109 protein-coding genes (2 of these 109 running past the window's edge) are annotated in these 115343 nt (G+C 54.6%); 29 read left to right on the top strand and 80 right to left on the bottom strand.

Features of this window, described 5'->3' with window-relative positions:
- Together NI000_RS10090 and NI000_RS10085 are read right to left on the bottom strand one after the other, a co-directional pair.
- A protein-coding gene (locus NI000_RS10090) for a helicase DnaB (RefSeq protein ID WP_253410199.1) crosses the window boundary here: on the bottom strand, nucleotides 1-716 show its 5' portion. The gene continues 784 nt to the left of window position 1, outside the view; 716 of the gene's 1500 nt are visible here — the first part of the coding sequence; it begins with the start codon at nucleotides 714-716; its stop codon lies off the left edge, out of view.
- 380 nt (nucleotides 717-1096) lie between these two features.
- Nucleotides 1097-1381 carry a YuiB family protein gene (locus tag NI000_RS10085; RefSeq protein ID WP_253410077.1) on the bottom strand — a complete coding sequence of 95 codons (285 nt, stop codon included), beginning with the start codon at nucleotides 1379-1381 and terminating at the stop codon, nucleotides 1097-1099.
- Nucleotides 1382-1779: 398 nt separating this feature from the next.
- On the opposite strand from NI000_RS10085, the gene hemQ reads away from it, so the two are divergent.
- Nucleotides 1780-2526, top strand: coding sequence for a hydrogen peroxide-dependent heme synthase (gene hemQ, locus NI000_RS10080; protein ID WP_253410075.1), 747 nt, complete (start codon nucleotides 1780-1782; stop codon nucleotides 2524-2526).
- A 67-nt stretch (nucleotides 2527-2593) separates the two neighbouring features.
- Here hemQ and NI000_RS10075 read toward each other — a convergent pair whose 3' ends face one another.
- Nucleotides 2594-2851: a hypothetical protein gene (locus NI000_RS10075; RefSeq protein ID WP_054972855.1), complete on the bottom strand. Its 258-nt coding sequence runs from the start codon at nucleotides 2849-2851 to the stop codon at nucleotides 2594-2596.
- A 4-nt stretch (nucleotides 2852-2855) separates the two neighbouring features.
- Complete coding sequence (locus NI000_RS10070; RefSeq protein WP_054972854.1) at nucleotides 2856-4046, bottom strand: NAD(P)/FAD-dependent oxidoreductase; 1191 nt, start codon at nucleotides 4044-4046, stop codon at nucleotides 2856-2858.
- 419 nt (nucleotides 4047-4465) lie between these two features.
- Between NI000_RS10070 and NI000_RS10065 the strand changes: the two genes are divergently transcribed.
- Nucleotides 4466-5452, top strand: a complete 987-nt coding sequence (locus tag NI000_RS10065) for an NAD(P)/FAD-dependent oxidoreductase (RefSeq protein WP_253410073.1) — start codon at nucleotides 4466-4468, stop codon at nucleotides 5450-5452.
- A 99-nt stretch (nucleotides 5453-5551) separates the two neighbouring features.
- On the opposite strand, the gene NI000_RS10060 is transcribed toward NI000_RS10065, so the two are convergent.
- From NI000_RS10060 to sda, 13 genes are all read right to left on the bottom strand, one after another.
- Nucleotides 5552-6388 (bottom strand): carbohydrate ABC transporter permease, encoded by an 837-nt coding sequence (locus NI000_RS10060; protein WP_253410071.1) that lies wholly within the window; start codon nucleotides 6386-6388, stop codon nucleotides 5552-5554.
- A 14-nt stretch (nucleotides 6389-6402) separates the two neighbouring features.
- Complete coding sequence (locus tag NI000_RS10055; RefSeq protein WP_253410069.1) at nucleotides 6403-7296, bottom strand: carbohydrate ABC transporter permease; 894 nt, start codon at nucleotides 7294-7296, stop codon at nucleotides 6403-6405.
- 69 nt (nucleotides 7297-7365) lie between these two features.
- Nucleotides 7366-8532: an ABC transporter substrate-binding protein gene (locus NI000_RS10050; RefSeq protein ID WP_253410067.1), complete on the bottom strand. Its 1167-nt coding sequence runs from the start codon at nucleotides 8530-8532 to the stop codon at nucleotides 7366-7368.
- Between the two features lie 431 nt (nucleotides 8533-8963).
- Complete coding sequence (locus tag NI000_RS10045; protein ID WP_253410065.1) at nucleotides 8964-10130, bottom strand: GntR family transcriptional regulator; 1167 nt, start codon at nucleotides 10128-10130, stop codon at nucleotides 8964-8966.
- Nucleotides 10131-10294: 164 nt separating this feature from the next.
- Nucleotides 10295-11308, bottom strand: coding sequence for an ABC transporter substrate-binding protein (locus NI000_RS10040; protein ID WP_253410064.1), 1014 nt, complete (start codon nucleotides 11306-11308; stop codon nucleotides 10295-10297).
- Between the two features lie 27 nt (nucleotides 11309-11335).
- The gene (locus NI000_RS10035; protein ID WP_253410062.1) at nucleotides 11336-12412 is read right to left on the bottom strand and encodes an ABC transporter ATP-binding protein; all 1077 of its coding nucleotides are present in this window, start codon (nucleotides 12410-12412) and stop codon (nucleotides 11336-11338) included.
- Between the two features lie 12 nt (nucleotides 12413-12424).
- Entirely contained in the window at nucleotides 12425-14101 is a 1677-nt protein-coding gene (locus NI000_RS10030) for an ABC transporter permease (RefSeq protein ID WP_253410060.1), read from the bottom strand.
- Nucleotides 14102-14438: 337 nt separating this feature from the next.
- The gene (locus NI000_RS10025; protein ID WP_253410058.1) at nucleotides 14439-15515 is read right to left on the bottom strand and encodes an ABC transporter substrate-binding protein; all 1077 of its coding nucleotides are present in this window, start codon (nucleotides 15513-15515) and stop codon (nucleotides 14439-14441) included.
- A 163-nt stretch (nucleotides 15516-15678) separates the two neighbouring features.
- Nucleotides 15679-16956 carry a PTS ascorbate transporter subunit IIC gene (locus NI000_RS10020; protein ID WP_253410056.1) on the bottom strand — a complete coding sequence of 426 codons (1278 nt, stop codon included), beginning with the start codon at nucleotides 16954-16956 and terminating at the stop codon, nucleotides 15679-15681.
- Entirely contained in the window at nucleotides 16953-17276 is a 324-nt protein-coding gene (locus NI000_RS10015) for a PTS sugar transporter subunit IIB (protein WP_025850104.1), read from the bottom strand. Before NI000_RS10015 ends, NI000_RS10020 begins: the two co-directional genes overlap by 4 nt.
- Complete coding sequence (locus tag NI000_RS10010; RefSeq protein WP_253410054.1) at nucleotides 17260-19368, bottom strand: BglG family transcription antiterminator; 2109 nt, start codon at nucleotides 19366-19368, stop codon at nucleotides 17260-17262. Before NI000_RS10010 ends, NI000_RS10015 begins: the two co-directional genes overlap by 17 nt.
- 24 nt (nucleotides 19369-19392) lie before the next feature.
- A complete protein-coding gene (locus tag NI000_RS10005) occupies nucleotides 19393-19656 on the bottom strand; it encodes an HPr family phosphocarrier protein (protein ID WP_054977515.1) in 264 nt (87 codons plus the stop codon).
- Between the two features lie 73 nt (nucleotides 19657-19729).
- Entirely contained in the window at nucleotides 19730-19885 is a 156-nt protein-coding gene (gene sda, locus NI000_RS10000) for a sporulation histidine kinase inhibitor Sda (RefSeq protein WP_253410052.1), read from the bottom strand.
- Between the two features lie 400 nt (nucleotides 19886-20285).
- Here sda and NI000_RS09995 point away from each other — a divergent pair, with 400 nt between their 5' ends.
- From NI000_RS09995 to NI000_RS09985, 3 genes are all read left to right on the top strand, one after another.
- Nucleotides 20286-20585, top strand: a complete 300-nt coding sequence (locus tag NI000_RS09995; protein WP_054977517.1) for a DUF4870 domain-containing protein — start codon at nucleotides 20286-20288, stop codon at nucleotides 20583-20585.
- A gap of 59 nt (nucleotides 20586-20644) precedes the next feature.
- The gene (locus tag NI000_RS09990) at nucleotides 20645-21043 is read left to right on the top strand and encodes a cyclic-phosphate processing receiver domain-containing protein (RefSeq protein ID WP_253410050.1); all 399 of its coding nucleotides are present in this window, start codon (nucleotides 20645-20647) and stop codon (nucleotides 21041-21043) included.
- Nucleotides 21044-21148: 105 nt separating this feature from the next.
- A complete protein-coding gene (locus tag NI000_RS09985) occupies nucleotides 21149-21694 on the top strand; it encodes a hypothetical protein (protein ID WP_253410048.1) in 546 nt (181 codons plus the stop codon).
- 92 nt (nucleotides 21695-21786) lie between these two features.
- Here NI000_RS09985 and NI000_RS09980 read toward each other — a convergent pair whose 3' ends face one another.
- The 9 genes from NI000_RS09980 to NI000_RS09940 all read right to left on the bottom strand — a co-directional run bounded on the left by NI000_RS09980 (nucleotide 21787) and on the right by NI000_RS09940 (nucleotide 29659).
- Nucleotides 21787-22236 (bottom strand): SRPBCC family protein, encoded by a 450-nt coding sequence (locus tag NI000_RS09980; RefSeq protein WP_253410046.1) that lies wholly within the window; start codon nucleotides 22234-22236, stop codon nucleotides 21787-21789.
- Nucleotides 22237-22490: 254 nt separating this feature from the next.
- Nucleotides 22491-22964: a hypothetical protein gene (locus NI000_RS09975; RefSeq protein WP_253410044.1), complete on the bottom strand. Its 474-nt coding sequence runs from the start codon at nucleotides 22962-22964 to the stop codon at nucleotides 22491-22493.
- A gap of 76 nt (nucleotides 22965-23040) precedes the next feature.
- Nucleotides 23041-24048 carry an ABC transporter ATP-binding protein gene (locus NI000_RS09970; RefSeq protein ID WP_253410042.1) on the bottom strand — a complete coding sequence of 336 codons (1008 nt, stop codon included), beginning with the start codon at nucleotides 24046-24048 and terminating at the stop codon, nucleotides 23041-23043.
- A complete protein-coding gene (locus NI000_RS09965) occupies nucleotides 24045-25079 on the bottom strand; it encodes an ABC transporter ATP-binding protein (RefSeq protein WP_253410040.1) in 1035 nt (344 codons plus the stop codon). The genes NI000_RS09970 and NI000_RS09965 overlap by 4 nt, the downstream gene beginning before the upstream one ends.
- A gap of 27 nt (nucleotides 25080-25106) precedes the next feature.
- The gene (locus NI000_RS09960; protein WP_253410038.1) at nucleotides 25107-25952 is read right to left on the bottom strand and encodes an ABC transporter permease; all 846 of its coding nucleotides are present in this window, start codon (nucleotides 25950-25952) and stop codon (nucleotides 25107-25109) included.
- A gap of 7 nt (nucleotides 25953-25959) precedes the next feature.
- Nucleotides 25960-26910: an ABC transporter permease gene (locus NI000_RS09955; RefSeq protein ID WP_301292423.1), complete on the bottom strand. Its 951-nt coding sequence runs from the start codon at nucleotides 26908-26910 to the stop codon at nucleotides 25960-25962.
- A 53-nt stretch (nucleotides 26911-26963) separates the two neighbouring features.
- A complete protein-coding gene (locus tag NI000_RS09950; RefSeq protein WP_253410036.1) occupies nucleotides 26964-28544 on the bottom strand; it encodes an ABC transporter substrate-binding protein in 1581 nt (526 codons plus the stop codon).
- Nucleotides 28545-28742: 198 nt separating this feature from the next.
- Nucleotides 28743-29207 (bottom strand): MarR family winged helix-turn-helix transcriptional regulator, encoded by a 465-nt coding sequence (locus tag NI000_RS09945; RefSeq protein WP_253410034.1) that lies wholly within the window; start codon nucleotides 29205-29207, stop codon nucleotides 28743-28745.
- Between the two features lie 143 nt (nucleotides 29208-29350).
- Complete coding sequence (locus tag NI000_RS09940) at nucleotides 29351-29659, bottom strand: hypothetical protein (protein ID WP_253410033.1); 309 nt, start codon at nucleotides 29657-29659, stop codon at nucleotides 29351-29353.
- 202 nt (nucleotides 29660-29861) lie between these two features.
- Here NI000_RS09940 and NI000_RS09935 point away from each other — a divergent pair, with 202 nt between their 5' ends.
- A complete protein-coding gene (locus NI000_RS09935) occupies nucleotides 29862-30110 on the top strand; it encodes a helix-turn-helix domain-containing protein (RefSeq protein ID WP_253410031.1) in 249 nt (82 codons plus the stop codon).
- A 359-nt stretch (nucleotides 30111-30469) separates the two neighbouring features.
- Here NI000_RS09935 and NI000_RS09930 read toward each other — a convergent pair whose 3' ends face one another.
- The 3 genes from NI000_RS09930 to NI000_RS09920 all read right to left on the bottom strand — a co-directional run bounded on the left by NI000_RS09930 (nucleotide 30470) and on the right by NI000_RS09920 (nucleotide 32053).
- Nucleotides 30470-31027, bottom strand: coding sequence for a hypothetical protein (locus tag NI000_RS09930; protein ID WP_253410029.1), 558 nt, complete (start codon nucleotides 31025-31027; stop codon nucleotides 30470-30472).
- 394 nt (nucleotides 31028-31421) lie between these two features.
- Complete coding sequence (locus tag NI000_RS09925; protein ID WP_253410027.1) at nucleotides 31422-31784, bottom strand: HesB/IscA family protein; 363 nt, start codon at nucleotides 31782-31784, stop codon at nucleotides 31422-31424.
- An 83-nt stretch (nucleotides 31785-31867) separates the two neighbouring features.
- On the bottom strand, nucleotides 31868-32053 hold the full coding sequence (locus tag NI000_RS09920; RefSeq protein ID WP_036679471.1) for an aspartyl-phosphate phosphatase Spo0E family protein: 186 nt from the start codon (nucleotides 32051-32053) through the stop codon (nucleotides 31868-31870).
- A 438-nt stretch (nucleotides 32054-32491) separates the two neighbouring features.
- Here NI000_RS09920 and mqnE point away from each other — a divergent pair, with 438 nt between their 5' ends.
- Together mqnE and NI000_RS09910 are read left to right on the top strand one after the other, a co-directional pair.
- On the top strand, nucleotides 32492-33595 hold the full coding sequence (gene mqnE, locus NI000_RS09915; RefSeq protein ID WP_253410025.1) for an aminofutalosine synthase MqnE: 1104 nt from the start codon (nucleotides 32492-32494) through the stop codon (nucleotides 33593-33595).
- A 31-nt stretch (nucleotides 33596-33626) separates the two neighbouring features.
- Nucleotides 33627-34691, top strand: a complete 1065-nt coding sequence (locus tag NI000_RS09910) for an NAD(P)/FAD-dependent oxidoreductase (protein ID WP_253410023.1) — start codon at nucleotides 33627-33629, stop codon at nucleotides 34689-34691.
- A 4-nt stretch (nucleotides 34692-34695) separates the two neighbouring features.
- Here NI000_RS09910 and NI000_RS09905 read toward each other — a convergent pair whose 3' ends face one another.
- A complete protein-coding gene (locus NI000_RS09905; RefSeq protein ID WP_010493714.1) occupies nucleotides 34696-34953 on the bottom strand; it encodes a YuzB family protein in 258 nt (85 codons plus the stop codon).
- A gap of 77 nt (nucleotides 34954-35030) precedes the next feature.
- On the opposite strand from NI000_RS09905, the gene NI000_RS09900 reads away from it, so the two are divergent.
- Nucleotides 35031-35279: a NifU family protein gene (locus NI000_RS09900; RefSeq protein WP_010493716.1), complete on the top strand. Its 249-nt coding sequence runs from the start codon at nucleotides 35031-35033 to the stop codon at nucleotides 35277-35279.
- Nucleotides 35280-35344: 65 nt separating this feature from the next.
- On the opposite strand, the gene NI000_RS09895 is transcribed toward NI000_RS09900, so the two are convergent.
- The 5 genes from NI000_RS09895 to NI000_RS09875 all read right to left on the bottom strand — a co-directional run bounded on the left by NI000_RS09895 (nucleotide 35345) and on the right by NI000_RS09875 (nucleotide 40462).
- Nucleotides 35345-36163, bottom strand: coding sequence for an SDR family oxidoreductase (locus NI000_RS09895; RefSeq protein WP_253410021.1), 819 nt, complete (start codon nucleotides 36161-36163; stop codon nucleotides 35345-35347).
- 87 nt (nucleotides 36164-36250) lie between these two features.
- Nucleotides 36251-36949 carry a Cthe_2314 family HEPN domain-containing protein gene (locus NI000_RS09890; RefSeq protein WP_253410019.1) on the bottom strand — a complete coding sequence of 233 codons (699 nt, stop codon included), beginning with the start codon at nucleotides 36947-36949 and terminating at the stop codon, nucleotides 36251-36253.
- Between the two features lie 142 nt (nucleotides 36950-37091).
- Nucleotides 37092-38852, bottom strand: coding sequence for a UbiD family decarboxylase (locus NI000_RS09885; RefSeq protein ID WP_253410017.1), 1761 nt, complete (start codon nucleotides 38850-38852; stop codon nucleotides 37092-37094).
- Between the two features lie 88 nt (nucleotides 38853-38940).
- Entirely contained in the window at nucleotides 38941-39894 is a 954-nt protein-coding gene (locus NI000_RS09880; RefSeq protein WP_253410015.1) for a COX15/CtaA family protein, read from the bottom strand.
- A 223-nt stretch (nucleotides 39895-40117) separates the two neighbouring features.
- The gene (locus NI000_RS09875) at nucleotides 40118-40462 is read right to left on the bottom strand and encodes a thioredoxin family protein (protein WP_253410013.1); all 345 of its coding nucleotides are present in this window, start codon (nucleotides 40460-40462) and stop codon (nucleotides 40118-40120) included.
- 215 nt (nucleotides 40463-40677) lie between these two features.
- On the opposite strand from NI000_RS09875, the gene NI000_RS09870 reads away from it, so the two are divergent.
- Together NI000_RS09870 and NI000_RS09865 are read left to right on the top strand one after the other, a co-directional pair.
- On the top strand, nucleotides 40678-41520 hold the full coding sequence (locus tag NI000_RS09870) for an SPFH domain-containing protein (RefSeq protein WP_253410011.1): 843 nt from the start codon (nucleotides 40678-40680) through the stop codon (nucleotides 41518-41520).
- Nucleotides 41521-41529: 9 nt separating this feature from the next.
- The gene (locus tag NI000_RS09865) at nucleotides 41530-41745 is read left to right on the top strand and encodes a hypothetical protein (protein ID WP_253410009.1); all 216 of its coding nucleotides are present in this window, start codon (nucleotides 41530-41532) and stop codon (nucleotides 41743-41745) included.
- A gap of 133 nt (nucleotides 41746-41878) precedes the next feature.
- Here NI000_RS09865 and NI000_RS09860 read toward each other — a convergent pair whose 3' ends face one another.
- Complete coding sequence (locus tag NI000_RS09860; RefSeq protein ID WP_253410007.1) at nucleotides 41879-43456, bottom strand: copper amine oxidase N-terminal domain-containing protein; 1578 nt, start codon at nucleotides 43454-43456, stop codon at nucleotides 41879-41881.
- 144 nt (nucleotides 43457-43600) lie between these two features.
- On the opposite strand from NI000_RS09860, the gene NI000_RS09855 reads away from it, so the two are divergent.
- A complete protein-coding gene (locus tag NI000_RS09855; protein ID WP_253410005.1) occupies nucleotides 43601-44890 on the top strand; it encodes a DUF2515 domain-containing protein in 1290 nt (429 codons plus the stop codon).
- Nucleotides 44891-44913: 23 nt separating this feature from the next.
- Here the strand turns inward: NI000_RS09855 and NI000_RS09850 are convergent, their stop codons facing one another.
- Both NI000_RS09850 and NI000_RS09845 read right to left on the bottom strand, forming a co-directional pair.
- Nucleotides 44914-46101, bottom strand: coding sequence for a glucuronate isomerase (locus tag NI000_RS09850; RefSeq protein WP_253410004.1), 1188 nt, complete (start codon nucleotides 46099-46101; stop codon nucleotides 44914-44916).
- Nucleotides 46102-46215: 114 nt separating this feature from the next.
- The gene (locus NI000_RS09845; RefSeq protein ID WP_253410002.1) at nucleotides 46216-47169 is read right to left on the bottom strand and encodes a DMT family transporter; all 954 of its coding nucleotides are present in this window, start codon (nucleotides 47167-47169) and stop codon (nucleotides 46216-46218) included.
- A gap of 115 nt (nucleotides 47170-47284) precedes the next feature.
- Between NI000_RS09845 and pdxR the strand changes: the two genes are divergently transcribed.
- Together pdxR and NI000_RS09835 are read left to right on the top strand one after the other, a co-directional pair.
- On the top strand, nucleotides 47285-48700 hold the full coding sequence (gene pdxR / locus NI000_RS09840) for a MocR-like pyridoxine biosynthesis transcription factor PdxR (RefSeq protein WP_253409999.1): 1416 nt from the start codon (nucleotides 47285-47287) through the stop codon (nucleotides 48698-48700).
- 134 nt (nucleotides 48701-48834) lie between these two features.
- Nucleotides 48835-49197 carry a cupin domain-containing protein gene (locus tag NI000_RS09835; RefSeq protein ID WP_253409997.1) on the top strand — a complete coding sequence of 121 codons (363 nt, stop codon included), beginning with the start codon at nucleotides 48835-48837 and terminating at the stop codon, nucleotides 49195-49197.
- Nucleotides 49198-49601: 404 nt separating this feature from the next.
- Here NI000_RS09835 and NI000_RS09830 read toward each other — a convergent pair whose 3' ends face one another.
- From NI000_RS09830 to asnB, 4 genes are all read right to left on the bottom strand, one after another.
- Nucleotides 49602-51287, bottom strand: a complete 1686-nt coding sequence (locus tag NI000_RS09830; RefSeq protein ID WP_253409996.1) for a putative polysaccharide biosynthesis protein — start codon at nucleotides 51285-51287, stop codon at nucleotides 49602-49604.
- Between the two features lie 25 nt (nucleotides 51288-51312).
- Nucleotides 51313-51792: a DUF456 domain-containing protein gene (locus NI000_RS09825; RefSeq protein ID WP_253409994.1), complete on the bottom strand. Its 480-nt coding sequence runs from the start codon at nucleotides 51790-51792 to the stop codon at nucleotides 51313-51315.
- A 58-nt stretch (nucleotides 51793-51850) separates the two neighbouring features.
- Nucleotides 51851-52594 carry a Cof-type HAD-IIB family hydrolase gene (locus NI000_RS09820; RefSeq protein WP_253409992.1) on the bottom strand — a complete coding sequence of 248 codons (744 nt, stop codon included), beginning with the start codon at nucleotides 52592-52594 and terminating at the stop codon, nucleotides 51851-51853.
- An 86-nt stretch (nucleotides 52595-52680) separates the two neighbouring features.
- Nucleotides 52681-54555, bottom strand: coding sequence for an asparagine synthase (glutamine-hydrolyzing) (gene asnB, locus NI000_RS09815; protein ID WP_253409990.1), 1875 nt, complete (start codon nucleotides 54553-54555; stop codon nucleotides 52681-52683).
- Between the two features lie 178 nt (nucleotides 54556-54733).
- Between asnB and NI000_RS09810 the strand changes: the two genes are divergently transcribed.
- Complete coding sequence (locus NI000_RS09810) at nucleotides 54734-55582, top strand: sugar phosphate isomerase/epimerase family protein (RefSeq protein ID WP_253409988.1); 849 nt, start codon at nucleotides 54734-54736, stop codon at nucleotides 55580-55582.
- Nucleotides 55583-55834: 252 nt separating this feature from the next.
- Here the strand turns inward: NI000_RS09810 and NI000_RS09805 are convergent, their stop codons facing one another.
- From NI000_RS09805 to NI000_RS09765, 9 genes are all read right to left on the bottom strand, one after another.
- On the bottom strand, nucleotides 55835-56710 hold the full coding sequence (locus tag NI000_RS09805) for a metal ABC transporter permease (protein ID WP_253409986.1): 876 nt from the start codon (nucleotides 56708-56710) through the stop codon (nucleotides 55835-55837).
- Complete coding sequence (locus NI000_RS09800) at nucleotides 56707-57669, bottom strand: metal ABC transporter permease (RefSeq protein ID WP_054973015.1); 963 nt, start codon at nucleotides 57667-57669, stop codon at nucleotides 56707-56709. The genes NI000_RS09805 and NI000_RS09800 overlap by 4 nt, the downstream gene beginning before the upstream one ends.
- A gap of 5 nt (nucleotides 57670-57674) precedes the next feature.
- A complete protein-coding gene (locus NI000_RS09795) occupies nucleotides 57675-58442 on the bottom strand; it encodes a metal ABC transporter ATP-binding protein (protein WP_253409984.1) in 768 nt (255 codons plus the stop codon).
- Between the two features lie 53 nt (nucleotides 58443-58495).
- Nucleotides 58496-59404, bottom strand: coding sequence for a metal ABC transporter solute-binding protein, Zn/Mn family (locus NI000_RS09790; RefSeq protein WP_253409982.1), 909 nt, complete (start codon nucleotides 59402-59404; stop codon nucleotides 58496-58498).
- 208 nt (nucleotides 59405-59612) lie between these two features.
- Nucleotides 59613-61682: a peptidoglycan D,D-transpeptidase FtsI family protein gene (locus NI000_RS09785; RefSeq protein WP_253409980.1), complete on the bottom strand. Its 2070-nt coding sequence runs from the start codon at nucleotides 61680-61682 to the stop codon at nucleotides 59613-59615.
- 41 nt (nucleotides 61683-61723) lie between these two features.
- The gene (locus NI000_RS09780; RefSeq protein ID WP_253409979.1) at nucleotides 61724-62446 is read right to left on the bottom strand and encodes an HAD-IA family hydrolase; all 723 of its coding nucleotides are present in this window, start codon (nucleotides 62444-62446) and stop codon (nucleotides 61724-61726) included.
- Nucleotides 62447-62569: 123 nt separating this feature from the next.
- Nucleotides 62570-63730 (bottom strand): transglutaminase domain-containing protein, encoded by a 1161-nt coding sequence (locus tag NI000_RS09775; protein WP_253409977.1) that lies wholly within the window; start codon nucleotides 63728-63730, stop codon nucleotides 62570-62572.
- Nucleotides 63731-63771: 41 nt separating this feature from the next.
- Entirely contained in the window at nucleotides 63772-64212 is a 441-nt protein-coding gene (locus NI000_RS09770; RefSeq protein ID WP_253409975.1) for a hypothetical protein, read from the bottom strand.
- Nucleotides 64213-64296: 84 nt separating this feature from the next.
- A complete protein-coding gene (locus NI000_RS09765; protein WP_253409973.1) occupies nucleotides 64297-64452 on the bottom strand; it encodes a hypothetical protein in 156 nt (51 codons plus the stop codon).
- Between the two features lie 155 nt (nucleotides 64453-64607).
- On the opposite strand from NI000_RS09765, the gene NI000_RS09760 reads away from it, so the two are divergent.
- From NI000_RS09760 to NI000_RS09750, 3 genes are all read left to right on the top strand, one after another.
- Nucleotides 64608-65771, top strand: coding sequence for an MFS transporter (locus tag NI000_RS09760; RefSeq protein WP_253409971.1), 1164 nt, complete (start codon nucleotides 64608-64610; stop codon nucleotides 65769-65771).
- A gap of 407 nt (nucleotides 65772-66178) precedes the next feature.
- Nucleotides 66179-67798 (top strand): S-layer homology domain-containing protein, encoded by a 1620-nt coding sequence (locus NI000_RS09755; RefSeq protein ID WP_253409969.1) that lies wholly within the window; start codon nucleotides 66179-66181, stop codon nucleotides 67796-67798.
- 236 nt (nucleotides 67799-68034) lie between these two features.
- The gene (locus NI000_RS09750) at nucleotides 68035-68394 is read left to right on the top strand and encodes a toprim domain-containing protein (protein WP_253409968.1); all 360 of its coding nucleotides are present in this window, start codon (nucleotides 68035-68037) and stop codon (nucleotides 68392-68394) included.
- Here the strand turns inward: NI000_RS09750 and NI000_RS09745 are convergent.
- The 4 genes from NI000_RS09745 to NI000_RS09730 all read right to left on the bottom strand — a co-directional run bounded on the left by NI000_RS09745 (nucleotide 68391) and on the right by NI000_RS09730 (nucleotide 72839).
- On the bottom strand, nucleotides 68391-69317 hold the full coding sequence (locus NI000_RS09745) for an AEC family transporter (protein ID WP_253409966.1): 927 nt from the start codon (nucleotides 69315-69317) through the stop codon (nucleotides 68391-68393). The two genes, NI000_RS09750 and NI000_RS09745, sit on opposite strands and share 4 nt — an antisense overlap.
- Nucleotides 69318-69343: 26 nt before the next feature.
- Complete coding sequence (locus tag NI000_RS09740; protein ID WP_253409964.1) at nucleotides 69344-69952, bottom strand: SCO family protein; 609 nt, start codon at nucleotides 69950-69952, stop codon at nucleotides 69344-69346.
- Nucleotides 69953-70044: 92 nt separating this feature from the next.
- Entirely contained in the window at nucleotides 70045-70983 is a 939-nt protein-coding gene (gene cyoE, locus NI000_RS09735) for a heme o synthase (RefSeq protein WP_253409962.1), read from the bottom strand.
- A 641-nt stretch (nucleotides 70984-71624) separates the two neighbouring features.
- A complete protein-coding gene (locus tag NI000_RS09730; protein ID WP_253409960.1) occupies nucleotides 71625-72839 on the bottom strand; it encodes a cytochrome P450 in 1215 nt (404 codons plus the stop codon).
- A 377-nt stretch (nucleotides 72840-73216) separates the two neighbouring features.
- Here NI000_RS09730 and NI000_RS09725 point away from each other — a divergent pair, with 377 nt between their 5' ends.
- Together NI000_RS09725 and NI000_RS09720 are read left to right on the top strand one after the other, a co-directional pair.
- A complete protein-coding gene (locus NI000_RS09725) occupies nucleotides 73217-73588 on the top strand; it encodes a hypothetical protein (RefSeq protein WP_253409959.1) in 372 nt (123 codons plus the stop codon).
- Between the two features lie 43 nt (nucleotides 73589-73631).
- Nucleotides 73632-74576 carry a hypothetical protein gene (locus tag NI000_RS09720; protein ID WP_253409957.1) on the top strand — a complete coding sequence of 315 codons (945 nt, stop codon included), beginning with the start codon at nucleotides 73632-73634 and terminating at the stop codon, nucleotides 74574-74576.
- A gap of 38 nt (nucleotides 74577-74614) precedes the next feature.
- On the opposite strand, the gene NI000_RS09715 is transcribed toward NI000_RS09720, so the two are convergent.
- Nucleotides 74615-75484, bottom strand: a complete 870-nt coding sequence (locus tag NI000_RS09715) for a LytR/AlgR family response regulator transcription factor (protein WP_253409955.1) — start codon at nucleotides 75482-75484, stop codon at nucleotides 74615-74617.
- Nucleotides 75485-75492: 8 nt separating this feature from the next.
- A complete protein-coding gene (locus NI000_RS09710) occupies nucleotides 75493-77196 on the bottom strand; it encodes a sensor histidine kinase (protein ID WP_253409953.1) in 1704 nt (567 codons plus the stop codon).
- Nucleotides 77197-77431: 235 nt separating this feature from the next.
- On the opposite strand from NI000_RS09710, the gene NI000_RS09705 reads away from it, so the two are divergent.
- Both NI000_RS09705 and gerQ read left to right on the top strand, forming a co-directional pair.
- On the top strand, nucleotides 77432-78265 hold the full coding sequence (locus tag NI000_RS09705; protein WP_253409951.1) for an aldo/keto reductase: 834 nt from the start codon (nucleotides 77432-77434) through the stop codon (nucleotides 78263-78265).
- Nucleotides 78266-78631: 366 nt separating this feature from the next.
- A complete protein-coding gene (gene gerQ / locus NI000_RS09700; RefSeq protein WP_253409950.1) occupies nucleotides 78632-79072 on the top strand; it encodes a spore coat protein GerQ in 441 nt (146 codons plus the stop codon).
- A 63-nt stretch (nucleotides 79073-79135) separates the two neighbouring features.
- Here gerQ and lplT read toward each other — a convergent pair whose 3' ends face one another.
- The 11 genes from lplT to NI000_RS09645 all read right to left on the bottom strand — a co-directional run bounded on the left by lplT (nucleotide 79136) and on the right by NI000_RS09645 (nucleotide 91667).
- Nucleotides 79136-80371 carry a lysophospholipid transporter LplT gene (gene lplT / locus NI000_RS09695; RefSeq protein WP_253409948.1) on the bottom strand — a complete coding sequence of 412 codons (1236 nt, stop codon included), beginning with the start codon at nucleotides 80369-80371 and terminating at the stop codon, nucleotides 79136-79138.
- Nucleotides 80368-82497 (bottom strand): AMP-binding protein, encoded by a 2130-nt coding sequence (locus NI000_RS09690; RefSeq protein WP_253410195.1) that lies wholly within the window; start codon nucleotides 82495-82497, stop codon nucleotides 80368-80370. Before NI000_RS09690 ends, lplT begins: the two co-directional genes overlap by 4 nt.
- Nucleotides 82498-82711: 214 nt before the next feature.
- Nucleotides 82712-83566, bottom strand: a complete 855-nt coding sequence (locus NI000_RS09685) for a metallophosphoesterase (RefSeq protein WP_253409946.1) — start codon at nucleotides 83564-83566, stop codon at nucleotides 82712-82714.
- Between the two features lie 91 nt (nucleotides 83567-83657).
- Nucleotides 83658-84638 (bottom strand): ABC transporter ATP-binding protein, encoded by a 981-nt coding sequence (locus tag NI000_RS09680; protein WP_253409943.1) that lies wholly within the window; start codon nucleotides 84636-84638, stop codon nucleotides 83658-83660.
- Nucleotides 84619-85632 (bottom strand): ABC transporter ATP-binding protein, encoded by a 1014-nt coding sequence (locus tag NI000_RS09675; RefSeq protein WP_253409941.1) that lies wholly within the window; start codon nucleotides 85630-85632, stop codon nucleotides 84619-84621. Before NI000_RS09675 ends, NI000_RS09680 begins: the two co-directional genes overlap by 20 nt.
- 14 nt (nucleotides 85633-85646) lie before the next feature.
- On the bottom strand, nucleotides 85647-86456 hold the full coding sequence (locus NI000_RS09670) for an ABC transporter permease (protein ID WP_253409939.1): 810 nt from the start codon (nucleotides 86454-86456) through the stop codon (nucleotides 85647-85649).
- A gap of 12 nt (nucleotides 86457-86468) precedes the next feature.
- A complete protein-coding gene (locus NI000_RS09665) occupies nucleotides 86469-87410 on the bottom strand; it encodes an ABC transporter permease (protein WP_253409937.1) in 942 nt (313 codons plus the stop codon).
- Nucleotides 87411-87524: 114 nt separating this feature from the next.
- Entirely contained in the window at nucleotides 87525-89078 is a 1554-nt protein-coding gene (locus NI000_RS09660) for an ABC transporter substrate-binding protein (RefSeq protein WP_253409935.1), read from the bottom strand.
- Nucleotides 89079-89356: 278 nt separating this feature from the next.
- A complete protein-coding gene (locus NI000_RS09655; RefSeq protein WP_253409933.1) occupies nucleotides 89357-90091 on the bottom strand; it encodes an MBL fold metallo-hydrolase in 735 nt (244 codons plus the stop codon).
- Nucleotides 90088-90957 (bottom strand): MurR/RpiR family transcriptional regulator, encoded by an 870-nt coding sequence (locus NI000_RS09650; RefSeq protein WP_253409931.1) that lies wholly within the window; start codon nucleotides 90955-90957, stop codon nucleotides 90088-90090. The genes NI000_RS09655 and NI000_RS09650 overlap by 4 nt, the downstream gene beginning before the upstream one ends.
- Nucleotides 90954-91667, bottom strand: a complete 714-nt coding sequence (locus tag NI000_RS09645) for an HAD family hydrolase (RefSeq protein WP_253409929.1) — start codon at nucleotides 91665-91667, stop codon at nucleotides 90954-90956. The genes NI000_RS09650 and NI000_RS09645 overlap by 4 nt, the downstream gene beginning before the upstream one ends.
- A 273-nt stretch (nucleotides 91668-91940) precedes the next feature.
- On the opposite strand from NI000_RS09645, the gene NI000_RS09640 reads away from it, so the two are divergent.
- From NI000_RS09640 to NI000_RS09615, 6 genes are all read left to right on the top strand, one after another.
- Nucleotides 91941-93776 carry a cache domain-containing sensor histidine kinase gene (locus NI000_RS09640; RefSeq protein ID WP_253409927.1) on the top strand — a complete coding sequence of 612 codons (1836 nt, stop codon included), beginning with the start codon at nucleotides 91941-91943 and terminating at the stop codon, nucleotides 93774-93776.
- Nucleotides 93751-95358 (top strand): response regulator transcription factor, encoded by a 1608-nt coding sequence (locus NI000_RS09635; protein ID WP_253409925.1) that lies wholly within the window; start codon nucleotides 93751-93753, stop codon nucleotides 95356-95358. The genes NI000_RS09640 and NI000_RS09635 overlap by 26 nt, the downstream gene beginning before the upstream one ends.
- Nucleotides 95359-95437: 79 nt before the next feature.
- Complete coding sequence (locus NI000_RS09630; protein WP_253409923.1) at nucleotides 95438-96727, top strand: ABC transporter substrate-binding protein; 1290 nt, start codon at nucleotides 95438-95440, stop codon at nucleotides 96725-96727.
- 52 nt (nucleotides 96728-96779) lie between these two features.
- A complete protein-coding gene (locus NI000_RS09625; RefSeq protein ID WP_253409921.1) occupies nucleotides 96780-97667 on the top strand; it encodes a carbohydrate ABC transporter permease in 888 nt (295 codons plus the stop codon).
- Nucleotides 97664-98509 carry a carbohydrate ABC transporter permease gene (locus tag NI000_RS09620; protein WP_253409920.1) on the top strand — a complete coding sequence of 282 codons (846 nt, stop codon included), beginning with the start codon at nucleotides 97664-97666 and terminating at the stop codon, nucleotides 98507-98509. Before NI000_RS09625 ends, NI000_RS09620 begins: the two co-directional genes overlap by 4 nt.
- Before the next feature lie 46 nt (nucleotides 98510-98555).
- Complete coding sequence (locus NI000_RS09615; RefSeq protein WP_253409919.1) at nucleotides 98556-100751, top strand: glycoside hydrolase family 9 protein; 2196 nt, start codon at nucleotides 98556-98558, stop codon at nucleotides 100749-100751.
- Between the two features lie 87 nt (nucleotides 100752-100838).
- Here the strand turns inward: NI000_RS09615 and NI000_RS09610 are convergent, their stop codons facing one another.
- The 5 genes from NI000_RS09610 to NI000_RS09590 form a co-directional block, all read right to left on the bottom strand.
- The gene (locus tag NI000_RS09610; protein ID WP_253409917.1) at nucleotides 100839-101954 is read right to left on the bottom strand and encodes a Ger(x)C family spore germination protein; all 1116 of its coding nucleotides are present in this window, start codon (nucleotides 101952-101954) and stop codon (nucleotides 100839-100841) included.
- The gene (locus NI000_RS09605) at nucleotides 101951-103021 is read right to left on the bottom strand and encodes a GerAB/ArcD/ProY family transporter (protein WP_253409915.1); all 1071 of its coding nucleotides are present in this window, start codon (nucleotides 103019-103021) and stop codon (nucleotides 101951-101953) included. Before NI000_RS09605 ends, NI000_RS09610 begins: the two co-directional genes overlap by 4 nt.
- A 77-nt stretch (nucleotides 103022-103098) precedes the next feature.
- Nucleotides 103099-104208, bottom strand: coding sequence for a Ger(x)C family spore germination protein (locus NI000_RS09600; RefSeq protein ID WP_253409913.1), 1110 nt, complete (start codon nucleotides 104206-104208; stop codon nucleotides 103099-103101).
- Complete coding sequence (locus NI000_RS09595) at nucleotides 104205-105308, bottom strand: GerAB/ArcD/ProY family transporter (protein WP_253409911.1); 1104 nt, start codon at nucleotides 105306-105308, stop codon at nucleotides 104205-104207. Before NI000_RS09595 ends, NI000_RS09600 begins: the two co-directional genes overlap by 4 nt.
- Nucleotides 105309-106847: a spore germination protein gene (locus NI000_RS09590; protein WP_253409909.1), complete on the bottom strand. Its 1539-nt coding sequence runs from the start codon at nucleotides 106845-106847 to the stop codon at nucleotides 105309-105311. It lies immediately after the preceding gene.
- 294 nt (nucleotides 106848-107141) lie between these two features.
- Here NI000_RS09590 and NI000_RS09585 point away from each other — a divergent pair, with 294 nt between their 5' ends.
- On the top strand, nucleotides 107142-107240 hold the full coding sequence (locus NI000_RS09585; protein WP_253409907.1) for a YjcZ family sporulation protein: 99 nt from the start codon (nucleotides 107142-107144) through the stop codon (nucleotides 107238-107240).
- Between the two features lie 519 nt (nucleotides 107241-107759).
- On the opposite strand, the gene NI000_RS09580 is transcribed toward NI000_RS09585, so the two are convergent.
- The 7 genes from NI000_RS09580 to NI000_RS09550 all read right to left on the bottom strand — a co-directional run.
- Nucleotides 107760-108302: a TetR/AcrR family transcriptional regulator gene (locus NI000_RS09580; protein ID WP_253409905.1), complete on the bottom strand. Its 543-nt coding sequence runs from the start codon at nucleotides 108300-108302 to the stop codon at nucleotides 107760-107762.
- A 94-nt stretch (nucleotides 108303-108396) separates the two neighbouring features.
- Nucleotides 108397-109146: an alpha/beta hydrolase gene (locus NI000_RS09575; RefSeq protein WP_253409903.1), complete on the bottom strand. Its 750-nt coding sequence runs from the start codon at nucleotides 109144-109146 to the stop codon at nucleotides 108397-108399.
- Between the two features lie 32 nt (nucleotides 109147-109178).
- A complete protein-coding gene (locus tag NI000_RS09570) occupies nucleotides 109179-110174 on the bottom strand; it encodes a FecCD family ABC transporter permease (RefSeq protein WP_253410193.1) in 996 nt (331 codons plus the stop codon).
- Between the two features lie 19 nt (nucleotides 110175-110193).
- Nucleotides 110194-111204 (bottom strand): FecCD family ABC transporter permease, encoded by a 1011-nt coding sequence (locus tag NI000_RS09565; RefSeq protein WP_253409901.1) that lies wholly within the window; start codon nucleotides 111202-111204, stop codon nucleotides 110194-110196.
- Between the two features lie 25 nt (nucleotides 111205-111229).
- Entirely contained in the window at nucleotides 111230-112198 is a 969-nt protein-coding gene (locus NI000_RS09560; protein ID WP_253410191.1) for an iron-hydroxamate ABC transporter substrate-binding protein, read from the bottom strand.
- A 90-nt stretch (nucleotides 112199-112288) separates the two neighbouring features.
- On the bottom strand, nucleotides 112289-113953 hold the full coding sequence (locus tag NI000_RS09555) for an ABC transporter substrate-binding protein (RefSeq protein WP_253409899.1): 1665 nt from the start codon (nucleotides 113951-113953) through the stop codon (nucleotides 112289-112291).
- 168 nt (nucleotides 113954-114121) lie between these two features.
- Nucleotides 114122-115343: the 3' portion of a hypothetical protein gene (locus tag NI000_RS09550; protein ID WP_253409897.1), read on the bottom strand. The gene runs 35 nt beyond the window's last position; the window shows 1222 of its 1257 coding nt (coding positions 36-1257); the start codon falls outside the window, past its right edge; it ends in the stop codon at nucleotides 114122-114124.

The following is a 115343-nucleotide window of genomic DNA, read 5'->3' as shown; positions in this document are numbered from 1 at the left end:
TCCGGCTCGTATTTGAGCCGCTCCACGAAGTCCCGGTTTACCGACTCCCGCGGGAAATGCATAATGATCTCCGCATATTGGTAACCCTTGTACATGACCTCCGGCTTCGAATCGGCAGGCTTGGCCGCCGCCGATTCGAAGAACGCCTTCTCCAGCTCGTGATCGATCACCTGCGTATTCAGACGGAACAGCTCGTAGAACGGCACGGACAAATTTTCGGTATTGGCGGCCGCCATTTCCTGCGCTTCCGGCAGCACCAGCTCGTCCCGCAGCGCAAACACCGCATATTTGCCGACCTTATCCCGCAGCAGCAGCGTCAAATGCTGATTCCGGAAAAATTCCGTCGGTGGCAACGGCGCAAACAAAGTGTACTCGTACACGTAATCATCCGAAGCGGCCGCAAACCGGCGCGACGTCTTGAGCAGCCCTACCGCTTCCAGCCTCGAAGTCTGCTCGATGAACAGCTTCCGGCCGCTCTCGCTCGCTTCCAGCTCCAGCGCCAGAAACAGCTTGCGCTGCTGCTCCATCGCCGAATGCCCGACTTTGTCCGCAGGCAGCTGCTGGAACAACGTCATGTATACGCTGACGGCGTAAGCGCCGATCATCGGCTGATACACCGCGGCCATCATCTTATAATCCAAGCTGCTTAAAGCGAAATCCCGCATGACATAGAAACGGTGATATTCGGAAAAATGCAGCAAATTCGTTATCCGCATTCGGTCAAAACTCCATCCGTGATTCAAGTGTTTACCCTCCATTTTATCACACAAATCGACAAAGAGGATAGGAGGAAAAAGCAGGCTTTTGGGGGTTGGAGGTAGTTTTTTCTGAGGGATACGGTGTTGGGGAGCTGCGCTGCGAGTCGTGCTGACTGCCTCCGGCCGCTCTTAAAATCGGATTCTATTAAACTTACCTTGCGGTAAGAATCCGATTTTAAAGGCGGCACGTAGACTCTCCGGCAGTCACACGACTCTTCGCTCCCCCCCCCCCCTGCTCCCACAAAAAAACATAAGCTCTGCCAAACGGCAGAGCCTGCTTTGAAAAAAATAAGAAAAACAAAACCCAAAACAAAAATAAAACCCAAAAACCAAAAAAACTAAAACATTTTAAATCCTTTTTGACGCAAGGATTTGATCGTAGAGCCGCTAAGAATGGCGCCGATCAGGCCGCCGATGGCAGGGACATAATCGGCGATAGAATATTCGGCCAGGTTCGAGGCGAGCGAGCCGGTGCCCCAGCCCCAATAAATGACCAAGCCGATCATAAGCGCTATATATCCGTAAATGGGGAACCAAGTCGTTTTCATAAGCATGTTTAGAATAAAACCGAGCCCGAAAAACAGCACGAACAGCAGCACGGTTACGATGATCAATTGCAGCAAAGCGGACAGCTCCTTTCCATATGCCTATATTGTATAAAAAAACAAAGGCGCGGTAAAGTGAGCCGTTGTGAACGAAATATGAAAAAAATCACAGGCGCGAGCTACAAAAGAGAACAAATAAAACGGTACCAGCCGATCGCCGCGATCCAAAACGGGATGCTGATGAGCGTCCCCATCAAAATGCCTAGCGTTAACCGGTTTGTCATGACGGACGCCTCCTTTAACAGGTACATCGGCATACGGACTCCGAATTGTAATAGCATTATTATGGCAAGCGTTCACAAAAAGTTCGCCCTTTCGTCACGGAGCGGCATTTGCCCTTTGCAGCCGATTTCGCTACAATAAAACAAGCAGCTGGCAGCAGTGCCCATTTTGAAGGAATAAGGGAGTGTCCGTTAATGAGTGAAGTCGTACATCCATTGGATGGCTGGTATAGCTTGCATGATTTCCGCGCAATCGATTGGAACGCCTGGAAAAGCTTGACCGCTCAAGAAAGAGCACGCGCCGAGGACGAGCTGTACACCCTGCTCGGCAAGTATCAGAGCACCGAGGACCAAAAGCAGGGCAGCACCGCCTTTTATTCCATTGTCGGACAAAAAGCCGATTTCGTCTTCATGCATCTGCGTGAGACGTTGGAAGAATTGAACGAGCTGGAAACCGAATTTAACAAAACCATGTTCGCGCAAGTGACGATTCCGACGTACTCTTACGTCTCCGTAGTCGAGCTCGGCGCTTATATGGCCAAGCCTGGAACCGATCCGATGCAGGACCCGGATGTGGTTGGGCGCCTGAAGCCGATTCTGCCGAAAGCGGGACATATCTGCTTCTATCCGATGAACAAGAAGCGCGAGGGCAACGACAACTGGTACATGCTTCCTGCCGAAGACCGCCGCAACTTTATGCGCGGACACGGAATGATCGGCCGTAACTATGCCGGCAAAGTGAAACAAATTATCGGCGGCTCCATCGGTCTGGACGATTGGGAATGGGGCGTTACGCTGTTCGCGGACGATGCGCTGCAATTCAAGAGAATCGTTCATGAAATGCGCTTTGACGAAACGAGCGCCCGGTTCGGGGAGTTCGGCGATTTCTATGTCGGCAACTTGCTGAATCAAGAGAAAATGGCTTCGATGCTGAAGCTGTAACGGGCCAACCCGCCCAAAAAACCCTTGCTGGCATTCGCCGAAACGAAAGCTGCAAGGGTTTGCTTGTTTATTCGTCGTCTTCATCCAAGAGCTCCAGCTCTTTGCGCCGCAAGTACTCTTCCGTGTCCCGATCGCGCTGCCGCGATTTTTCCTTCAGCCGCTCAATGGCCGGAAGAATAAGGATGTCGATTTCTTTCTGCACGATATACGACAGGTCGTAACGGTTCTGCGATTCGAGGTAATGACCTACATCGAGAAGGGCGTTGTATCGGTCAAGCTCCTCCCGAGTAAGCAGCCCCCGAACCTGAATGCTGCAGTTGCGCATCGGTCTAGAAGCGGCCTTTCTTCAGCATGAGCGGAATACCGCCGATGATGTACAAGTAGCGCAGATCGATAAGCTTCTTCATCACGGCTGCGGTACCGCCCTTGATTTTCTTGGAGCCGACGATTCCGATCGCTTCGCCGCGTCCGAGAGAGGCTACGGTACCTTTCGGTTTATACTCGAACTTCTTCAGTTCGGAGCCGCGGATTTGCGCTACCAGATTGTGCGCGCACACATCGGCTTGCTGCATTGAGATTTGCGCCGTTGGCGGATAAGGACGACCTTCCGGGCTCATCACGATCGAGCAATCGCCGAGCACGTATACGTTGTCGTGCCCTGGAGCGTGCAGCGTATCGTCGACCTTGATGCGGCCGCGCATCGTCTCGAAGCCGGCTTCCTCCAGCATATGGTTGCCGCGAATGCCGCCTGTCCAGATGACGGTAGCGGATTTGATTTCTTCGCCGGTTGCAAGCACGACGCCGTCCGGGGTGCATTCTTTGATCGCGGTGGCGATTTTGAACGTAACGCCTTTGTTTTTCAATACGTTCATCGCGTACTCGACAAGCTCGGGGTCAAAGCCCGGAAGTGCCGTCGGAGCCGCTTCGATGTTATATATTTTTACGAGGGATGGGTCCACATCGAATTCTTTGCACAGGTCCGGAATCCGGTCGGCCAATTCACCGACAAACTCGATCCCGGTGAAGCCGGCGCCGCCGACAACGAAGGTCAGATAGTCCGTACGGGAAGGCTCGCGCTTGAATTTCGCGAATTGGTACTCCACGTGCTCGCGAATGAACCGAACGCTGTTGATGGAGCGAATATTCATCGCATATTCTTTCAGCCCCGGAATGCCGAACGTTTCCGGTTCGCCGCCCAGGCCGATGACCAAGTAATCGTAAGAGAGCGTGCCCTCTTCCAGAATGACTTTTTTCTCTTGCGGCCGAATTTGAACGACGGTCGATTTCACGAAATCGATCTTGAACTCGTCGATCAGCTTCAGTATGTTCACGCGTGCATTTTCGGGATTATCCGTCCCTGCAGCAGGCATATGCAGATGGGTCGTAATATAATGATAGTCGTGTTTGTTTACGAGCGTGACGTCTGCTTCATTATAATTCAGCTCTTTTTGCAACCGAATAGCCGTTACGATCCCGCCGTAGCCTGCGCCTAAAATGACTATTCTTGGAATTCGACTCATGGTTCTATCCCTTCCATCACATATTTTTCTATATAGTATATGAGTTTGAAAACTGTTTGTGAAAAATTACACAAGCGACGCCGAAAAATGGTTTTTCTTCCTACATGGTTCCCTTCGGCGTTTGAAAATATAAGCAAATGATGTGTATTTATACCAACAGTTTTAACCAATTCAAATGCAATAATATAATGATACGAGGCAAATAGCAAGTTTTATTTTGGTTAAAAACCTAGGAAAATCGCCAGACTAACGATGGTATCTCTCGATTCCTTGGGCTGCTGCCTTTTGCCATATAAAAACTTTATCAGGCTAATTAATTATATTACTCATTGAAAAGTCTAATTTATATTTTCAATGCCGTAGCCGTACGATTATAATTAGAATGGACCTTACTATGTTTCGGAGGTGTTTGACCCACCATGAGCAGCGAAATCGTCGACATTATTATCGTGGGCGGCGGCCCGGCAGGGATGTTTGCGGCGTTTTACGGAGGAATGCGCCAAGCTTCCGTTAAATTGATTGAAAGCATGCCACAACTGGGCGGTCAGCTCGCAGCGCTTTATCCGGAGAAATACATCTATGACGTAGCCGGCTTTCCGAAGGTAACAGCGCAAGAGCTTGTTAATAATTTGGAAGCGCAAATGAAGCATTTCCCGATCTCCATCTGCCTGGAAGAAAAGGTATTGAAAGTGGAGAAAAAAGACGAGCGCCTGTTCGAAGTGACGACGGACAAAGGCGTGCATCAATCTAAAGCGGTTATCATTACCGGCGGCGTCGGCGCGTTCGAACCGAGAAAGCTCGAACTCCCGGAAGCCGCGCAGTACGAGAAGAAAAACTTGCATTACTTCGTCAGCGACCTTAACCGCTTCGCAGGTCAAAAGGTACTGATCAGCGGCGGAGGCGATTCCGCGGTAGACTGGGCTCTAATGCTGGAACCGGTCGCGGAGAAAGTAACGCTGATTCACCGCCGCGACAAATTCCGTGCGCATGAGCACAGCGTCGAGAATCTGATGAAGTCCAAGGTGGAAGTCATCACTCCGACGGAAATCAAGAAGCTCGAAGGCCGCGACCAAATCGAGAAAGTCGTACTTGCCGACTGCAAAACGGGCGAAGAGCGCGTCATTGATGTCGATGCCGTGATCATCAACTTCGGCTTCGTCTCCTCCCTCGGTCCGATTGCCGAATGGGGATTAAACATCGACAACGGCTCCATCGTCGTCGACTCGCGGATGGAAACCAGCATTCCGGGCATTTTTGCTGCGGGCGACATTACGACATACCCCGGCAAGCTGAAGCTCATTGCCGTCGGTTTCGGCGAAGCGCCAACCGCCATCAACAACGCGAAGGTGTACATCGATCCGACAGCCAAGCTGTCCCCAGGCCACAGCAGCAACATGAAACTGTAAAAATGCTTTCATCTATATAGGCTTTAGCCAAAAAGATCGCTCCGTTCCCAACGAGAGCGATCTTTTTATTATTAACCAGCAGCATTCTCATTGAATCAGCTACCCCTTAATACCGGAAAACGTAATTCCCTGAATAAATTTTTTCTGGGTGAAGAAGAACAGAATAACGACGGGAATCGTCATCATCGTAGCTACCGCCATCATGAGCCCCCACTCCGAGCCCTTCTGATTCTGAAACTGCTGAAGCCCGAGCGACATCGTATACGAAGCTTCGTTCGTCAAGTAAAGCAAGGGACCGATAAAATCCGTCCAGCTGTTCATAAATTGAAACAACGCAACCGACAAAACGGCAGGCTTGGCTAACGGAAGGATCACCTTCCAATAAATCGTGAATTCGTGCGCCCCGTCGATTCTGGCTGCATCGAGCAATTCATCCGGAAGCCCCAGGAAAAACTGTCTGAGCAAAAAAATAAAAAACGGAGCGCCGAAAAACAGCGGTACGATTAAAGGCAGCGGCGTGCCGACCCAGCCCAGTTTGTTGAACAACACGAATAACGGAATCATCGTGACCTGACCGGGAATCATCATTACCGCTACCGTCAGGGCGAACAGCGCTTTTTTGCCGTTCCATCTCAGTTTGGCAAAGCTGTAGGCGATGAGCGGGCACGACAGAACGGCCCCGGCCGTGCTAAGAACGGTAATGACGACCGTGTTCTTGAGATAGGTGAAGAACGGGATGTACTCTACGGCGTCCGAGTAATTTTTCCACGTGAACGGCTTCGGAATCCATTCCGGAGGCCAGGTGAAAATTTGCGTAGACGGCTTGAGTGAGGTGGAGACAAGCCATATAAACGGCGTAATAAAAAAGACGGAAGCCAGAAGCAAAAATACATGGGCCGATACGTTCGCCAGCTTGCTCTTCGATTTTTGGTTCACCGTGGATCGCCCCCTCATTTCCCCTGATAATGAACCCACCGCTTGGAGGTCGCAAATAAGATTCCGGTCAGCAGCATAATCGCCAAAAACAGGAGCCACGCCATCGCCGAAGCATAGCCCATTTTGAAATATTTGAACCCGTTATCATATAAGTGCATGACGTAAAACATGAGGGAATGGGCCGGCGTTCCCTGCCCTTTGGTGAGCGTATACGGCAAAGTAAATTGTTGAAACGCCCCGATGACGCCCATGACCAGATTGAAGAAAATAACCGGCGTCAGGAGCGGAAGCGTTACGCTTCGAACCTTCTGCAGCCAGCTCGCCCCGTCCACTTCTGCCGCGTCGTAATAGTCCTGCGAAATATCCTGCAAGCCGGCCAAATAGATGACCACGGTCTGACCGATTCCCCATAAAGACATCAGAATGAGGGACGGCTTGGACCAAAATTCGCTTCCCAGCCAGGCGGGACCGGCGATCCCCAGCTTATCCAGCATGCCGTTCACCAAGCCGAAATGGGGATTCAGCAGCCACATCCACAAGACGGCCAGAGCGACTTGGGGAACCAGCGTCGGCAAAAAATAGAGCGTCCGGTAAATCGCCATCCCTTTCACCTTCATGTTCAAAAACAAGGCGAGCAGAACGCCGGACACAATGCTGAGCGGAACAAAAAACACGGCGAAGTACACGGTATTAAAGACTGCCGCCCAAAATACCTTGTCCTGCATCAGCTCGCGGTAATTGTTAAGACCGATGAACTCCCCCGGCTCCAAAATGCTGTAGGTGGTAAAGCTGAAGTAGATGGAAGCAGCCAGCGGGAGAAGGAAAAAGATCAACAGGCCGATCAGCCAGGGCGAAGCAAACAACCAACCGTACAGCCTTTCGCCGGCTTCCACACTTTGTCTTTTCATCGCCGAACCTCCTGTGGCAGGAGCGGTAGAGAAGCCGGAAGGCGGCTCTCCTACCGTATCCTCTCCAACCTATTTATGTAATTCGGAGTTCACTTTTTGGGAAACTTCCTGCAAAATGTCTTTCGGCGTCCCTTTATCATGAATCGCGCTGTCTCTGGCTCTGGATAATTCGTTCCACAATAAGGAGCCTGCGGAAATGACCGGCCGGTTATGGGATTGCGGAAGAATCTCCGCGAATTTCTTCGTCGCCGGATCTTTAATCCCTTCGTTGACCGATTGGATAGTCGCCAGATTGCCGGTCGTCTCGCTGAATATTTTTTGCCCGTCCTTCCCTGCCGCGAATTTAATGAATTTCCAGGCGACGTCCGCATTTTTTGCGCCTTTGGGGATGATATAGCTGAATCCGCCGGACCAACTCGTAAACTTGTCGCCTGTTGGCGTAGGAATCGGGGTGACGCCGTAATTTAAATCCGGCTTGTATTTTTTGATTCCGGCGATGCGCCACGGACCGCTGACGGTCATGCTAAGCTGGCCGGTGAGGAAGGGGTTATCCGCTCCCGAGCCCGCCGAATCGGTAAAGGCGGCGACATCTTCAATGTTGTATTTCTTGGCGTAGTCGCGCATCCATTCGAGCGCTTTGACCACATTCGGGTGATCTGCCGTTACTTTGTCGGCCGATTTGTCATAGAAATCGCCGCCGAAAGCCCAGCCCCACGTATAAATCCAGCCCTGATCGTACCAGGGGATAAATCCGATCCGCTCGAACCGCTTGCCTGTCTTCTTGGTCAGCTTCTCCGCCGCGGCTTCAAGCTCGGCGATCGTCTTCGGAGGATGTTCCGGGTCCAGCCCGACCTCCTTGAATTGATCCTTGTTATAATATAAAAGCCGGGAGTCCGTATCGTTCGGAAGCCCGTACAGCTTTCCTTTGTACGTCGCTTCGGCCATCGCAAATTCATAGTAGTCGGAGGCGTTGATTTGGTCGGCCTTCGCTTTATCGGTCAGATCGGTCAACGATCCGCGCGCTGCCCAGGAGCCGATTTCGAACCGGTCGAAATAAGCTGCATCGGGAGGATTTCCGCCCGCGATGGCGGCCAGAAGCTTCTCGTTCTGGCCTTCGCCCTGCTGAGCGATATAGGTCATATCAACCTGAATATCGGGATTTTGCTCGTGGAACGCTTTTACGATTTTCTCAAGCGCCTCTTTCTCCGTATCCGTGTTGCCATGCCAAAAGGTCACCTTTGTTTTTTTGGCACCGGTTCCGTTTGCGGAATTCCCGCTGCCCGACGAACATCCGATTAAAACAGTCGAAAGTGCTATCAACGATGCGAACGATACTATTAAGCATTTGTTCATAGGTTTCACCGGATTGCCTCCCCATTTTGTTAATCGGCTGCATAACCTGTAAAGGCTTTCATAACGAACGATACCTTCTTTCTGTTTCGAGCTCCCCCTTTGCTAAAAAAATAAAAACACATTGATATACCAACTTTAATATATCAACATGCTAATTATATTAACATCATCTTATATTTGTGTCAATTCAGTGATTTTCATGAAAAAATAATAGAAATTAGCTTGTTTTGCCGATTTTTGTTATAAAAAACGATCTTTACCGATATTTTTTCATAAAAAAAATATGGTATACCAATATACCATATCATAGATCGCTATTCATTTTCATATCGGGTCTCGTGTGATTTGACCTTCAGCTTAAAGCCGACAGGGTTCAACAGCGGGACTTCCCGGCGTTCCAATTGCGCTATCAGCAGCTCCGCCGCCTTTTGTCCGATTTCCCATTCGTCTTGAAGAATGTGGGTTAAAGGAAAGTAACCATGGCGGGAATATATCATATCGAAGCATACGACTTCGCAGTCGTGATGTCTGCCGAGCTGGCGAAGCACATGGGAAAGGAGAATCGCATTGTCGTATTCGCAAGCGAATATGGCCGTAATCGAAGGATTCTGATCCAAGAAAGCTTTCAGCGGTCCGGTATCCCATTCCATGGGATCGGCCGCGTCGTATGCCATTGTGTTTAGGGCAGGCATGTCCGTGAATATGGAGTTTACCCCGATCGCCATCCCCCGCTTCAAAAATGCGCTCGTGAAGCCTTGAATCCGCTCCTCGATCGACGACGTATTTTCGGCGGGAGCCGAAACGAAAACGATCTGCTCATGCCCTTGATCGAGCAAATAGTCCGTCAGCACGCTTGCCGCTTGCTTATGATCGGTATATACGGAGCAAGCCGGAATCCCGGGGAGATATTTATCGATTAGCACGAGGGGAAACTTTCTATAAACCAGTTTCAACAGTTCCTCGTTGTAATGCTCTCCGTTGACGGGAGATACGATGAGACCGTCTACGCCGTAGTCGAGCAGCGAACGGATGAATTGCTCCTCCAGCTCCTTTTTGCCGTACGTGCACTTGACGATTAGATGATAATTCCGCGCGGAAAGCGTCTTTTCCACCGTCCGAAAAATGTTGAGGCCGAAGGAAGCGGAAAAATACGAAGCAATGATGCCGATCGTTACTTGTTCCGTTGTGTCGCCGGAAGGGCCGCTATGATGGAAGGACTCTTCCTTACCCTCGGGGTGGCCGATGTCATGGAAGCGCGTGATGTCAAAATGCTCCGAAACATAGGACCCCTTGCCGCGAATTCTGGTGACGACGCCGTACTGTGCGAGTTTCTCCAGCGCTTTTTTTGACGTGATTCGGCTGACTCCGAATTGATCCGCCAATTCTTTTTCCGACGGGACTCTTTCTTTCGGTTTAAGTTGCCCGAGTTCGATTCTTTTTAACAGATGCTGGATTATTTTCTCGTAGATCGGAGTCCCCATCGTTTCATCCCTCTTGCTTGTTATGTTAACATACCAATAAAAGTGTAACATAGCGCATTCTTACAGGCAAATAGGAAATTGCGTACGAGGAAAAAGAAAAACCTGGCCTTATGCAAGCCAGATTCTGGTTGTATAATAGAACGGTCCACTATCGGCTGAATATATCATCGCCCGCCCTGCACTTCCTTTACCCACCGCTCGATCAGCCGGCTGCGGTTGGCTCCCGCCCAAGTCTGATCGTACGGCACGACGCGCAGCGCGTCCAAAGAGACCGCATCCTCGGGAGACACCGCTTCCCGATTCGTCAGCCACTGGTAATTGCCTACCTGCTTGCCGAGCTCCTGCGCCTGCTTCGTCAGCGCCCAGTCGATAAAGGTCTGCGCTTCCTTCTCATTCGGACCGCCCCGGACCATGCCCATCGCGCCGATTTCGTATCCGGTGCCTTCGCCCGGGTAATGGATCAGCAAATCGCGAAAGCCTTCCTTGTAAAATTTGACGGCATCGTGCGCAAACATGATGGCCGTTCCCGCCTCGCCCATCCCGACGCTGCGCCCGGGCGTGCTCCCGCTCGTCGTATAGCTGCGGACCTGTCCTTGCAGCTTCTTCAAGTAGTCGAACGCTTTCTCTTCGCCCCACAATTGTACGAGCGTGGCCAATATCGTATAAGCCGTACCCGAGGATCTCGGATCGGCCATGACGATCATCCCTTTGTACTTCGGATTGAGCAGATCTTCCCAAGTTTGCGGCACCGACAACCCGACATCCTGCAGCCATTTGCGGTTGGAAACCAAGGCCAGAGCACCGACATAAACGCCGATCCAATAGTTGTCGGGGTCTTTGTATTTCTCGTCGATCCACTTGGCATTCGGCGACAAATAAGGAGCCAGCAGCCCCTCCGCTTTGGCCTGAACGAACGTATCCGCGGGACCGCCGTACCAGACGCTCGCTTTCGGGGCGCTTCGCTCCGCGCGTATGCGCGCCAGGATTTCCCCGCCCGACATCCGGACGTAGGAGGTTTTAATGCCCGTTTCCTTCTGGAACGCTTCCACGACTTTAATCGCGTGGTCTTCGTACAACCCTGCATAAATGGTTAACGTTCCTTTACGCTCGGAAGCGCAGGAGGTCAGCACGGCAGCGCAAAGGATAAGGATTAACGCTCCCTGCCATCTCTTGTTCATGCCTGCTGCCCCCTTGCTGTCTGTAGATTAGGCCGGAACGACTTGAATCGAATGCTCGGGAAATTCGAGCGTCACATGCTCCCCGGTAGGGAAAACCGAGCCTGCGACCGGATTATGCTGGGTGACCTGAAATGTTTTGCCGCCGAAATCGATCTCGTATTCCTGCGTTTGTCCCATGAAGACACTTTTCGTAATGACCGCGTTGTTGCTCGCCGTCTTCAAGACGACGACGGATTCCGGCCGGATGACCATAGCTACCTGCTGTCCCGCCGTCACTTCCGCATGGTTCGCTGCTACCATTATACCCATTGGCGTATCGATCTCCAAGCGGTCATCAACGACCCGCGCCACCTTGCCTTCGACGAAGTTGGCCGAGCCGATAAAGTCGGCGACGAATTTCGTCTTCGGTCTTTGGTAAATTTCCTGCGGCGTGCCGATCTGCTCGATCCGCCCTTTGTTCATGACGATGACGACGTCGCTCATGTACATCGCTTCGCTCTGATCGTGCGTGACATAGACCGCGGTGATGCCGAGCGTCCGCTGAATGCGGCGGATTTCGTCGCGCATGACGATGCGCAGCTTGGCGTCGAGATTGGACAGCGGCTCGTCGAACAGCAGCACGCTCGGCTCCATCACGAGCGCCCGGGCCAGCGCAACGCGCTGCTGCTGGCCGCCGGACATCTGGGAAGGCATGCGGTCCTTATATTCGTTCAGGTTCATGATTTCGAGCACGCGCGACACTTTTTCGCGAATGACGGCTTGATCGAATTTTTTGATTTTAAGCCCGTAGGCGACATTGTCCCAAACGTTCAAGTGCGGGAACAAAGCGTAAGATTGAAACACCATCGTGCAATCCCGCTTATTCGGCGGAATCTCGTTTACCGGCTGGTCCCCGAACAAAATTTCACCGGAGGTAATATCTTCGAAGCCCGCAATCATGCGCAGCGTCGTCGTTTTGCCGCAGCCGGACGGACCGAGCAGCGTGGCGAACTGCCCCTCTTCGATGACCAGATTGACATCGGATACCGCATTCGACGACTGCTTGGTGCCCAAGCCCGCATAAGCTTTCGTAACCTGTTTGAGCGTGACCGATTTGGCTGCCAAGTCTTTCTCCCCCTACATTAACGTTTTTTCTTTGCTGCCGCCGACGAAGCGAAGCAGCAGGTTAAGCAGCAGCAAGGCTGCGATCATGATCGCGATCAGAATCGTGCAGTACGCGCTGGCGACGCCGATCCGCCCGGATTCCACCTGCGTGAGGATGGAAGCCGTGATCAGGTTGTATTTGGCCGAGATGAGGAATATGACGGCGCTCATCGCGGTCATGCTTTTGACGAACCCGTATACAAGGCCGCTGTAAAACGCCGGCTTGATGAGCGGCAGGACGACGGTGAAAAAGTTGCGCGCCTGCCCGGCCCCCAAATTCGTCGCCGCCTCTTCGATCGACGGATCGATCTGCTGCAAGGATGCGATCCCGGACCGGATGCCGACCGGAATGGCCCGCACGACGAACGCGACGATAATGATCATCGCCGTACCCGTGAGCGCAAGCGGAGCCTGGTTGAATGCCAGAATGTACGAAATCCCGATGACCGTCCCCGGAATGGCGATGGACAGCATGCTGACCGATTCGAGCGCTTTTTTCCCGATGAACTGCTTGCGGACGACCAGGAAGGCGATAATCATGCCGAGCAAGCCGGCAATCGGCGTCGCGATGATCGACAGCAGCAGCGTATCCTTCATCGATTTTTGTCCGAGCGAGAACACGTACTTGTAATGATCCCAGGTGAAGCTGTTGTTAATACCCCACAGCTTGATGAACGAGCCGATCGGCACGAGCAAATAGAACGCAATGACGATAACCGACAGCAGCATGCACAGCACGAACAGCGCCTGTCTTGTTACCCCTTTCTCGATCAGACGGCGGCCGTGGGCAGGTTTGCCCGTAACGGTGACGTAGCTTTTTTTGCCGATCCAAAATTTTTGCAGCGCGTAGATCAGGAACGTGATGCTCATCAGCACCATCGCCAGCGCCGCGCCGGCTTGAATGTCATAGCTGCCGACCGCCTGCAGGTAAATTTCGCGGGCGACGGTCGTATAGTTGCCGCCGAGCGTCATCGGATTGCCGAAATCGGCCAGCGACTGAACGAACACGAGCAGAAACGCATTCGCAATCCCCGGCATCGTCAGCGGCAGCGTCACGTTCAGGAACGTGCGCAGCCGCCCCGCGCCCATGTTCATGCTCGCTTCTTCCAGCGACGGGCTGATCGAGCGCAGCAAGCCGGCCAGCACGAGGAAAGCGACCGGGAAGTACGTCAGCGTTTGGACGAGCACCAGGCCTTTGAAGCCGTAAATGTTGGCGTTTTCCAAACCGAGCAAATGCTTGGAAACGAAGCCCTGCTTGCCGAACAGCAAAATCGCGGAAAGCGAGATGACGAACGGCGGGGAGATAACGGGCAATATTGCGACAGCGTTAAACAGCTTTTTGAATGGAACCTTCACGTACGCAAACGTATAAGCGAACATGTAGGCGATGGCCGTCGACAGAATGGATACGATGACAGCCAAGAGCAAGGAGTTTTTCAATGCCTCGAACAGCTGTCCGCCCGACAAAACGCCCACATACGCGCTGAGCGAAACCGATCCGTCCGGACTGATAAAGCTGCTTTTTAAGATTTGATACAGCGGATAGACGATAAATATCGCCAGACACGCCATGACGAGCAGGATGCAGAGCAGAAGCAGCGGTTCCCGCGTCAGTCTGCGGAGCTCGCTTGCGGTACGGTTCCATGACATGGGCCACAGGCTCCTTTCTTGGGTGGGCCGGGACGGTCCTTGGATTTGGGGTGGGGAAACCTGCTTCGCGTAGAGATTCTCTGAGTTGAAGCGGTGGAGTATATCCCTCCGGCCGCTCCTCCTCCCCAGAAAGTGAAGTAAACCTTCGAAGCGGATTCCGATTACTTTCCGGGGACCCCATATTCCGTGAAATTCTGATTAGATTTTCATGGTATTTTCACGGATTTCAAAGGCGGACGTAAACTCCTCCGGGATATACTCCACCTAACTTTCCAGAGAATTCTTCAAAGCTCACAGGCTTCCCGTGCCCGAGAAATACAAGGACCGTCCCGGAGTATTATTTCTTCACTTCGCTGTTCCACTTGTCGAGCAGGCGCTTGCGCTCTTTGCCTGCTTCCGAAGGATCGTATTGGATCGGGTTGATGTCGGACAGCTTGATCGCCTTCTTCGGCTCTTTCGCATCCGGGTTTGTCAAGTTCTGGTAGCTGCCTGTGCGCTGCCCGACCTCCTGCGCGCTTGCGCCGAGCGACCAGTCGATGAATTTTTGCGCCAGCTCCTGGTTTTTCGTATTTTTGATGACTGCGACGGCGCCGGTTTCATAGCCTGTCCCATCTTTAGGGATCGTCAGCTCCAGCGTGTCGAAGCCTTCCTCTTGATACTTGATGATGTCGTGCGCGAACAGCAAGCCTACGGCCGCTTCGCCCATCCCGACCATGCGCCCCGGGGCGGAACCGCTGGTCGTGTACTGCTGAATTTGCGGGTGCAGCTTTTTCAGGTAATCGAACCCTTTATCTTCCGCGCCTTTCACTTTCAGTACGGTGTAGAGAGCGGTGTAGGCCGTGCCGGACGAAGCCGGGTTCGCCATGACGATTTGACCCTTATACGCAGGGTTGAGCAAATCTTCCCACGTTTGCGGCGCTTGCAGGTTATGATCCTTCAGAAACTTCTTGTTCGACGCAAAGCCGAGGAAACCGACATAAATCCCGGTCCAGTGACCATTCGGGTCTTTATATTTGGCGTCCACTTTCTCGGCAGCCGGCGATTTGTAAGGCGCGAGCAGTCCTTCGTTCATTGCGGCGACGAACGTATCCGCCGGGCCGCCGTACCAGATATCCGCCTGCGGGTTGTCTTTCTCTGCGCGGATTTTGGCGAGAATCTCGCCCCCGGACATGCGGACCATGTCGGCTTGAATCCCGGTGTCCTTCGTGAACTGCTTCATCGCCTCGACGGCATGGTCTTCCTGGAATCCGACGTATACGGTCAGCTTGCCTTTCGACTTGTCCGTTTTAGCTGCATCTCCGGCTGCCGGAGCAGCTGCGGATCCGCCGGAGGCAGGCTTGTCGGCGCTGCCGCAGCCGGCAGCTACAGATGCGGTCAAGATTACGGCGAGCGTAGCAGATAGTGCTTTTTTCATCTTTGTAACGACTCCCTTCGGTTGTTTGGATAGCTTTATCATAAGTGAAGCGTTTCCAACCGGGAAGTTTAAGTCTTTGCCACATCAAACGGCAAAAAATAAAACCTCCGGCCCATGACCACAAGATCATGAACCGGAGGCTCAAGCAGGCAGCGTAACCGTATTAACCGGCCTCTATGCCGAACAAGCGAAGCAGGCCGTTCAAAATCAGCCCGACGACGGCAAAGTCCGTGTCCGCGAACGTCGCCCGGACGAAGCCAAGGTTGGAGAGCAGCGGCAGCAAAAAGACCGGCAGCAGCGTAATGACGAAGCCGTGGCACAGCGCAGCAACGATCAGCCCCCTACGGCCGCCGACCTGATACGCGATGACGCCGGAAGCGCCTCCCGAGAAAAAGTGCGGGATCACGCCGGGGATGATGACCGTGTACTGCAATACCATGAGCGTACCCATCGCGGCAAGCCCTCCGATAAAGCTGAGCAGGAAGCCGAGCGCTGCCGCAATGGGCGCGTACGTGAACAAAACCGGGCAATCCAGCGCCGGAATCGCTCCCGGCACTATTTTTTCGGCAATGCCGTTAAAGGCAGGAATAATCTCGGCCAGCATCATTCGCACGCCCGACAATATAACGAACACGCCGGCCGTGAACCAAATCGCCTGAATAGCCGCGACGACCACGGGATGACGCCCGGAAAACATCTCGGACAGCGCTTCGGCCGGCACGAACAAGCTGGACAAGCCGAACAGCAGCAGGGTAAAGACGGCGATGACAACCATATGATCCTGGAAAAACGGATAAATCCGTTTCAACCCTTCCGGCATCGGCTTCTTTTCCTTCGTCCCGACCATCTGCGCGATCAAGCCCGAAAGGGCATAGCCTACGCTGTTAAAATGCCCGATGGCGAACTCGCTGCCGCCGGTCGCTTGCCGGACGTACCGCTGGCTCACCGCCGGTCCGAACGACATGGCGAGCGCCAAGAACAGCCCGCCCCATCCGTAAATCTGCCACGCCGGAAGATGGGCCGAATCAAGCAAAGCCGCCAGCATCGACGCCATGAAGAGCATGTGATGGCCGGTAAGGAATACGTACTTGAACGGCGTCCAGCGGGCGATAGCCAGATGAAGCGCCATGCCGATCAGCATGATGACCGCGATCTCGCGGCCGTAGTTGATCTGAGCGAGCCCCGCAATCGTCTCGTTGTGCGGCATAATGCCGATCATTTGCAGCCCGCGCTGAACGATGATCGATAGATTGGATAAGGACGAACCGGCGGCCGAAGCCCCGATCTGCAGCAAAATATACCCGAGCATCGTTTTGATCGTGCCGCTGAGCAGTTTTTGCGGAGAGGCTTTCTGCAGCAGCAGCCCGATCAAGGCAATGACCCCGAGCAAAAAGGCCGGTTCGCCGAGCAGCCCTTTATTGATAATTTGCGACCAGTTCATTCCCGCAATCCCTTCTCCCGTTCCCGCCAGGCCAGAAAACGCGGGCTTTCCATCAGCTTGGTCCGCAAATAATTCCGGTCGGTCATATTTTCCAGCGGTATCCATTCGGCTTGCTCCAGCAGCCGGGGAGGCAAAGAATCGGCGATATGGTGAGCGCCGACGATCAAGTCCGCGGCCGGACTTAAGCCGAGCGACGCGACATCCATGTGCTCGATATCGGCGCGGAGCCCCTGCTCCCGAAGCAGCGCTTCGAGATGGATGCGGATCATCAGACTGGTGCCGAGACCGCTTGTGCAAACCACGTTAATTTTCAGCGTCAAGCGTCTCGCCCTCCTTTGCCTTCAAACGATCCCATACGGCAGCCGCATCGTCGGCCCGTCTCAGAAATTCCATGAACGCCGCATCGCCAAACACGTCGAGCAGCGTGGATAACGCGGTCAAATGCGACGTCTTGTCCGCAGCGGCCAGCGTAACGAGCAGCCACACCGGCTGCCCCGACGGTCCGAGCGGTACAGGGTCCGCCAGCGTGACCAAGCCGAATCCTGTGCCCCATACGCCGTCCTGCGGCGACGCGTGCGGAAAGGCAATGCCTTCCCCGATGACAAAATGATGCTTCTGCTCCCCAATCATTTGAAACAGTTTTTCTTCGTACTGAAGTCCGATGATTCCCCGCTCGCGCAGCAGCCTGCTGCCTAGCCGCACCGCCTCTTCCCAGCCTTCGACCGTTTGCCCGGTCAGGATCGAGCCGGCGGGCAGCAGATCGGTCAGCCGCTGCAGCCCTTTGTGGCCGGATACGCCTCCGCCCTGCAGCAGATGGATGAGGTCCTCCAGCAGCCGGTTCCGGTTGCGCACGTCGGCATGCCGCTCGACGATACGGACGATCTCGCCCACCCGCTGCAGCGTATCGGCTTCCATCGGCCGCCCCAGCGGCGATACGCCGAGCAGACGTCCGATGCTGCTCTCGTCCTCGGGGCTCAGCAGCGGCGATACTTTAATCACCTGCACCGGAAGCGGCAGTTGAATCTCGATCGTCGATAACACCGCGTCGATTTGCTCGAACGGCAGCTGCCTGAGCTCCTTGTAAGCGAATCTCCCGGCAATCTCCAGCACGGGGAACATCGACTCCAGCCTCCGTTGAAGAATCGCCGACGAACCGAGGCCGGAGCTGCATACGATCGCTACCCGTTTCCGGACCGCGCTTACGGCATGCGATAGCCCACTGCTTAAATGCAAGGAGATGTAACCGATTTCATCGCGGTCGAAGCAAACCCCCTGCTCCTGCAGCACCCGGTTGACCACCTCTTGCGTCACGTCGAGCAGCGAAGCATATTCCTGCTCCAGCTGCGGCAGCAGCGGATTCGCGCTCTGCAGCCCGAATTTGGCACGGTACATCGCAGGCTTCAAATGGACGGACAGCCCGTGCACCACCTGTTCGGTACGCTGAAGCGGCCGATGCAGCTCCTGCTCCACCTCCATGACGATCCGTTTGGCCAGTTGGACGTAAACGGACTGCTCGGCCTTGGCATCCTGCGCTTTTTGCGCCCCTAGGATGTGCTGGGTAATATAGCCCGCCTCTTCCAAGGGCACCTCAAGCTGAAAATAACGCTCCATTTCCGGCAGCGCAAGCTGTCGGACGACCCGGAACTCCTCCGCTCCGCTCACCTCACCGAACAGCTCCGGGTCCATTTGAATACGGTGGTTGTTTTTCAGCCGCTCGACGGCCATCAGCAGATGAAGCACCAGCGCCGAATACCCCGCGTCCGTAAATTCGACGTTCAGCTTGCGCTCCAGCATCCGCACGATATCGAATAAAAATTGCGCATCCTTGGGCGAGAACCACGGGTTCCACAGGTTCGTTCCCCCCATCCGGTCTTCCCGGTCTCCAAGAACGACCCGAAGAACATTCTCATCCGTAATTTCCAGCCGCAGCAGTTCGAGATAGGCCGATCTTTTTTTCCGTTCGTCCCCCAGCACCCGAATCCATCCGCCCTCTCTGGCGAGCTTCAGGTCTTTACCGCCCAGCAGCCTGGTGACTTCCGTCAAATCGCTCAACAGCGTGCTTTTGCTGATTTTCAGCTCTTCCTGCACCTCGTCCGTACGCAGCTTGGACGATTCCAGCAGCCGCTTGGCAAGCCAACGGGACCGCCGCTCCGCATCGAGATGATCCGGCCGTTCTCTAAGCAGACATTCTAGCTTCTCCCGCCCGTCCTCGTCTACGATAAGCGCAATGCCGTGCTTGCGGTTGCGCTCCATCCCGATGCCATACCCGGCCAGCCAATCTTCGATCTGCAGCAGATCGTGGCGTACCGTCCGCGCCGAAATGCCATACTCCGATTGAAACCGGTCCACAGGCACAAATCCGCGTTGTTCCAATAGTTCCGTCAATATGCTCTGCTGTCTTGCGGATAACATATTTCTGCCTCCGTAGCCGTAAACTTAAGCGGAAAACGATCGCGAGGCCAAGCTAGCGAGAGCGGCAAGCGCCTCTTTCTCGTCAGGCCCGCTAGCGCACACCTCAAGCTCCGCCCCGCCCGGAACGGCAAGAGCCATGAGCCCGAGCGCGCTTTTGCCGTCGACCGTCTTGTCCCGGAACGTCACGGTAATGTGACTTTGAAAGGTCTGCGCGAGACTGACCCACCGCGAAACCGGTCTGGCGTGAAAGCCAAGCGGCACATTGACAGCAATCGTTAATCGCTCCATCGTTTCTCTCCCACACCCGTCATAGTCGGAACTATTATATCATAGATTTTCCCGATAAAAGAAAAAAGCCCGGTCAGCTGACCTGGGCATTACCTTCTTTGTAGAAGTCTAAGTTGATTTGTCTCTTCTTGATCTCGTCTAACAACAATTCGACAAAATCTTCTTCGAGTTTCAAATCGACGGCTTTGAAATAGGAGTCCACTAAAATCTCATTACTGATCAGTTTCATGGGACAACTCACCTTATTCCGTAATGTAAAATTATATTAACATGCGCCCAAAATTAGAACAAGCGTTCCGTTATCCACATGAGATTGTGTATATCTTGTGAGTATTCTGTTAATAAGTGTCGAATACACGCCATTGGCGGGGTGTATAATGTGGACAAAGTTATACACAAGCTGCGTACCGTTTTCGTGATAAAAAAATATGATCGCATTTGGACCAATTCGAACCATTTTAACTAATATTGGGTAATTAAGGTATGCGCATGTTATTTATTGTTTAAACGTCCCCCAGTCGGTTGAAACTATGCAGCGTGGCGATTTGAACCTGAAACCGGCTGCCGTATCCAACGTAAGTAGTCATATCATCGATGGATTTTGATATACGAAGAAGGGAGTATCCCTCATGGATGATCCACGCAAACTGATCGCATCGCTTTGTTATTTCAGCATCTTTTTCGCCGGATTTCTCGTACCGGTTATCGTGTATTTCGTTACCAACGACGGCTGGGTCCGCGAACACGCCAAAAAAGCGCTTCTCTCGCACATCTTGCCGTTCCTCTCGCTGATCTTCTTCCTGATCATCTGGATCGCGACGATTTCGGTCACCTCCACGATTTTCCTGGGCGTGCTCAGCCTGATTCTGTATTTCGTCGTTATGGTCTGGAACGTGATCAAAGGCATTCAAGTTCTGCTGGAACGGTAACAGCCACGCTGTGTGCGGACGCCACTTCGACCAAGTGGCGTTTTTGGCGTTCGCCGGAAATGGCGCGGTACGCTGTGCCGCAGTCCAAGCAATCGGGCCGTGCTGTGCGTATGCTGGAAGTTAAAGAGAGGCGATGGCATATGATGAACGTATACTTGGACGACTTGCGTCCTTGCCCGAAAGGTTTTACGCTGGCGAGGTCGGTCGAGCAGTGTATCGATTTGATGAAGACCGGACCGGTTAACATCTTGTCGCTCGATCACGATCTGGGGCTCGGCAAAGCCAGCGGCTACGATCTGGTCAAATATATGGTCGAGAAAGGCTTGTATGCAAAAGAAATTATTATTCACAGCGCCAACCCGATCGGGCGGCATCTCATGTGGACCTTGCTGCACCAGCATAAGCCAAGCAATGTCAAACTGTCGGTTCGACCGCAGCCGTTGGCGTTTAAGATTTAACCGGCGGATGCGGATATGATACAATGAAGTATCCGTTCGCATGTCCGCCGCCAACTACGGCAGGGACCCGCGGAATAAACCTATGGCTTAGATAGGAGCAGTCACGTGAATGCCAATGTGCTGAATTTTGAAGGAAACTCGCCGAAAGAGGAGGCCAAAGCCAAGCTCGCCGCTAACCCGGATATCATGTTCGAAGAGCTTCAAACGATTGCGATTCGACGGGAGGATGCCGACTTTTGGCTGAAATTTGCTTCCGAATGGGGCGGGGCTTTGTATTTGCTGGACGAAAAAAACTTCAAGCAGTTCGAGCGTGAGGAGATCGACCCGCAGGCGTTTGAATTTGCGCGAAGAACGTATCGGCTCGGCCTGATTACGCTAAGCGCCTTGTATGACAAACTGAAGGCTTGGTCGGATTCGAATCCGCAAGAGGACTACCGGTTGGCGATGAATGTATTGGAATGTTACTTTTTGCCGAGCTATCTGGACGACTACGGCTGCGTGTACGCACCGGGCAAGAAGCAGGGCCAAGCCTACATCGAAGCGATTCGGCAAGCCTTCGGCGAAGACGGCGGCCTCGAGCAGAAAGCGGAAGCCCTGCAAGCGCTGGTGCATGAATATATCGAGCACCTGCATGTTTACGCCAAGCAGTGAGCCGGCCTGTGGCACACCATCATCAACGGCAAAAAAGCGGACGCCTTGTACAGAAACGTCCGCTTTTTTCATGGGTCCGGCATTCATCCGGCTTACTTCTCAGCCAGCTGTTTAATGTAAAGATTTCGTTTCAACAAAAAATTCTTCATGTACGATTCCAGAAACATCTGGTCCACCAGCTTGCCAAGAGGCCCTAACGGCGACGTGTAATCAAATTCGTCAATCATCAACGTTCCCGAATCGACGGCGCAGAACTCATGTGTATGCCGAAACCGTTTGAACGCCCCCCGAACCATCTCGTCCACAAAATAAAAAGGCGACTCAAACTCCGTTATTTTTGCGGTCAGCCGCTGCTTGATGCCAAAATGGACGGCCTCCCACGTCACCGTCTGCCCCAGCTCGATCAACCCGCTCATGACTCCGCCGACCGCTCTTTCCTTCGTTTGCGAAGTCGATTGGGCATGAACGTCGATGCTTCGCGCCAGATCGAAGCAGGTTTCAATCGACGCTTCTATGTACAACTCGGATCTGATTACCGGCATATTCGTCCTCCTCTCCAAATCGAACGAAGCGCTGCGTCTTTCACGCCCCCCGGTAACAAACACCTGTTCTGATATTACTACAAAATGGTTATTTGAGCAACGAAGCCGTTTTTTTCTAATAACCAAGAGCATGACGTGTTGCAACCGCATTCAAGGTGTCGGTGAAAGCCAAAAAGCGCTTGAACTCACGAACCCGCGAGTTCAAGCGCTTTTTGACGGCAGAGCATGAGAGCGGACTTGCAAGTCACCCGCTCCTACTCGCCCTTCTCATGCAGCGAGCGGATAACCAGCCGAAGTGTCTGCACGGACTCGGCTTCCCCCGAGCCGGCAGCTTCCCCCAAGATGACCCAATTCGGCGCGAGCGTCGAGCGCAGAAGCTCTACCTTCGCGTCGGGAAGCTTGAGTCCGTTTACCCGGCCGTGTTCGGGCACTTCGTAATCGACGCCCGCTTCGAGCCCGAAGCGGTGCTGGAGCCAAAACTGCACCCCGCCGGGGGTATTGAACTTCATCCGGTAGCCGCTGCGAATGGCTTCCTCCAACGCCTCCCCATGCTGATCGGCGTAGGCATAAAACTCGTCATAGCTGTACCATTCGCCGACCGCAGGCTGCAAAACAGCCGTATCCCCTGCCGCAAGCCCGGCGAGCAGTGTCTCGTCCGTGATCCCGAACCGGCGCGCCCGCTCCAGCAGAATGGCCGTATTTTGCGAAAGCTTTGCCGTTGTGCTCATGCTTTGTCCCCCTTTCCGATGATCTGATGCTTTTGTCAAATTGCTCTTCCGTCCAGCTTCTTCAAGCACTAAAACCTCATCCTTCGTGCGAATGACATGCCGCATAATGCCCCGGCGCAATCTCCTTCAGAACCGGCTCCTCCGCGGCGCAGCGCTCGTTGGCAAACGGACAGCGCGAACGAAACTTGCAGCCAGCGATCTCCTCCAGCGGGCTCGGAAGCTCTCCTTGCAGCAGCGTGCTATTCGCGTTCGCAACCTTAGGATCTGGCACCGGAATCGCCGCGAGCAGGGCCTGCGTATACGGGTGCGCCGGGTGCAGGTACAACTCGTCGCTGGAAGCAACCTCGACCAGCTTTCCCAAATACATAACGCCAATCCGGTTCGAGATATGCCGCACCATGGACAGATCGTGCGCGATGAACAAGTACGTCAAGCCGAACTCGCCCTGCAAATCCTCCAGCATGTTGACAACCTGCGCCTGCACCGACACGTCAAGCGCCGAGATCGGCTCGTCACACAGGACGAACTCGGGACGGGGCGCAAGCGCCCGCGCGATGCTGATCCGCTGCCGCTGGCCGCCGCTGAATTCATGCGGATACCGGTCCGCATGCTCGCTCTTCAGCCCGACCTTGCCGAGCAGTTCAAGCACAACCTCCCGCCGTTCTGCACGGCTGTAGGCGGTGTGAATCTCCAGCGGCTCGCTAATTAGCTGAAGCACGGTCATCCCCGGATTGAGCGAGGAATACGGGTCTTGGAAAATCGCCTGCATCCGCCTGCGGTAAGGTCTCAGCTGCTTCTCGTTCATCGACGCCATATTTTGGCCTTCGTACCGGATCTCGCCCGCGGTCACATCGTACAGTCGGATAACGCTGCGCCCCGTCGTCGATTTGCCGCAGCCGGACTCGCCGACGAGTCCGAACGTTTCGCCGCGGTAAATCTGAAAGCTGATGTCGTCCACCGCCTTCATGTGCCGCGTCGTCCGGCCGAACAGCGAGCGCTCCGCCGGGAAATATTTTTTCAGGCCGCGCACGTCGATCAATACGTCTTGATCTGCCGGATGAATAGGGTTGCCGGTGCCGTTCATGGCGCTTCCCCTCCCTGCTGCAACGCCGCCGAGCCCGCGAAAGCCAGCGGCCGGGACGGATAGCCTTGACCGTCCTGCAGCCAGCATAACGAGCGGTGGCCCGGCTTCGATTCGAAATAAGGCGGCAGCTCGCCGCATTTGTCCATGGCATGCGGGCAGCGCTCCTGAAACGGGCAGCCCTTGGGCGGGTGCAGCAGATTGGGCGGCGAGCCTTCGATGGATACAAGCCGCTCCCGCTTCCCTTCGGTCACACGGGGAATCGACCGGAGCAGCCCCTGCGTGTACGGATGCTGCGGCGCTTCGAAAATATCGCCCACCGCGCCTTCCTCCATCACAAGACCGCCGTACATTACAACGACGCGCGTGCATACTTGGGCGACGACGCCAAGATCGTGCGTAATCAGCACGACGGAGGTGTTGGTCGTCCCGCATAGTCGTTTCATCAGCTTCAAGATTTGCGCTTGAATCGTCACATCCAGCGCCGTCGTCGGCTCGTCGGCAATGAGGAGCTCCGGCTCGCAGGACAGCGCCATCGCAATCATGACCCGCTGCCGCATCCCCCCGCTGAATTCATGCGGGTACTGATCAATCCGTCTCTCCGGCGACGGGATGCCGACCTCGCGCAGCCAATCGATGGCGAGGCGCCGCGCTTCGGCCCGCCCAACGTTCCGGTGGCGTCGAATGACCTCGGTCAGCTGCGTCCCGATCTTGAGCACCGGATTCAAAGCCGTCATCGGGTCCTGAAAAATCATCGCGATCCGCTTTCCCCGCGCCGCTCTCAGCTTGGGCTCCGGGAGCCGGAGCATGTCCTCGCCGCGGAGCAGCACCTGACCGCCGACAATTTTGCCCGGTGGCGGAATGAGGCCCAGCAGCGACTTCGCCGCGACGCTCTTGCCGCTGCCCGATTCGCCGACGATGCCCACCATCTCGCCCTCACCGACGGCAAAGCTGACGCCGCGGACCGACCGCACCTCACCGTCGCGGGTAAAGAACGACGTTTGCAAATCGCGAACTTCCAATAGTTGTGCCATATCGCTTCACTCCGTTGCTTTCACGAATTATCGCCGGCCGACTTTCGGCTCGAATGCGGCACGCAGCACGTCGCCCAGGAAATTAAAGCTGAGTACTGTCGTTAAAATGAACAGCCCCGGAAACAATGCCAATGTCGGCTGCTCTCCGATGTACCCTTTTGCATTGTTCAGCATACTGCCCCAGGACGAATCCGGCGGCCGGACACCAAGCCCCAGGAAGCTGAGTGACGATTCCATCATAATAATGCCCGCAATATTGACCGTCGCCGCCACAATCACCGTAGGAATGACGCCCGGGATAATATGCTTCGTCAGGATGCGGAAATTGGTTTGTCCCGATACCCGGGCGTACAGCACGTACTCCCGTTCTTTAACCGATATCGTCTCCGCCCGCACAATCCGCGCAATGTACAGCCAGCTCAGCAGCCCGATGATCAGAATCATCGTCAGAATGCTCGGCTTCAGGTAGGCATTCAACACGAGCATCAGGAAAAAGGAAGGCACCGATAGCAGCACATCGATTAACCGCATCAAAAGCTGGTCGAGCCTGCCGCCGAAATAACCGCTGATCGTGCCAACAAATGTGCCGACTACGACTGAAATAATCATACTGATAAAGCCGATGCTCAGAGAAATGCGTCCCCCATACAACACGCGGGCAAAATAATCACGCCCGTTATCGTCCGTGCCGAACCAATGCGCGCCGCTCGGCGGAAGCAGACGCTCGGTGATGTTGATGGCGTTCGGATCGTAGGGAACGAGAAACGCAAACGCCGAAGCCAGCGCGTATGCCGCCAGCAGAACAAGCGCGGCCAGCCCCGCCTTTTGCTCGACCAATTGCAGACGCAGCATACGCCATCTCATGCGGTTCATTTTAGCTTCACCTCATTGCCTTAATTCGGGGGTCGACCAAGCCGTATAGCAGATCGGCAGCCAGATTGCCGACGATCAGCAGGAACGAAGACAGCATCGTAATGCTCATGATCAGCGGATAGTCGAGCCCGAATACGGCATTGACGCCGAGCGACCCCATTCCCGGCCAGGAAAAGATGCTCTCCACGAGGAAGGAGCCCGCCAGCAGCTCGGGAAGCGACAACCCCATGATCGTAATGACCGGCAAAAGCACATTACGCAGGACGTGGCGAAAAAGTACGGTACGCCGGTTGGAGCCGTAAGCATATTGAATCTGCACGTAATCCTCTTCAAGCTGGCTGATCGTGCTGGAGCGGATATAACGCATGTACACGGAAATGTGCGTGGCACAGAGCACCATACACGGCATAATGCCATGCTTGACGATGTCCCAGACCGAATTCACGCCGATCGTCCGCATCCCCATGCTCGGAAGCCAGTGCAGCTTCACGGAAAACAAGTAGATCAAGAGCATCGCGAACCATAAGCCGGGGAGCGAAATCCCGATATACGCGATCAAGCTCAGTACTCGGTCGACGAAACGGTTTTTGTACAACGCCGAGATCAGACCGAGCAGCGTCGCAAAAATCAGCGACAGCACCGTGGCCGAGCCCATCAGCCCGATCGTGGCCGGCAAGCGTTCGGCAATCAAGGTCAGCACCGGGCGGTGATTGTTCAACGAATAGCCGAAGTCGCCTTTCAGCAGATGCAGCAGCCAGTAGACGTATTGCAAATACAGAGGTTCGTCCAGCCCCATACTGTGCCGGATTCTCGCGACGTCGTCCGGGCTCATATTGGGCGTGACGAACGACATCACCGGGTCCCCGGGGGAAAGCCTGAGCAGAACGAAACAAACGATGGAAATAATAAACAACAGCGGAATCATTTGCAGAATGCGTCGGATTGCATACGTTTTCAAGTCGGAATTCCCCCTGAGCGACGCCTGCTGACTTTACCGCGCAGACAAGCGTGTTACTTCAAGTAAATTTTCGTAAAATCATCGAACAGCACCACTTGCTTCGGCACCGCTTCCTTCAGTCCACCGAACCTTTTATCGACCGCAATGATCGATTTGCCGTAGGCGATCGGATACGTCGTCACTTCGTCCGCCGCCATTTCCTGAATCCGCTTGTACAAATCTGCTCGTTTATTCGCATCCGTTTCGACCGCCGCTTTGATCCACAGCTTATCAAACTCGTCGTTCTTGTAATGCGAATAGTTGTAAGGCGCGCTGCCGAGATAAATCGCTTTATAGGCATCCGGCTCGTAGCCCATGCTGTAACCGCCAAAGGACAGATCGTAATCCGTGTTGTCCTTGTTCAGCGCCTTCTTGCCGAGCGTGGCCCCGTCGAGCGGGATCAATTCGACTTGAACGCCGATTTCCTTTAGCTTTTGTTGAAGGTACAGGGACATATTGCCTTCCGCCTTGCTCGCATTGTAGTAAGCGAAACGGATTGTCAGATTGTCCGCACCGGCGGCTTTGAGCAGCTCCTTCGCTTTGGCTTGGTCGTATTCGTACGTTTTGAGCTCCTTCTTCTGGTACAGCGTGTCCGGGGAAAAAATCGACGCAGCCGGCTCGGCAAAATCAACCGAGGAAAATCCCATCGTAATCAGCTCTTTCTTGTCGATCGCATGGGCGATGGCCTGGCGCACTTCCTTTTTCTTCATCACATCGATATTCGTATTGAATACCATCGTCGTGACCCCGCCGGACGGGAACATGAGCAGCTCGGACTTGCCGGTATCCTTCACCTTGTTGTAATCCTGCGGCTCCACCAGCATCATGTTGATCTCGCCGTTTTGCAGGGCCAGTGTCGCTGCGTTGCCGTCTTTCGCTACACGGTACGTGATCGAGTCGAGCTTCGCCTTGTCGCCGAAGTAGCTGTCGTTACGCTCCACAATCACGTACTCGCCTGAGCGGTATTCCTTGAATTTGAACGGGCCGGAGCCGACCGGGTTGTTGTTCTTCGCGCTTTTCTCCATATCCGCTTCGCCTTCGAAGATGTGCTTCGGAATCGGCGAAATCTGCACAAGTGCCCCTTCGAACGAAGCCGACGCTTGAGGAAGCACAAGCTCCACGGTGAGCTCGTCCAGCTTGTTGATTTGCACCGGCTTGCCGTCCAGCACGAACAAGCTCCGGAAATAGCTGTGCTGCTTCTCGTCCAGGATGCTGTTGAGCGTGAATACCACGTCGTCCGCCGTCAGCTTCTGGCCGTCATGCCAGGTTAAGCCGCTGCGCAGCTTGAGCGTGTATTTCGTCAGATCGGCCGAAGGCGTCAAGCTTTCCGTCAGCACGAACGTTTTTTTGCCGTCATTGATCGTGAACAGCGGCGAGAACAAAGCTTTGCCGATGGTCAGCGACATCCGGTCGCCGGCGTAGATCGGGTTGAACGTTTTCGGATCGTCTTTGATGGCGACGATCAGGTTGCCGCCTGCTTTTGAAGCGGACGTATTCGCTGAGCCCTCGTTCGCTTCCGGCTCCGGGCTGCATGCGCTTACGACCAATCCCAAAGCGATGACGAGCGCGGTCAGGAAGCTCCGTTTCTTTTTCATCCATAACCCCCCTATTTCCATAATAAAAACGCAATGGATGCCGCTAGCCGTCCAGTAGGCACTTCGGACAAAATTTTCAATTCACATAAGATTACTTGGTTAAAGAATAGAAAAAGACCGCTTCGTAACGGGCACACAACCATGCGCCCGTACATCGCGCCGAATCTTATTGCTTTTTACGCTTTGTTGCGGACAGTCTTATGTTTGCTGGGAGTTTGTCTTTTCCTTCAACACGTTCTCCAGCAACTCGTTGAGCTTCGTCAGACCGTGCACAATATCTTTCAAGTCGTCTTCCGACGCATTCTTCACGAACAGCTCCTGAAAGTCTTTCACGTTCCCGAGAATTTCCTCCATCTTGTCCCGGGCCGTGTCGGTCAATTGAATCTTGACCACCCGCTGGTCTTCCTTCGTCCTTACGCGCTCGATCATATCCATCGTCTCGAGCCGCGAGCACACCGCCGATACGTTGCTGTCCACCATATTGAGCTGCGCCCCGATATCGCCCACCCGGGTCGGACCTTCATGATGCAGCAGCAGCAAAATGTTGATCGACGGGCCAGTCAGATTGTGCGGAGAGTAATGCTGGTTCACGATCTTCGAATGCTTGGTGTCAATGACCCTCAGCAGCTCCCCGATCATGATACAGTAGTCGATTAGACTCATTGTGTACCCCTCACTGAACAATTTATTTATCGCAATAAATATTATTAAAATAAATATTATAACGATAAGGACGAACCGTCAATCTTTTTCCTGTTTTACATGTCAAAACCATTTATTTTATTGTGCCAAAAGAGAGTCCATCTTCAACGAATTAGGCTCAATTTATCTGCATCATGGAGCACGTGGAAATTCAGGAGTTCGTAAGCCGTCATGGCCTGGAGTTTCTCATGCAGGTCGAATATAGTGATTTCTCCTTTATGCGTCTTGCCTAAAATTAATCTGGCACCGCATTCCACGTAAATTCGATGATTTTGCGTCCGGGAAGCCATGGTATAATGAACAGTATGATTTGAAATAAAAAATGCGTGCGATTCGTCTGGCGTCAAATATGCATCTGTAAGTTCAAAATCATTATCGCCTGCTTCGAGAACAAGGGTTATCCTCTTCAACATGTTCTGCCACTCCTTTTTGTTTTTAAATGCGTTCGTCTCGCAGAAGTACCAAAGATGAAGCTGCAAAAAATAAACTTTTGTCAATTGACCGTTAAACGTTCACATCACCACTATAACAGTTGATCGTTAAACGGTCAATAGATTGCTTATTATCTTTTTGCTATATTTATTTTAAGTGGATTGCGAATAGGAGATTATTGATATGGATATGAACGATGTAAGATTACACTGTCATCTTGGTGAAATTATAAAGAAGAAAAACATCTCGGCGCTTAAACTCTCAACCGAAATTAATTATCGCCGATCGACAATTAATGACTTGATTAATAATGTCGATATGGATAATAAACGAATCCCCGCGGAACTTATAGCCAAACTGTGCGCATATTTTAACATCACTCCAAATGAACTTTTTAGCGTAATACCCAAAGACGGCAGCCGATCGGAATAAGGGAGTTAGCCTCTAACCCGACAAGCTGCCGTCTTAATTTGTTTCTTGAATTGCGTTAAGGGCATAAGTGATTGCAACGTTGTTACTCCATCCCCTTCCCCTAATATTCGATCCCAAATGAATTAAAATAGTTCTTTCCATGGTAAAAAAAGACGTAATAAGTAACGCCACCCGAACGGATCATTCCGCTTGAGTGGCGTTGTTGTGCAGAATTATGTTGACCTTTTGATCTTCTTTGACTTCGTTGCGTGTCCCCCGCCTTTAATCCTCACAAGGCTGCGCCAGCGCTTCTTCCTCCGCCTTCGTGCGAAAGCTGGAGCCGCATCCGCATGTGGCTACTGCGGCACCTTAAATCCTATTTATTTCTTGTTCAGCGCCTGTACATCATCTCTAAAAGCTTCACTATACTGCTCGAATAATCCCGTATTAAACTTATAACTCTTGTCATTGGCTTGGGGCTTATTTTCCTTAAGCTGTTTGTACAAGTTATCGGTTTCACTCGATAGTTTAGTCCATACTTGCTTCACATTATCATACTTCGCATCCAATCCCTGTATATAAGCATCATATTCCACTTTCTTCTCCATCGCTTTACCAAGTCGGTCGATTGTGAAATCTATGTCTAACTCCTTGCCTGTGCTGCTAGTACCCCTACTTTTGTACGAACCGATGTTTACGAATCCTTCGTTCCAAATAGACACGGTTATAAAGTTGCTAATCTCAACTAGTTTTGACTCCACTGTAGGTTCTTCCTTTTTAGTAGAAGCATCCGCCTTATTAGCAGCGTTCGCAATCGATTTCTGAATGGCCTCAGCCAGCTTTTCCTCATCGGTTTTTTCTTTTGCACATCCGGAACTGACGAACAGCAATACAACGGCCATTCCAATCAAAAAACCAATTTTGTTGCGATTAAGCATCTCAATACTCTCCTCTTTTACACATGTTGATTTCCTTTAATATCGGTTACCTCCTTATATATCGGATTTTTTAACAAAATTTTGAAGTGTTTTTTGATGGAAATGATCTTTTTAATCATTAAAAACATTACCCAGCCGCCGACAGCTCCGAGCAGCACACTTTTTTGTATGTACTACATACATGTTTTTGAGCTTCAAAATAAAAACCTCCCAACGTTGTATTCCGAAGAATAACGTCAGGAGGTGCGGAGTTCACAACCCATAAACGAAAAAATTCGGGTTGTTATCGTTCATTTCACACGGTTGATATTACGCTACTTTTTCGATTCAATCCGCAACCCACCGCCTCGGCCAACACCTAAAGCAGACGTTCAGGTCACCGTAACGCACTCACTCAATCCTCGCAAGGCTGCGCCAGCGCTTCCTCCTCCGGCTTCGTACGGAAGCTGGAGCCGCAGCCGCATGTGGCTACCGCATTCGGGTTGTGAATGCTGAACCCGCCGCCGATGCCGGTGTCTTGGAAATCGATCTCCACACCGTACAAATATTTGGCACTTTCTTCGTCCACGACGACCTTCAGCCCGTGGATGTCCATGACTTTGTCGCCTTCCTGCTCGTTGTCGTCAAAGCCCATTCCGTAGGAAAAGCCGCTGCAGCCGCCTTCCTTGACGCCCACGCGCAGGAACAGATTCGGAGTTTCCTCCGCCGCGAGCATTTCTTTAATTTTATCGCAAGCCGTTTCGCTGATTTTAATCATATCGCCATGCCTCCCTTACCTGCTCGAAAATGTACTTCTATATAGAAGTATACTCCTTCCGGCCTCGGTCCTCAAGGGCTGCCTCATTTGCGGTTATCCGTTTTATCGGCTTCATAATAACGAAGCAGCAATTGATCCAATTGTCTGCTGCAGTGCTGCACTTCCGGATGCATGAACCCGAGCTGATTGCCTAAGCTTACCATCTGCTCACGCATGTCTTCGATTTCTTCGGAAATGGAGGCCTGCTCATCGAGAGCTGGAGTAAGCAACCTGGCACCGTCCTACCCAATGTTATTTCAATCTAACAGTATACTAGACTCCCCTGCCCATGAAAATAGGAATTAAACCCTATCTTGTCCGTTTTTACAACAGGAATATAGTTTTAACGATTCATGTATTGCCCCTCTCCGGCAGTAGGTTTATAATAAGGAGTATTGTTTTTCACACATTTGTCACTCGGAAGAAACACATGCCGGTCTGACCAAGCGCTTAAGCGAAGCTTCGTATTTTATGGAATACGTCCAAGCTTCGCCTGCCTGTGTGTTCTTGGCCGGCTGACCATGTGCAAGCTTTCACAGCTTTCGCCGGTTTATCCGCAGCAGACTGTGAAAGACACGATTCCCTGTATCGTTGTACAACTTCATCGACAGAGCGTCCCGTCAGCGGAAATCAGGGGCGCCTGACCCATTTACGGAGGTGGCTAAACCATGAGTATGATCATCAACAGCCAGGAAAGGCGCATGGCCGAAATCGCCGAAAAAGTGGAGCACGGAGAGCGTTTGACCCTGGAAGACGGCGTTTTTCTGTACGAAACGGACGATTTATTAACCATCGGACAATTAGCAAACCAAGTGAACCTGAAGAAGAACGGCAAAAAAGTATATTTCGTCGACAACATGAGCCTGTACTTCACCAATGTTTGCGAGGAGCACTGCGCGTTCTGCCATTTCCGCCGCGACGAAGGCGAGGACGGTGCGTATACGCTGACGGCTGAGCAAATGTTCGATTACATCGACAAGCACTACCACCCGAACATGCAGGAATTCCACATTACGGGCGGCCACAATCCGAACGTGCCGTTTCAATATTATGTCGACTGTATCAAGGGGCTGAAGCAGCGTTATCCGAATGTGACCATCAAGGCCCACACAGCGGCAGAAATTGAGTTTTTTTCCCGGCTCAGCGGGTTAAGCTATAAAGAAGTGCTGCAAACGCTGATGGATGCCGGACTCGGCACGATGCCGGGCGGGGGCGCGGAGATTTTGTCCGAGCGTTACCGCAAAAAAATGCACCTGGTGGACAAAGCATCCACTGAAGCGTGGCTGGAAGTGCATCGCACCGCGCATCAGCTCGGCATGAAAACGCACGCCACCATGCTGTTTGGCTCCATCGAGACGTTCGAAGAACGGATCCGGCACATGATGTACCTGCGCGAGCTGCAGGACGAAACCGGCGGCTTCATGGTCTTTATACCGAACTCGGTTCAGCCGGCCAGCGTCAATGCCAGCATCAAACGCCGGGTATCGGCCTTCGACAATCTGAAGACGATCGCGATCAGCCGTCTGATGCTGGACAACATTCAGCATGTCAAAGCTTATTTCATCAATCTCGGTACGCAGCTTACGCAAATCGCCCTGACATTTGGCGCTTCGGACGCCCACGGCACGATTATCCAGGAACGCATCAGCCATGCCGCTGGAGCGACCTCGCCGGAAGGCATGACACGGGACGAACTGGTTTGGCTCATTCAAGGAGCCGGCCGCATTGCCGTCGAGCGCGATACTTTCTATAACGAGATCAAGGTCTACTAATTAAGTCATAAGAGAAAGGGTTAACCGTTGTATGAAAAAACTTGTCATTTTGGGCGGAGGCTACGGTGGACTGACGGTAGCGAAAGAATTGCTGGAAGGAGACATCCCGGCCGATACGGTGATGATCATGGTCGACCGGATGCCTTATCAGGGACTGAAGACGGAATATTACGCGCTTGCTGCCGGAACGGTGTCCGAACAGGACATCCGGGTGCATTTTCCGGTAGACCCGAGATTGATTCTGAAATACGGCGAAGTCACGGCTGTCGATCCCGAGCAGAAGGTGATCCGTTTCGCGAACGACGAACCGCTGTCTTACGACTGGCTGGTCATAGCGCTCGGATGCGTGGACAAATACCACAACATTCCCGGGGCGGAGGAATTCTCGAACAGCATTCAGTCGTTGTCCGCCACCCGCAAAACGTACCAGGCTTCGAACGATGCGGCTCCTTACGGTCAGATCACTATTGTCGGAGGCGGTCTCAGCGGCGTAGAAATGGCGGCGGAGCTGCGCGAAAGCCGGCCGGACTTGAACATCCGTATCCTGGACCGCGGCGCCAGCGTCCTGTCTCCGTTCCCGGAAAGGCTGCAGCGGTATGTGCGCGAGTGGATGCTGGAGCACGACATCGAGCTGCGTTCTCACGTATCGTTGAACCGCTTGGAAGGCGGTCTGCTGTACAACCAGCAGGAAATCATTCAGACCGACATTACGATCTGGACCGCCGGCATTCAGCCCAGCCCGATCGTGCAAAACTTGAATCTGCCCAAGGACAATCAAGGACGGTTAACGATTAACGAATACCACCAGTTGCCCGATTACAATGAAATTTACGTCGTCGGCGACTGTGCTGCCCTGCCCTTTTCCCCGAGCGGACAAGCGGCAGAAGCGCAAGGCAAGCAAGTGGCGGAAGTCCTGCAAGCCGTATGGAAAAACGAAACTCCCCGGCTCGGTAAAATCAAGCTCAAGGGAGTTCTCGGATCGCTCGGCAAAAAAGCCGGTTTCGGCATGATGGGCAAGCGGACGGTCATGGTCGGCATGGTGCCCCGCGCCTTGAAGAGCGGTGTGCTCTGGATGTCGAAGCGCCATCTGGGGTAAAACTTTATTCGTCTTTGAAGAGATCGAGCATATCCTCGATCTCTTTTATTTTAAGCTGAATGGCCGCCTCCAGCTCCTCTGCGGTGGCTGCCGCTACGATCTCGCCGTTCACCAGCGCGAATGGAGCCAAATAGCATTCGCCGCAGTTGCCGAGACATCCGTACTCGATCACGTCGTATTCCGGATTCTGCTCCAGCTGCTGCATCAGTTTGGCTGTCCCGTGGTGCATATTGTTCGTACAAAATTCAATGATCGGTCTCATCGCACTTCGCCTGCCTTACAGCCATTTTAATTTTCGATCGATTGTACTATAATAAAATAAGAAGGGAGATGATGCAAATGAGCGAGAACACTCAGCAAAGCACCATGTACGACGAGGTTCTTGAAGTTCTAGATAAGCTGCGCCCGTTCCTGCAACGCGACGGCGGCGACGTAGAGCTGGTCGACGTTGAAGACGGCATCGTTAAACTGCGCTTGATGGGCGCTTGCGGCAGCTGCCCGAGCTCGACCATCACGCTGAAAGCCGGTATCGAGCGCGCGCTGCTTGAAGAAGTGGAAGGCGTTCAAGAGGTTATGCAAGTATTCTAATGCATTGACCGCCGGATCGCAGTCCTACGAAGAACAGCCCCGAGCCCGCATGCTCCATGCGCCGCTCAGGGCTGTTTTTTTGTGCCGCTTGCAGCCGTTTGCACGGACCCGCTGCCGATCATGGCACGAATCGGATCCAGCCCTCCGGACACATCCATAATGTTGCCGGTAATGAAATCCGAGCGCTCTTCGCATAAAAAGGCGATGACCCGTGCGATGTCTTCTCCCGTTCCGGGGCGTCCGCGCGGGGATTCGTCATCCTGCAGATGCTCCACTTCACCGATCGTCCGCTCTTTATTCGCGCCGCGAATGTCTCCCGGACAAATCATGTTGACCGTAATTCCTTCCGACGCTTCTTCCACGGCTAGCGTTTTCGTGAAGGAGACGAGACCGACTTTGGCCGCCGCATAGGCTGCCCGATGCGGCCATCCCCGCGCCTCCGCCGCATGGCCGAAGCCGAAATGGATGATTCGGCCCCACTGCTTCCGGCGCATCATCGGAATAACCAGATGATCCAAATGCATCACGCCGAGCAGATTGCCCTGCATCAGCTCGTTAATTTCCCCAAGATCATACTCCATAAACAACCGGCGCTCGCGAATGAACGGACCGGCGTTGTTGATCAAAATATCGATCGAACCGAAATGGCGGACCGCTTCCCGTACGAGCCGTTCCCTGTCCTCGGGAACGGCTACGCTTCCCTGAACCGCCTCGCAGTGTACGCCTTTGCGGCGTATCGCCTCTCGCAGCTCGAACGCTTCCTTTTCGCTGTGCACGTAATTCAGCACAATATCGGTTCCCCGTTCGGCAAGCAGGAGCGCGGTCATTTTACCAAGACCTTTGGCGCTTCCCGTAATGAAGGCGGTTTTCCGCTGCCCCTCCATGCTCCCACCTCCCGCTTCTCGTTCATTCCCGTTCTATCCAAAGTATAGTGCAAGCCGGAGAGTGATTCAACTTAAAGTCGCTCCGGATCACCGGACCAGATAACGAAATACGGTCGTCACCGAACGGAACGCCATGTCGCAGCCTTGCCCGAGATCGGCCAAATTTCCTCGGATATCCTCCGTCTCGGAACGAAGCCGTTCGCCGTATTTCGCTTCCTCCGCTTTCATCAGATCGTCCAGCAGATCGGCGTTAATCGTATGGATTTCCATGTTGCGCTGATTGCGCAGGTGCGTGAGCGGCTCCTTGTAACTCGTTTTAAGCTCGTAGAGCTTCGCCTCCAAATCGGTAAACAGCTTGTGCTGATGCATATTGCGAAGAACGGTAAAATATGAGAACCGCGATTTGATCTTTTCCGTCTTCAAAGCAAAACGTTCGTTCATAAAATGCCCGAGCTTATCCAGCACGGCGAACAGACGAATCAGTGCGTTGTTGTAATAATATAAATGGCGGTGGTAATCGTCCAGCTCTTCGCGTTCCATCCGGTCGATGAATGCTGTTGTTACACGCTCCCCGTAGCGGGCAGCCGCATACTGGCTTTGCTCCATTTCGTCCAATGCCCGCAGAAAACTTTGGCACCAGATCGCATAACGGCGCTCCTGCGGAGTTGGAGCCGTCCCCTTTTTCGTCCGGGTGACGGTTCGCAAATATCCCCGGATCGCCTCGTTGGCCTCAAGCAGCAGCCCGGTGTCCTGCCTGGGCGGCTCGCCAAAAATCGCTCTTAACATAGGTGTCCCCATCCCATCCCGTAGTCCCATTCAGTATACCCGATCCCGTTTTGCAAAAACAATCGCATCTGCAAAAAAAAACGACAGCGGCGCATTGCCCTGGGTAAAGGACACGCCGCTATCGTCGGTTGCGTTCATGAAATTAAGCAAAATATTCGCTCCAGCGGGAATCAACCAGTTTCACGATATCTTCCCGCGGGAAAAGCTCGTCGGGGTAACCGGGCTTCATCCGGGCATCGATCACCAGCGGTAGCTCGTAGCCGATATGATGGCGCTTGACCTGCGTACGCGCGTAAATATCGGCCGCCGGGTTGAAGCGGGTGAACACCGTCCACAGAAACGCCGTCTGGTCGCCGGCAATAGACGTCTCGTCCGCGACGATGACAAGCGGCCATTGAGCCAGACGATCTCCCGCCTCCTCCACCAACCGGTTAGCCAATCCGGGGTCGTCCGCATAGGAGGCACCGGAGACGACGAGACAGCCGCGGCAGTAGACGGCGGCAGCCGAAATGCCCGGCAGCTCCCCGCCCATATAGACGGCCGGCAGCTCCCGCTTCGGCTCGCCGACGCCGACCAGCACCGCTTTGCTCCCGTGGTTAAGCCGGTCGCCGGTATAATCGAGCGTGTCGTGCGACGTATTGCCAAATACGTACAAATCCTGCAGCGGATCGAATCGCTCCAGCACCGTCTCCAGCAGCGTTGGGAAACGTTCCAGGTCCAACTCCCGATCCGTCACCATCAAAAACTTCGTCAGCGACAGCTGACCCTCGCCGAGAATACGGAACGCCGAGACGATCGCTTCGCGGCTGTAACTCTCGCGGACAATCGCCGCAGCAAGCGCATGAAAGCCGGTTTCGGCGTACGTCCACAGGTCTTTAACACCCGGCATCGCCATCGGGAAGGCTGGCGACAGCAGCTTTTGTAGAAACTCTCCGAGATAGTAATCCTCTTGTCTCGGCTTGCCGACAATCGTAGCCGGATAGATGGCGTCCTTGCGGTGCCACATATGGCTCACGTTGAACACCGGAAAATCGTGAGTCAGCGAATAATAGCCGTAATGATCGCCGAACGGACCTTCGGGACGGCGCACATGCGGCGCTACCGAGCCGCGAATCGCAAATTCCGCCTCGGCGACGAGACGATGTCCACCGTTCGGATCAGCCACAAGCGGAAGCTTTTGCCCCATAATCAGCGAGGTCAACAGCAGCTCCGGCAGATGCTCGGGCACCGGCGCGATTGCGGACGCGATCAAGGCCGGCGGTCCGCCGAGAAAGACCGTCACCGGCAGCGCTTGTCCGCGCTTCTCCGCTTCGTGGTAATGGAAGCCTCCGCCCTTATGAATTTGCCAGTGCATGCCCGTTGTCCGGTCGTCATATACCTGCATCCGGTACATGCCCAAGTTATGATGACCATTCTCCGGATGCTCGGTATATACAAGCGGCAGCGTGACGAACGGCCCTCCGTCTTCCTGCCAGCTCGTCAATACGGGAAGCCCGGCAAGCGGCGCCTCGGTCTTGCACTGCTGCAGCACCGGAGCGGCGTCGGAGGACACGTTTTTGGTCCCGACTTTGAGCAGGTCCAGAAGAAGCTGCCGCTGGTCCCAGACCGCCTTCGGCGTTGGCGGAAGCAGCGTATCCTTCGCCGCGATAATATCCTTCATCAGCTGCTCGGGACGCGGCCCGAACGCGAGGTCTACCCTCCGGCTTGTGCCGAACAGATTCGTTACGACCGGGAAAGAAGCGCCTTTTACATTAGTAAACAGCAGCGCAGGCCCTTGCTCGTCGATGACCCTGCGGTGAATTTCGGCAAGCTCCAGATTCGGATCGACCGGCGCGGAGATGACTTTTAATTGATTTTCCTTACGAAGCGCTTCAAGAAAGCTGCGTAAATTTTCGAATCTCATGGCCGAGCGTCTCCCTTCTTTCATCCCACGAAGTGAAATAGATCATTGCTAGATGCCCCCGGATAGGACGTATAGTAATAAGAGAGGCTTACGGCAGCCGAGGAGCCGCGTAAGCCTGTACCTTCCCCTCTGCCGCGTGCAGAGACGTTATCCCCAAGTAACATAGGATGCCGAACAAGCAGGAAATCAGCAGCGCATGCAGCATGCTGGCGAGCAGGTAAATGTCGTATCCCATGGCCAGCGTAACAAAGCCGCCGCTTAAGATTTGCAGGATGATAAGCACCAACGATAAGCGGGTCGCCCGATAAATCGCACTGTCCGTATGCGCCTGCATCCGAACAACGAGGAATAGAACCAGAATAGCGATCCCCAATACCGCAGCCGCCACGCGGTGCATGAAGACAATGCCGGTCGCCCCGCTCAGCTCCGGAATGACTTGTCCGTTGCACAATGGCCAGTCGATACAGCCGCCGGTCGATTCGCTATGCCGGACATAGGCTCCCAAATAAACGACGACATAAGAGTAGATCAAAATGCCCCAGATAGCGATTCGCACGCCTTTGGTCATCCTCGTTCCGTCGCCGCGGTGCATCGCGTCTCCGAATTTCGTGAATACCAGGTACAGCAGCAGCGTAAAGGCAAACGACAGCAGCGAGAAGCCGAAGTGCAGCGCAAGCACCGGGCCGGATTGCGGCCATACGACGGCCATGGCACCAAGGATCGCTTGCAGCACCGTGAACGCCATTGCCCCGCCTACGTACCATTTGGCATCCTTGCGATGGCTGTACAGCATCACCAGAATCGTCGTAGCGAGCAAAATCATCCCCACAATACCGACCACAAAGCGGTGGCTGTACTCAATCAACGACTCGATCGTATAAGCCGGAATGAACTTTCCGTTGCACAGCGGCCAATCGTCCCCGCAGCCCCGGCCCGATTCCGTTTTCGTCACCAGCGCGCCCATCAGCAAGATCAAAAACATGCCGGCCATGCTCGCAAAAGATAAGCGTTTAAGCCAACGTTGTATGTTCATGCGTAACATTCACCCGCTTCTTCTATAAAATACGTCTATAATCATTTGTCGACAACATTAGACAAAAGCGAACGTCCAACCCTTATTATAGCGATAAAAAGTACCTAAATCCATGCAGAAATGTTACAAAGCCTTGAAACCGGGCGAAACCTCCGCATCGCCCTCTTCAACGAACAAAAGCCCGGCCGGAACGGTTTCCGGCGGGCTTTTGAGCTTTGGCCCTCTGTGACTGTTACTTCTGCAAGGCGTTCGATACTTCCAGCGCGCGGTCCAGGAATTGCTCGATCTCGTCGCGCGTTTTGCGCAGCTTGCTGACGAAACGAACAAGCTCTTGACCGTCGCGGAACGCGATAAAGCTCGGGATGCCCAAAATGTTCAATTCCGAGCAAAGGTCCGGCAAATCGTCGCGGTCAATATGAATGAAGTTCAGGCGATCTTGGTACGCTTCCTCCACTTGAGGCATGAACGGATCGATGAAATGGCAATCCTTGCACCAAGTCGTTTTGAAAACGGCAACGGTCGGCTTGGAGCCGGCGATTATTTCTCTAAATCGTTGTTCGGTTGTCACTTGTTCCACGGAAAGCACCGCCTTCGGTCATCGTTTTTGCGCTATTTCTTTCGCTTACCCCACTTATAGCACTCGGAGCAGCTTCTGTCAATCTTGCGCAGGCGGGGCCATTTTAACTATATAAATTAAATTTCCACTTTATCCTACTTTACAATTATTACTAAAAGTGATATCATAAAAATATCAAAACAATATAACACCCTCAAACAAAAGGAGTGCTTGCGATGAAGGAAAGAAAAGCATGGGTGATGAACGGATTTGTCGGGCTGCTGCTGGTGCTTGCGCTGGTCGGAGGAGGACTTTTCCTGCTGATTACCGAAACTTCTCCCGCTCTGGGCATTATCCTGATCGTCTTGTCGGTACTGCCATTATCTTCATTGACGGTCATTCAACCGAATCAGGCGATGGTCGTGACGTTCTTCGGCAGTTACGCCGGAACGCTGCGCGAGAGCGGCATGTGGGTAACGGTTCCGTTCTCCAGCCGTAAAAAGGTATCGCTGCGCGTCCGCAACTTCAACAGCGCCAAGTTAAAGGTGAACGACATCGACGGTAATCCGATTGAGATCGCCGCCGTCGTCGTCTTCCGTGTCGTCGATTCGGCCAAAGCCAGCTTCGATGTCGACAACTACGAGCAATTCGTTGAGATCCAAAGCGAAACCGCGCTGCGGCACGTAGCCAACAAATATCCATACGATTCCTACGAGAACGGCTACTCCTTGCGCGGCAATTCCGAAGAGGTTGCCCAAGAGCTGAGCCGCGAGCTGCAAGACCGGCTGTCGGTGGCCGGCGTCGAAGTCCTTGAAGCACGCTTGACACATCTGGCTTATTCCACGGAGATCGCCAGCGCCATGCTGCAGCGTCAACAGGCAACGGCTATCATCGCCGCGCGCACCAAAATTGTAGAAGGTGCTGTCGGTATGGTGCAGCTGGCTATCGCGCAATTGCAGCAAGAAGGCGTCATCGAGCTTGACGAAGAACGCAAAGCCGCCATGATCAACAATCTGCTCGTCGCCATCGTGTCGGACCGTTCCGCCAATCCGGTCATCAATACGGGAAGCTTGTACTGACGGTCCGCCATGGCCGGCAAAAAAAATTTCCCGCTGCGGCTTGATCCGAAGCTGTACGAAGTGCTGGAAAAATGGGCGGCCGACGAATTCCGCAGCGTCAACAGCCACATCGAATATCTGCTGCGCGAGACGGCCGCTCGAGCCGGTCGGCTGCCCTCCCCCCGGCCGCTCGGACCGGGAACGGAGACGAAAGCCCCGCCTTCCGATTCAACAACACAGGATTAAGCCTGATCCCCGTTATACGAAAAAAAGAAACAGCCCCCCATCTTTCCGAGGCGGAGTCGGATGGGAGGCTGTTTTCTGCTTCCAAGGCCGGAATAGTCCGGCCGTTCAAGCACATATTAAGGATAAAGCCAAATTAATCACGGGTAATTTTAACGGTTTGCGTTTCTTGCTCCCAGCCTACTTTCGCTCCGAGGCCTTCGGAAACGACGCGAACAGGAACATAAGTAACGCCATCTACGAGTACGGCCGGCTTCTCCAGCTTCACGGTTTTTCCGTTAACGGTAGCTTCGTCGCTGCCGATCGTTAATACGAGCACGGCGCCGCTGAGCGGATCGGTCACTTTGACTTGCTTGGTGGCCTCATCCCACTTCACATCGGCATCCAGTTCCTCGACGACGAAACGCGCCGGAACCATGATCGTTCCGTTGTCGTTATACGGGAGCGTACCGAAAGTAAGCTCTTTGTCTTCGCCAACGATCATGCTGATATTTTTCTTCGTTACGCCAAGTTCGTCTTTAAGCAGCTTATACAGCTGGGAGTTCGGATCAAGCGATGCGACGAATTTGCTTGCCGTCATGCGGCCGTCCGCACCGTTCATTTCGATAACGCCGCCGGCGGTATCAATCGTAGCCGCCTGTACCGGCTTATTCACGTTCCACACTTCATAGACCGACGTGATTTTGACGCTTTTCAAGCCGTCTCCCTTGCCTTGCGGAAGGGTAAAGCCAATTTCCGTGTTCGATTTGCGGGTTACGTAATCTTTGTCTACATACAGGTCCATCTTAAGCGATTGATTGTCGTTCAGCCAAGCTTTGGCTTCCGGACCCATCGCGTCGACCGACGCGTCGAAATCCTTGAGCATTTGCTCCAAATGGGTTTTAACGAACGTATGAATGAATTCTACAGCCAGCGCTTTATTGTTCAAATAAGGCGTAAGCGGGTCGTTCATCGAATTGGCAGCATCCTTGCCGGCTTCCTTGGTGACTTCCTTCAGAATCGGCACGTACAGATCGTACAGCACGCCGATAAAGTCCTTCAGGCCTTGATCGTCGGCAAGCACATTCGTCAAGAAGCCTTTCACCAAGCCAAGCAGCTCGTTGCCGTAGACTTCGGCATGAACCTTTTGCAGGGTCAGCGCTTCGCCGTTTACGGTTTCGTTCACTTCCGCAGCCGTAATTTTGCTCGGGTTCGGGAAGTTGCGGGTGAAGAACGACGTGAGCGAAGGCATCGCTTCGACCGCCTTCTTGCTAAGCTGCTGGAGCTGCTCCTGCACTTCCTTCGGAAGCTCGGCAGCGGAGCCGTTCATCGCCGTCGCGCTGTTGCGGATCACGATCGGCTTTTTCGCGCCTTCGATTTTGAGCGTGTAATTCATGTCAGACATGACCAGCTCGAACGGTACGCGGCCCTTCTGATACTCGAAGGCACCTTTCAAAGACGTATGCAGCTGATCTTGCATTTTCATCTCGGTAATGTCGATCTTCACCTTGCTGAACAGATCGAAAGCCCGCTTGCCCTCCGGCGACATCGTGACCCCCGGGTCCGGCGTCAGCTCAAGCGTCACCGTTTGCTTGCCTTCCGAAGATTTGACGGCCAAGCTTCCGGCCATCGCTTTGCCTACGTCGACATTGCCGACCGGTTGGCAGCCGGCGAGCAGGATCAGGATGCCGACCAGCACAAGGCTGAGCATGGCGTTCCAATGTTTAGTTCTCATCGGGAACCTCCTAAAAAATATGTACTATAATGCATGCAACCTACCGTCTTATACGAAATAAATGGCAGAACGTTGCGCACTTGCATATGGAATTATACGACGGCAGTTTGGAAAATCCTTTTTTGAGGCGGGAGGTCTCAGACCATGAACCGGGGAAAATACCGTTGGAACGGCATCGATCTGCTCCATAAGCTGGCGGATTTGCCACAAGAAGCGGTAGAGTGGATCAAAGGAAAAGCGCAAACGGTAGCGCATGAAAAAAAGCTGCTGGCCGCAGCGCATCGCATTCCGATTGATCCGCTTTCGATCGAAGCGCTGCGCAAGCGGCTGGAATGGAAGCTCGCACTGCAGGAAGGGAACGCGGAGCCGGCAAAAGTAACCCCGGAGACCGGGCCTGAGGCCAAAGAAGAGGAGCAGGAGCTGCTGGAGCGCATCATACGTGAGCGGGACGTGCATATCCGCAACAACGTAACGCGTACCGCGGCTTATTTGCATATGTACCGGGAGCATCCGGAGCTGCATTGGGCGTTTCTGGCGCATATGGTATCGCGCAACGGGGGCTGGAGCATGACGGATCTGCGGGGAGATATGCTGCCGTTTCTGCTGAACGAAGAGCAGTGCGAGAACGTCTTCGCTTTTTTGGAAAGGGCCAATGCGCTCATCTTCCGGGACGCTTACCCGCAGCTTTTGCTGTACCGGGCCAGCTTGCAGATGAAACGTCCGCTGTTTCATCTGCTTCCCCGGCTCGGCGTCTCGCGCTTCATGCGCCCGGTCTGGGAACGCTTCTGGGTCGAGCGGGAATCCGGGCTGCTCACCGTCGCGCTCATCGTGAACGAGCAGCATTATATTGAGGAGCGCGTCGTCCGTCATCCTTCGTTTCAAAGCACCGTGCTCGACACGTTGTTTTTTCAGACGCAGACGCTGCTTCAGCTGAACCAGGTCGTGTTTCCATATGTTCAAGGCGAACGTATACGGCTCGCAGGTCTGATTCTGGAAAACTTCAGCAGCGTGCGCGAGCGCATCGAGGTCGGAAAAAAGCTGTACGCCATTCTATTCGGGATACGTGCGGTAGCCGATGGCGCTCAGGCATTCGCCTGCGGACGCCGTCACAGCGGCTCCCGCGCGGATTACTGGCCGCACCTGTTTGCACTCGTGCGCAAGGAGCCGCCCCGGCCCCGCGGCCAGCTGCTGGAGCGGCTTGACGGCTGCAAGCTGCGGCCCGGCGCGGTCCCGCTGTACAGTCCGGTGCTGACGGATGCATGGAAGGACAGGGACGTCGAACCGCCCGTCCCCGGGGATTGGTTCCGCGACCTGTCCGTCCTCGACTATTTTACGGAAATCAGCGCGCCGTTCTCCTTCGAAATGACGCAGGACTGCGGTATCGGACTGAAAAAAATCGAACTCGCCGTGCTCGCCAGCGATCTGATCGTTTAACGGGCAGGCTCCGTCGGGCGCGCTTACTGCTCCCGGAAGCCGTAACGCTGCGCCGCGCTCTCGTAGAGCCAGCCTCTGGCGACCTGCAGCGCCGTCTCGCGGTCGATCCAGCCCCGCTCCGTCTGCTCGAAGAGGAACTCGGCCATCAGCCGTTTGACGAGCGCGATTTTGCCGTAGCTCCATTCGATGCAGCGCGCGTCGGAGACGATAAGTGAGCTTTTAAGCGCAGGCAGCGCCTCCAGCCGATACTGCATCGCATCGCGGTACGTGCTGGCGCGGAAATTGAACCACCACTGCCCGCCCGTGTGCACATTGGGGAAATTCCACGCCGCTTGGACGATGTCCAGGTTGTTCAGCTCCGAAGCGACCACCAACTCGAACGGAACGGCATATCGCTCGAACAAGCCGGACAGCTTGACGATCTTAAGCGGATCGTTTACCGGGGTTGCGGTACCGCACCAGGACCGTTCCACGCCTACGAAGATTTGCACCATCAGCCCGTGACGCTCGGCCGCTTCGCACACCGCATGCATAAGCATCATCAGGATCTGGTCCTCCGTCGCATTGACTTTCAACGAATACGAGCGGTTGGCGCTGGCCTCAAAAGCGGGCAGCGTTGTCATGACGCCCGGGCATCCCCGCTCCCGGTACGATGCGAACAACTCGTCTATGGTTTGTCTCGCCTCTTCGTACGCTTCCTCCGGCTGTGCCGACGCCGCGATGGCCTGGGTCCACTGCGGCAGCTTGCCGTCGATCCGCGGGAGCAAAATCGCGTCGCGCTTCATGCCGACAAACTTCGCATGGTCCGGGTGATTGACCACGAAAGCGCGGACATTCAGCTTGTCCGCCACCTGCTGCGCCCAGCCTGCCTTTTGAGACGAAGCCCGGACCGCCTCATCCGCTTCGTAGACGGAGCGCTCGTCGCGGAGCTCAATCCCGTACAGCTGCTTGAAGATATGTGTGACGGTCCAATTCATCAGCGTATTCCGCGTGGCGCGGTACGCCTTCATAAACGCTTCAATGCGTTCCTTCTCCGGCAGCTCCGCCGCGTCGGCGGGATATCCGCCCGCCTGCATTTCCCGGTTCAACCAGAAATAATGGGCGATATCCCAGAAGCTCTGTGCACACAGCTTGTCCCCGATCAAATGGGTATGCGTATCCAGCGTCTCGATGCCTTCGACTTCCGCAATCCACGTTTCCCGCGCGGTCATGACGGATCTCCCCTTTCCCTTGATCTCTTCATCATACTACATGTTCGGACAAGGGAGGATGGATTCGTTTTGGAAGAGACTGTATTTTTTTAGGCTTGCCACCCCAACAACCGGCTATAACCCTTCACTTGCTGTTCTCTCCCCGCCTCGCCCCCTCTTGTCCCAAGGCTTGACGGAAAGCAGAACGGACGAAGCGACGATGAACAGACCGCCCATGATTTGAAAGAACTTCAACGGCTCCGCAAGCCACAGCATCGAAACGATGATCGTCACGAGCGGCTCCATGACGGACAGCGTATTCGTTTCGGCGGGCTCCAGGTAATGAAGGCTTTCCAAATAAAACAAAAAGGCTAGGCACGTGCCGAACAAGACGATAAACAGTACGAGAATCCAGGAGATGGCATCCATGCCCTGCACAGCCGAGTAAAAGCCTCCCGAGACAGGCAGCGCGTTGAACACAATCCCGCCGATCAGCATCCCCCAGCCCAACACGAGCATGCCGCCCCAGCGGCGGATGAGCGGAACCGGAAACAACGTATAGAAGGCGAACGCAGCAGCGGTGGCAAGCCCCCAGCCGACGGCTTTGGGCGACAAAGAAATTCCTTCCAAAGACCCGTTCGTGACCATGAAAAACAACCCGATGATACAGAGCGAAACCAGCACCGTCTCGATCCAGGTCGGCGGCTTCCGCTTCTTGAACGCCAGCACGATCATGACGACCGCCGGACTCAAAAATTGAAACAAGGTAGCCGTCACGGCATTGCCCGTTTCGACAGTGCTGATGAACGCATACTGCAGCACCATGATCCCGCAGACCGAAAAGATGATTAAAGACAGGACCATGCGAAGATCGGTCCAAACCTTCCATATATTCTGCTTTCTGCCCATGGCGATCAATAGCAGGATCACGCCCGATAGCATGAACCGGAATTGCAGAAGCGCCGTGGACGACATTTTCTGATGGGAGAATAACCATTCCATCATGGGGGACGACAATCCCCAGCAGCCGGCACCGATAATGATAAGCGCCAGCCCAAGATTTCTTCCTCGATACGACTTTTTCAACATGCTGCTTATGTCCTTTCCTGTCTGTGTTTTTTCGATTATAATCATTATTTGAACGGATCATAAGCTTCAGTTTTATATAAAATGATGAGGTCAGTTTGAGGAAGGGGCATCGTTCATGGACATGTTCACGGTTCATTTGGACCCGGGACGCAAGCAGCCTTTATACGATCAGCTCTACATGCACATTAAGCGGGAAATTGAGTCGGGGCATCTTTCCTACGGGACGAGGCTGCCGTCCAAGCGGAAGCTGGCCGGGTATTTGCGCATCAGCCAAAATACGCTGGAAACCGCGTATCAGCAGTTGGTGGCGGAAGGCTACGTCGAAGCGGTCCCGAAGCGCGGATTTTTCGTCAGCAAAACGGACGAGGTGCTGCGGATCGGCGCGGAACCGCCGGCACCTGCCATGCGAAAGCCTTCAATGGACACGGACGCCATCGTTCCCCGGTACGATTTTTCGCCGACCAGTATCGATTTGGACGTGTTCCCTTTTGCCATATGGAAGAAGCTGGCTAAAGAAACGATTCAGTCCGAGCACAAGTCGCTGCTGCAGCTCGGGCATCCGCAAGGAGACGAGAGGCTTCGCAGCACGATTTCCCAATATCTGTACTACTCCCGTGGAGTGTCCTGCACCCCGGAGCAAATTATCGTCGGCGCCGGGACGGAGAGCCTGTTTCAGCTGCTGCTGCAAATTTTGGGCCGGAACAATTCGTTCGCCGTCGAGAATCCGGGGTATTACCGGATGTACCGCATTCTCCGAAGCTACGGCATTGACGTTCAACTGCTGCCGCTGGATGAAGAGGGCGTCGACGTTGCGCGGCTTGCGGACGGACGCTCGAACATCGTGTATACGACGCCCTCCCATCAGTTCCCGATGGGCATGGTCATGCCGGTCAACCGCCGGATGCGGCTGCTCCAATGGGTCAACGAGCAGGATGGCCGGTACATCATCGAGGACGATTACGACAGCGAATTCCGCTACAGCGGCAAGCCGATCCCTTCGCTGCACGGGATGGATTCGAGCGCCAAAGTCATCTATATCGGCACGCTGTCGAAGCCGCTGTCTCCTTCGCTGCGCATCAGCTATATGGTACTGCCCGGCCGGCTTCTGGAGGTGTACCGCACGCATTACATTTCTTATGCCTCGACCGTTTCGCGCATCGATCAGCACGTGCTGTACCGGTTTATCAAGGAAGGGCATTTCGAGAAGCACTTGAACAAGATGCGCCGCATTTACAAAAGAAAACGAGACCGGCTTGTAGCGGCGGTGCGCAGATTTCCCGAGCCGGTCGACATTATCGGGGAAAACGCCGGCCTGCACCTGCTCCTGAAGGTGCGTAACGGCTTGAGCGAGGAAGAGCTAGTATCGCGCGCGAAGGAAGCGGGCGTCAAGGTGTACGGCATCTCGGGCTATTGCTTCGAGTCCGTCCCCGAAGGGCCGGACCCGGTCATCCTGCTCGGCTTCGCCGGGCTATCCGAGGAAGACATCGACGCTGCGGCGCGGATCTTGGAGCAAGCCTGGTTCTCCGCGTAACTTCCCTACGAATAAAGCATAAAAGATTCCATGTCTTTCTTAAATTCTTCAATACCCGTAGCAGCCCGAATCGGATATGATCATTACGGAATCGGAATTACCCCTTTTTCCAAAAAACGGAGGGATGACCGCGAATGAAAAGATACCGTTTGAGCGAGCTGCAGGACGCCCGCGAAGGGCATATTTTGAATCAAGTGCTGCCGGGCGCCTACGTATCCTCGGGCGGCCTGGCATTCAGTAAGCCAGGCGAGCGCAGCCACACGAATGACGGGCCGGACGGCCGGGACTATCACGTCCATACGGATTGCGAAGCATTCCTGATCGTGCAAGGCTGCGGGACGATCGAGATCGACCAGATGTTCCATCCGGTAGCCGTAGGCGATATTATCGTCGTGGAGCCGGGAGAAGACCATCACCTGCACTCCAGTATCGAAGATCCGATCGTGACCCTCTGGTGTCATGCCGGCCCGGTACGGCACAAAAGTCAGCAGCCATGAGCGGCGAAACGTTAGTCCGGAGCGGCAGGGTCTACACTGAAATGTTAGCGCTCTCAGAAGCCGTTACCGGACGACGAACAGCCCCGAACCTCCGCAGCAGTATCATCTGCTTGGAAGGTTCGGGGCTGTTTTCACAATCGTCTGTCAGCGCTGCCGCTTCTCTTAGCGCTGAGCTTGTTGAGAAGTGGCCAAACGGGATTATAGAGGTTACGATGGGGTGGGGTATCCACTTCCGACCGCTGTTGTCATCGGGAAATTTTGATTGGAAGCCGCTTAGTAGCGGACATTTCCCGAAGACAAAGGCGGCCGCTATCGCTTCTCCAGTGGATACCCCACCTCCGTATGCTTCTCTATATTTGTGTAAAAGGCTCACTTTCTCAACACTCTGAGCGCTAACGCTTCGCTTAGCGCTTTTCTTGCTGCGTCGTACGGCCCAAACGGGCGAGCAACGGCTTCGCCAGCTTCCGGAGCGGTCCGGGCAGATGCTGCAAATCGTGCAGTGTCATGACCCGCGTCAGGAAGAGCAGGACAGGGTAAGCCGCGCCGGCGATCACACAGATGATCAGAGCTTGCACCATATAGTCCCAGCGTTCGATGCCGAACGGATGGATGTAGGCAACACAGAGCTGCTCCAGTCCATAGCCGATCAGGCAGATCAACGCCGTGGTTACTGCGAGCGACAGCCAACGGCGCAGGCCGAACACCCGGAACGGCACGGCGGAACGCAGCACCGCCAGGTTGAGCCAAGTCATCACGATGAAGCACAGAGCGGTGGCGGCAATGATGCCGTAGATGCCCCAGTACGGAGCCAGCGCATAGCTGCCTGCCAGCTTGACTGCAATACCCAGGATCACGCTCAGTACAAGCGGCCTCATGCGGCCCATCCCCATCAGCACCGCGCCCGAGGTCTGCATGACGATCTGGAACATCGCGCTGACGGTGAGCAGGGTGATGATCGGAGCGGCATACGTATCGACAACTGGCGAGCCGGTCGTATTTCCGAAAATAAATCCGTTAATCGGGCTCGCCGCCAGACTGATGAGCAGCACCATCGGCAGACCGGAAAGAATCGATAATTGCAATACTTTGGCCGTCTGATCCGATACCTGCTTCATGTCCCTTTGCGAATACGCCGACGAAATAATCGGTACGACCGATTGGCTGAGCGCTACAGCGAGAATGATCGGAATGCCTGCCAGCGATTGCGCCCGGCCGGTCAAGATCCCGAGGATTTCCCGGGCCGCCTCCTCACCGAGCCGATCTTTAAGCAGCAGGGTGACGATCGACGAATCGATCGTATAAATCAGCGTAACGGTCATCGAAAAAATGACGATCGGCACGGACAGCTTAAACAGCTGCGCATAGATCGCTTTGAACGTCAGCGGTTGGCTGGATGCCACAGCGCCCGCGCTCTCTGCCGCTGCGTCCGCGCCCTCCGCGGACCGTTCGCGGCGGTCGCTTTGCTTCAGCCGCATCGCATAGTACAGCATCACGGCCGCCGCCGCAATGCTGCCTACCACACCGCCGAACGAAGCCCCGGCGACGGCATAGTCAAAGCTGTGGCTGAGCAGCAAATAGGCAAGCGCCACCGAAGTGACGACCCGGAACACCTGTTCGATAATTTGCGATATGCCGTTCGGCATCATCATCCGGCGTCCCTGGAAGTAGCCGCGCATGATGGCGATCAGCGGAAACAGCAGCAGCGCCGGTGCGATGGCCTGGATTGGCAGCGCCGCCTGCGGATTGAGGATGCTGTCGGCAAAATACGGTGCCGCGGCGTACAGCAGCACGGTCATCAGCACACCTGCGCAAACGGCGAACCACAGCGCTGCCTTGTAGATCCGGTCCGCCTCCGCATGCCGGCCGAGCGCGGTCTTCTCGGAGATCATTTTGCTGAGCGCGCTCGGAATGCCTGCGGTGGCGACGACGAGCAGCACGGAGTACAGGTTGAAGGCGATGCCATAGGCCGCCATGCCGATATCGCCGAGCAAATAAACGAGCGGGATGCGCTGCACCACGCCGAGCGCCCGGGCGACCAATGCCGCCAAGGTTAGAATCAGCGTTCCTTTGACTAATGAATCTTTGGACAAAACGTTCCCTTCTTCCCTTCATGCCTTACACGACCCAGATGATAAACAGCACGATCATCAGAAGCTGCAGCACGAGTTTAACGACGAGCCCCGAGAAAAAGCCGACCAACGCTCCGATTCCTGCCCGTACCGCTTGGCGGAATTCCGTTCCGACGATCAGCTCGCCCACGACGGCGCCGAGAAACGGGCCGATCAGCAGCCCTGCAACCGGGATAACAAACGGGCCGATCAATAGCCCGATCGTACTGCCGATGACGGATGCCCGCGTGCCGCCGAACTTTTTGACGCCAACCGCACTGACGGCATAGTCGGCCACCATCAGAACGGCCACGATCGTCGTTTGAACGAGCCAGAACCAGACCCCGAGCGGTTCGAAGCCGACCATAAAGCCATAGACGAAAAACGCCGCATAAATCGCGAGCGCCCCCGGCAGCACCGGGTATACCGCCCCGGCCATGCCGACGAGAAACAGAACAACGACGATGATCCATGCGGCAATAAGCATAGATAGATGCCTCCCTTCTCAGCTGTCATGCCTGCCTTGCCGGATATAGCACGATCCGCTATTTCAGCGCATATTCCCTGATAATCTGAGCGACCCCGTGTTCTTCGTTCGTCCCGGTCACCGCATCGGCCAGCCGCTTGACCTCCTCCTGCGCGTTCCCCATCGCCACCCCGAGTCCCGCTTCGCGGATCATGGCGACGTCGTTCAAGCTGTCGCCCATGGCGATCACCTGCGACATCTCGATGCCGAGCATGGCGCATACTTGTCTCAGTCCGCTGGCCTTGCTGATTCCTTTCGGATTCACCTCGATATTGAACGGATGGGAATTTGTAATTTCCAGTCTATCCCACGAGTCCAGCTCCCGGCGGATGGCGGCGAGGCTTTCTTCGTTTTCGATATAGTAGCCGAACTTCAGCCATTGCTGCGCATCGATCTCCGCTTCGGGCAGCCAGTGCTCTTTGTTGTAGATTTCCTTGACGCAATAGGCCCAGAACCAGGTATCGTAATGAACCGCGAGCGCATGCATGCGGCGGATCATCTCCGTATCCAACGTATGGCGCTCAAGCAGCTCGCCCGGCGCTTTCCATACTTCGCTGCCATTCACGGTGACGAGCGGCGACTTCAGACCGAGCTCCTCTGCATAAGCCTGACAGTTCTGTATGCCCCGCCCGGTCGAAAACATGACCGTTACGCCGGCATCGTGCGCCGCCAGAATAGCCGCACGGTTTTCCTCCGAGATCGTCTTTTCTTCCGTCAGCAAAGTGCCGTCCAGATCCAACGCTACCATTTTGAACCGACTCATGTTCGCTTCTCTCCCTTTTCGTCCGTTCCTTGGGGCTCGTACCTGCCGCGGGCTGCGGCCGGAATCGTTCCCGTGCGGACTTTAGCTTATTGAGCGTGCGCTAGCGTTCGGGCCGGCAGCTCATCCATGTAGGCCGCATGCCAAAGCGCGAACATATAAATCGTCCAAATGCGCCGGGCGTAATCGCCCTTGCCGCTCTGATGATTTCCAAGCATCGCCCTTACCGTGTCCATCCGGATGTAATTGTCGATGTCGCTTGCCGCGATCTGCTCCATTACGACGTTTCCTTGCGGGCCCTTCAGCCAATCGCGCATCGGCACCGGGAATCCGAGCTTCGGCCGGTTCAAGATAAAATCCGGAATGATGCCTTCCATCGCTTTGCGGAATACGTATTTGGTCGTACCTTCCGCAATCCGGTATTTGGCCGGAATCCGGCGCGTTACCTCGTACACCTCTACATCGAGGAACGGCACGCGCAGCTCGATGGAATGCGCCATCGTCATTTTGTCCGCCTTCATCAGAATATCGCCGGGCATCCACAAGTTCATATCGATATACTGCATCCGGGACACCGGGTCCAGATGCTTGCTTTTATCGTAAAACGTTTTGGCAATGTCGAACGGATTGCGGTACCGGCTCAGCAGCTCGCGGTCGGCGCGCACAATCTCGGCCTTCATGTCTTCGGTGAAAATTTTGGCGTTGCCGAGGAACCGCTGCTCCAGTGGCGTCGTGCCGCGCAGCACGTAATTGCGGCCGTAGACGCCGTCCGGCAGCAGCCGGGCCAGCGCGTGCAGCAGCCGCTTCACGCCGTGCGGCAGCCGCTCGATCGGCGCAAGCGATTGCGGCTCGCAGTAGATGCGGTACCCGCCGAACAGTTCGTCCGCTCCTTCGCCGGACAGCACGACCGTCACGTGCTCGCGTGCTAGCTGCGCCACATGGTAAAGCGCAATCGCCGAAGGGTCGGCCACCGGCTCGTCCTGATGCCAGACGGCTTTGGCCAGAGTGCCGAAGTAATCTTCCTTCGTGATGATTTTGTCGTAATGCTCGGTCCCTAGCGCCTCTGCAGTCTGACGCGCGATGACGGTCTCGTTGTTGGCCCCCTCGAAGCCGACGGAGAACGTGCGGATCGATTCGACCTGACGCATATGCGCCGCAATCGCCGTCGAGTCGATGCCGCTGGATAGGAAGCAGCCCCGCTCCACGTCGCTCTGCATATGGTGAACGACCGAATCTTTGAGCGCCTCGCGGATCCGCTCGACGCATTCGTCAAACGGCCGCTCCTCCGGCTGCAGCATCGGGTCCCAATACCGCTTGACCGACAGCCCGCCGTCATACGATACGGTAACGGTATGTCCCGGCGGCAGCTTATGTATGCCTTGAAACATCGTCGTCGGCTCCGGCACGTATTGGAACGTCAAGTAGTTCAGCAAACTTTCCGTGTGGATCGTCCGGGAGACTCCGGCGGCCAGAATGCTTTTGATTTCCGAGCCGAACAGGAATTGGCCGTTGTCGTGGTAGTAATAGAACGGCTTGATGCCGAAATGGTCCCGCGCGCCGAACAGCTGCTTTTTCCGGCGGTCCCAGATGACGAATCCGAACATCCCGCGAAGCTGCTTCACGCATTCCTCCCCGTACTCCTCGTACAGGTGGACGATGGCTTCGGTGTCCGAGTGGGTTTTGAATTGGTGTCCTTTCGCCTGAAGCGTATTTCGCAAATATTTATAGTTATAAATCTCGCCGTTGAACGCAATCCATACCGTTTCGTCTTCATTGGCGAGCGGCTGATGGCCTTCCTGCAAATCGATGATGGACAACCGGCGGAAGCCGAGTCCGATGCGGTTCTCACTCCAAAATCCAAAATCGTCCGGTCCCCGATGCACGATACAGTCGGTCATGCTTTTCAGTATGGACGGGGAAGGCTCGCGGTCTTCAAAATACATGACGCCGGTGATCCCGCACATTGTTTTTCCTCCTCAAGCGCTAAAAAATAGTCCGATACAACAGTATACCATATTCGTACGGGTTTCAGGAAATGGTAGGTTTCCGGCAAAAATCATGTCGCGATTTCCGAGTAGACAGCCTGCGGAGCGGCGGTTTATGATGTGGGCGAGTATACCTTGTCTGGGGAGTGAAGAACGGATGATCAAAGGATTGACTAGAGCAGGCATCGGCGAGGCAGGGCCGATCAACAACTTTGTAGAGCTGGCTTCCCGCTTCGGGTTCGGCGCGGTCGACGCGCATGGCCAGGAGCTGGAAGAATGGATCGCGGCGGCTGGCTTGGAGAAAGTGAGAAGCTTTTTGCAGGAAAAGCAAGTGCGCATTGGCGCGATCGGACTCGCCGCAGAGTGGCGGCAAACCGAGGATGCGTTCCGGGAGGGCTTGCCCCGGCTCGTAGCGGAAGCGGCTGCGGCCAGCAAGCTCGGCGTAACCGCCTGCTGCACGTACGTGCTGCCGTCGACAGACGAGAACGCCGCGCGCTTCATGGCCGTCGCGACCCGGCGGCTGCGCCTGTGCGCGGACATCTTGGAGGCGTACGGCATCCGGCTCGGACTGGAATTCGTCGGTCCGCACCATCTGCGCACTCGTTGGAAGCATCCATTTCTACAGGATGCGGAGAGTATGCTGGAGTGGATCGATACGATCGGCAAAAGCAATGTCGGCCTGCTGTTCGACGCCTATCACTGGTATACGACGGGAGGGACGGCGGCCGACATCGCCAAGCTGCGCGCCGATCAGATCGTTCATGTCCATATCAACGACGCCAAGGACGTTCCGGTCGCCGAGGTGCTGGACAACGACCGGCTGTATCCGGGCGAGGGCGTCATCGACCTGACGGCGTTCCTGCAAGGGCTGCACCGCATCGGCTATACCGGGGTCGTGGCACAGGAGATTTTGACGCCACAGCCGCCGGCGGAAACCGCCGAAGCGTTAGCGGCGCGATCTCAGCAGGCGTTTAAGCGCGTATACGAAAAAGCTGGGCTCGCATAAGCCCGGCTTGAACTTGTTGAGAAAGTGGTTTTTTACAAAAATAGAGATGAACACGGAGGTGGGGTATCCACTGGAGAAGCGATAGCGGCCGCCTTTGTCTTCGGGAAATATCCGCTGCTAAGCGGCTTCAATCAAAATTTCCCGATGACAACAGCGGTCGGAAGTGGATACCCCACCCTTTCGTAACGTCTATTCTCCCAATTACCACTTTCTCAACACCCTGAAGCGGGCTCGCGTAAGCCCGGTTTTCCATTACACGACTGCGGCCTGCTTCCGTCTGAATTTGCGCCAGACGACGCCGTGAGTCGGCGAGAACAGCAGCGCTAGGATGAACAGCACACCTGCGGCGACGATCATGCAGCCGGCGATCGAAGCGTCCAGCAGCACGGCGGCGAGGTAGCCGAACACGGCGCTCAGGATGCCGACTCCCATGCTGTAAAGGATCATGCGGCTGAGCTTTTCCGTAAGCAAATACGCCGTGGCGGCCGGCACGACCAGCATGCCGACGACCAGAATGGCGCCTACGCTTTCGAACGAGGCTACCGTCGTCATCGAGACCAGCCCCATCAGCAGGTAATGGAACAGCGCGACCGGAATGCCTACCGCCGCAGCCATGGCCGGGTCGAACGCGCATATTTTGAACTGCTTGTAGAACAGCCCGATGATCAAAGCGCTGAGCGTCAGCACGATGCCGAGCCCCCAGACCGCTTTCGGGCCGATATCGATCCCATTCCACTCGACCGTTTCCCACGGCACATGAATAATTTCCCCGTACAGCACGCAATCCAGATCGAGATCCACCTGCCGCGTATACAGACTTACCAAGACGACCCCTGCGGCGAACAAAGCCGTAAACACGACGCCAATGGAGGCATCGGATTGAACCCCGTTCTGATGAAACCATTGGATCAGAAACACCGTCACGAGGCCGATGACCGACGCCCCCAGCATCATCCAGAGCGAATCCCGCGAGCCGCTGAACAGAAACGCCAGCACAATACCCGGCAGTACCGAGTGGCTGATGGCATCCCCGATCATCGCCATTTTCCGCAGAACGAGGAAGCAGCCGAGCAAGCTGCAGGAGCAGGCTACGAGCGCAGCCGTCAGCAGTATCCAGAAGTCGTTCATGCCTGCCCCTCCTTCCGAAGCGGTTCGCCTGCCGCACCGATGCCGTGCAGCTGCGGCCGAAGCTCCCGCTCGCTTAGTACGCTGCGTTTAACGGCCAATCGCTCCAGCAATTTAGCTAGCAGCCCCCGGCGCGGCGCGAACAGCACCGACACGACGAAGAAAAAGGTCGCGGCCAGCACCGTAAGCGGTCCGGTCGGCATATTGTTCGCCATGCCGCTAAGCAGGGTGCCGAAGAAGCCGCTGAGCGCTCCGAAGACGCCCGAGAGCACCACCATGACGCCCAGCTTTTCGGTCCAATACCGGGCCGAGACGGCCGGTGTAATGAGCAGCGCCGACATCAGCACGACGCCTACGGCCTGAATGCCGACGACGACGGCCACCACGATCAGAAACATCATGAACTGGTCGAGAAAAGCGACCGGCAGCCCGATCCCCTTGGCAAAGCCCGGATCGAAGCTGAGCAGCTTGAATTCCTTGAACAGCAAGGCGCAAATCATCGTCAGCAGCAGCGCCACAACCGCCATCGTGATGACATCCGACAGCACCATGGAGGCCGCCTGCCCGAACAGAAACTTGTCGAGGCCGCTCTGGTTGCCGCTGCCGCCATGCTGAATTTTGGTCAGCAGCACGATGCCGAGTCCGAAAAATACCGACAATACGATGCCAAGCGCCGTATCCTGCTTGATTCGGGAGTTGCGGGTGACATAGCCAATCCCGAAGGTAGCCGCCAGACCGGCGACAATCGCACCAAGCAGGAAGAAAAAGATCGATTTCGAACCGGTCAGCATAAAAGCGATGCACACGCCCGGCAGCGCCGCGTGCGCAAGCGCGTCGCCCATCAGGCTCTGCTTGCGCAAATAAGCGAAGCTGCCAAGCACGCCGCTGCTCAGTCCGAGCAGCATGCTCCCCATTAAGATCCATTGCGCGTTCGGATCACGGAATAATTCCAACCATGCCATGCCGCTCACCTCGCGTTCACGACGAGCGCGCCGTCACGCTGATCCAAAAACGCCAGCCGCCCGCCGTAGGTTCGTTGAAGATTGTCCCGCGTAAATACTTCTTCCGCAGGTCCGATGCCCTGAAGCTCTACATTCAGCAGAATGACCCAATCGAAATATTGCTTCACGGTCGCGAGGTCATGATGCACGACCAGAACGGTCTTGCCCTGCTCCCGGAGCTCGCCGAGCAGCGTTACGATCGCTTTCTCCGTAGCCGCATCGACGCCGACGAACGGTTCGTCCATAAAATACAGCTTCGCATCCTGCGCCAGCGCGCGGGCCAAGAACACGCGCTGCTGCTGTCCGCCGGACAGCTGGCTGATCTGCCTGTCGGCAAAGTTGGCCATGCCTACTTTGGACAAGCAATCCATGGCAATCTCCCGCTCTTTGGCGCCCGGACGCTTGAACCAGCCTAAATGACCGTATCGTCCCATCATCACCACATCGAGAGCGCTTGTCGGAAAATCCCAATCGACGGACTCCCGCTGCGGCACGTAGCCGATGAGCTTCCGCTGCTCGGCGTAAGGCTTGCCGTAAATCGAAACTTCTCCGGTTACGCTGGGAATGAGTCCGAGAGCCGCTTTGATCAGCGTCGATTTGCCGGCGCCGTTCGGACCGACGATGCCAATCAATTTTCCTTCCGGTACCTGCAGCGATATATCTCGGAGGACCGGCTTTTTCTGGTAAGCTACTGTCATGCCTAGTATGGATAACGGTATCCGCTGTTCTTTCATTGGTTCCACTCCCCTTTTTCGTTCGTCCGCTTCTCGCCCTCTCTCCCGGACTCTTATTTCAACGCTTGAACGATCGTATTGATGTTATGCTTCACCATACCGATATAGTTGCCCTCCGGCGTGCCTTCTTCCCCCATCGCGTCGGAGAACAGCTCGCCGCCGATTTGAATTTCGTGTCCTTGCTTCTTGGCTCCTTCGATAACGGCCTCGATCGATTTTTTCGGCACGCTCGATTCGACAAATACCGCCTTAATCTTGTTCGCCACGAGGAAGTCGCGGAGATCGCTGACGTCCTTGGAGCCGTATTCCGACGCGGTGCTGATGCCCTGAAGCCCCATCACTTTGATGCCGTAAGCATCCCCGAAGTAACCGAACGCGTCATGCGCTGTAACAAGTACGCGCTGCTTTTCCGGAATCGAAGCGATCTGCTCCTTCGCGAACTGGTGCAGTTCCTCCAATTGCTTGATGTATGCCTCCGCGTTTTTCTTGTAATCCGCCGCATTCGCCGCATCGTGCTTGCTGAGCTCGTCGCGTACCGTCTCGGTCGCGCTGATCCAGTGCTTGACGTCGAACCATACGTGAGGGTCGTGCGCTCCGGTTCCGTCCTCCATGCCGCGAAGCTTCGACTCCGGAATATTTTTCGTTACGGCCACCGTCGGCTTCGTTTTCTCCATTTTCTCGAAGACGTCGGTCATTTTGCCTTCCAAATGAAGCCCGTTATAGAAAATGATATCCGCTTGGTCCAGCTTTTTCAGATCTCCTTGCGACGCTTTGTATAAGTGCGGGTCGACGCCCGCCTTCATCAATCCGGTCACCTCGACGTGCTCTCCCCCAACCTGTTTGACAATATCGGCGATCATTCCGATCGTGGCCGTTATTTTCACTTTGCCGGGAGCGGCGTTCTCCTTAGGCGCTCCGCATGCAGCGAGCGATACGGCAAGTGCGAGGAACATGATTGTCATAATAAATCGCTTGAACGAAGACGATAGCCTCGGTTTTGTTTTTACGTTTTTCAAAGTACCCCTCTCCCATCTTTCAAATAAGTTGTATTAGCCCATTTTTATTTCCCTAATGACTATATGTTTATAATACACAAATATGTTGACCTAGTGCAACTTTTTTTTATAAAAAAAGAAATCCCCTCTGCTCGAGGAGATTTCCAGTGCTTTGCTATGGCGTTTTGGTTTCAGTCGGAGGCCCTTTCGGTTTTCCGTCCAACCCGATATATTGATCGTAAGCGTCGAACATTTTGCGTGCGATCGGTGCCGCTCCGTAGGAGCCGAATCCGCCCTCCGGGACGACGACGGCGACGGCAAGCTTCGGATTTTCCGCAGGCGCGAAGGCGATAAACACGGCGTTGTCGATTTCTTTGCCGCCGGCCACCCTTTGCGTCGATGTCCCTGTTTTTCTGGCGAGCGTATATGGAAAATCGTCAAAGCCTTGAATGCCGACCTGCAGCATTCCTTTAATCACAGAATCCCAATAAGCTTTCGGGAAATCGGTCTGATCCAGCACGATGGCCTGGTCGAATTTCTTGAGTACTTGTCCTTTGTCATACGTCTCGATCCGGTCAACAAGCAGCGGTTGAAGCCGCTTGCCCCGGGTGGCCAACGTTGTCGTATACTGCGCCAATTGGAGCGTCGTGTACTTCTCGTTCTGTCCCCAGGAGGCGAATACCATCCGAGATTGCGGAGTTTCTTTTGTATTCGTCTTGTACTCACTGATTCCTGCGCTTTCCCGCGGCAGACCGCTGCCGGTAAGCACGCCCAAGCCGAATTTGGCCAAATACTGGTCCCAAATTTCTACGGCTTTGTTAGGGCTGCGCATGTACAGCGCATTGCCGATCAAAGCGGACATGAACGTGTTTGACGAGTGTCTGATCGCCTCCGTTGCATTGATCGGTCCAAAAGAGGCTCTGCCGGAATTTGTCAGCTTGGAACTGTTGTCTTTTCCGTACGTGAATACGCCGGTATCGTTATAAGTCGTATTGGTCGTGAACAGCCCTTCGTTGAGCCCGATCAGCACCGAGAGCGGTTTAACGACGGAGCCCATATACACGATGGACGTAGGGTGGTATTTTTGTTCGTCTTCCGGATAATCCGGGTACGCCGTCGTAATCGTGCCGTTGTTGATTTTCGTTTGAACCTGCTTGTAATCGGAATCCGAGAACGGATTGCTCCAGAAGGTCGGATCGTAATCCGGCATACTGGCCATCGCCACGACTTTGCCCGTCTCGACCTCCATCGCCACGGCATAGCCCGCGACGGCATTGACTCCTTTATTCGCGTAAGGATTGGAGCGGTAGGCCGGACTTTTCAGCGTCACCAGATGGTCCATGACCGCCTTCTCGGTAGCAAGCTGGACGTTCTTGTCGATGGTCAGGAACAGGTTGTTCCCCTTCTCCGGCGGGATAACCGGGGGCGCTTCCGCGCTGCCGATAATTTTCTGCAAGGCGTTGACCGGATACGACTTCACGCCGTTTTTGCCGCGGAGCTCTTCCTGATACATCAGCTCTATCCCATCATAGCCGACGTATTCCCGGTCCAAATAGCCTTCCGTTTTCGTTTTGTCCTTATAAAATTCGAGCCCGTTCTTCGCTTCTCTCGCCGTCGAGAACGGCCGCATGTACCCGACAAGCTGCACTGCAATCGTGTTCTCGCGGTCGTATGTGCGAAGGCTCTCCTCCATGATCTCGATCCACTTCAGCTCGTCGCGGTGCTCCAAAATAAACGCCATTTCCGCCTGCGTCAAATCGGTCTTGATCCGCCTCGGCACCGAGTAATAGCTCGGCTTTTTGGCTGTTTCCTGCTGGTTCAAATCGAAGCCGACATCCATTTCCTTGATGATTTCCTCTGCGGTCGGCTGCTTCACGTCCTTGTTGCCGTACTGCGCGAAGATTTCCGCCAAGCGCTTGGCCAACGCGACCACTTGATCCTTGGGCTGGTCCTGCTCGATGCGGAAGTAGAGCGACTGCGCCGACGTCGTGTAGGCGATCGGAGCGCCTTTGCGGTCGAAAATATTGCCGCGAATCGGCGGGATCGGCGTATCGGCGTTGTTGATTTTGTCCTTTTCCGCAGACAGCTCTTTGCCTTCGACAAATTGCAGCATCGCCAGCCGTACGATAAGTACGGAAAACAGGAAAAACGTAAAGAAAAAGAACAGGTTGATCCGGGTCGTAAAATGACGGCGCTGGCTTCCGTCCTGCTTGCTCGAGTCGTCCATGCCGATAGGTTTCTTCATCTTGCTTGCGGCTCCTTCCTTCCAAAAATGATTCCCATATGCTATTTCACGTCCTGCAGCAGCTCGCGCAGGGAAAGAATGCCGTCCCCGGTATGATAATCGTATCGTTTGATCTTGACGGCATCAATGCCGGCTTGAGCAGGGGCCCAAATGTCGTTGCGCTCGTGATCCCCGATATACAGCACGTCCTCCGGCTCCAGCTTGGCGCGTTCCAGCGCCAGACGGAAAATCGCCGGGTCCGGCTTCTCCAAACCGACCTCCGTCGAGACGATAACCGGATCGAAGTGATGCAGGATGCCCTTGTATTCCAAAATCGAACGCAAGGTCGGCGCAAAGTTGGAAATGATGCCGAGCCGCAGCCCTTTCCCCTTGAAGGCCAGGAGGCTTTCCTCCACATCTTCGAACAGCGCATACTGCTGCGGGGCCGTGAATAAGTCGTAGAGCTCGTGGCAGCAAATGTGAATCTGCTCTTCCGTCCACTTTTCCTCTTCGACACCCAGTTTTTTAAGGATATAATCGTACAGCTTCATCCAGAAAGCCCGGTCCGATTCCGGCGTACAGGCTTCGAACGGGTCAAGCTGCTTCCCATAATAAAATAAACGAAAAGCTTCGGTAAAAAGTTCCCCGATTTGCTCCTGTCCCCGATGAAAAGACCGGCTCGCCAAAAATTGCTGCATGATGACCCGGGCCGCCGGAATCGTCATCAGCGTATCGCCGACATCGAAAAATATCGCTTTATATTGCGTTAACGGTTTGCGCAGCAACGATAAACCCACCTTTTTCAAACTTATATCTTCACAAGTGTATCATATTCGAGGAATTTATAGAAACGCACGGAAAAGGAAAAAACCGGTTCGTCGCTTGTGGCGGCCGTCCGGCTTCCGTTATTACGTATCTTTAATATGCGTGTCCTGAAAACGGGGCGGATTGAACCAGTTGCCTCCGCTGGCCACCCAGGTGGAATCGAGCGGCACCCACTCTCTTTTCTCCCCCAGGTACACTTCGTTCCAAGCGTGAGGGCCGTAACCGCCCCGCCCGTCGTAGCCGAGTCCGGTCACAACCTTGACGTCCAGTCCGACCGATCTCGCCATGACCGCGTACAACCTGGAAAAGTCGATGCACACGCCCTTCTTCGTATTAAACGTATCCTCCGGCGTCTGCTCTCTCCAAATACGCTGCTCCTCGTACGCCTTCACTTTGTCCCAGTCGTACTTGATACGCGTGCCGACCCAGCGGTACAGCAGCTTAGCTTTCTCTTCGTCGGTCTGGCCTTTGGCCGTCACCTGCTTGGCCGCTTCCGCGACATCCTGGGGAATGCGGGCATCCACGACCTCGTATTTCCGCTGTAAAATGTTGCCGAACTCCTGTTCCACGGCCCGCGTGAAAACGGGGAGCTGATTAGCGAAAAAGTCGCCCGTCATCGGGCGGATCACTTCCGTCGCCCCTTTTTGAAAAAGAGACGAATCCTGAATATAAGCGGCCACCGGCGTCTGCGGGAACAGCGTCGTGACGATAAACAGCACGGCAATCATAATCATTCCCCGGCCAAACCCGGTCACCGAGCCGATGACGCCGCCGATCAGACTGCTGAGCAGGGAGGGAGAGGCGACTCGCCCCCCGCTAGCGGAGTCCGCATTCGTCCGTTCCGCCAGCCAATCGTCTACCAGCGGGTCGATAATGCGGTAAACCAACTGCTTGATCAAGCCGTATCCCAAAACAAACAGGACGCTGAACCGCAGCAGAGAAAAATCACGCAGAGCCGTTGCAGCGGTGTAATACAGCTGCTTCCAAAAGCCGAGCTCCTCGGACGGGATCGTTAGCCCAAGCCCTATAAGCCACGCCTGCAGCTTGGGCGACAGCCATGAAGTCATCTCCCAAGCGAGAAATAAGCTGAGCAGCGTAACTGCCCCTTCCGTTACCATGAGCGCAAGATGCTTCGCCGAGGAGGACGCCCCACGAAGCAAGCCCTGTACAATCGATACTACAAACAATACGGCGATAAGCACGGTAATCAAGTTGATTTGCACCAGCTTCTGCAGTTCGTTCACCAGCGTCCCCCTCCTTTCCTATCGCGATGCGTCCCGAAGACTTATTGGCCGGCGTTTTTCTTCGCTTGATCAATAAATCCTTTCAAGACATCGTCCAGCTTCATCGTGAACGTTTGGTTCATAAAGGTAACCTGCACATCGCTAGAGCCGGGTCTGCCTTCCAGCTTCACGCTTTTGGTGCTTACGGTATACGAGCCGTCGGCATTCTGGCTGTATTTTGCTTCTTTCACTTCGTCGGTAATCGCTTTGACCGCTTGATTTTTAGCTTCGGCGGCAACTTTCGCTCCCACCGTCGTGCCCAGTTCCAAGAGCTGATCCTTGTAGCTTGCGCCATACCAGAAGAGCCCTGCCAGTATCGCGAGCACAAGAACCCACTTGATGACGGTTTTCACCACTTTGATAACGAGAAACAGCACAATCAGCGCCCCGACGAGCACATACCACCGCTCGGATAAAAAAGCCGTTACGAAATCCACTTCCATCGCTCCCCTAAAAGTCCTTCTTCCATCGCTTATGTAAATCCCTTACGGTAGTTCTCCGCGCCCTTATCATACACCAGCCCCGAGTCACTCTTCATCTCTTTTTTTGCGGAGCTCGGCGAGCTTGCGCTGGATTTCCTCCCCTTTATTCTCTCTTCGCCTGGTTCGTCGCAATGATCCAAACAGCCTCCACAGCGCCAGTACCAAGACGGCTACCAGCACGATTCGGATAAACATGTCCATCCGGCATCCCTCCTTTTGTCCGCCGGAACCCACGTTTCATATACGCTAAACGATCCGGCACGTTGCAAAATACTTGTACTATCCCTTTGCCGGCAGACGTAAACGTATAGAGTAGCGGTAGACGGACGAACCCCATTATGGAAAGAGGTGATTTCATGAAAACCGCCGTATGGCTCTATCTGTTCATGTTCGTCGCCATTTTCGACCTGCATGCCCAGTACCCGATTCTGACTCCGTTTGCCGTGTCGCTAGGGGCGACGCCTTCGTTCATCGGGCTTATTCTCGGGGTCTATTCGATCACGCACTTGCCCGGAAACCTGATCGCAGGCTACGGCGTCGACCGTTATGGAAGCAAGGGCTTCATTGTGTTCAGCCTGATTGTAGCAGGAATCGTGCTCTTAATTCAATCCCGTGTCAGCGATCCGTGGGGACTACTCGTCATCCGTTCGATCAGCGGCTTCGTCCTGGCATTTCTATCGCCGGCCTGCTTGTCCTTGCTCGCCAAAATCGCCAAAAACCAAATTCAACAAAGCAAGCTGATGGCCGGCAACGGCATGGTGCATACCATCGCTTCCGTGCTCAGTCCGGCGGCCGGCGCCTACCTGGTCTCGCAGCTTGGCTTTGCCAAATCGTTTACGTTTCTAGGATGGGGCCTCATCCTTACAGGCCTACTCGCTTGGATCGGGGTAAAGGAACAGCGAAGCGAGCGCCCAACCAATGCGGCGATTGCCGGGGAACAAGCCCTTCCTCCTGCTTCCCAAGATAATTTACCGGTCTCCGGCCAGGAGAACGTTCCTTGGCTTTTCTTCGTTATTCCTCTTGCGCTGTCCTGCTCCCAAGGCATTTTGTTTTTCGAGCTTCCGTTGATGAAGGAGGCAAGCGGCTCGATCATGACCTCCGGCGTGTTCTTTTCCGTCATTTCCATGGGGTCGCTGGTGACGCTTAGTTTACTGTTTTTGAACCGAATTTTCCCTTTTTACCGAATGTTGTTCGGCTGCCTTGCGCTGGCGTTCATTTTTTTCGGGATGTCCGTTCATTGGCCGCTGCCTCTCTATGCTTCGCTGTTTCTGATCGGGATGACCAAGGGTGTCATTTTTCCGGCCATCGCATCGCTGCTTGCAGCCCTGACGCGCGCGGACCGTTACGGACGCGTCTTCTCGATTCTGTCGGTTTCGTACTCGATCGGCGCCTTTATCGGCCCGATTGTGGCCGGGCATACACGGACACAAGTATCGCCGTATTTCCTCGCTTTTCTCTGCCTTATGCTTGCGCTCTCTTTGCTGCCGTCCCGTTCGTTTGCCGCTCCCGTGCGAGTTTGACACGAACTTGGGGGTATGAGGAGATTTGGGCCGCGGTTTTTTGCTTTTCCAGATGGAATGAGAATCGTCTCGATATTCCCAATTCGGTATTTTATAGGAATTTAGTCATAAATTAATAGTCCAAAAGTTGTGATAAACGGTTCAGAACGCAACTTTATCTCACTCTCCGCCGTTTAAGATGCCGAGATGTTTCACTGCGGGCAGATTTGGGTAATGTTCAAGGGCTGCCGTAATGGATGATTTCACCATTGGCGCGACGGACATAAATAGCTCTGTCCGATTCGAAAACATCTAAATGATATTCAATAGACTGGCTGAAGGAGGTGAAAATGCATTTGTCCAGGAAACCTTTTCAACGCATTAGTAATAATCCATTATTCGTCAAGAAAGATAGGAGTGAACCCTGCATGAAACCTGCTGTGCTTAAAAAGACAGCACAAGTGACCGTACTGATGCTTATCATTTCTGTATTGGTTCCCGTGTTGGCGTTTGCCGCTACGGGATTCAAAGATTTGAAATTTGAAAGCAACAACACGGTAACCGGTACGGTGTATTCCGATGTTTACAGCGTGAATGCTACTGTATACGCGTTTGACCCGAACGGAAATCGTTTTGACGTTTCCAGTGTCACTTATGTTGACTACGATGTTACAAACAATGTTTATAACTACAAATTTACTGTAACGAGCAACACCTATGATTATGTTCGTGTACAAGGACCATTCGGTACGTCAGTTGACGGCAAAACGATTACCGACTCCGTTTACCAATCCGTATACCGTAACAACGGCACTAATCCCGGCGGCGGTAGCACTTGCTGCTACGGCGGTGGTGGCGGCGGTGGAATCTGGGGTTCGGAAATTATCAACGTAAGCTCCAACGGTTCTGTCGATGCCGACCAACTGAAAAATTCGTTCAAAAACAACGACAAAGTGACGTTGAAGCTGAGCGGCGACATCGCTCTGATTCCGGCTAAAGCACTTGTCGATTACGTAACGGATTCCAAAAAGGTACTGGTCATCGTTAACGACAACGGTGCTTACATCATTCCGCTCAACGCGTTGAAGCTGCAAGACTTGGCCAACAAGCTGTCGGTAACGACGGATGAGCTGAAGCTGAAAGTAACTATCGCGAAAGCAAACGATACAACAAAGGACGGCGTAGACAAAGCTGCTAAAGCGCTTGGCGGTACGGTAGCCAGCAATGCTATCGATTTCGATATCGTCGGTCTTGGCAAAGACGAGAAAACCGCTGCGCTGGACCTTGGCAACAACTACATCAGCCGGATTCTTCCGCTGAGCAAAGCTGTCGATTCGTCCAAAGCGACAGGCGTTCTGTACAACCCGACAACGGGCAAACTGAGCTTTGTGCCTGCTGTCTTCTCTTCGACGGATGGTAAAAGCGAAGCGACATTGAAACGCAACGGCAGCAGCATCTATGCCGTAATCGAGTTGGATAAGACCTTCTCCGACATCAAAGGCCACTGGGCTGAAAGCTACATCAAACTGCTGGCTAACAAGCTTGTCGTTGACGGGGTAACCGACACGACATTCCAGCCGGAGCGCAATATCACCCGTGCGGAATTCGCAGCACTGGTTGTTCGCGCGCTGGGTCTGGATACGAACAGCGGCAGCAGCACGTTCAAAGACGTAGCAGCTAGCGATTGGTACGCAAGCGTAGTAAGCGCAGCGGCAAACGCGAAGCTGGTTGACGGCTATGAAGACGGAACGTTCCGTCCGAACGCTACGATCAACCGCGAAGAGCTGGCGGCTATGGTCGTACGCGCTCTGAACTATGCCGGTGCGAAACCGGACGTCTCGGCTGATAAACAAACTCAGCTGTTGGCGAAATTCAAAGACGCAAGCAAAATCGTATGGGCGAAGAACGAAATCGCCGCTGCGATTGACGCCGGCATCATCGACGGCATGACGGACGACACGTTGGGCGCCCGCGATACGGCGACTCGCGCACAATCCGCAACCATGCTGAAACGTCTGCTCTCTAAAGCAAGCTTTATCAACAACTAATTGTTAACGCATCATGAACCACTCTCCATGAAATAGGGCCGTTTCTTTTGTCTCTCGCAGACAAGGGCAACGGCCCTTTTGTTTTCAAAAGAATGCGTTCTCCTGTCGTTTCTTCTACCGTAACGACGGCCAGCTTCCGACATTTCCTGGGAAATACATACACGCGGGGATTGGTTCGGACGGCGAAAGGGGATATACTACAAGAAAGAAATTCATTGCAGAAACGGAGGCCGTCAATGTCTATCGCTATTATTGTGGAAGGAAAAAATGACAAAAGCAGGCTTCGCCGCTTGCTGACAGAGGACATCATCATCGTTTGTACCTTCGGATCGCTGAATACGGATCGTTTGGAAGAGTTGAAGAAGAAGATCGGGACGCACGATGTGTACCTGTTTACGGATAATGACCCCTCGGGCAAAAAAATACGCGCCATCCTTCGGGATACGTTTCCGGATGCCGAACAAATTTATACGAGGCGCGGCTATGCCGGCGTCGAAGGCACGCCGGACGAGTATCTTATTCAGCAATTGGAAAAGGCCGGGCTGGAGGAGTTTATCATCTATCCCCCGGTGATCCCGACCTTTGAGAAGTTCTAACTTATAAATTTTATTAAATAAATAACCAGCGTTACCGTAAAAATGCTGAATATCGTCGAGGAAAACACGGCTTGTGACGAAAATTCCGCCTCATTGTCGTATTCGACCGCAATGAGTACGCTGCTCAGCGATGTCGGCACCGCACAAGACAGTACAAGCGCCTGCGCCATGACCCCTTCGATCCCCATTAGCAGAACGATCAGAAAGCCGACGGCCGGGCCCACACAGAGCCTCAGCAAGTTTGACAGCATGACATCCGTCAGATTAAACGTCCATTTCATGCTTCCCAATTGTACGCCGAGCGTCAAGAGAGCGGTTGCAATAAATGCGTCCGATACATAATTGATCGGAGCGTACACCGGTCCCGGAATAGGAATGTGCAGCCCTTTCATCAAAAACGCGATCGGAATGATATAGATAACCGGCAGCGTCAGTATCGTGCGGAGCGTTTGCTTCATGTCGTTGCGCTTGGAAGCATTGACAGCATAGATGCCGTACGTGTTCGGCAGCAGGCTCTGCATCATCATAATGATGATCTGAATCGACAAGGTGAACGCGTCCCCGACAAACACAAGCTGATTGAGCGGAATCGCATAGTTCGCGCTGTTGTAAAAAATAACGCTGTTGCGCATCGCCGGGATCATGCCGCCCTTATATCCCCGCAGACGGATTACGACTTCCATCAAAAGAAACATCGCGGCAAAAAACAGGACGAAAAACAGCAGCGTTTGGCCCAGAACAGCCAGCGACAGCGACGATTCGTACAGCATTTTGAATACGAGCGCCGGGGAGAATAAGTAAAAATTCAACTTGGAAAGCGTCTTGATATCGAGCTTGAACGCCCGGTACAAAATGACGCCTACCGCAATCATGATAGTCAGCGGAATGACATTATTGAGCAGAATGTGCGTAAAATAAGCCATGTCAAATCGATGCCCTCGTCATAAGCCTATGATTCCTTGCTAACCTGAATCAAATCGTTTGCGATTCCTTCGATATCGATATTTTCGTCGTTGCCCGAATAGTAGGTGCGCACATCGCCTTTGCCGTCGACCAGCAAAAACAAGTTCGTATGCGTAAAATTGCCGGTTTTCGGGTCTTTGGCTACGAGGACGTCAAATTTTTTGGCAAGGTCCGCCGTATAAGCCTCGTCGCCGCGCAGGAAGTACCAGCCCTTGTAATCCGGATGGAAGCGGGCGGAAAATTCCTTGAGCCGTTCAGGCGTATCTCTCGTCGGATCGAACGTGATGGATAGAAGCGCCGTCTTTGTGCCGAACACACCTTTTTTCACCAAGGCGTCCTGAATTTTAGACAGGTTGTAGGTCGTCGGCGGGCAGACGTCAGGACAATAGGAAAAATAAAAATATACTAGCTTCGCTTTTCCTGCGGTATCAGCCAACGTTACCGTCTTGCCGTCCAAGTTTTCCAACTTGAAATCCGGCGCCTTCTTGAGCACCCCGATTTTTTTCTCCGGACCTTTCACCAGCATATAAGCCAATGTTGCAATCAAACCAACCAGCAATACCATGACGACGATTTTAAAACCGGTTTTCTGCATATCATCGCTCACCTTCCCATTATTCAAAAAATAAATCCCAAGGCCGGGGCCAAGGGATTGTCATCCACCGTTTTGCACCGTCCGCGAATACCCTACGGTAAAGGAGTGGTGCTGATGACCATGATGATATACAGCAAGGTCAAATAGTTAATGGAGTAAATAAACATTTTTTTGGCCCATTGCACTTCATCCTCCGCTTTGAACCCTTTGAGGCTCAAGAACGCCCAGTACAAACCCATGATCGTAGCCGCGAAGAAGTAAAGCGGTCCTACGTAACCAAGCCAGTACAGCAAAAGCGAAATAGGCACGAGCAGCACGATATAACGGACCATCGCCATCTTGGTAATGTACGTTCCTTTGACTACCGGCAGAAGCGGGAAGCCGGCGGCGCGGTATTCTTCCATCCGACGAATGCCAAGCGCCCAGAAGTGCGGCGGCTGCCACAGGAACATAATGCCGTACAGAATAAGCCCCGCGGCATCGATCTGTCCCTGAACGGCACAGTAGCCGAGCAGCGTAGGCATCGCGCCGGAAAAGCTGCCGACGAACGTGCTCCATACGGATGACCGCTTAAACCATGCGGTATAAATCCATACGTAAATAAACAAACCGAGCAAACCGAGCAAAGCGGTAAGTGGATTCGTCAAGAACCACAGCACCGAAAGGCCGACAACGCCGAGCACAATGCCGTACCATAACACGGTCTGCGGAGCAATGCTGCCTACTGCGGTAGCACGCTTTTGCGTCCGGGTCATCTTCTTGTCCATATCCCGGTCCAAATAGTTGTTCAGCACGCACCCGGACGCCATCACCAACACAGTGCCGAGCAGCATATATATCAATTTATCCCACTGGATATGCCAGCCGGAAGCGACCCAAAAGCCGCCAAATGCCGTAATCGCGTTAGAAAACAAAATGCCGGGTTTGGCGAGATTCACAAAATCTCTCCACGTAGCCGGCGAGTTGATAGCGGTATCCGCCTCAACATCTGTCGTCTCTACGCCCATCCCCAAACTTGCCTGTTTTTCCACCTTTATGCAACCCCCTTGTGTGAGGAATTCGACATCGATTGTGATATCCTTCACTCTTAAAAAGATCCTCTTTATCATAACAACCTGCGGACCGTTTGACAACAACGGATGGCGTTGTTCAAAATATTGTCGAATCCCCTATCAAGAGACAAGAGCGGCTGTGCGCTTGGAGACGCCGGGCATTGCACCGTATATTTTTTTGCATATCGTCAAAAAATACAAAAAACAGCGAAACCCTACTTTTCCCGCCACTTTTACGGTATCAAACCGACAACTCCTAGTCCGTACCAAACGGGGTGTATTAATACCTGATCAGCGGCAGCGTAATCAAACCGGAACTACCGGAGGAACGGCCCATCGAGATGGCGGCCATTTAGCCAAGGGAACATACGCAAAAAATGCCTCCGGTTAAGACCGGAGACAGGCTGTTGAGAAACCTTAGGAGTAGAAATCTCGGACAAATTTCAAGTTCACGAGTAGACGGGGTCCCCGGAAAGTATCAGAATAAGCTTTTAAGAGTTTCTTCACTTTCTGGGGAAGGGCAGCGACTGGAGGGATATACTCCACCGGGGAAGCGGGTTTCTCAACAAGCTCATAAAGGACCATATCCCCTTGATCTTTCAGTTTTTTCGCCCGATATGCTACCGCTCGACGTGAACGGGAAACTTAGCGAGAAATCCCCTCTGCCCGAGGTTTTCACTCAAGCTCCAATCTTCAGGCAGAGTCAGCCGGGAATAGCGCTTCATGAATTCACTCAAGCCGATGCTCGCTTCCATCCTCGCCAGCGGCGCGCCCAGACAGAAATGCGTCCCTTTTCCGAACGACAGGTGCTGCTGATTATTCGGCCGGTTCAGATCGAACTGTTCCGCTTGGACAAAACGTTCCTCATCACGGTTGGCCGAGCCGATCCACGCGATAATCGATTCCCCTTTCTTCATTTCCGCACCGAACACATTCGTATCCTGTGCAACTCTGCGCATCATGAACTGGGCGGGCGAGCGGTAGCGTAGCACTTCTTCCACCGCCTTCGGAATGAGCGATAGCTCCTTCTTGAGCAGCGGGTAAGCGGTAGGCTGGTCGACCAGAAAGCAATAGAATGCATTGGAGATCAGCCTCGTCGTCGTCTCGTTCCCGGCAAAAAGCAATCCTATACCAAAATGAATAATTTCTTCGTCGCTCAAACACTCCCCTTCGAGCTCGGCGATCGTCAAATCCGAGATGATGTCATCCGTGGGACGGCTTCTTTTTTCCCGGATAATTGGCCGTATGTAGTCCGCCATTTCCTTCAGTGCCTGCTCCTTTGCCCTCACGCTTTCGCCATAGGTGTCGCGGCTGCCCGGCGTGATAATCGCATCCGACCACAGCTTGAATTGCTTCCAATCGCTCGACGGAACGCCCAAAAGTTCCGCAATGACGGTCACCGGCAGAGGAATGGCCAGATCGTAGGCAAGATCGATCGTATCCTGTTCCCGAACTTGATCCAGACAATATTGCGCGACCGCGGCAATTCGCGGTTCCCATGTCTTAAGCGACTTTGGGGTGAACGCTTTGGCAACCAGCCCTCGTCTTTTGGCATGCAAGGGAGGGTCCATTGAGGTCAGGCTTTTCTCTTCCTCTCCTATAACCGGCAACGACGACAGCCTCCGGTCGTTTTTGCTGGAAAACAGCTGAGAATCGGACAAGACCCGCTCCACGTCGCGATGTAAAAAGACATTCCAAACCTGTTGCTTCGAATCGAAATGAATCGGATGGCTCCTTCTCATCTCCCGATACCACGAATATGGCTCAAACCGCTGCTCCTCCGTGCTGAATCCGGTGATCTCATCGGGATAAACGATCTTTTCGACGACCTCCACACTTACCGCTCCCTTCGTTTTTTTCCGAACAAAAACAACGACGGACGATTGACGGGTCTGCCACGACAAAAGATGTTTTAAAACAAAAGTATTGAGTAATAAAAGTTTATACATGGATAATTATATTAAATTAGGTTATATTTGTAAATATTTTTCTCGAGAATAGATATAGCTATCCGGCGAAAAAATCGGTTCTCTACTCAAATCGCTTGAAGAGGAGCATGTTTTCGACAATTTTCACACAAGAAAATAGATATTTTCAGCCATTTATTACAAAAATATAATCTAGTTACTTTTTTATGAAATAATGAAATCACTTCACACAAGCGACGTCGTATTCAAGTGAAGTAACTATTCTATTCATAGAGGGATTTAAAATGAAAGGTAAAGTCGCTATTGTTGCAAGCGCACTCTTGGTCGCCATGACGGGCTCGGCTTTGGCAGGGAATGATACTGCTCGTTTCCCTGTAAATGGAAAACAAATTCTCGGAACGTTGAGTTACGACGGTACGACAGCTTATGCGACGGTAGAATCTGTGGATGGAAGCAAAATTGACCGTTTGAGTGTAGACGCAGCCATTAAGTACGCGAACGGACAGCCGGTCAAACCTAGTAAACCTCGGTCGGCAAATAACACTGATTATGTAACAACAGATCTTACTGCCCCGGGCGGTGACCATGCATACGGATGGTTTGGTGCTACTCATAAAGGCAAAACTGACTCGAGCCAAATCAAAGTATATCAATAATTCCAGGCTGTTTGCTGACCAAAAGAGTCGGAGGAGGATTAGCTTGCGCAAGGTATTCAAGTTCATACTCTACATTATGCTCGGAAGCGCCATCGGACTTGCATTTAATATGGTCATGCATTCGTCTAAGCCTGCCGAAAAAAAAATCATCTCCGAAGGCTATAGTATAGAGTTAAAAGACGCCCAGGGCGCAGAAGTATCCCAATTATTCCTGGACCTTAGCCAATCAAATGAATTCAACCATAGCATTCTATTTGAAAATTCAACTGAACAAGATCAGAGCTTTTCGCTTACTCTTTTAGTAGACTACGTCAAAATACCTTTTTTCGTTGAATCGGAAACTCGCAATGTAAAGGAATTTAATTTTAATCTTGCAAAAGGCGCTTCGATAAGCATTCCCGTCCGCTTTTCGATCGAATCGCTGTCGTCTGATCTTCATGCGCTGATCATTGCAATTGCAGCGAAGCACAATGATTTAGAAACTCAAGATAAAATTACTGATTTTTTTGGCATTGTGGGAAGATACACCATCAAAAAATCCGGAAAAAACGAATTCATAAAAACGGATACCCCGGATCGTAGTGCTCTTACAGTCTCCAACTCGCCTGTTCGCGGGATCAGGATTAATCAGCAATTCGAAAATACAGATGAATTCGGAACATTCCCCAGTGTCATCCATGCGAAACCGAATGAAAAAATAAAGCTGGCCCTGCGAGCCGGAGGGTTTACAGGGGCTAAAGATTATCTGGTATGGCTAATGATGGACAATCAGCAGATCCCCTTCCCTGACGGCAAGCCGTACTGGTGGTTTGAAGCACCGCCGGAGAAAGCGGCTCTGCGGCAAATTGAAATAAGCGCCCCGGAGAAACCGGGACGCTACGAGGTTTACGGCTATCTGATGAACAGCCCGTGGGATACGATGATCGAGATCTCCGACAACGAAACAAGCAATCGTTCCTCCCATAAAATCGCACTTCTTGTGGAATAACGTAGTTCTATACGGAAAACCGAGAACGCGGCAAGCAGTTATGGATATGACCTTAACACCGCGTCCTGTACGCCTTTTTCTTCCGCCATCAGCTTACGGGCCTGCTCAAAATGGGCGAAGCAGCTGCGGCTTAGCGTCAAAGATTCGGGCACGCCATGCAGCAGGATTTCGTAATTGCCCGGCGTAATCAGATCCGCGCAAATTTTTTGAATATATCTCACGTTGACCAATTGGCTCTTGTTGCACTGGAAGAGAAGCGGCGAAGTCGCCGCATTCAGCTCTTTCAGGGTGGAGGAGGTATGAATCGTCTGAACCGAATGCGAATCCGTCCATTTGATCGAAATCTGCTTGCTGTCCTTGGAGATGTAAACAATTTTCTCCTCCTTGACATAAAGCTCCCGCTGGATGTTTCGCCCGTCCAAATCGCAGATTTTTTGCTTGAAGCGGATCAAGCGTTCGTCGTTTGATGCGGCTGCGGGCGACTGCTTTCTTTTCTGTGTCAAATGCTTCTTCGCCTTCTCCAAGCTTTTCTTGAACCGTTCGGAGGTTACGGGCTTCAGCATCAGGGAAAGCGAATCGATCTCAAAGCTTTCCTCCGCATATTTCATATCCGTGAGCGCCGTGACCACAATAATGCAAGGATCGTACCCCTTCGCCTTAATCAGTCGGCAAGCCTTCAGACCGGAAATATCGTCCAGGTTAATATCCGTAAGGATGAGGTCCGGCTGCAGCTCGATATACTTGTCCACCAGCTTGTTTCCCGACGACACCGTATCGACGACGATGAGATGATGCTCTTCGGCAAATCGAATTAAAAGCTGCTTTTGTGCAAAATCGTCTTCCGCAATTAAAGCGGTCAGTCGTTCCCCTTGATTCAACGTCCGGTTCACCACCTTATGATCGTTCATTGGATTGTCTAAATGTGGATTTTGAACATAAACGTAGCGCCTGCGCTTTCAAAATCTTCTACCCACAGCTGCCCTTTATATTTTTGCACCAGCTCTTTGACCACTTGCAAGCCTAAGCCTTCGTGCTTGAATTTTGTGGAATAGCCCGCGCTTAGAAGCTGGGGCAGCTCCTCATCGCCGATCTGCCTCCCGCGATTGGATACTTTGAAGTACAGCAAGCGGCCCGCGTTCCAAGCGGCCACTTGAACCAGTCGCTCCTCCACCGGCAGCTTCACGGTCTCGTCAAACGCATTGGATATTAAATTGGTTGCGATGCGAATCAAATCGAGCGACTTCTCCCCGTTCAGCTTCAGATCACCCGTGACGGCGATGTCGTGCTCCAGCTTCACCTTCTGCTTGATCGCGCTGCTGGCCGCGAATTGCACAATGGCCGATAGCGTCGGATGCCGGATCACAACGACATCTTGAATTTCAACCACTTCCTTCACCCACGCTTGCGTTACTTTTTCCAGCTCGTCGTATTCCTTCTTTTGCACATGAGCGTGAATGGCATTGACAATATTGCCGACATCGTGATTTAGCCCCCGGATGGCCGTAAATAAGCTGTTCATATTTTCAAGATAAATTTTCTCGGCGGAAATGACAGCCGCTGCAAGCGTGCTTCTCCGGATTAAAACAAGCACGAACCCCCCGAGCATCAGGAAGGACACGACGCTGATCGTCAGAAGCCGCTCCGATTGACGCTTCAGCTCGTTCTGAATATAGCTGTAATCCGAAACAAGGCCGACTACCAACGGCAGCCCGGTTTCAATAGGCACGAAGCTTTTAATCACGTCACTTCCTTGAACGCTTGTCTGATAGCTGATCGTCTTTTTGTCCCGATGTGCCTGTCTGACCATCTCCACATCATCGTCCGACTGCATGGCATACTGCCCAAAGTAGATCGGGCGCGTCGGATGAGGAAAAACCAACCGATTATTTTGCTTGACTTCATAAATTTCTTCTCCGAAACGCTCGGCATTGAAGCCTGTGATTTCGATCAGGAACGGTTTTTCTTTCTGCAGACGTTCGATGATGTGCATGTAAGAAGCCAAGGTCACATATTCCTCCATATCCTCCTGTCTGAAGTATGGATCAATAATATAGTCGGTCTGGCCGTCATGGTAGTATCCGAATTTATGGAGCGCATTCGGGTCCGAGGATGAAACGTCCACAGGTCCTGACCAATAATGGGGAAGCGTATAGCCTTCGGAAATCGATACGTTCTTACCGTCCAGCAGTTGCTTGAGAGCGAGAAACCAAAAATCGGTAAACTCTTTGGCAGATATGTTCCGTTGCGTAGGATTGGAGGAACGCGTGGCTACGATATCGTCTCCCTTGCGCTGAAATAGCGTAATATCCGACACGCGCAGCTCTTTGCTTAGTTCCGTCAACTCCTTATTGCTCACCTGTTCCAAGCGCGGAGGCAGCTTGCTTTGCGCGAGCATGGCCGCCAGACGCAAATTTTGCGCCAGCAGCTTTTCGGCATAGTCGGCAGACCGTTGGGAATGCTCGAAATAAACTTTGATATTGCTCGAGAAACTTTCCACTTCATTATAGTGATTGTTCATGAGCATCTGTTTCGTCGTATAATAGTAAATGACGTTGCTCAAAGCGAGCAGACACGTTACAGGCACGACAAACCACAAGATAAAGGACGTCCGAAGCTTCATGCTATTCCTCTCCCTGCCGGTGCAGTGCGGCTAACGTTCTTACAGAAACAAGAAGACAATACACGTGATTACCGTTTGATTCTATTTTTTCCTTAACTTACATAATAAACTCTTTTATACCGACGTTCAATAACGAAGTTTCCAACGGACGGAACGCCCAGGCGAATTTTTCGTTCCGCACCCGACTGTGTTATCATGAACATTGATTGAAATTTGTCCATGGAGGGAATTGAATATGACCGTGATTCAGCGAAACAGCGACACTACGGTGTTGAACAACGGCGTCCGCATGCCATGGCTCGGACTGGGCGTCTGGAAAACCAAGGAAGGCGACGAGGTCGTCCAAGCCGTGCAGCATGCGCTGGAAGCCGGTTACCGCTCCATCGATACGGCTGCCGTCTATGGCAACGAAGCCGGGGTAGGCCAAGCGATTCAAGCCAGCAGCATTCCGCGCAACCAACTGTTCGTCACGACGAAAGTATGGAACGCGGACCAAGGCTATGACAGCACGCTTCGGGCTTTTGAGGAAAGCCGGCGCAAGCTGCAGCTCGAGGTCATCGACCTGTACCTCATTCACTGGCCAGGGAAGGACAAATATAAGGAAACTTGGAAGGCGCTCGAAAAGCTGTATAAGGACGGACTCGTCCGGGCGATCGGCGTCAGCAATTTTAAAGTGCATCATCTGGAGGATTTGCTGCAGGATAGCGAAATCGTTCCTGCGGTGAACCAAGTCGAGTTCCATCCGCTTCTGATTCAGCAGGAGCTGCGGACGTTCTGCAAGGAACACCAAATCCAGCTCGAAGCTTGGAGTCCGCTGATGCAGGGCAATCTCGATCTGCCGCTGCTAAGCGAGCTTGCGGACAAATACGGCAAAACGCCGGCGCAGGTTATTCTACGTTGGGATTTGCAGCACGGGGTGGTCACCATTCCGAAGTCCATCCGTGAAAGCCGCATCCGCGAGAACATCGACGTCTTCGACTTCACCTTGTCCGACGAGGATATGGCGCGTCTGGACGGCCTGAACCAAGACCGTCGCTTCGGTCCGGACCCGGATCACATTGATTTTTAGTTCGGGAAGAGCCCTTGGGAATCGAGGGCTCTTTTTGCGTCCGCGTACGAAAGGACGAGGTTTGGAATGATGTCGCTTTCGCCGGCACGAGCTGCGAACGGTGCTGTCTTCGGGCGCAATCTACGGGATCAAGAACCGCCTGTGATGGTCCTGCACTCGCCGTGTTTGCCGCCCCGGAACGGAACCCTTTACGTCATTGCGTCGCAGATTTTCGGTTAGCCCGCTTCCTTTCGGGCTGCGTATCATCGCTTTCCAATTCCAATAAAAAATCCGTCACCAAACATTCGCCCACACCATAGTATGAATGGTGTGCTCCAGCCCAGTCGAAACCCAAATCAAGCGAAGTTTGAAGGAGGATTATGAGCGATGTATACCAATCCGAGCAAAGCAGTGCCGACTCCTTACGGCGCCGGTTACCCCAGCTACGGCCAGCCTACTGCGCAATCGGTAACGCCGATGATTCCGGCAGGCTCTACGATTACCGCTGCAGGACAGCCGGTACCGACGGCGGCCGCGCCGACCACCCCAGGGCAGCTGCCGATGGAGCAGTCCTTCATCGAAAATATTTTGCGCCTCAATCTGGGTAAAATCGCTACGCTGTATATGACGTACGAGAATAACTCCCAGTGGAACGCCAAAATTTTCAAAGGGCGTATCGAAGCCGCAGGTCGCGACCATATCATCATCAGCGATCCGAAAACCGGCATGCGCTTTTTGCTGCTGATGGTCAACCTCGATTACATCACGTTCGACGAACCGCTTCAGTATACTTACCCGTACGGCTCGGCCCCGCTGCCGGGACGCTAAACGCAAGAAAGACCGGATCCTGCCAGGCGGCGGGGTCCGGTCTTTGCTTTTAAACGCAAATGATCATACGCGGGAACCGGCAACTTCGGCGCTTCTCCGCTTCAGCATCACGGCCTGAAACACGAGATACAGCACGAACAGCGCCAGCACCAGCCCGACGCCGTAGATCGACGTCTCCACGCTTGTTCCTGCGGCGGTCGCCTGCGTATACGCCCGCACGCCCGCGAACATCAGGATGTTCTCGAACAAGTTTTGCACGGCAATCGTTTTGCCTGCGCCGATCTTCGGGTTGCCTACCTTCTGCAGCACCGAGTTCAGCGGTACGACATAGACGCCGCCGGCGAAACCGACCGCCAGCAGGATGAACACCGTCACGTACAAATTGCTCAGCATCGGGAAAACGAGAATGAGCACCACCATCACGACGCCATACAGATAAGAGTTCAAGTACTTGTGCGCCGGGATCAGTTTGGGAGCGGTCAGGGCTCCGGCCATAATGCCGATCGCCGTAACCGCAATCAGCATCGAAATCTGATCGACGCCGTGAATGCCGAGGTGCAGCGGAATCCAGGAGATGACCGCCACGCGAATGACCGACGACGTCATCCAGAACGAGCTGGTGCCGATCAGGCAATAGCGGGCCGTCCGGTCCCGGAACAGCCGGGCAATATCTTTAAAAAACAAGATCGAATCTTTGACATAATGAATGTTCGGGTTCCCCGCCACCCGCGGAATCGAAAGCGACAAAAGCAGCGCAGTCACGTACAGCAGCAGGCAGGCGACGATGCACACCGTCAGCGACTGCTTCGCCAGAATGCCTCCGCCGACGGTGCCGGCCAGAATGGCGATGATCGTGTAGCCCTCGATCTTGGCATTGGCCTTGAGCAGCTCGGAATCGAGCTGCTTCGCGTCTGTGGCGGAGCGGCTCAAAATTTCGCCGAGGATGCCGTATTTCGCCGGACTGTACACAGCTGCGCCGATTCCGATTACGGCGTAGCTTAAGGCAGGCTCGAGACCGAGCAGCAGCCCGACGATCCCGAGCGCTTTCAGCGCGTTGCCGATCAGCAGCACGACCGACTTCGGATGCTTATCCGCGAAGCTGCCGACGAACGGCGCCAGAACGACGTAAGCGAACAGAAAGGCTTGCTGCACATTGCCGATATACGATTCGGGATACGCTTTGGCCCGCAGCATTTCAATGATTGCAAACAAAATGGCGTTATCGGCAAACGCGCTCCAGAACTGCGAGATGAGCAGCGCATTGATCGGCTTGAGTCTGAGTTTGTTCCATAGGTTCATACGGCGTTCGCTCCTTCGTCTGCCGCCGGCTCTTCGGCCAGCTTTTTCAGTGCCACATAATCCGGCTTGCCGCTGCCCAGAATCGGCAGCTTCTCGACCCGCATCAGCTTGGACGGGGTCATAAGTTGAGAATGCCCGTGATCTTTCACGAATTGTTTGATCGTCTGAATCTGATGCTCTTCCTGTGTCACGAACAGAATGATTCGTTCGCCTTTGCGGCTGTCCGGCACGCTGACTGCGGCCACGTTCGCGTCCCGGTAACAGCTTGCCGCAAGTTCCTCCACTTGGTTCAAGGATACCATCTCGCCGCCGATCTTCGCGAACCGCTTCACCCGGCTCACGATCGTCACAAAACCGTCTTCGTCGATCTTCACTACATCTCCGGTATCGTACCATTCGGGGCACGGCTTGAAGCCCTCTTCGTGAAGCAGGTAACCCTTCATTAAGTTCGGGCCCTGAATCAGCAGCTTGCCGCCTTCCAGCCCCGGTACCGGCTCCAGTTTATATGCGATGCCCGGGAGCAGTTGGCCGACCGTGCCTTTGCGGTGCCACATCCGGGTGTTCATCGCCACGACCGGCGAAGCTTCCGTCGTGCCGTAGCCTTCCACCGGACACACATGGAACTTGTCGACCCACAGCTGCCGGACTTCGTCCTTCAGCTTCTCGGCTCCGGCGATTACGCAGCGAAGCGATTGAAAATCGTACGGATGCGCTGCTTTGCCGTACGCTGCCAGAAACGTCGAGGTGCCGAACAAAAACGTCGCATTACGATCGTAAGCCAGCTCCGGAATGACTTTGTAATGGAGTGGGCTCGGGTACAGGAACACCTTCACGCCGTTCAGCACCGGAAGTATAGTAACCAGCAGCCCAAGGCTGTGGAACATCGGCATTGCGTTGAAAAAGACGTCTTGGGCGTTAATGTCCATCACCGTGCGCGTCTGCTGCATGTTCGCATACAGGTTCGCATGGTCCAGCACGACCCCTTTCGGGACGCTTTCGCTGCCGGAGGTGAAGAGCACGATCTCGGTATTTTTCACCGTCGCCTTCCGCTTGAGCAGGAAATCCGCGAAGCCGGACAGCTTATCGCTCACACGGAGCGTGTCCTTCATGTCTTCCAAATACAGCACACGGTACCTTTGACCAAGACTTTCGATCACCGGCGTCAGCTTTCCTTTATCGACAAACTGTCTGGAAGTTAGAATCGTACGGACGGAAGCGGTTTCGCAGGCGATGCGCATGTTATTTTCCCCGGCCGAAAAATTGAGGATCGCCGGCCGTTTGTCAAGCTTGAACAGCGCGAACAAAACAAGCAGATGGGCTGCGGAATTCGGCAGCAGGACGGCGACGCCCGGCTCGTCTTTCAGTTCGGCCGCAAGCTTTCTGGCAAAGACGTAGGAAGCGGTCAGCAGCTTTTTATAAGTAAACGTCTGGCTTATATCCTCGCACACCGGGAAGTTGTATCCGTGATGCTTGGCAGCGGTCAGCAGTTCGTTGAACAGGTTGATCCCGGTCTTCACCCGGCTGTTCACCAGCTCGGCTTCCAGCTTCTTCTGGATTTGCGCCGCAGCGCGTTCTTTTTGCGATTTCATCGACTGGCTCCGGTCGTAATCCAAGGTAAACGGATCACCGATCTGCACGGTAACCTTGGGGAACCACACCTGCCGGATTTTATGCTTCAGGTAAGAAAATTTGGACCGTTCCGGGCCGTTCAAGGCAATCGGGTACAGCGTCGCGCCCGTGCGGAGCGCAATGTAGCCGACGCCGCTGTATATTTTCATCAGCGAGCCGCCGCTCGCGGTATTGACGCGGCCTTCCGGGAACACGAGGAGCGGGGCTCCTTTCTGCACCGTCTTGACCATCTGCTTCACGGAGTACGGATTCATCGGATCGACGGCAATATGCTTGCGCAGCCGGATAAACAGGGCGAACCTCTTGGCAATGCGCGTGTTCACGACGAACGTGACTTCCTCCGGCAGCCGCGTAGCGAGCAGCGCCGCGTCGATCAGCGACAGATGGTTCGGAATCAGAATGGTCGGTTTGCGGAAGTCGAGCTTTTCCAAACCGCTGAATCTCGCTTGAAATAACAGGTTGAGTACGATTCGGGCCAACCATTTTACCAATACCATAGCCATTCCCTCCGTCGGTGCTTTGTGTTTTTTTGCGATTAGTTCCTAGCACCTGGTCTTAAATCTTATTGTACGCGAATTCGACAAAGCGGGTAGTACTAACTTTGCGTAGTACCTGAAGCGTACTGCATCCTATTCCGGAAGAACGAAAAAAGAAGCGCCTCCAACCGCTTTCGCCGTAAAAGGTGCTTCCTCTATAAAATGAACGGATCAATTATGCATTCTGCGGGCTTCGATCCTCAAGAGAGGCCAGCTCGATGACGGACAATGCCTTCGCGACCTCGGTCCGCGCATCCCCCGGATTCGACCATTCCCGGGTATAGCCGAGACAGCTGCATACGTACAGTGCGCCACCGAAGGTTTGCCGCTTCCGGTAATGCACATGGCCGCAGACGGCAAGCTTCACGGAGGAGGCGTACGATTCGATCAGCTTCCCGTACTGCTCGCTTCCGAGAAAGGCGTTAAAGTAGCCCCACACCTCGGGTGCGTACGGAACGGTAAAATAACGGTGCGGCAGCACGTGGGTCATCACGATGACCTTCTTGTCCCGAAGCTCGCTCAGCTGCTTGTCCAGCTTCTGCACGAAATAATCGCAGACTTCCGTCGTCGGCCGGTCCCACAGGGCAAACAGACTGTCCTGCCACGTCCGATCGCCGAGCGACATCCGGTCAAACTCCTCCTTCGTATAGCGGTCTGCGCCAAACGAATAATCGTACCAGCCGATATCTCCGACGACGGCCCATTCCTCGTTGATCATGTAGGCGCCGTTCGCGAGGTTCCCTTCGAACGCTTGCAGCTCACGGTACGAATCCCAAGCCGTACGTTCCGGGTCGTGGATGTTCCACAGATCGTGATTGCCCGGGACGAACAAGCAGGGGATGGATAACCGCTCCCGGATGTACCTGAGCGTCTTCAGCGTCGTGGCGCTGTTGTTGGAGATGTCTCCGCCGATCAGCAGCAGATCCACCTTCTGCGCAAGCGCCTCCTCGCAGAGCGCCTCCTCGACCGGGACGGAGCAGCCGGGGTTATTGGTATCGATATGCAAATCCGACAAAATGCCGATGTTCAAAATGGTTCCCTCCTCGTTCTCCTGTAGGCCTGAGCGGATCGGATGGCGATGGCGGCTTCTGCAAGCTGCGCCGCTCCGATGCGAATGCTGCTTAAATCAGCAGGCAGCGCGCGTAATGGTCCGGGCCGACGGGCTTCCAGTCCGGCGGTACGGAAGCGCATTCCGCCACCGCCTGCGGGCAGCGCGTATGAAACGGGCAGCCCGCAGGCGGATGAAGCGGGCTCGGCACCTCGCCGCGGAGCACGATGCGTTCACGCCGCTCCCCAGTACCGACGGACGGGATCGCCGAAAGCAGCGCCCGCGTGTACGGATGTACCGCACCGCGAAACAAGGTTTCGGCCGGCGCGAGCTCGACGACCGTGCCCAGATACATGACGGCGACCCGGTCGCTCATGTACTGCACGACGTTGAGATCGTGAGAGACGAACAGCGTGGTCAGCGCGAAGCGCCGCTGCAGCTCCTTGAGCAAATTCAAAATTTGCGACTGCACCGATACGTCGAGCGCGGACACCGGCTCGTCCGCCACGACGAAGGACGGGCGCAGCATGAGCGCCCGGGCGATGCCGATGCGCTGCCGCTGGCCGCCGCTCAATTCGTGGGGGTACCGGTCGGCGTAGCTGCGGTCCAGCCCTACCGTCTCCAGCATGTCGCGGGCTTGCTGCCTGCGCTCGGCGCGCGATCCGATCCGGTGGACGCGAAGCGGCTCCTCCAGTATCGGGCCGATCGTATGCCGCGGATTGAGCGACGCGTACGGGTCTTGAAAAATCAGTTGAACGTGCTTGCGCAATTCCCGTATTTCTCGGCCCCGCAGCGTTGTCAGCTCCCGGCCGCGAAAGCGGATGGACCCGGAGGTCGGCTCCAACAGCCGCGCAAGCAGTTGGCCGGTCGTCGACTTGCCGCAGCCGCTTTCGCCGACGAGGCCGAGCGTCTCGCCGCTGCGGATATCGAAGGAGACGCCGTTCACGGCGTTCACCCAAGCTTTGGGCTTGCCGAAGGCGGCGGCGGCCGGGTAGCGCTTCGTCAGCCGGTCGATCGCCACCAGCGGTTCAAGTTCAAGCGAGCTGATACTCACGGACGGACGGCCTCCCTTCCTCGGCAAGCAAGCAGCGGACCTCGTGCCGGTCCGCGATCAAGCGGCTCGCCGGCTTTACGCCGGAGCAGGCCGCCACGGCGCGGTCGCACCGGGCCGCGAACGGGCAGCCTCCGGCGCGCTCCTCCGGCGGAGGCACGCGCCCGGGTATCGCATACAGCGCCTCGCCCCGTTTGTCCGGCGAAGGGATCGACCGCAGCAAGCCCGCCGTGTACGGATGGGCGGGCGAGCGGAACAGCTCCGCTGCCGGGGCCGTCTCCGCCACCTGCCCGGCGTACATGACGGACACGCGGCTGCACATTTCCGAGATGACGCCGAGGTCGTGCGAGATCAGGAGTACCGACGTGCCCTCCGACCGGTTCAAGTCCCGCAGCAGCTCCAAAATTTGCGCCTGCACCGTCACGTCGAGCGCCGTCGTCGGCTCGTCGGCAATCAGCAGCTTCGGCCGGCATGCCAGCGCCATCGCGATCATGACCCGCTGCCTCATCCCGCCGGACAACCGGTGGGGATATTCGCGCATCAACTGCTCCGCGCGGGACAGCCCAACTTTTTCCAGCATGCCTACGCTATGATTATACGCGTCTTTGCGGGACATCGCCAAGTGCAAACGCGGCCCTTCCATCAGCTGTTCTCCGACCGTAAATACCGGATTGAGCGAGGTCATCGGGTCCTGGAACACCATGGCAATCTCCCTGCCGCGAAGTCTGCGCATCGCCTCCGGCGACAGCTGTATCAGCTCGGCGCCGTCGTAGTCGATCGCGCCGCCCGCGATTCGAGCGCCGGCAGGCAGCAGTCCCATGACGGCTTGCGCCGTCATGCTTTTGCCGCAGCCCGATTCCCCTACGATGCCGACGATTTCGCCGCGCCCGACCGACAGCGATACCCCTTCGAGCACGGCGCGCATGCCCTGGCGGGTCGGAAGCTCGATATGCAGCTCGTCCAGTCTCAAGAGAGGCGTTTCTTTTCCTCTGGGCATAGTTCGTTCCCCCTTCATCGTTTCGGGTCGTTCCAATCGCGCAGCCCGTCGCCGAGCAGATTGAAGCCGAGCACGGTCATTGTGATCATGAGCCCCGGCGCCAGCGTATACCACGGCGCTTTTGCAATATAGCTCTGGGCCTCGTTCAGCATGCGTCCCCAGCTCGGGTCGGGAGGCTGAATGCCGAGCCCGAGGTAGCTCAGCCCGGCTTCCGCAAGAATTGCCCCCGAGAAGCTCATTGTGGCCGCTACAATGAACGGCGACAAAATGTTCGGGAAAATGTGGCGGAATACGATGGCTAGCGGCCCCGTCCCGATGCCCCGTGCCGCCTTCACAAAATCCATCTCCTTGTACTGCACGAACCCGCTGCGGACGATGCGGGCAAACCCGGGCACGGCCATCAGGCCGATCGCCACAATCGTATTGGTCAGGTTCGGCTGAAACACCGCCACCAGCATGAGCGCCAGCAGCAGCCCGGGGAACGCCATCATCGCGTCCATCAGCCGCATCAGCGCTTCGTCCAGCCAGCCGCCGACATAACCGGCGGCGGCTCCGACGAGCAGCCCCCCGGCCCCGCCGATCAGAACGGTCAGAAACCCGACCTGAAAAGCCGTCCGGGAAGCCGTCATCACGCGGCTTAAAATGTCCCGTCCGAAATTGTCCGTCCCGAGCAGGTGATTCGCCCCGGGAGCGAGAAACCGTTCGGCCGGATTCATGCTATTGACGTCGTAAGGAACATACAACCAGCTAACCAGCATAAGTGCCAGCATCGTGCCGACCAACGCGCCGCCCACGATCAAATGAACGTTCCGATTTCGTGTCATGCCGCTCTTCTCCTACTTCAACCGAATTCTCGGGTCCAGCACCCGGTACAGCATATCGACGGCAAAATTGATCGCAATCACCGTTACGGCCGTGAATAAAATCATTCCCTGCACAAGCGGAAAATCGCGGGCACCGATCGAGGAAACGAGCAGCCTCCCGAGCCCCGGCAGCGCAAACACCTGCTCGACCACCAGGCTCCCGCCCAGCACGTCGGCAAAAATCATCCCCATCACCGTAACGACGGGGATGAGCGCGTTTTTCAGCACGTGCTTGTACAGCACCGCCCGTTCTCTCAACCCCTTGCTGTAGCCGGTCCGGACGTAGTCCTGCTTGAGCTGCTCCAGCATCGTCGTCCGCAGATAGCGCACCACGACGGCGACCTGCGGGATCGCTACGGCCAGCGCAGGCAGGAACAAGGAGCGCAGCGCCTCCAGCGGCGACTCCGACCAGCGGACGTAGCCTCCGGCCGGAAACCAGCGGAAGGTCAAGGCGAACAGCAGCACGAGCAAAATGCCGAGCCAGAACGACGGAACGGCCAGTCCGAGCTGACTGAGCAGCGAAATCCACCAGCCGGACGCCCGGCGCTGGGACTTGGCCGCCGCGATGCCGAGCGGCACGGCGATGACGACCGTCATCGCCAGTGACAGCACCGCGAGCAACGCCGTCACTGGCAGCCGGTCCAGAATCAGCTCGCCGACCGGCCTTGAAAACTTGAGCGATTCGCCAAGATCGCCCGATACGACGCCTCCGAGCCAGCTTGCAAATTGCTCGCCGAGCGGACGGTCGATGCCGAGCTTCGCTTCAAGCGCGGCCACCTGCGCCTCGTCCGCCTCCATCCCGAGAATGATCAGAACCGGGTTCCCCGGAATGATCCGAAAGACGGCGAAGGTCATCATCAGGACCAGCAGCACCGTCAGCACGAATGTAAAGGCTCTCCGCCATGCGTACGTCACGTCGCTGTCACTCCTTTCCTTAAAAAGTGGGCGGTTCATTCGAGATGCCGCGCGAGCGGACTGTTTTTTTCCGTGTGATCCGCCCGTTTAACTCGACATTACCCCAGCTTCTTGTTACTTCACGCGGCGAATCGTGGACATATCCTGCACGTAAATCGGGTACAGCTTGTAGCCGTCCAGCTCTTTTTTCATCGCTACGGTGAAGTTCGGGTCCATGATGTAGACGGCGACGGCGTCTTTGGTCAATATTTTTTGCGCGTCTTTATAAAGTTGCGCCCGCTTGGCGTCGTCCAGCTCAACCTGTGCCGCCTTGATCAGCTTGTCGTATTCCGGATTGTTGTAGTTGTAGAAGTTCGACTTGTAGTCGGATGCGTAGCGTACCAGCACCTCGTGCGGATCAAGCTTGCCCGTCAGCCCGATGATCGTCATATCGTAGTCGCGGCCTTTGTAGATCCGGTCCAGCCAGACGGCCCATTCGACCATTTCGATTTTGGCGGTGATGCCGACTTTCGCGAGCTGCTGCGCGATGACCTGCGCGGTATCGACATGGAACTTGTAGTTGGACGGCACCGAAATCGTCGTGCTGAAGCCGTCCTTCAGCCCCGCCTCGGCCAGCAGGCCTTTCGCTTTGTCCACGTTCACGTTGTAGGTCGATTCCAGGCCTTCCTGAAAATATTTTTGCATGACCGGGCTCATGTTGGAGCCGAGCTTCGTTCCTTTACCATCGGCTACGACTTTAATAATTTCATCCGTATCTACGGCGTAATTGACCGCCTGACGCACGCGCGGGTCGTCGAACGGCTTGCGGGCGATATTCATCGTCATGAGCTGGACCATGTTTTGCATGCCTTCTACATAGCGGAATTGATCCCCCAGCTCGGCGATGCGCTCATTGCCGATCCGCGGGTACATGTCGATGTCCCCGGATTTCAAAGCGAGCAACGAAGCTTCCGCATCCGGCATGATGCGGAATTCGACCTTGTCGAGGTAAGGCACGCCTTTGACGTAATAGTCTCTGTTCTTCTCGATCACGAGCTTCTGGTTCGGCTGGAATTCGACGAATTTGAACGGTCCGGTGCCGACCGGAGCTTTATTCTGGTTGTCGTATCCCTTCGGCAAAATAGCGGCCGTGAAGTTGCTCATAAACGAGACGTCGTTCTTTTTCAGCTTGACGGTAACCGTCTTGGCGTCCGGCGTATCGACGGCTTCGACGTTCGCAAAGGCGCTGGAGAGCGGCTTGCCGGTCTCCTTGCCCATCAGCCGCTCGTACGAAAACTTCACGTCCTCCGCCGCCACCGTCTTGCCGTTGTGGAACTTGACGCCGTCGCGCAGCGTGAACGTATACGTCAGCCCGTCGGGAGAAACCTTGTATTCCTGTGCGACTGCGGGCTGCAGCTCCCCTTTTTCGTTGGGCTTCAGCAGGCCTTCGAACACGTTGAACATCATCTCCTGCGTCCCCGAAGCGACGGCCAGATGCGGGTCGAGATAGTCCGGGTCCTGCGGAACGGCGACGACGACGCTGCCGCCCTGCACGGGTTCTTTGGCGGCTTCGGCGCCGGTCGCCGGCGCTTTAGCCGGGTCGCCCGAGCCGCAGGCAGACAGGACGGTTACGGACAGCAGCAGAGCGGCAAGCAGCAGGGGGGTCCTTCGCAATCTTTCGGTTAGCATGGTTTCTCCTCTTTTCTATTTTTAATTTCTTCCGGCTGTAGTACAGCCGGTCAGAGTGTTGAGAAAGTGGTTTTGGACTAAAATAGAGATACATACGTAGGTGGGGTATCTACTGGAGGAGCGATAGCGTTCGCCTTTGTCTGCGGGAAATACCCGCTGCTAAGCGGCTTCTAATAAAAATTTCCTGCAGACAAGAGCGACCGGAAGTAGATACCCCACCTCCTCGTACACCTCTATTACCTCAATTCACCACTTTCTCAACACTCACTCCAGCTGTATTACAGCCGGTATTGATCGCCCGTGCGAGCGAGATCAATCGGTCCTTGATACGTCTCTTGCGCTTCCCGGACAAGCTGGGCGAGATCGCCGTACTGGGGAAGGTGCGTCAGCACCAGCCGCTTCGCTCCGCACTGCGAGGCGAGTCTTCCCGCTTCGCCGGCGGTCAGATGGCCGCCGATTTTACCGAAGTACTCGTTGTAAAGATTGCTTTCGCAAAGCAGCAGGTCCGCGTTCCGGCCGATTCGCACCAAATCGTCGTTCCAAGCGGTATCGCCCGTAAACACGAGCGTCTGCCCCCTGTGCTCGATGTGCATGGACAGGCACGGGACGGGGTGGGTCGTATGCCCGAAGGTCCACGTCAGATCGCCCAGCGCAAGCGTATCTCCTACCGCAATGACATGCGAATGCATGTACTCTCCGTAAGCAAGCGTTGCGAAGGCCGCGTGGTCCGCGTCGTGGGAGTAGATCTCGATCGGCTTCGTTCTGCGGCCGAGCTGCATCAGAATCATCGCCGCATGCTGAAGGCAATACACGTCGGCGATATGGTCGGTATGGTAATGCGTGAGCACAACCGCATCCAGCTCTTCCAGCGGCAGATGCCGCTGGAGCTGGGCGAGTGCGCCGGAGCCGCAGTCCAGCAGTACGTTGACCGACTCCGTCTGAATCAAATACGACGCCGACGCGGAATCCGCAGCCGGATAAGCGCCCCACGGGCCCAAAATCGTCAACTTCATTTCGTTGTCCCCTTTCCGTTCGGTCCGGTCCACCCGGACGATTCCGTCTCGAACATCCGGAACTTCCGCTCCATCTCCACCATATTGCGCTTGACCCGCTCCAAGTCGAGCTGGGCCATTTTCTTGATCAAAGCGTTCGCCAACGCGAGCGGAGCCACGTACGAATCGAGAAAGCCCCGCGAACGGGTCGCGGCAAGCAAATACACGTCGGCCAGCTTGGCAAAAGGCGATACCGGCGAGTCCGTCAAGGCGACGATGCGCGCGCCCTTCTCTTTGGCCGCTTCCGTCAAATGCCTTGTCGTCTGGCAGTAGCGGGGAAATCCAGAGACAAGCAGCACGTCTCCCGACCGGAAATGTGCCGCGTATTCCGCTGCCTCGCCTTGCGGCACCAACCGGGCTTGGCCGAGCATGTAATGCATGATGTAGGCGAGCGGCGCCGTCACTGCAAGGCCGGCGCGCCAGCCTGCCGTATACGTGCGCTCCGCACCCAGCAGCAGCCGGACCGCCTCTTCCACCTTCGCCTCCTGCTTGAGCGCAGCCGTCTCGCGGAGATTGTTGATATCCTGCGCGAACAGCTCGTCAAGCCACGTCGCCTGCTCCTCCTGCGCCGTCTCCAGCAGCCGCTGCACGGGACGCGCCTGCAGAAACTGCGATTGCAGCTCGCTCTGCAGCGCGGCGTAGCCTTCGAAGCCAAGCGTCTGCGCGAGCCGGTGTACCGTGGCCTCGCTGACGCCGGCAAGCTCGCCCATCTTTTTGGCCGGCAGAACCGCTGCCTGACGGATGTCTTTGGTCAGAAAGTAGGCGGCTTTCTTTTGACTCGGACTCAGCGAATCGAATAGTTGCTCGATCTTGCTTTCTACGCTCATACGCTGTGCTTCCATTCCTTTCTTTGCAAATAAGCGGGCAGGTCCTGCACCGACGTGAGGACGGGCTCATGCTGCACCTCTTCGATGCCGACCCGGCCGAACCGGTTGATCAGGCAGCAGTTCATCCCCACCTCGCGGCAGCCGACGACATCGTCGTAATAATTGTCCCCGACGTAGCAGCATTCCTCCGCACGTACGCCCGCCTGCCGCAGCGCCAGCTCGAAGATGGCCCGGTCCGGCTTTTCGACGCCGACTTCCGAAGAGACGATCACGTGGTCGAAATACGGCAGCAGCCCGGTATCCGCCAGCACCTGCCTGGCGCTGGCATCCCAGTTGGAGATCAGGCCGATTCCGTAGGACGCCCGTTTCAGCTCCTCCAGCATCTGGGCCGCGTAAGGAAAAGCCACCCAAGGCGAACGGCGCTCCGTCCGCAGCTCGTTCAGCCTCCGCCACTGCTCCTGCAGATCGAGGCACAGCCCCAGCCGGTAATTCAGCACGCCGAGGTACCACGGGAAGAACGTCGCCGCTTCCCGGCCGAGGACGCCGGGGTATTCGCGCATGAACAGCTTGTCCGCATAATGGTAAGCCAGCTCGATCTCCCGCAGCTTCCTGGCGATTCCCTGCTCGGCCAAATAAGCCGCAAACTGCCTTTCCCTTTCCAAATAAACTAACGTATACCCCAAGTCGAACCATACAAATTTCGTTTCCATGCCTTGCCTCCGCTCCGTCAACCCGTCAAGAAGGAAATCCTTCATCTTCCTTCACTTTGTTGTATTCTCTACATCTTCACTTTATCCTCCGATTGTTTGCGCAATGTTAAATGAATCCAAAGATGATGTGAAGGAGGCGCCACGCCCAATCCTGCTCTTGACGTTTACCGCATGCGGAAGGTACTTTAAATCTAGGAGAATATCCCTGAACTTGGAAAAGAGGTCTGGGCACAAAGTACGATACCCGAAGAGAGAGGTTGTGAAACGATCGACGTGAGGCATTGGGACAAACTCCGCTGGGCAGCGCGGTTTCATCCGTATTTGCGCCGCTCCAAAATCAAGAACCGGCTTATCCTGTCATTTCTTTTTCTCTCCATCCTCCCCCTATGCATCGCCACACTGCTGACGTATAACAAGTCGAGCGAAGCGATCCGCTCGAAGATCAGCGCCTACTCGCTGCAAATTTTGGACCAGCTGCGCAACGAAATCAAACGGGAAAACGAGCTGCTGCTTTATTTAACGGACCAGATCATGATGCATAACCTCGTGCAAACCAGCCTGCTGCAGGCGAACACCGCCTTGGATACGCAGTCCGTCATGGACAGCTACTACGAGTTGAACAGCGCCTTTAGCGGACGCAAGCTGTTCAGCCAAATCAAATCCCTCCAAATCATCAACTCTTCCGGCAAATTGATGTACGATCTGGGCTATGACAAGCTCCGGGACGAAGACATCGCCATGCTGACCGATATGATCGAGGCCGGCGACGGCCAAGACGTCTGGACCCATATCGTGACGAAGAACGGCGTCGACTGCATCGTGCTCGCGAGGCCGATTCATTCACAGTTCAACTGGATGAACACCATCGGCTACGTATTCATAGCCGTCAAGGAGAGCTATTACTCCCGCATCATCCATGAGGATGCCGATGTCGGCGAAGGCTCGGACCTGTTCATTGCCGATGCACGGGGAGTCGTTTTGTCGGCGGGAAACCGGAGCCTTCAAGTGGGCGCCAACTATCCGAACGGCGAGCTGCTGAAGGAAATTTCGGAGCATGAGCTGCTGGGGACGCGGGCGTTCTCCGCCGTATTCAACAAGCAGAAATACCTTTTGGTCTATTCCTACGACGCCGTCTCGCGCTGGTATTTGGTCGGAACGATCCCTTACGAACTGCTGAACAAAGAAACGAAGCAAATTTTGCCTTATATCGTGCTGGTGGTCGGGCTGTGCCTTCTGTCTTCCCTCCTGCTCGCGTTCCTGATCTCCACCAGCATCTCCACCCCCTTGCAGCGGCTGACCGAATCGATGAAGCAGGTCTCCACCGGCAATTTTCAGGTCAGAATCCAGGACCCGAGCAACGACGAGATCGGCTTCCTGACGGGCAAGTTTAACCTCATGATCGAACAGCTTCGCGATCTGATCGACCATACGAAGCAGGAGCAGGTCAAGAAGCGCGAAATCGAGCTCCAGATGCTGCAGGCGCAGATCAATCCGCATTTTTTGTTCAATACGTTAAACTGCCTGAAATGGACCGCCGCGATCAATCACGTGCCGGTCGTCAGCGACGGGTTGACCGCCCTTGCCGAGCTGCTCCGCCATACGATGGTCGACAAGAAGGAATTTATCCCGCTCCGCTCGGAGCTTGCCAATGTGGACAATTACCTCATCATTCAGCGCCTCCGCTTCGGAAGCTCGTTTACCGTCGAGTACGACATCGACGACGGCCTGTCTGAAGCCGCCATCATGAAGTTCATTCTCCAGCCGATCGTGGAAAACTCCTTGATCCACGGACTCGACGGCGCGGAGCGCGAGGACAAGAAGCTCGTCATTTCCGCCACAAGCGCAGACGGACAATTGCAGATCGCCGTTCAGGACAACGGCAAAGGGATGAACGAAGCGCAGCTTCGCCGCCTGCTCGATTCGAATTATCGCGGGAAGCACCGCTTGTCCAACATCGGAATACGCAACGTCCAGGAACGAATCCAGCTTAATTTCGGTACGAAATACGGACTGTCGGTAGAAAGCCGGGAGGGCGAAGGCACCCGGGTCCTGCTGACGATGCCGATGATTGGGGGAGTCGGGGATGAAGGTCATGATCGTAGACGATGAAAAAATGCTCCGCATCGGGCTGAACATGATGATTCCGTGGGAGGAGCACGGCTACGAGCTGTGCGGTGGGGCGGAGGACGGGCTGACGGCGCTCGGCATGATCGACCGGCTGGAACCGGACATCGTCATCACCGATCTGCGGATGCCGCGGATGGACGGACTTGAGCTGATCCAGGAGCTGCGAAACCGCCCCCGGTTTCGCGGCAAAATCATCGCTTTGAGCAACTACGACGAATACGCGCTGGTGCGCGAGGCGCTGAAGCTCGGCGCGCTCGATTACTTGCTGAAGGTGACCCTGAAAGCGGAGGAGCTGCTGGCTGTGCTTGGCAAAACCCGCGAGCTCATCCTCGCCGAGCGCCAGGAGAGAGAAGCAGACCGGATCAAGACGGAAGCGGTGATGGAAGGCTATCGGCTATCAAAAAACCGCTTTTTCCAAGAACTGATCCATGGCGAACCGCTATCCGATAACGAGCTGGCACGGCAGGCGAGCCGTCTCAAGATCGAGCCCGGCGAGCGGCCGCTGTTCCTGCTGTACCTGCACGTCGACCGGTATGACCGGAACAAATGGAGCCAAAAGCAGCTGATGTCGTTCTCCATCCGCAACATCGTATCCGAGCTGATGACCGGCCTGCCCGTGGGCGAGTTCGCGGAAATCGCCGGCCGGGAGTATATGGTGCTGCTCTCTGGACAAGGGCGGTACGCCACCGCCGGCGGCAAAATGCAGCTCGCCAAGCAGATCGCGGACATGCTGCGGATGTACTTGAATATGGAGGTCAATCTCGTCGTCAGCGAGCCGTTCACCGGGCTGTGTCACATAAGCGGGGCTTACCGCGCCTGCAAGCGGGCGGCGGGCATCCGCTTCTACCTTCCGGCCCCGGTCGTCATGCACGCCGGGGAGAGCGGCTGCCACGACGGTTCTCTGCCTCCGCCTATCGTGCGGCTGCAGGACGACATGATCGCGCGGATTCGTTCCGGCGAAACCGACGGCTTGGCCGACGCCATGGAAGCTTTGCTGGAAGCGGCGGGAGAGGCGCGGCTTCATCCTTCCCTGCTGGCGCGGAGCGCCTTGACGGTGATCGACTGCTGGGAGGCGGCTACCGCAGGGACCGGCGGGAGCTGCACTCTGTCGGGGACGTACCGCGATTCGCTTGCGCAAGCGGGAACTGCCGGCGAGTTCCGGGCCGCGTTCGAAGAGGCGCTGCGTTGCCTTGAACACCGCGCACCTCTCCCCTCCGCACGGAAATACCGCAAGGAAGTGCGCGAGATCATCGAATATTTGCTCCTACATATCGACCGGAAAGTGACGCTGGAGGCCATCGCCCGGCACGTCAAATTGAACGAAAGCCACATGTCCCGCCTGTTCAAGAACGAGACCGGCCAAACAATCGTCGGCTACTTGAACGGGCTGCGCATGGAGCGGGCCAGGGAGCTGCTGAAAAATCCGGACCTGAGTGTCAAAGCGGTCGCCGAAAATGTCGGCATTCCGGACCCGTTTTATTTCAACCGCCTGTTCCGCAGGCTGTACGGCCAAAGCCCGACCGATTACAAGAAGCAGGCGCTAAAAAATCAGAATCGTCCATAATCGCGCAAGGATCGTTCATTTCCATTCGCCCTTGCTTGCTTTACCATAAAATCATTATCCTTCAAGGGGGAAGCCGTCTATGACCAAGAAGCTTGTGGCCTTGCTGAACATCTGCGCGGCGGCCGGTCTGCTCGCCGGATGCGCCGCATCGACGACACCCGCCGCAACTGCGCCGGAGAAGAAAGAAGAAAGCCAGAAAAAAGAAAGCGTTTCCCTGAACGCCATCTTCATGAAGCAGGCGGGCTACAGCGAGGAAGCGATCAAGGAAGCGGTCGACGCGTTCATCAAAGCCAATCCCAACATTAAGATCGAAGCCACTTTCGTACCGTACGAGGCGCTGGAGCAAAAAATTCTCGTCAGCGGAGGCAGCTACGATGTCATGCTGATCGATGCGCCGTGGACCGCCAAATTCGTCAAAGCGAATCTGCTGCTCGATGTGACGGGTAAAGTATCGGACACCGAGCGCGGCGACATCTTCGAAGGCGCGCTGAGCGCGATGCGCGCCGACGGCAAGCTGTACGGCATGCCGTGGCTCAACGACGTCAAGTATTTGTTCTACAACAAGGAAATGCTGGAGAAAGCGGGAATTGCCGCAGTGCCCAAGACGTGGGACGAACTGATCGCCGCGTCCAAAACGCTGAAGGAGAAAAAAATCGTCGAGCATCCGATCGTCTGGTCGTGGAAGCAGGCGGAAGCCTTGTCGGTAGACTTCACGATGATCGCAGGCTCCTTCGGCGGCGAGTTTGTGAAGGACGGCAAGCCGACGATCCAGACGCCCGAGAACGTCGAAGCACTCGCCTTTATGCAAAAGTCGATCAAGGACGGGCTGACGAATCCGAGCTCCGTGGAATATTTGGAGGAGGATGTGCGGGGCGTATTTTCCAGCGGCAAAGCCGCCTTCGCCTTGAACTGGACTTACATGTACGACATGGCGAACGACCCGAAGGAGTCGAAGGTCGTAGGCAAGGTCGGCATTGCCGCCGTGCCCGGAACGGCCAAAAAGCCGAGCGCCACGACGAACGGAGGCATGGGACTGGCGATCTCCAAGAAAAGCAAGCATCCCGACGAGGCCTGGAAATTCATCCAGTTCCTGTCTTCAAAGGAGTTCCAGAAGAAGCATGCCCAAAGCGCGCTGCCGATCTGGAAATCGCTGTTCAACGACAGCGCCGTCACCGGGACGAATCCGCAGCTGATCGAAGTGTCCAAGAAGCAGTACGAGCATATCGTCAACCGTGCGCAAGTGCCTTGGTACGGCCAATTTTCCACCGAGCTGCAAGTTTCCGTCCATCAGGCGCTGCTCGACAAAGCGACGCCGCAGAAGGCGCTCGACGACCTGCAAGCCAAAGTAGTCGAGGAGATCGCGAAATAATGAATAACGGGGCGCTTCGCCGCCCCTGCCTAGCCAAGGAGAGATGCTATTTATGAAAAAAAGAACGGGCGAGCAAGCCTTCGGCCTATTCAGCGTCGCTCCTGCCTTCGTGCTGGTGTTCGGCATTGTCCTGCTTCCGCTGATCCAAACGCTGCTGTACAGCGTGCAGGACCGGAACCTGACCTCGTCCGGATCGGGCGAGTTCGTCGGGCTGAGCAATTACGCCTCCGTCCTCGGCAATCCCGACGTCTGGTCGGCCTTCGGACGAACCGCTTATTTCGCGGCCGTCTCCATCGCGGCGGAGCTGCTGCTCGGCACGATGATCGCGCTGCTGCTCAACGAGAAATTCGCCGGCGTCCGCTTTTTGCGCTCCGTCATCATCCTGCCCTGGGCCGTGCCGACCATCGTCAACGGCGCGATGTGGAAATGGATTTACCACCCGGAGTACGGGGCGCTGAACGCTCTGCTGACCCAGCTCCACCTCATCGATGCGTATCGGCCGTGGCTCAGCAGCCCTTGGACGGCCATGAACATGGTGATCCTCGCCGACGTATGGAAAATGACGCCGTTCGTCGCCATCTTCATCCTCGCCTCCCTGCAGCTCACGAACAAAAGCGTCTACGAAGCGGCGAATATCGACGGCGCCGGCCTGCTGCGCAGATTCGCCGTCCTTACGCTGCCGTATCTGAAATCGACGTTCCTGTTCCTTATCGTCATGCGGACGATGGAAACGTTCAAGGTGTTCGACCTGATCTTCGTTTTGACCCAAGGCGGGCCCGCTAACGGAACGATGGTCGTTAACTATATGACCTACATTAAAGCATTCACCAGCCTCCAGTTTTCCGAAGGGGCGACACTGTCTTACCTGATCGCCGCTTTCATCGCCCTGCTGACGTTCGCTTACGTGAAAGGGTTCGGCACCGGGGAGGCGAAGACATGAAATCGAGAACGCTGACTTTCGTCCAGTATGCGTTCGGACTGGCCGTCGCCTTCTGCACGCTGGCTCCCTTCGCGTGGCTGCTGCTGTCCAGCATTTCGTATCAGGTCGATCTGCAGAGTGTCCCGCTGCGCTGGATTCCGGAGCGGGTGACGCTTGTGCGGTATAGCGATATTTTCACGAATCCGGACAACGATATGGCCTACGCCTTCCGCATTTCGATGAAGAACAGCTTGACCGTAGCCGCTTTTGTTACCTTGATCGCTCTGATCGTGGGGGGCTTGGCCGCTCATGCTTTCGCGAAGTACCGCTTTACCTTTCGACAGCCGCTCATTTACTTGTTTTTGTTCACGTACATGATTCCGTCCATCGTGATCGTCATCCCCTTATATATGACGGTGGACCAACTGGGCCTGCTCGACTCCAAAGCAACGCTCGTGCTCTTGAATTTGTCATTCACGATCCCGTTCGTCATCTGGATTATGCAGAGCTACTTCAAGCAATTGTCCCACGAATTCTACGAAGCCGCCGCGCTGGACGGCTGTACCCGGCTGCAAACGCTTCGCCTGGTCGTCGTTCCGATGGTCAGGCCCGGCATCGTCGCCACCCTGATCTTCGTGTTCCTGCTGTCCTGGGACGATTTCTTCTTCGGCCTGCTATTCACCTCCACGCTCGACTCCAAGACGATCTCCGTCGCCATCTCGGAGTTCAGCGGCAAGCATGCGGTCGATTTCGGCATGGTGGCCACCGGCGGCGTCGTCGCTTCCATCCCTCCGCTGCTCATTGCCTTCTTCCTGCAGCGTTTTCTCGTTCACGGCATGACGGCCGGAGGGGTCAAGGAGTAACGGCCCGCCGTTGTTTACACAACAAACAATCAAAGGAGGCTGTTTCATGAGAAAGCGAATCATGATGCTGGTCCTGAGCTGTCTGATGGTGCTGTCGGCGTTCGTTGTGTACCCCGGCTCGTCCTACGCCGCGGCCAATGCGATCCGCGTCAATCAGATCGGCTACGAGAAAACGTATCCGAAAACCGCCGTCGTCGATTGGTCGTCCTCCGGTACCAAGCCGACATCGTTTGAGCTCATCGACGCATCCACTTCCCAGTCCGTCTTTCAAGGAGCCATCGCCGCCGCGGATTGGAAAAGCATGACTTCGTGGTATAGCGACCGGGTATTCGCCAAACTCGATTTCACCGCGTTCCGGACGCCCGGCAAATACAAAATCAGGATCGTCCAGGGCGGCACGGTTACATCTCCGGCCTTCGACATCGACGATGCCCTTCTGTTCAAAAAGACGTTCGGCCCGGCGCTCGATTATTTCTTCAAAAGCCGCAACGCCGGCGCCGTATGGAACGCCGACGCCAAGGCGAAGCTGTTCGGCAGCAGTCCCGCTCAGACCCGCGACGTGCGCGGCGGCTGGTACGACGCTTCGGGCGATATCTCCAAATATTTGAGCCATCTCCAATACACCAACTTTATGACCCCGCAGCAAACGCCGCTGGTCGTCTGGGTAATGACCTACATTCGCGACCGCTACCCGGCGCAGCTCGATGCGATCGGCAAGAAGACCGCTCTAGAGCAGGAAGCTGCTTTCGGCGCCGATTTCCTCGTACGCATGAAAGCGAACAATCCGTACTTCTATGTTACCGTGTTCGACAACTGGACGGGCGATTTATCCAAGCGGTACGTCGCCGCCTACTCCAACAGCACGGGCGACAAGTCGGCCAATTACCAGGCTGCCTTCCGCGAAGGCGGCGGCATGGCGATCGCAGCGCTGGCGGCCAGCGCCAGACTCGGCTTGTCGGGGGCGTTCACCAGCGCCGACTATTTGAACGCGGCCGTCAGCGCCTACGCGCATCTGAAGACGAACAACACCAGCTATACCGATAACGGGGTCGAAAATATTATCGACGACTACTGCGCCCTGATTGCGGCTATCGAACTGTACAAAGCGACGAACAACCAGACTTACCTGACCGACGCCCGCGCCCGGGCCGCGAGCATCGTAGGCCGGCAGCAGACGGAAGGCTGGTATTACGCGGACGGCGGCTCGCGCCCGTACTACCATGCGGCGGAGGCGGGAATGCCCGCGCTGGCGCTGGCTCTCTATGCACAGACGGATACGGCGGCTTCGCAGACGGCCAATAGTGACTCGATCAAAAATTACATCAACCATCTGATCGCCATTACCGGCGAAGTTCCGAACGGCTTCGGCTTGTCCAGACAAGTAACCAAGCACAACGGCAAGATTCGCAAAGATTTCTTCATTCCGCGGCAGAACGAATCGAACTATTGGTGGCAGGGGGAAAATGCGCGGCTGTCGTCCTTGTCGGCCATGTCGCTGATCGGCGGGAAATACGCCTTCGCAGGCAGCGCGAATTTACCAGGCACGTACCGGACCTATTACGCCGATCAATTGGATTGGATTCTCGGGAAAAACCCGTACGGCATCTCGATGCTGCGAGGCTTCGGGACGAATCATCCGGATTACGGCAGCACGAAATACGGCCATACGGACCTCGACGGCGGGATCAGCAACGGCATCCACTCCAAAAACAACGACGGCTCCGGCATCGACTTCATCCAATCCGGCGGCGAGAGATGGCGCAGCCTGGAGCAGTGGATTCCCCACGCCGCCTGGTATATGCTGGCCATTACGTCCATCCTCGACGAGGTGCCTGTCACGCCTCCGCCGACAGGCGGCAACCTGGCACTCGGCAAGCCGGCTGTCGCCAGCTCCGTCGAAGGCTCGGGCTTCGAAGCGTCCAAAGCGGTGGACGGCAACGGTGGCACGCGGTGGGCCAGTGTTGAAGGCAAGGATCCGCAATGGATCTATGTCGATCTCGGCTCGTCCAAGGCCGTCAGTAAAGTCAAGCTGAAATGTGAAGCCGCCTACGCGTCGGCGTACAAAATTCAAGTGTCGGATAACGCAACCGGTTGGACGGACGTATATACGACAACCAGCGGCAACGGCGGAACGGACGAAGTCACGTTCGCCTCGCAGAACGCAAGGTATGTCCGGGTACTCTGCACCGTACGCGGCACGGCCTACGGGTATTCACTGTTCGAATTCGAAGTGTATCCATGAAATAACGCACAAAATTTCCCTTCCTCGGGTTTGCCAATCCGGCTTGCCTGAGGGAGGGCCCTTCTTCCTCGCAGAGAGCAACATCAATCACTTGGTTGCCCCGCTGCTCTTGAGCGTCAGCTTGACCTTGACGTTCACATCCGCTTTTGCGAACACCTCCGGCCATTGCTGCTGCACTTGCTTATATTCCTTATAATGATGCGCCCGCGCATAGATGCCGAAGCCGACCGGATCGACCTTCTGGCTCTGGAATTTTTTCAACACATCCGAAAATTGCTTCTCCAACTGCTTTTCAATCGCAGCTTCCAGCTCTCCTCCTTTTTTGGCAAAATCAAAAGGAAACAATCTCTGCGTCAAAGCTCCCGACAAATGGATGGCGACATCAAAACGAAACTTCCCTTCATTGTATGCCGTTTTAATTTTGACCTTCTCGGTGCCTGCGTTGAAGCTGACAATATCCGATGCAAAAACACCGCTTTTCTGCTCATGCGGGACGTGAATATTGAACGGAACTTCGTCTACCGTACGCCGCTGCAGAATGAGCAGCATGGCGCTTTCCTGCTGATTCAGGGAACCCTTGTATTTGCCCTTGTTATCCAGCAGCGCCGTGCCCGTTACCTCGAGTTCCTTGTTCAATTTAAGCTCGGAAATGGAGATGGTCATGCCCTTCTCATACTTCTGATCGAGCAGCTTTTGAAGCGTCGTCCGGACGGTGAAATTTCGCCGGTTATTTTTATCGAGAAGCCTGCTCAGATGAAAAGAAAGACGCGGCTTATCCCTAGGATAATGGTGTATCACATCGCGTACCAGGCCGTCCACAAACACAACCTTGGCATTAACGGTTTGCTTCCCGTCCCGGAAAAAGACATCCGTCAAAGGAAACCAATCTGCCCGCTCCACCAGACGCTTGCCGAGAAGCAGTGCTTGCGACTTCCCCCCGACGGTGAGGGCCGTCACGACGGAATCGAATTTGTTTCTTGACGTTCGGATCGTTTTGGAACGGAATCCGTAGACTTCATTTTTTTTCTTCGCTTCTTTAGTGAACACAGGAGAGGCCATATAGACCATCAAGTTATCTTTCTCGTCCAAATCGAGGCCTATCGTTAAAGCGAGCGTCAAATTCTCGATATTCGTCTGATCCCAACATCCGGGCAATACCGCCACGCAGAGAGCCAATGCTGCCGTCCGTACCCATCGCTTCATGTTTCCCTTCGCCTCCGCTGCAGGCGATCGTGAAGCCATACGTACAGCCACAAAACATAAGGTAACAAATAACCAAAGCATATTCCCATCAAGTTGACAACTTGAATCCATTTATCCGTCTTGTTGAACGTCGGCTTAACAAAGAATACGCCGACGACAAAAAGCAGCATAAGCCATTGAAGCAGTTTACGGTGATCTTCTCTGCCGAACATCCAATTGATCGAGAAAACGGAAAAGTACATCCCCGGCAGCCATGTCGTTGAAATCATAAGGATAAAGAAAGCGAGAAAAACGATTTCCAGTCGTTCGATAAACCGGAATTCCATCGTTTTGAGCACATTGACCGACGGCTCGTTAAAGTGGGTAATGGTATCCGGACTAAAAAAGACGGTGCAGGTCACGGTAACATGCAGGTAAACAAGCATTGTCAGCATATTGGCAATAATAATCCCTGTAGAGGCATATTGTTTCGATTTTAGAAACGGATACAGAAGAAACGCCACTTCAAACCCTAAAAAGGCGAACAGCGTCGGCTTCACCGCCAGCAGGATCGGATGCAGGCCCTCTTTAAACAAAGGAAGCAGGTACAGCCAATTGCTTTCTCTCAAGGAGAGGAGGTAGAAAAAGGGCATCCACAAGGTGATATAAAAAATAAGCTCCGCATAGCGGCCTAACACGCGGACACCTCCCCGGGCAACCAAATACGACGGGATGGCGAAAAGGATCAACATGACGAAATCAGGAGTTTTCGGTAAAATCCACGACCGGACGAACAACACCGCCCTCAGCATAATCGTATAGGAAAAGAAAGCGAAATACAGCGCGGTCAAGACCGCTGCGGCATGTCCCGCCCACTTCCCTATGTAGCGCTTCAGCAGATCAAAAAGCGTTCCGTCCGGGTGCCGCTTCATCACTTGGACAATCATTAGACTGGAACATGTGGCGATGACAAAACCGATAACGATGGCGATCCACCCGTCGGTTCCCGCGCGATCGGCCAATTCACGGGGGAGCTGAAGCAGACCGATACCCAACTGAATACCGGCGATCAGAAAAATATATTGCATCAATGTGATATCATTAAACGCATACTTTTTCATTCGTCATCACCCGCTTTATGGATTGAACATGCTTCGGGCATCGCTTATTTGACCGGCCCCATATCAGTAATTTCCGTTTTCACGGAAAGCTTCACGTCGGCCTTGGCGAACGCCTCGCCCCAATGATCCTGCACCTTCTTGTACGCTTGGTATTCATAAGCGCGGGCATATAGTCCGAGACCGATCGGATCGATTTGATGCTTTTGAAAACCGCCGATCATTTGTTCGAATTGTCGCTTCACCTGCTCTTCAATGGCCTTCTGCAGCTTGTCTCCCTTTTTTCTAACATCAAACGGGAATAACCGCTCCGACAAAGCAATAGGCAGTTGGATGTTGATATCGAATTGAAACTTGTCTTGAACGTGCTTGGTTTTAATTTTCACCTTGGCGCTTTTGACCCGAAAGGTGATCGCGCTTCGACGGATCGGCCCCCGTTCGTCCTCCCCCGGAATCCGAACGGAAAGGTTCACTTCCTTCGCGCGATCCTGCAAAATAAGCAGCAACGTGCTCTCCTGCAAACCGAGCAATTCCGCGTACTTCCCGAGCTCGTTCAGTACGGCCGTTCCTTTCACCTCAACGGCTTTGCCCATCTTAACTTCACTGATCGAAGGCGTTATCCCTTTCTCGTACATTTGCCGGTGCATCTCCTGCAGTGTCGTTTTCACGGTGATGCTCCTCCGGTTGGCTGTATCGATCAATCTGGTCAAATGCAGAGGCAGCCGCGGCTTATCCAACGGGTAGAAGTTAATGACTTCCGCAACCGGACCGTCCACAGCAACAACTCTGGCGTTCACGGAATACTTGGCGTCCCGGTACACGACATCGAACAGCCGGAACCAATCCGGATGCTGCAATACTCGTTTGCCTACCAGCATAACCTGCACCTTTCCCCGAATGGTCACCCCTGTCGTCATCGCATCGAACCCTGTCATCGATTGGCGAAACGTCTCCGCCTTGCGGCCGAACTCTTCGTTCTTCTTCTTCGCTTCCTTGTTAAATACAGGGCTCGACAAGTAATACACCATATGGTTATCTTGATCCAAGTCCATGCCGAGCATTAAGCCGAGCGTCAGATCCTCGACATTAATCTTATCGCTGCTGCAGCCGGGCACGAACAGAAGAAGCAGCAGTCCGAGCGAAAGCCATCGTTTCATGCGAGCTTCCTCCGAGCGGAACGAGTTTTCATCCACAGCAGAAACCATAAGACGAAAGGAAATCCAAAGGAAACATACAGCGCAATGTTGCCAAAAATCTTCTGAGACTTATCGCTCTGGGGAAATGTCGGAACAAAGAAAACGACATAAGCGATAACAAACGCCGCCACGACCAAAAAATGTCCGCGGAAAGCCTTCGTGCCGAACAGCCAGTTCGAGCAAAAAATGGTAAAGTGCATCATCGGCATCGCTGTGGTCGACAGAATAAACAGGTAAAAAGCCAGAAAGACAATTTCCATCCGCTCGACAAACCGAAGTTCCGTCACCTTCAGTACACTGAGCGTCGGTTCGTTGTACCGCGTAATTTCGTCCGGACTGAAGAAAACGAAGCTGACGAGCGTAACCCCCAGATAAACGATCATGGTGAGGATATTAGCGACGATGATCCCTTTTGAAGCGGACTGTTTCTTTTGCAAGAAGGGATAGAGAAAAAAAGCCGTTTCAAACCCAAGGAAAGACAAAACGGTCGTCAGAGATGTCTCCAGGATCGTTTTCCAGCCTTCCTTCAGCACGGGCAGGAGGTGAAGCCAATTGTGGCTGACCGACAAAGGAAGCAGGTAGAAGATCGGAAGCCACAACGCCATATAAAAGACCAGTTCCGCATACCTCCCCATAATGCGCACGCCTCCCGTAACAATGAGGTAGCTCGGGATCAGAAACAAGATCATGATCATCGCATCTGGAGTTTGCGGCAAAATCCACAGTTTCAAAAAAAGCACGGCCCGGACAACGACAATAAAGAAAAAGAAAAAGAAGTATGCGCAAAAAACGAGCGCCCCGAGCTTTCCTACCCAACGGCCGAAATAATGGGACAGGAGCTCCAGAATCGTTCCCTCCGGGTAAAATTTCATGATCCGGATGATCACCAGACTGACGATAATCGAAACCAGCCAACCGATGACCAGGGATATCCAGCCGTCGGTTCCGGCCTTCTCCGCCAGCAAACGGGGGAGCTGGAGCACGCCGATCCCGACCTGCATCCCGTGAATCGCCAAAATATATTGCATCAGCGTGATCTCGTTAAACGCATACTTCTTCATTCAGCCGTCACCTTTCGGATGGTTGTCGCCCATTCTTTGCGAATTAACGGCCCGTGAGCTCTTGGGACGCGTCTTCATGCGCCATAAGGGCAGACGAACGAACGTGTCTTTCATATCCGCGAACCGCATCGGGGCGATCGGGTTGCCGTAAGGCGTACCCAGCGATTCCAGCGAAATCAAGTGCCCGATCAAGGTCATCATACCGATCACCATGCCCACAATCCCGAACATCGAGGCAATGATCATCATCGGGAACCGAATCAGCCGGACGCCGGAAGCCATATCGTAATTCGGGATAATAAACGAAGCGATCGCCGTGGAAGCGACCACGATAACCATAATGTTGCTGACGATTCCCGCGGAGACGGCCGCTTGCCCGATGACGATGCCCCCGACAATCCCAACCGTTTGTCCGACGGGAGCCGGAAGCCGGACCCCCGCTTCGCGCATCATTTCCAGCGTAATTTCCATAAGCAGCGCTTCGACAAGCGGAGGAAACGGAACGCGCGCCCGGGATTCTCCGATCGACAACAGCAACTGCAGCGGAATGACCTCGTAATTAAAGGAAATGACCGCGATATAGAGCGCCGGTAAAAAGACGGCTACAGTAAAGCCCATAAATCTCAGCAAACGTGTAAAGGACGCGACCATCCAGCGTGTGCTATAATCGTCCACACTCTGAAAAAATGACGTAAATGTCGCAGGGCCGATCAGTACGCTGGGCGAGCGGTCGACGATGACGACAAATCTCCCTTGCAACAATTGGGCGGCAGCCGAATCCGGGCGTTCGGTGGCGATAAATTGCGGGAAAGGCGAGTACGGGTTGTCCTCGATCAATTCCGCCAATTCCCCCGTGTTAATAACGGCATCGATGTCCACCTGTCGAATGCGGTCTTCGATTTCCTTCAACACTTCGGGATGAACGATATCGGCCATATATAAGATGGATACTAGGGTATTCCCCCGTCGGCCAATCGTCAGCTCCTTGATTTTCAGCTCGCGGTTCGGGATGTAACGGCGGATCAGCGCAATATTCTGGCTGCCGGTTTCCACAAAGCCCTGATGGGCGCCCTTAAGCGATGCTTCGAGCTGCGGGTCTTCGATCGCTCGCTGCGGCCATCCTTGCGTATTGAAAATGACCGCTTCGCTGCGCCCATCCTCGAATAAAATGCTGACGCCCTGCAGCATGGCCATTTCGAGATCGGACCACAGACTTAAGGTCCGGACATGCCCGACGTTCACCCGGGGCAAATTACCCGGCGCGCCCGCATCCGCTTCGAATTGAAGCGGGCGCAGCACGTTGTTGTTGAGGGCGTTTTTGTCCGTAAGCCCGTCCAAATAAGCGATGGCCGCCTGGTTGCCCGTCTGTTTGATCACGAAGTGGCGCACGACCAAATCAGGCGTCTGACTGAACAGCTCATGTAAATCCGCTATATTTTGCGATAATACGGAACCGATCGGGGTGTTCAGCTTGTGGTTCGCCTGCGACTGCGCCGCAAAGCTCTTCTTTCCTCGAATCCAATTATGCAAAAATGCCATGGCGATCATCCTGTGTTAGAGAGAATAAGTTACACGTTAGGATGCGGTTTCCATGGCAAAGTTATACGTTAATTCACTGGAGTGAAAAACGAATGAGAAAATTATTTTTTTCAAGAGCATGGCTTTGTTCAATGGAACGCCAGGGATCTTCTGTAACCGATGGGTATGTATAATTGCATGTCAATTGCCGCATGTCACTTGTCCATACATTTCCTTTGTACTTGAATATCCTAAGATTGAGGTTACCGTGAAGGTTAAAACGGTACTCGATCCCAATCAAAGGAGTGTTGACTAATGAGTTCCGTTGGAGGTTTCGGCGGCTTTACTTCCACAGGTGTCATTCTCGTTCTTTTCATTTTGTTGGTCATTATTAGCTGCAGCGTTTGGTTCTGATTTTAAAACGTTTTATTCTGAAGGGCCGCGCAAGCGGCTTTTTTTCTGCAGCGGAATAACCGTGCAACGAAAAGGACCCTTATTCGTCGAAGTAATGAAGTACGATTACTTTGATGAACAGGGGTTTCCTAATGCCCAACGCCCACCATATACAATTTGAGCACGTATCCTATATAGGTTAATCCGTTCTCATTTCCCGGCGGTTTCCCCATTCATATCTTCATCCGTTATCGAATATCTAATCAGAAATTCATACCAATATTGATCAAAAGAAATTTTGTTCCTGTCCTGTAAGGTTAAGTATCGATCCCATAACCTCATCCGGAGTTTTTCCAAGTCGGTCGTTGGTTCCATGCAGCATTCTCCTCCCAGGGCGCATGATCAACTTTATGTGATCAGTCTATGGGGATATATCCAGAAGAAGCACGGTGTTTACCCAATAAGAAGAAATAAAGATATCGCAAAAAAAATAGAATCAGCCTGTTACGGCTGATTCCATAAGCTTATGCTCTTCGGGCTCTAGCGTTCTGGGTGCTTCGGCTTAAGCTCGGGCATCTCCAGAACGGCCGAAATGTTGCACAGCATGCCGTTCGCCATGAACATGCTGACTGCGACTTCCGGCTGCGGGATGCCTGCTTCGCGAAAGCGCGCCTCCACGGAAGCCGTCACCTGATGCATGCCTTCCCGCATCACTTGGCGGATCGGCTCTTCCTTGATGACCATCGCTTGCATCTGCAAAACGATCTCATGGTGATGCGTACGCATCAGCTCTTCGTAAGCTTGAATCATCGCCTGCTCCAGCCCGTCCGAAGACGCCTCCACCCCCGAGAACTCACGGACAACGCGCTCGAAGGCCAGCTTCAGCGCAGCGGCGAACAGCTCCGCTTTGGTTTTGAAAAATTTGAACACGTAAGGCTGCGAGATGCCCACCCGCTCCGCAACTTGCGCCGTAGTGGCGCTGTAATAACCATGCTCCGCGAACACCTCAACGGCGGCTTCCAATATTTCTTCTCTGCGGTTCGCCGCGGCAGGCTCGCCGGTCTTCGATTTCATCTTGCCCATCGTTCCTCCTGCGAAACCGGAGTGCTCCGGCCGATCTCCTCGATCAGTTAGTTATTAATTACTAACTGTACTATACGCGGACCGGCCGGAAATTTCAAGAACCGATTTCCGCCGGAAACAGCCAAGTCATCGCTTCCGGAAAACGCTTGATGAAATATTTCGACTCGTGACCCGCGCCGTCTTCGATCTCAAGCCGCAACCGGTCCCCGGTGAACCCGCGCTCCGTCAATATCGCATGCGCTTCGCGGGTGTACGGTACCATCATTTTCTGGGCACTCGGTTTATGGATGCCTTCGATGCTTCCGACATACATGAAGATTTTGCGTCCTGTTGTCTCCATCGGCTTCGTTCTCACATACTCCATGAAGTCCGGATACCAGAAGGAAGCGGACAGCAGACCGAACCGGCCGAACACGTCGGGATGTAAATAAGCGGCATAAAGCGAGACCAAGCCTCCGAACGAGCCGCCGGCGATGCCAGTCTCCTCCCGCAGGCGGGATGTCCGGTACTTCTCATCGATCCAGGGCTTCAACCGGCCGGTAACGAAGGCGAGATATTCGGCGCTCTTTCCGCCGAAATTCCGGGTCGTGTCCGCCAGCGAGGGGGCAAGCCACGGCGTGTATTCGTCATTCCGATCGAACGGCGTAATGCCGACGAATATAAGCTCGCGCAGCTCCCGGCTCTCAAACCTGCGTTCCAGCTCCTCCATGGAGGAATCGAACAAATAGCTTCCATCCTGTACATAAACGACCGGGTATGCGGCCCCGTTTGTAAAATACGAAGGCGGGAGATAGACGGCTATCTCCCTGCCATCGAACGATTGGACTATGATTTTTCCCTGCATGACGCCCTCCCGGGTTGGGGCCAGTCCTTGCATCAGGCTCTGGCCTTAAATAACAAATACACAAAATACGGTACGCCGATGATTGATATGACAATACCGACAGGCAGCTCGGCGGGCGAGAATACCGTCTTCGCAATAAAATCCGATACGACGACCAGCGCCATGCCGATCAGGCCGCAGACGGGAACCATGCGGACGTGCCGGATGCCTACGAGACGTCTGGCGATATGAGGCGCCATCAGGCCGACGAAGCCGATCCCTCCCGACACGCTGACGCAGGCGCTCACCAGCCCGATGCTGCCGAGCAGCAGAATCATCCGCTCTTTTTCCACAGCGACGCCCAAGCTTCTGACGCTGTTCTCCTCCAGCTGGAGCAGGTCCAAAGTATACGATCTGCTCACGATGACGGGAATAAGAACGACCAGCCACGGGAGCATGGCGACAATAAACTTCCAGTTGGCGTTGTAAATGCTGCCGGTCATCCAGACCGTCGCCATCTCGAAGTCGGACGGATTCATTTTCAGGCTGATGTACATGGCAACCGCGCCGAGTCCGGAAGCAGTCGCGATGCCCACCAGAAGGACGCGCTGCGGGTCCAGCTTGCCATCCTTCCAGGCGAACAGATACAGAAACGCAGCCGTGCTTAGACCGCCCGCCCAACCGAACAACGGCATCGCCATCGTGGAGAACCAGCCCGCTCCCTTGATCTGCCCGCTGAAAAAAAACATAAAGATGACGACGGCTGCGCCCGCACCGGCGTTGATGCCCAAAATTCCCGGATCGGCCAGCCCGTTTCGCGTGACGCCTTGGATCGCCGCGCCGGCCACGCCCAACCCCAAGCCGACCAACGCGGCAATAACGATGCGGGGCAGCCGGAAGTCGAAGATGACCAAACGGTGCTCGGGCTGCGGGTCGATCCCAAGCAGCGTTCGAACGATATCGCCCACCGTCATGTCGAAAGCCCCGTTCGTGAGAGACAGGTATGCGGCAATGAGTATAAGCGCGACCGCTCCAAGCAGCACCGTCATGTACCTGCCGGTTGAATAATTACGCACGCTGCTCCCCTCCCTTCCTCCGGATCAGATACAGAAAGAAAGGAACCCCGATCAAGGACGTCACGACGCCGATCGGCATCTCGAACGGGTAGTTCATGAAGCGGCTTGCGACATCGCACAAAGCAAGAAACACCCCGCCCAGCACACCGGCGCACGGCACGATCCACCGGTAATCGAGGCCGACGAGAAAACGGGTAATATGCGGGACGATCAAGCCGACGAAGGCGATCTTGCCGGCCAGCGCCACGGAAACGCCCGTAAGCAGAATGACGGCAAGCATCGCGACCACTTTAACGATCAGCGTCCGCTGTCCGAGGCTTACCGCCACTTCCTCGCCTAAAGAAAGAATCGAAACGGATTTCGAGATGAGCAGCGCAAGCGCGACCCCGACCACGGCAAAAGGAATCGCCAGCTTGATCAGATTCGGGTCCATCTGATGCAGGCGGGCGTTATACCAAAAGCCGATTTTTTGCGAAACCTGAAAATACGTCGAGAACGCGGTCGCCATGCTGCCGAGAAACGTTCCGATCACGGTGCCCGTCACCGCCAGCCGGACCGGAGACATCCCGCCCGGCAGCAGTGACGCCAGTCCGAAGACAAGCCCTACGCCGAAAGCCGAGCCGATGAACGAATAAACGATCATTTCGATCGAAGAAGAGCCGGGCAGCGCGATCATGCAGACCGTAATGGCGAATACCGAGCCGTCGGTCACCCCCATGATCGAAGGGGATGCAAGGTAGTTCCTTGTCATCCCCTGCATAAGCGCTCCCGACATCGCCAGGAAAGCGCCGATGAGCAGCGCTCCGACCGCGCGCGGGACGCGGGAGTGCATCACGATTTGATGATTGACGTTGCCCGGGTCGAAATTGGCGAACGCCCCCCAGAGCGTGCCTGCATCGATCGTTTTGGAGCCGAAACGGACGGATAAAATGATCGAGAGGACAATCGCAACCGGCGAAAGCCATAAGATCCACGCCGGGTGAAGCTTGTATGCTTGTCTCATGGTATGTCGGCTCGCCTGCCTGGAATCAGGAGGCCAGCTTTTCCATAGCTGCTTTCAGGAATTGAATTTTGCTCCACGAGGTACCGCCCTGCCCCAACGGATCGACGACGTTGACGAATACTTTGCCGTTTTTCACCGCATTGATGCTCTGCCAGATCGGATTTTTTTGCAGATCCTCCAGCGCCTTCGGCGTGTCTTTGTTTTCGTCCTCGGAAAATTGCAGGAAAATGTAATCCGGGTTCATTTCGCTGAATTTTTCGATCGAGATAAGCTCCTGCGCCTTAGCAGCCTTCACTTCCGGAGGAGCCGTAAAGCCGAGATCGGCATACAGCGACGCGTTGAAGAACACGCCTTCGGGATAAATGTAGAGGTTGCCGGTCCGGACTCTCAGGGAGACGACCTTCTTGTCTTTCAAGCGATCGCCGAGCTTCGCTTTGGCTGCTGTCACATCTTCCTTATACTTTTGCAGTACCTGCTTGGCCTGCTCCTGCTTGCCGGTCAGCTCGCCCAGCAGCAGCAGATTGGCTTCCCAGTTCGTCGAAATATGCGACACCGGGAACGTCGGCGCGACTTTGGCCAGCTTCTCCGCCATTTCCGGCGGGAACTTCGAAGAGCCCAGAATGACGTCCGGCTTCATCTTCAAAATACCTTCAATGTTCGGCTGCATTTTTTCGCCGGTGCTTTCCACGCCTTGCGTGATGCTTTCGAACATCTTCGGAAATTTGCCCCCTACGGTAATCGCGCCGACCGGCTTCACGCCCAGCACCAGCGCATCCTCCATCGCTTCCATCGCACCCGCGATGACGATTCTGTCCGTTTTGCCGGGAACCGTGTAATCCTTGCCGAGATATTTGATCGTTTTGGTCGCTGCCGCCGGTTTCTCCGTTCCTGCCGAAGCCGTCGGCTGCTCTTTCCCCTGACCTGCCGTGCCGCAAGCGGACAAGGCAAGCGCCAGCAGCGCCGCAGCTCCTATTCCTGACCATCTGCGTTTCATCATCTTGCAAATTCCCCTCTATATTGATAACGATTCTCATTTGCGATTATAAACTACCCTTCCCCCTTAAACCATGGACGATTTCCGGAGTCACCTTGGACAATTGTCGGAAAACAGATTTAGCGCCGCATCGACAATCCGATCGTGGGCGGTGGCGGAATATTCATGCCACGGGTCAGAAGGAATGCGGTGAACCCGATGCTTCCGGACCGCTTTCAGGTCCTGCCATGCTGGAGCGCTGCTTAACCGCTTGGCGTGAGCCAGCGATTCCGGCTCCTGGCGGACCAGCAGCAGCAGGCGGTCCGCGTCGATCTCCGCCAGGCGTTCCAGCGTAATCGGCTCATTGAGAACGGCGCGGCCGACCAGGCAAGCCGGCTTCACTTGCAGATCGCCGTACAGCACTTCCCGCATACTCCGGTTGCTGAACGCATGGCATTCGTCCTTATAAATGCGCAGGATCAGAACCGTATCGTCCCCCGCCTCGCGGGCAAGCCGTTCCCGAACGGACTCCACCTTGCGGTCGTACTCTCTCAGCCACAGCTCCGCCTCCTTCGACGCCCCGAGAAACTCCGCGGTAAACTGCAGTTGCTCCCGCCAGTTCTTCTCGGCCCACGGCACCTGCAGGAGGGGAGCGATTTGCTTCAGCTTATCCTGCTCTTCCTCGTCCAGCCCGGTGCGGCTCACAATAACGTCCGGCCGCGCTTTGCGAAGCGTATCGATATTCGTCTCCCAATCCATATTGTTGCGGTAGGCGCTGAGATGAACGGGAATATCGTTGCGGTACGTTTCGTAGTAGTAAGCCGTCCACTTCGGATGAAGCGGGGCAGCATAAGGCAGCATCCGCAGCGCCACAAGCTGGCCGGTGATGGCCGAGCTGTAGGCGGCTATCTTTCGGCTGCGGTTCTTCATATACACCGTCGGCGATACGCCGACTTCTTGCTTGAACTTCCGGCTTAAATAAAACTCGTCGCTGTAGCCGACCTGTTGGGCAATATCCCGCAGCCTGATATTCGAACCGGCCATAAGCTGCTTGGCCCGTGTCATGCGGAGCTCCGTCAAGTAATCGATGGCGCTGCTGCCGTACGTTTTTTTGAACAGTTCCACGTAGTATTTGGGACTGACCCCGGCCATCCGGGCGAGCTGCTCGATCGACAAGCTTTCGTTGAAATGACGCTCCATATAATCTTTCGTCCGCCGGATGGCGGCTTCCGAATCTTTTCTCGCGGAGAGCCCGACATTCTTCATGACGCCATAGATCAGCTCACGGAAGGCAAGGCGGGCGCGCGGGCGTCCGGTTTCCTCGCCGCTCTGCCAATGGCTGCTCACGGCATCGCATAACGTAATCATCTGCGCAGCGGGAATCATCGGAATTTCGTCCTGCACCCAGAACAAGCCTTGTTCCTTCTCGAACCGGAGCTGCTCCTCGTCCTCTTCCGTCTCCCGGTACAAGTCAAACCGGAACAAAAACAGGCTCAACCCTTCCGCCGTATCCGAAGCGGCGCCGAACGTCTGGCCCGGAGAGCACACATAAGCGGTATCCTGGCGGAGCCGGCCTTCCTTCCGGTCCACGATCAACCGCCCGTGTCCCTTCGTCACCGCAAGCAGAACGTACGAATCCGCGAGCTGCTGCTCCATGCGCCATTCGCCATCCCCTTTGACCGCTTCTACGTCCCGAAGCTTCCAATGCGTACCGTCCAGCCAAGTGACTACCGGATCCCCCGGTTCCGTGATGCCTGGGTTCATAAGCTTGTGCACCGTCCTATATGATAATGATTCTCAATACGTTTTTTGAAGTATACCAAAAAAGCCACCTCTTTGTCGATGAGACCTGCGTCCGGCAAAAGAAAAACAGACCTCCGAGCCACCGTGAAAGTGGAATTCGGAGGTCTGCCCTCAGTCCGATCGTCTAATCGCAGGCGGGCTTTACGGCCTGACCCATTTCGCGCCCTGCCAAGTGTGGATGTAATACCAGGACTCTCCGTTTGGAGAGTTCCAGACCCGCGATGCCGTAACGGTTTGCGGGGTAAACGTGAGCCATTTTTCCGCAGGCTGATTTTCCACATAAGGGATGTCGAACCCGATCGAGGTCCCGGTAAGCTCAAGCCGCTTACTGCTTAGCTGCACCCCGAGCTTGGCATCCTGCTCGAAATCGCCGGTCAATCGGGAGGCAATTTCCATGGACGGATTGATCCATTTCCCGACGCCCTCGTTTACCGTAAAATACCAGTTACCTATTTTCCCAATGACCTGAACGGTTTGGGCCGGTTGTTCTGCCCCTATTTTCTCGGTATAGGTGGAGGAGATCGAAGGAGTTTTAAAGTAATGGAACGGAACGGGAATGTCCAGCTTCAGGTCGACCTGCTCCACCCCTTCAAAACCAAGCCCATAGTCATCGCTGCAGCGAATCCATCGCAGTCCGTTCGGTGTCTCGATCTGGTACCAGACACTCGGAGGAGCCATGCCGGCTAACCGGGTATACTTCGCCACAGGCTTCAACACTTGAGGAGGCAGCTTCGGCTCGCCGGCCAACGGCTTTTCAAAAGGCTGGCTGTACACTTCGCTCTCCCGCGCAATGGGAATCATTCCTTCAACCGGTTGGCCCGCGTAATTCTCCGCATAATGCTCCGAACGAATCCATTGCTCCCCCAGCCAGGAGGTCCGGATCAAATACCACTTCGCCGATGTGCGGCAGGGCGTGTACGGATCGCATGCGTCGATGGAGGCAACCGCCTGAACCTGCTGCGGTGAAAGACTGTAGCTGGTTAATTTCATCCGGGAGTCATAGAGCGAGGTCTGGGACTCAAGCAGAGTCAAGGTCTGTTCCTGCTTCTGCAGCTGGCCGTACTTGTACGCCCCTTCCTTCAAGTTAATCCACGCTTTGCCAAGCCACGTCTCGACCGGCACTTTGTCCATACTCGTAATATAGAGCAGCCTGTCGCTTTCAATCGGGGCGAGCTTCACAGACTGGTAAGCGCTGATGGAGCCGAGGACTTCATTCGGTTTCGTTCTGTCGCTGGCGTACAGTTTAAAATCGTCAAGCAAAGTAATATAAGGCATCGCGCTCGGTTCGGCAAGCTTCTGATCCGCAGGCTTCTGGTCGGCACGGGCGGTCTGCGATCCCGACGGGAAGGTTACCGCTGCGGCC

It is taken from the genome of Paenibacillus tyrphae, assembly GCF_024158745.1.
GTDB lineage: Bacteria > Bacillota > Bacilli > Paenibacillales > NBRC-103111 > Paenibacillus_G > Paenibacillus_G tyrfis_A.
This window is presented reverse-complemented; position numbering and strand designations above follow the sequence as displayed.

Excerpts from the sequence above, each read along its gene's own strand:
- hemQ (WP_253410075.1), top strand. The coding sequence starts at position 1,780 with ATGAGTGAAGTCGTACATCCATTGGATGGCTGGTATAGCTTGCATGAT.
- NI000_RS10075 (WP_054972855.1), bottom strand. The coding sequence starts at position 2,851 with ATGCGCAACTGCAGCATTCAGGTTCGGGGGCTGCTTACTCGGGAGGAG.
- NI000_RS10070 (WP_054972854.1), bottom strand. The coding sequence starts at position 4,046 with ATGAGTCGAATTCCAAGAATAGTCATTTTAGGCGCAGGCTACGGCGGG.
- NI000_RS10065 (WP_253410073.1), top strand. The coding sequence starts at position 4,466 with ATGAGCAGCGAAATCGTCGACATTATTATCGTGGGCGGCGGCCCGGCA.
- NI000_RS10055 (WP_253410069.1), bottom strand. The coding sequence starts at position 7,296 with ATGAAAAGACAAAGTGTGGAAGCCGGCGAAAGGCTGTACGGTTGGTTG.
- NI000_RS10045 (WP_253410065.1), bottom strand. The coding sequence starts at position 10,130 with ATGGGGACTCCGATCTACGAGAAAATAATCCAGCATCTGTTAAAAAGA.
- NI000_RS10040 (WP_253410064.1), bottom strand. The coding sequence starts at position 11,308 with ATGAACAAGAGATGGCAGGGAGCGTTAATCCTTATCCTTTGCGCTGCC.
- NI000_RS10030 (WP_253410060.1), bottom strand. The coding sequence starts at position 14,101 with ATGTCATGGAACCGTACCGCAAGCGAGCTCCGCAGACTGACGCGGGAA.
- NI000_RS10025 (WP_253410058.1), bottom strand. The coding sequence starts at position 15,515 with ATGAAAAAAGCACTATCTGCTACGCTCGCCGTAATCTTGACCGCATCT.
- NI000_RS10020 (WP_253410056.1), bottom strand. The coding sequence starts at position 16,956 with ATGAACTGGTCGCAAATTATCAATAAAGGGCTGCTCGGCGAACCGGCC.
- NI000_RS10010 (WP_253410054.1), bottom strand. The coding sequence starts at position 19,368 with ATGTTATCCGCAAGACAGCAGAGCATATTGACGGAACTATTGGAACAA.
- NI000_RS10005 (WP_054977515.1), bottom strand. The coding sequence starts at position 19,656 with ATGGAGCGATTAACGATTGCTGTCAATGTGCCGCTTGGCTTTCACGCC.
- sda (WP_253410052.1), bottom strand. The coding sequence starts at position 19,885 with ATGAAACTGATCAGTAATGAGATTTTAGTGGACTCCTATTTCAAAGCC.
- NI000_RS09995 (WP_054977517.1), top strand. The coding sequence starts at position 20,286 with ATGGATGATCCACGCAAACTGATCGCATCGCTTTGTTATTTCAGCATC.
- NI000_RS09990 (WP_253410050.1), top strand. The coding sequence starts at position 20,645 with ATGGCGCGGTACGCTGTGCCGCAGTCCAAGCAATCGGGCCGTGCTGTG.
- NI000_RS09980 (WP_253410046.1), bottom strand. The coding sequence starts at position 22,236 with ATGCCGGTAATCAGATCCGAGTTGTACATAGAAGCGTCGATTGAAACC.
- NI000_RS09975 (WP_253410044.1), bottom strand. The coding sequence starts at position 22,964 with ATGAGCACAACGGCAAAGCTTTCGCAAAATACGGCCATTCTGCTGGAG.
- NI000_RS09970 (WP_253410042.1), bottom strand. The coding sequence starts at position 24,048 with ATGAACGGCACCGGCAACCCTATTCATCCGGCAGATCAAGACGTATTG.
- NI000_RS09965 (WP_253410040.1), bottom strand. The coding sequence starts at position 25,079 with ATGGCACAACTATTGGAAGTTCGCGATTTGCAAACGTCGTTCTTTACC.
- NI000_RS09960 (WP_253410038.1), bottom strand. The coding sequence starts at position 25,952 with ATGAACCGCATGAGATGGCGTATGCTGCGTCTGCAATTGGTCGAGCAA.
- NI000_RS09950 (WP_253410036.1), bottom strand. The coding sequence starts at position 28,544 with ATGAAAAAGAAACGGAGCTTCCTGACCGCGCTCGTCATCGCTTTGGGA.
- NI000_RS09945 (WP_253410034.1), bottom strand. The coding sequence starts at position 29,207 with ATGAGTCTAATCGACTACTGTATCATGATCGGGGAGCTGCTGAGGGTC.
- NI000_RS09940 (WP_253410033.1), bottom strand. The coding sequence starts at position 29,659 with ATGTTGAAGAGGATAACCCTTGTTCTCGAAGCAGGCGATAATGATTTT.
- NI000_RS09935 (WP_253410031.1), top strand. The coding sequence starts at position 29,862 with ATGGATATGAACGATGTAAGATTACACTGTCATCTTGGTGAAATTATA.
- NI000_RS09930 (WP_253410029.1), bottom strand. The coding sequence starts at position 31,027 with ATGCTTAATCGCAACAAAATTGGTTTTTTGATTGGAATGGCCGTTGTA.
- NI000_RS09925 (WP_253410027.1), bottom strand. The coding sequence starts at position 31,784 with ATGATTAAAATCAGCGAAACGGCTTGCGATAAAATTAAAGAAATGCTC.
- mqnE (WP_253410025.1), top strand. The coding sequence starts at position 32,492 with ATGAGTATGATCATCAACAGCCAGGAAAGGCGCATGGCCGAAATCGCC.
- NI000_RS09910 (WP_253410023.1), top strand. The coding sequence starts at position 33,627 with ATGAAAAAACTTGTCATTTTGGGCGGAGGCTACGGTGGACTGACGGTA.
- NI000_RS09905 (WP_010493714.1), bottom strand. The coding sequence starts at position 34,953 with ATGAGACCGATCATTGAATTTTGTACGAACAATATGCACCACGGGACA.
- NI000_RS09900 (WP_010493716.1), top strand. The coding sequence starts at position 35,031 with ATGAGCGAGAACACTCAGCAAAGCACCATGTACGACGAGGTTCTTGAA.
- NI000_RS09895 (WP_253410021.1), bottom strand. The coding sequence starts at position 36,163 with ATGGAGGGGCAGCGGAAAACCGCCTTCATTACGGGAAGCGCCAAAGGT.
- NI000_RS09890 (WP_253410019.1), bottom strand. The coding sequence starts at position 36,949 with ATGTTAAGAGCGATTTTTGGCGAGCCGCCCAGGCAGGACACCGGGCTG.
- NI000_RS09885 (WP_253410017.1), bottom strand. The coding sequence starts at position 38,852 with ATGAGATTCGAAAATTTACGCAGCTTTCTTGAAGCGCTTCGTAAGGAA.
- NI000_RS09880 (WP_253410015.1), bottom strand. The coding sequence starts at position 39,894 with ATGTTACGCATGAACATACAACGTTGGCTTAAACGCTTATCTTTTGCG.
- NI000_RS09870 (WP_253410011.1), top strand. The coding sequence starts at position 40,678 with ATGAAGGAAAGAAAAGCATGGGTGATGAACGGATTTGTCGGGCTGCTG.
- NI000_RS09865 (WP_253410009.1), top strand. The coding sequence starts at position 41,530 with ATGGCCGGCAAAAAAAATTTCCCGCTGCGGCTTGATCCGAAGCTGTAC.
- NI000_RS09860 (WP_253410007.1), bottom strand. The coding sequence starts at position 43,456 with ATGAGAACTAAACATTGGAACGCCATGCTCAGCCTTGTGCTGGTCGGC.
- NI000_RS09855 (WP_253410005.1), top strand. The coding sequence starts at position 43,601 with ATGAACCGGGGAAAATACCGTTGGAACGGCATCGATCTGCTCCATAAG.
- NI000_RS09850 (WP_253410004.1), bottom strand. The coding sequence starts at position 46,101 with ATGACCGCGCGGGAAACGTGGATTGCGGAAGTCGAAGGCATCGAGACG.
- NI000_RS09845 (WP_253410002.1), bottom strand. The coding sequence starts at position 47,169 with ATGTTGAAAAAGTCGTATCGAGGAAGAAATCTTGGGCTGGCGCTTATC.
- pdxR (WP_253409999.1), top strand. The coding sequence starts at position 47,285 with ATGGACATGTTCACGGTTCATTTGGACCCGGGACGCAAGCAGCCTTTA.
- NI000_RS09835 (WP_253409997.1), top strand. The coding sequence starts at position 48,835 with ATGAAAAGATACCGTTTGAGCGAGCTGCAGGACGCCCGCGAAGGGCAT.
- NI000_RS09825 (WP_253409994.1), bottom strand. The coding sequence starts at position 51,792 with ATGCTTATTGCCGCATGGATCATCGTCGTTGTTCTGTTTCTCGTCGGC.
- NI000_RS09820 (WP_253409992.1), bottom strand. The coding sequence starts at position 52,594 with ATGAGTCGGTTCAAAATGGTAGCGTTGGATCTGGACGGCACTTTGCTG.
- asnB (WP_253409990.1), bottom strand. The coding sequence starts at position 54,555 with ATGTGCGGGATCACCGGCGTCATGTATTTTGAAGACCGCGAGCCTTCC.
- NI000_RS09810 (WP_253409988.1), top strand. The coding sequence starts at position 54,734 with ATGATCAAAGGATTGACTAGAGCAGGCATCGGCGAGGCAGGGCCGATC.
- NI000_RS09805 (WP_253409986.1), bottom strand. The coding sequence starts at position 56,710 with ATGAACGACTTCTGGATACTGCTGACGGCTGCGCTCGTAGCCTGCTCC.
- NI000_RS09800 (WP_054973015.1), bottom strand. The coding sequence starts at position 57,669 with ATGGCATGGTTGGAATTATTCCGTGATCCGAACGCGCAATGGATCTTA.
- NI000_RS09795 (WP_253409984.1), bottom strand. The coding sequence starts at position 58,442 with ATGAAAGAACAGCGGATACCGTTATCCATACTAGGCATGACAGTAGCT.
- NI000_RS09790 (WP_253409982.1), bottom strand. The coding sequence starts at position 59,404 with ATGACAATCATGTTCCTCGCACTTGCCGTATCGCTCGCTGCATGCGGA.
- NI000_RS09785 (WP_253409980.1), bottom strand. The coding sequence starts at position 61,682 with ATGAAGAAACCTATCGGCATGGACGACTCGAGCAAGCAGGACGGAAGC.
- NI000_RS09770 (WP_253409975.1), bottom strand. The coding sequence starts at position 64,212 with ATGGAAGTGGATTTCGTAACGGCTTTTTTATCCGAGCGGTGGTATGTG.
- NI000_RS09765 (WP_253409973.1), bottom strand. The coding sequence starts at position 64,452 with ATGGACATGTTTATCCGAATCGTGCTGGTAGCCGTCTTGGTACTGGCG.
- NI000_RS09760 (WP_253409971.1), top strand. The coding sequence starts at position 64,608 with ATGAAAACCGCCGTATGGCTCTATCTGTTCATGTTCGTCGCCATTTTC.
- NI000_RS09755 (WP_253409969.1), top strand. The coding sequence starts at position 66,179 with ATGAAACCTGCTGTGCTTAAAAAGACAGCACAAGTGACCGTACTGATG.
- NI000_RS09750 (WP_253409968.1), top strand. The coding sequence starts at position 68,035 with ATGTCTATCGCTATTATTGTGGAAGGAAAAAATGACAAAAGCAGGCTT.
- NI000_RS09745 (WP_253409966.1), bottom strand. The coding sequence starts at position 69,317 with ATGGCTTATTTTACGCACATTCTGCTCAATAATGTCATTCCGCTGACT.
- NI000_RS09740 (WP_253409964.1), bottom strand. The coding sequence starts at position 69,952 with ATGCAGAAAACCGGTTTTAAAATCGTCGTCATGGTATTGCTGGTTGGT.
- NI000_RS09725 (WP_253409959.1), top strand. The coding sequence starts at position 73,217 with ATGAAAGGTAAAGTCGCTATTGTTGCAAGCGCACTCTTGGTCGCCATG.
- NI000_RS09715 (WP_253409955.1), bottom strand. The coding sequence starts at position 75,484 with ATGAACGATCATAAGGTGGTGAACCGGACGTTGAATCAAGGGGAACGA.
- NI000_RS09710 (WP_253409953.1), bottom strand. The coding sequence starts at position 77,196 with ATGAAGCTTCGGACGTCCTTTATCTTGTGGTTTGTCGTGCCTGTAACG.
- NI000_RS09705 (WP_253409951.1), top strand. The coding sequence starts at position 77,432 with ATGACCGTGATTCAGCGAAACAGCGACACTACGGTGTTGAACAACGGC.
- gerQ (WP_253409950.1), top strand. The coding sequence starts at position 78,632 with ATGTATACCAATCCGAGCAAAGCAGTGCCGACTCCTTACGGCGCCGGT.
- lplT (WP_253409948.1), bottom strand. The coding sequence starts at position 80,371 with ATGAACCTATGGAACAAACTCAGACTCAAGCCGATCAATGCGCTGCTC.
- NI000_RS09690 (WP_253410195.1), bottom strand. The coding sequence starts at position 82,497 with ATGGTATTGGTAAAATGGTTGGCCCGAATCGTACTCAACCTGTTATTT.
- NI000_RS09675 (WP_253409941.1), bottom strand. The coding sequence starts at position 85,632 with ATGCCCAGAGGAAAAGAAACGCCTCTCTTGAGACTGGACGAGCTGCAT.
- NI000_RS09670 (WP_253409939.1), bottom strand. The coding sequence starts at position 86,456 with ATGACACGAAATCGGAACGTTCATTTGATCGTGGGCGGCGCGTTGGTC.
- NI000_RS09660 (WP_253409935.1), bottom strand. The coding sequence starts at position 89,078 with ATGCTAACCGAAAGATTGCGAAGGACCCCCCTGCTGCTTGCCGCTCTG.
- NI000_RS09655 (WP_253409933.1), bottom strand. The coding sequence starts at position 90,091 with ATGAAGTTGACGATTTTGGGCCCGTGGGGCGCTTATCCGGCTGCGGAT.
- NI000_RS09650 (WP_253409931.1), bottom strand. The coding sequence starts at position 90,957 with ATGAGCGTAGAAAGCAAGATCGAGCAACTATTCGATTCGCTGAGTCCG.
- NI000_RS09645 (WP_253409929.1), bottom strand. The coding sequence starts at position 91,667 with ATGGAAACGAAATTTGTATGGTTCGACTTGGGGTATACGTTAGTTTAT.
- NI000_RS09635 (WP_253409925.1), top strand. The coding sequence starts at position 93,751 with ATGAAGGTCATGATCGTAGACGATGAAAAAATGCTCCGCATCGGGCTG.
- NI000_RS09630 (WP_253409923.1), top strand. The coding sequence starts at position 95,438 with ATGACCAAGAAGCTTGTGGCCTTGCTGAACATCTGCGCGGCGGCCGGT.
- NI000_RS09625 (WP_253409921.1), top strand. The coding sequence starts at position 96,780 with ATGAAAAAAAGAACGGGCGAGCAAGCCTTCGGCCTATTCAGCGTCGCT.
- NI000_RS09620 (WP_253409920.1), top strand. The coding sequence starts at position 97,664 with ATGAAATCGAGAACGCTGACTTTCGTCCAGTATGCGTTCGGACTGGCC.
- NI000_RS09615 (WP_253409919.1), top strand. The coding sequence starts at position 98,556 with ATGAGAAAGCGAATCATGATGCTGGTCCTGAGCTGTCTGATGGTGCTG.
- NI000_RS09610 (WP_253409917.1), bottom strand. The coding sequence starts at position 101,954 with ATGAAGCGATGGGTACGGACGGCAGCATTGGCTCTCTGCGTGGCGGTA.
- NI000_RS09605 (WP_253409915.1), bottom strand. The coding sequence starts at position 103,021 with ATGCAATATATTTTTCTGATCGCCGGTATTCAGTTGGGTATCGGTCTG.
- NI000_RS09600 (WP_253409913.1), bottom strand. The coding sequence starts at position 104,208 with ATGAAACGATGGCTTTCGCTCGGACTGCTGCTTCTTCTGTTCGTGCCC.
- NI000_RS09595 (WP_253409911.1), bottom strand. The coding sequence starts at position 105,308 with ATGAAGAAGTATGCGTTTAACGAGATCACGCTGATGCAATATATTTTG.
- NI000_RS09590 (WP_253409909.1), bottom strand. The coding sequence starts at position 106,847 with ATGGCATTTTTGCATAATTGGATTCGAGGAAAGAAGAGCTTTGCGGCG.
- NI000_RS09585 (WP_253409907.1), top strand. The coding sequence starts at position 107,142 with ATGAGTTCCGTTGGAGGTTTCGGCGGCTTTACTTCCACAGGTGTCATT.
- NI000_RS09580 (WP_253409905.1), bottom strand. The coding sequence starts at position 108,302 with ATGGGCAAGATGAAATCGAAGACCGGCGAGCCTGCCGCGGCGAACCGC.
- NI000_RS09575 (WP_253409903.1), bottom strand. The coding sequence starts at position 109,146 with ATGCAGGGAAAAATCATAGTCCAATCGTTCGATGGCAGGGAGATAGCC.
- NI000_RS09570 (WP_253410193.1), bottom strand. The coding sequence starts at position 110,174 with ATGACGGTGCTGCTTGGAGCGGTCGCGCTTATACTCATTGCCGCATAC.
- NI000_RS09565 (WP_253409901.1), bottom strand. The coding sequence starts at position 111,204 with ATGAGACAAGCATACAAGCTTCACCCGGCGTGGATCTTATGGCTTTCG.
- NI000_RS09560 (WP_253410191.1), bottom strand. The coding sequence starts at position 112,198 with ATGAAACGCAGATGGTCAGGAATAGGAGCTGCGGCGCTGCTGGCGCTT.